The organism is Parafilimonas terrae (assembly GCF_900115755.1).
GTDB lineage: Bacteria > Bacteroidota > Bacteroidia > Chitinophagales > Chitinophagaceae > Parafilimonas > Parafilimonas terrae.
The window spans coordinates 1-115,343 of record NZ_FOXQ01000002.1; the positions used below are offsets into that span (position 1 = coordinate 1).

Consider the following 115,343-nt stretch of genomic DNA (forward strand, 5'->3'; position numbering starts at 1 on the left):
GATTTTAAAGATTATAATGTTCCTTTTCCAGATAGTTTAAACTGGGTATTGCAGTATATAAAGTAGTTTTAGTTTTAAAGGAAGCCGTTGAGCAACCAGCGGCTTTTTAAAGTATACTTATTTAAAGAAATCAACCAGTTCACCATTAAGTGCGGCAGCCAGTTTAACCATCGTAAAAAACTCTATGTTAAGCTTACCGTTTTCTATGCGGCTGATATCGCTGTGATTGATGCCGGTAGCCACTTCCAGGTCAAGCTGCGACATTTTATTTTTCTTGCGCAGGCTTTTACTTTTCCCTATCGGTTGTGTCTGCACCAAACGAAATAGCTCTCTTTTCTTGTGATGCTCTACATAAATATTCGCTTCTGTTTGTGTAAGCGCTCCACTGTTTATACCGGCATCGCCTTTCGTATATACCGCCATTGCATTACCCTGTGCATCCCGCACATACCAGGTGTAATGCTGCAACTGTCTTGCTTATCCTGTTGCCTGCGGCATCGTACGTGTAGGTTATGGTGCTGCCGCCCCTGGTAATGCTGTTGATCTTGCCATATACCGTCCAACTGATATTGGTAATGCCGGCCTGCACATCTTCTGTAAGATTACAACAATAGCATCATAATTATAATTACCGCTGCTTTGATTGTCTATATCCGTGCTGTAATTGGCTGCAGCCACAGCATCTGCAATATGGTCAAGTTGATTGGTATTTGCCGTATAGCTGTAGATAAGGTTATCCATTGCTGTGGTAGTGCCTTATTGCTAAAGAAAAGGGGTATGATAGAATCCATCAATGACGTTCTTAAAACAATTTATGACATTGAACATACCAGGCATCAAAGCCCCATCAATGCCTCGTTGAACGTATTTGCTGCTATTTGTGTTTATACTTTCTTGGAAAGATTTCCTAACATTTTTAACCGATGAACATCCAAAACTCACGTTAAATTACCATGTCAATGTAATATTGGAGAGATGTTCATTACTATTATAAATATCGACTTGCTTATGAGATGGATCAAAAAAGGATAATATATAATTTCTACTTTCTTTGTCTTCATTGAAAAAGTAAAAGTATAAATCATCATGTATTGAATAACCCTCACGATACTTTTTGAATATATTCCAAAGTTCTTTTGGCGTAACATTTATATTTCCATAAAAAGTAATGGTTTTAATTCTACTTATTTCACAGCCTAAAACTATAGTTGAAATGTTTTCGGACACTTTATTAAGTATTATGGTACTTTCATTCTCATTTATTTTTTGAGTAGTGACATTTTTATCTATTATCTCAATTAACCTGTTACAGCTATAATTATTTGATTCAATTAAAAAATATATCGTTTGAATATCTTCAATTTTGATTTGACTTATTTTCATTTTAGTCTTTACTTTTTTACTTCAACCTTTACATTTGTTTGAAAAAATTGAGTTTCCCCTCCTTTAAGAATCTCGCCTGGTTTATTCCAGTTTTCGATGTCAGAAGCAGTTGATTGAAGAAATTTTGTGTCTTCATTCAGTATAACCGTAGTTTTAACTCTGTTACCCAACATCGGATCGTTTAATGATATTCCTAATTTATTTGGGTTGGCACCCGGTAAAGTATAGTAATCTCCAAGTATTGGTTTGCCATTTTTATCAAGAAAAGTCCATTGTTCAAGTTCAGTTCCCTTCTTAAGTGTTGTTTCAAACACTTTGTTTGTCAAATCTACTCCCTTAGTATGAGACAAAGCTTTAATATCATTATATCCTGCTGATTCATAAAAATCTTTAGCAAAATTAAATCTACTTTTAGCTACTCCCTTCAAAGCAGACATACCAGTTTCAAAAGAAACTCCAAGGATTTTACCTGCACCCCAAGATATTAAAGCATCTGCTAAAGCACTCCTTGACCTCATGTCCTGAGCAATTCTTCCCTCTGGTGTTGTTGCTCTGTTGTGTTCAAATGCCCCTGCAATTTGAGAAGCAAATAAAGTCCTTGTAATCCACCCCTTCGTTACAAATACTTCCACTGGCAATAAAGCGGTACCGGTCATAATTGTACCGCCCTGTTTCAACTCTTGCTTTGTTAAATGCCCATCGTCATTTGCATCACCTGGTATATGCCATTTACCCGGGCTCGCCATATTACCTGCCATTCCTTCTAAACCATCAATATCTATATTCATTATGGGATTGCCAGAAGCAAACTGATATGGTGTTAGTTCCGGATAGCTGTTAGTTATAGGGTCAACGCTTAAAAATCTTTCCACCCTCGGGTCATAAATGCGATTCCCATAGTCTTGTTGATTCCCTTCTCCTTTAACCTCATTATCATTTTCCTTACCATTAAACCCATACCTGTAAAATAAAGAACTTGAGGCAGTGTACGTCCTCATTGGCATTTGCATACCGGCGGTATACAAATGCCAATGAGGGGTTATACGGCAAGTTCAACATCAAGCTATCGCTATGGATTTAACGGAAAAGAAGATGATACCGAAGCTGAACCGGGCTGGCAAGATTACGGCAGCAGAGAATATGACAAGCTTAGTGGTCGCTTCATAAGCGTGGACCCGTTAACCCAAAAATATCCGTGGTACTCACCATATCAATTTGCAGGCAACAAACCAATCTGGGCTACAGATTTGGATGGTATGGAAGAGTGGATGAAAACCCAACAAAATTTACTTCAACAAGGAGTTCAATTGCAACTTCAAATAGCTGAAAAGCAGAAGCAAATGGCAGCGCAAAAAGCTGCACAGGCGTTAGCAAATCAACCAATATTTAAACAGGCAGATAACAGTAAGTATGCTAAGCAGCGTTCTAATCAACTTGCAATACAAAATTTAAAGAATCAGATATATTCAAATGCGACAGCCTCTGATCCATTTGCCGCGGGAGTTGGATTTGGATTGGCAAATACTCCTGTACAAATGGCGAAAGCTCCTGTTGATCATTCTTTTGGGATTTACTATAATATTAAAGATGGCAATTATTGGGGGGCAGCAGGAAATGCGGCACTTCTTGCTTTAGATGTATCTCCATTCTTTTTGACAAAAGGAACTGGCAATAGCATAGATATAACATTGGGCATGATGAAAAATGGCGGTGCTACGGCGGCTACGGCGGCTAAAACAGGAGCACCATTTTATACTGAATGGGCAAATCTTGGAATATATAATCCATCTCATTTTGAAGGTTGCGGCGGTGCGTTTAAATTTGTTACCGATAAAGTAATTGCATCTAAAGGAACAGTTCATTTTGAATTAAGCGGGTTAAATATACAAGAGGCCCTTGCGGGAGATGCCAATATTTTTGTAGGTAGATATACTTCTTGGGAGTTACAGCAAGTAATAAGTGATGTTACTTTATTTAAGAATACAAGTTTTTATTTGAACGGTGTAAAACAAACAACTAAACAGCTAAGTGAATTAGGAATTAAAGCTCCAAAATAGATTATGGAAATGAAAATATCGTCTTTTAAAATGGCAGAACAAATAGAGAATTATGGATTTTATGGCGAAGTAGAAATTGAATTTAAGATAACAGAATATTATAGAGAATTACAAATGCAAGTAGATTGGCCATTTGAACGATGGCGAGCTGGTATTTTATTTGGTGCAACTTATTTTTTGGAACATAGTATGCAAAGAATTGGTTTGACTCTACGAGTGAAAAATATTGAGTATCATGAAGTAGATACTACAAACGTAATTATTGCTTATTTAATTTATAATGCATTATTAAAAGAATCAGACATAACTCAAAGGCAAACAATAAAATTTGATAAAGAATTAAAGTCTTTTGTTTTTCCTAAGTAATATTCAGATAATGTAGCTAATATATACAGCAGGGGATGCACCGGTAAACAGCGAGCATTTAACCTGGACAGAAGCATTATGAGCTTACGAACCATTTGGGTAATGTGCTGGCTGTTATAAGTGATAAGAAGATACAGGTGAGCTCGGATAATGTTACGGTAAGTTTTTGCAAGGCGTATATAGAATCGGCCAATGACTACTATCCCGCCGGGATAATAATCACTTCGCACCTAATTCAAAGAACTTCAAATGCTTCCCGTTATAAAAATAGGGCTTTAAATTGCAGTAATTAGCAAAAATGTGCAAGGTTTTAAGTGTTTTTTTCTGAACGTTTAAGCATGCTGTGAATCTTATCAATTTCATTATCCGCCACTTTTTGCGCTATCTCCACATACCTGTAAAAAGACTTGCTGTCAGTGGTATGCCCGCTTATTTTTTTAACGATATGCTCCGGCATGCCCGATATGAGCATATTGGTAATGCATGTACGCCGCATCGTGTGGCTGCTTACGAGGTCGCAGAACCTGTAAGGTTTGTTACCGGGTGGTTTAAGCTCTATTGTTTTACTGCCTTTTTTACGCTGTTTCGACACTGGCCATGTCCAGCCCGCCAGCGCACAGATTTCTTTAATGCGCAGGTTGAAGCGGCACAGGATAGGAACAGGCAATAATAGCTTTTGTTTGCATTTGTATTTTTCTAAAATAGCCGTTGCAAAACCAGGCAGCTTTATGAGACTTTCATATCCTGTTTTTTGGGAGGTGATATTCAGATATGTTGCTCCGTCACGTCTTATTATGTGATGCTGCCTGAGCCTTTTAATATCGCTTATGCGCAATGCTGTAACACAACCGATGATAAAAATATCCTTTGCTTTTTGCAAATGAGGGTTCAGTTGTTGATTAAATGCCTCATTAAAAATCAGGAAATTCAATTGATCAATTGATAAAGTAAGTATAGGAGGTTCTTCATGCAGGGCATAAAATTTCTTATGAAAAAAGCCGCTGTTTATACCTTTTTCATAAATACACCAGTTGTAAAAACTGCGTATAATTTTGATATTTTGGCCAACATAATTATTCAGGACTTTCAGGTCATCAAACAGATAATTGCAAAACTTAGTATAAAATAAATTGCTGTACCGTTTCGCCATATTAAAATCCCGCTTATTATTTCCCCTCAATTCATAAAGCGTAAGCGGAAATTTTTTCTTGAGCTCAAAAGCTTTCAGGAGCCTGAGGGTATTATAATAATTCCTAATGGTACTTTCATTAACCCTTTGGCCGTTTTGCTTTAATCTTTTCCCGGTGTGAGTGTCTTTTATGAACTTTTCAAAAAGATCATAAAAATCGTGTTTGATTATCATGTTTTTATATAAACATACTTATGGTGCCTCAACAAGTAAAGACTACAATTAATTCTGTTGAGTTTAGGTTTTGCCATGCAGGTACCATGTGTTGGTATGTTAATATCTTCTGATAACTGAGATATTATTTTTTATTGGCTTGGATTCACATTGAGAATCGGTTTATTATAATTGTAAGACTATGGAGCACGATGCCCTACAGCAGGAAATACGAAAATTACAGGGTTGCCTTTTTATAGAAATGGAAGCTTATCGAAGAGCTATAAATGAAAGCTTAGATGTCAACGCGGTCATGGTCTTATACCGAAAATTAAAAAGGACACTACAGGCATTTAGGTTACTTACCCTCGAATATGAACAACAAAATAACAAAGAAATAAAAGCGTACGATGGGTCATTCCTGTACTATCAATAAAATGAAACAGCATAATAATAATGCATTGCGTTATTGATAATAGAAGATCATAACGAATAACTACTTCTCTTCTCCGACAGTCTCCTTGCAAGGCGGTTGTGCGGAAGCCAAGGGGTTGTGCGGTGCTATGAGTAGAATCTAAATTATTTCTATCTTCATTACAATGCCTGTAAGAAAAACAATATCAGAAAAAGATGGTGGTTACTTTATTACATTTACCTGCACAAGGTGGTTGCTATTATTTGAAATTACGAATGGATATAATTTTGTTTATAAATGGTTTGATGTATTGAAAAAAGCTAATTATTATATTATTGGTTATACTATAATGCCAAGTCATACCCATACAATCATTGCATTTCATAACACAGGTAAATCCATAAACAGCATCGGCGTGGAAAAGGTGGAATTCACCGAGCCAGCATCGGAACCTGACCTTGAGATATCGTGAGAAAGATTTGTAAAACAGAAATGGTAAACAAAATAAAAATAACCACCTGAAAAATAGTGTCTGCTGCTTGGAGAACGGGTATTTTTCAGGTAGTTAGAAGAATCGCTTTTACTTGGTGCCAAGTGCCCTTAGCTTTTCACTTAGCTCTGTTAACCCTGCCTTGTCAAGGTAATCATCTGCGATGCCCTGCAATTCCTGCAAAGCTTCCTGTGGGATGCTGGCCAGCAATCCCTGCGCTGCATCATCGCCCTTAACAGACAAACCGCGCTTGATAACGCTGTGCAACAGCAACACATTCTTGCGCGAGATCTTCATGTCCATCTTCACAGTCTCATTCATGCCGGGGATACTCAATATCGTATCATACACCCGCGCCACATCATTCGTCGTCAACATAACTACTCGTTTTGATTTTTTAAAATTTTTATACGGCAAAACTAACCGATACCATTTTCACAATCCTCATCAAAATATGATGAGGATAGGTATTCCTGTATTACCTGTATAATTTTGTATCTGGAAACTGAATGGTGTGTTTGAAAATGTGAGTTTATGGAATTCAGGAGCAAACAGCTTTGCATCAGCGAAGCCAAAGAAATAGATATAGTTCATTACCTGTCAGAACTGGGTTATGAGCCTTTAAAAGTCCGTAATAACGACTACTGGTATCGCTCTCCGTTACGGGCTGAAAAAACAGCCTCTTTCAAAGTCAACCGCGGGCTAAACCGGTGGTACGATCATGGATTGGGCAAAGGTGGCAACCTGGTTGATTTCGCCATCCTGTATCATAACTGTACGGTTGGTGAATTACTTGAAAAACTAAGCACTTCTCTTTCTTTTCAAAAGCCGGGTTACGGACAAACTTTAATCACAACGACATCAGATAACAAGCTCAAAATAGTGAGGGATACAGCATTGTCTTCCTATGCCTTGCTACGTTATTTCGAAGAGCGCCATATACCTGTTCAGGTAGCAGACCGTTATTGCCGCGAAGTGGGTTATCAGTTGAACGAAAAAATGTACTATGGCATCGGTTTCAAAAACGACCTCGGCGGCTTCGAAATCCGTAATCCTTACTTCAAGGTAGGTAGTGCTCCAAAGGGTATTACCACCTTTGATAATGGCGCGGATGAGGTCATCGTTTTTGAAGGCTTCATGGACTTTCTTTCCTTCATGGTCGTCCATGAAAATGAACCTGAAGACCGCTTTGATTTTACAGTGCTGAACTCTCTTTCTTTTTTTGAAACTGCACGTCCTTTTATGGAAAAACATAAGGCCATAAGGCTCTATCTCGACAACGATACCGCCGGACAAAATTGCAGCCGTTATGCGCTTTCGTTAAGCAGTAAGTACAAGGATGAAAGCAGCCTCTATCAAAACCACAAGGACTTCAATGCCTGGGTAATGAATTTCGGGAAGCCATATAAATGATCAAAAGCAAAATATTATTATGAAATGATGCAGGAAAATATAAGGACCATTTTAATTTTTTTTAAATGCGCCGATTAATTAAAACGTCCGAAAAACTTGCAGGTAGCGGCAAGAAGTGCTTAAAGCTGGAAGATTGCAACTTTTCAGCAATCGGCCAGATGAACGGTTGTCGTACAACCGGATCTGGCCGCCCCACACTCGGAACTCGTGGGCGGTGTATTATCAATGAATTTTTGATTTTTAAACGTGAAAATGATAATGTGATGAAAGAGAAAAAAGCAAACAGGAGCAAAAGGATCATCTGCAGGTTAACACCGGAGGAGCTTGCAAAGCTGGAAAAGAAATGGAAGGCATCTGCCTGCCGGAAGTTAAGTGATTATATACGCCACAGCCTCTTTGATAAGCCCATTATTACGACTTATCGTAACAGCTCACAGGATGACCTAATGGCAGAACTTACCAGACTTCGCAACGAGTTAAATAACGTTGGGAATAATTTCAACCAGGTAGTAAAAAAGATGCATACACTGCATCATGTCCCGGAATTCAGAAGCTGGCTGATCGCTTATGAGATCGAAAAAAACATCCTTTCCAATAAGGTGGATGATATCAGGAACACCGTAAAAAAATTGCTCGGAATATGGTTGCAGTGATCAAACCCGGCCAATCCATGCACCGTATTTTCAACTATAACGAGAACAAGGTAAAGGAAGGCGTAGCGGAGTGTATAGGGGCGGAGAATTTCCCTTTGAATGCAGAAGATATGACCCTGAAAATTAAGTTGGGGTACCTGTTGCAAAGGTTAGCATTGCGCAGGGATGTTGCATATAAAACGGTGCACATTTCACTCAATTTCGATCCTTCAGAGATACGCCTGGGCAAAGAAAAGCTGGTAGAAATTGCCAACATTTATATGCAGAAATTAGGCTTTTGCGAACAGCCTTATCTGATCTATCAGCATCACGATGCAGGCCATCCGCATATTCATATTGTCAGCACTAATATCCAGTCCAACGGAGACCTCATTAACCTGCATCACCTGGGCATTCGTAAGTCAGAACCGGCACGCAAAGAGATCGAACAAATGTTTGGGTTGGTAGTAGCGGATGCCCATGCACGACGGGAAGTGTTCCGGTTAAAACCGGTTGATGCCAGTAAGGTACAGTACGGCCGTACAGAAACCAAAAGGGCCATCACCAATGTGCTGGATACAGTGTTGGATAAATATAAATATACCAGCCTGCCGGAGCTGAATGCGGTGCTAAAACAATATAATGTAATGGCTGATCGCGGCAGCGAACGCTCCAGGATATTCCAGGGCGGCGGATTGGTTTACCGCATACTGGATGAAGATGGAAAACCTGTTGGCGTACCGGTAAAAGCCAGTGATTTTTATAACAAGCCCACTTTGAAATTGCTCGAAACCAAATATGCTGTCAATAACACTAACCGACAACCTTTTAAGGCCCGTGTAAAAAATGAGATAGACAGGGCTTTGCTCAGCAAAAAGATTTCATTGGATGAACTGGTAAAGCAACTGGAAAGAAAAGGTATCCATGTAGCGTTTCGTCAAAATGATGCCGGCTTAATATATGGTGTCACCTATGTAGATCATCAGACCAAATGCATCTTTAACGGAAGTGACCTGGGCAAACAATACAGTGCGAAAGCCATGCAGGAACGATGCCTGCAGAAAGGTAGCACGGTGCAGGATCAGCTATCGCATCCAGCCCCTAAGCAGGATATTGGGTTACAGCCGCAAGCCGGTGCTGCGGCAGAAACCAAAGCTTATCCCGACGGCTTTCAGCCTGATGATACTTCCAGAGACACGGGCAATATAATAGACGCTTTGATGCATCCTGAACAGGTATTTGATTACATACCCGGACAGCTAAAACGAAAGAACAAAAAGAAGAAGAAAAGAAAGAATATTTCCGATAACAAATAAAACATATAATTATGGCTGCACAGACAGGAGAGAACGAACAGGCGTTAAGAAAGATACTGGATATGACCAGGCTGATCAGCATTGTTATTTTAGCGATACACTGTTATTATTATTGCTATGCCGCATTTCAGCATTGGGGTCTTGTGAGTCCTTTTAGCGACCGCATCTTAGGTAATATCTATCGTACAGGTTTGTTTAAAAATTTCGTCAAGGGCAAGCTGGTCGCCTTGCTCTTTTTGATCATTTCTTTACTAGGCGCCAAAGGCCGAAAGGACGAAAAACTAAGCTATAAAGCTGCTTTTGCTTATATCATTACGGGCTTGCTGTTATATTTTGCAAGCTATCTTTCCCTGCTGCTTTCCCTTGCACCGGAAACAAAGGCGATCATCTATATAAGTATCACCGGCACAGGTTTTATGCTGGTATTATCCGGCGGCACTTTGCTTTCCCGCATCATCAAAGACCGGTTCAACAACAAGGATATTTTCAACAAAGAAAATGAAACGTTTCCGCAGGAAGAACGATTCCTGGAAAATGAATATTCCATCAACCTGCCGGCACGTTATCGCTTAAAAAGCAAAACACGCAGCAGTTGGATCAATATCATCAACCCGTTCCGTGCAGTAATGGTATTAGGTACACCAGGTGCTGGTAAATCCTACTTTGTCATCCGTCATATTATCACCCAGCATATCAGCAAAGGATTTACCATTTTCGTATATGATTTTAAGTTCGATGACCTTTCTAAAATTGCTTATAATTCCTGGCTAAAGCATAAACACAAATATGCTAAAACACCTAAATTTTATGTGATCAATTTTGATGATTTAACACGCAGCCATCGCTGCAATCCTTTGGAGCCATCTGCCATGACGGACATCACGGATGCGGCAGAATCGGCACGTACTATCTTAATGGGACTGAACCGTGAGTGGATCAAGCGCCAGGGTGATTTTTTCGTAGAATCTCCCATCAACTTTTTATCCGCAGTGATATGGTATTTACGTAAGTATAAAGACGGAGAGTTCTGTACCCTGCCCCATGTGATCGAACTGATGCAGGTGGATTACGACAGCCTGTTTACCTTGCTGCGTACAGAAAAGGAAATTGAGGTATTGATCAATCCTTTTGTGAATGCTTATCTGAATGATGTCATGGAGCAACTGGAAGGGCAGATCGCTTCCGCTAAGGTAGCTATGGCAAGGCTTTCTTCCCCTCAATTATATTATGTGTTATCGGGTAATGATTTTAACCTGGACATCAATAACCCGGATGATCCGAAGATCGTTTGCATGGGCAATAACCCTCAGAAGATACAGATATACGGTGCAGTATTGTCGCTGTATGTAACGCGTCTTGTAAAACAGGTAAATAAAAAAGGGAAACTGAAAAGCAGCCTGGTGTTCGATGAATTTCCTACTATTTATTTAAATAATATGGATAGCCTGATCGCGACGGCCCGCAGTAATAAAGTATCCACTTGTTTGGGTATCCAGGATTTTAGCCAGCTGCGTAAGGATTACGGGCGGGAACAGGCGGATGTGATCATGAATATCACGGGAAATATTATAGCCGGACAGGTAACGGGCGATACGGCGAAGCAACTTTCCGAACGCTTTGGTAAGATCTTGCAGGACAGGGAAAGTTATTCTATTAACAGCGGCGATACTTCTATCAGCCGTTCCAAACAACTGGAGGCTGCTATACCTCCATCCAAAATTTCCGCTTTGAGTTCGGGCGAATTTGTAGGCATGGTAGCCGATGATCCGGGTAATAAAATTGAACTAAAGGCTTTTCATTGCGAGATCATTAATGATCACGAAGCGTTGAAAAAAGAAGAAGAAGGTTATAAGAATATCGAAGTCGTCCGCAAACTGGATAACAGCATGGTGCAGCGCAATTATTTTCAGGTAAAGCAGGATATACAAGATATTATTCAATCTGAAATGGAACGGCTGATGAATGACCCGGGGTTAAAACATTTGGTGGTTAAAAAAGGATAACAATGTAGTGCATAAAAACCGGAGCATACATAGCATTCCTGTTCTTAAACGGCCGGGAGTCGTACAGATACTATCCGGCGTATGCATGCTACCATACGATCTCTGGGAAGTCTGAAAATTCAAGGTCTGCTATGGCACAGTTTTGCTCTTTCGCTAATCGCTGAAAGGATGCCACCAGGTTCTTATGCTCCTGTCTCCATTCGGAAAAATGCGTATCGATCAATTCCGGTATTTTTCTGAACCTTGATTTACCGGCTTTTTCGGTCACATATTTAATATGCAATGCCTGGTAAATATTAAAAGCATACTGGCTGCTGACATTTATTCCCCGGGCTATCAGATCTTTTATATCATTTGCCCCGACCGGATCATATTCAAACAGCGCTAGTTCTGTGATATATTCAAGCTGGTATAGTATGGCCTGCTGCAATTTATCTGTTGAGGTATAACCTGCATTATGCCTTAATGCGCTGATGAGGATCAAAATATCGGTCCACACAAGCTGAAAACCATATAATGTATGCTGTACATCATCCCCGTCAAAAGTAAATTGCTCTTTGAGCCGTTGCCCTGAAGTAGCTTTTCTGACTTCGTAGGCAAAATTCATCAGCAGTTGAAACTGCGCTTCCTGCGAACCTTCCTTTTGGTCGAGGCTATTAGCGATGTGATGAATAATATCATAAAGCAAATTAAGTTCACCATAATTACCGAATATAGATATGCCGGTACCATTCTTCGTGTGATATGCCTGTAACATGAAATACTAAATCAAAACTAAATACAAAGTATGAGAATAATATAGCCTGGAAAGATATGATGATAAAACCTGATGGTCATGGTGCGTACTGTTCGACCCTGTTACCGGTCATGCAGCTTGTCAAGAATGGTAACGATTGCCTGTATTAAAGCCGGATCGATACCTTTTTCTTTAACACCTTCCGACAATACCCGGTATTGCTGTTCGTCATCCTTCTCAAAAACAAGTTCCTGCCCATCTACTATAATATAGAATTTATACACATATCCAAATGTTGCCAGCCTTCCTTTAAAGTACTTCTCTTCTCCATTTATAGTGACGGGCAACTCAAAATAATGTTCCATTCAGTTATTTTTCTGCGCCGCGAATTTAATAGTTCTCTTAAAACAATAATTCAACAAAAGCGTTCCCCCGTATCTCTTCGGAAGACCACACTGCGATTAAGTTCTTAAACCCTTAAGTAAATTTATTTTCCCCTGTACAAATTGGCGTATCAAACTAACAAATCCGGCAAAGCAATATTTTTTACTTTATCTCTTATTGCAATCAAATATTTCTTTGATATCTTTTTATCTAAAGGTTTGTTTTTGTTTGAATAAAGGTCACCGGTACCTAAATGTAATTTATATCCTGTTGCCTTGTTATGTGCATGAGGATCCGACGGAAATGGGTCTTTATCGTTTTTATGAATTACCCAGATCTCGCCTTTATTCTTTATCTCTTCTTCGTCAAGTCTTTGGGGTACACTTTTAGGAAGAATTGAATGTTCAAACGTTACACTTGCAATCTCTTCAGGAAAATTAAATTCATAATTACCAAGTTTTTCAAGCATTTGTTCTGCTGTAAATTCATGTTCTAAAACGCTTGTGCTGTCATGATCATCATAACCAAGAACAGAGCCTAGTGCTATTTGAAAGTCAAGACTTGAAATTGTGATGCCTAACCTTTCTGATAAAATTTGTCTGGCTTTATCAGATTCCTTGATATACTTTGATAACTTTATTTCAATGCTCATGTTACATCAATTTTCTGGATTCTGTTTATGCTTCACTGTGAAACAGAACTATTTGAACGCATATTACATTATTGAAAGGAAACATCTAAATATTCAAACGTCTGACATTGTTAGGCTACGCCGCCGAAAATGTTACGATGTATGTATCTGCCGACTTTTTCATTAGTATCTTTAATATAGTTATCTCCGTCTGGCAAATATTCTCTTAACATACTCGTTGAAAGATATAAATGAAGTACAATTAATTCTATTGCTTTCCATAAGGTCGTAAATTGATCTTGTCCCGGCCTTCGCATCAGGCTGTATGACATGATACTAAAATGCTCATATTTCGAATAAAAGGCGTAGGTTTCATAGTTTCTCGAAAGTTCTTTCAACTCATTATTTGCAGCAAGGGCACTAAAAAGGCCTCCGTTGCTATCAGGTGGTGCATATTTCGTTTTAGGAACGTCGGTTCCGGTACGTTCAAGAAAAGCCGGATATTGTGCAGTTAATTGCGCATATGCCTTTTCTAGCTGTTCATCATTATAAAGATCCTCCTTCCTAAACGATTTAAAATGATTAATTGTCCATCTAAGCCCATCAGCGAAGATCCTGTTGCAAAATTCTACTAGTTCTAACTCTATTTCATCATGAGATTTTCCAGCTTGTTTTGCTGCGTTGTGCTTTGCGTATCCGTTAAGTCCCATAAAAAAATCAAGAATCAGTGTGCGTACAACCAATCCGGCTGAAAATTCCGATTCAGGTGTTTCATTCAGAGATTGAATTAACACACTTAAGCCAATAGATGAAGCTTTAATACGTTCTAATAGGCCTAAATAAAAATAAGGCACCCTTTTCAGATCTGCTTTATCGTAATGTTTTACCGTAGCATCAGTTGCATCAATAATATAACTAAGATGTTCTAATGTTTTCTGCATATTCATGAATAATGAGTTACCCAAATTTAAATCTTCTTTCTTTTAGGGTTGCACACAGTGCTTCATATTAGCGGCTGCCGGTTATTCTTTTTTTTCTTCCGCCCACTTTTTCAAAAAATAACTTGCCATTTCACCACTTTTATTTTCACCTGCATAAACTTTTCCATCGGGACAGAATACGGTATGAAGTTCATCTACTAACAAACCGGCCTTCCCTTCGTCAACATAGATCAGCTTCGTTTCTAGCAAACTCTTAATGAACTGGTCGGCATCCAAAGAATTGACTTCAATAAATTTCTTGAACTGCTTATCCGCTACAATGTCTATCGTTCCTTGTCTGCTTAAAACATGAAGAAAGGTATATTGATTTTTATCTACTTCAATCGGTGCCCAGGGTTTCGCAACCAGTGGAACTGAAAGCTGCTTTCTTGTGAGGGGATGATATATAAACTCCCATCCCCAATTGTCTTCATTGATCTTTTTTTCCTTACAGGATATAAATGGATGGGCAGCTTCAATATCATGATCGTTACCAAAAATATTTGAACTGATGCCAAACTTATAAGATAACCTTGTCCATATCAGTTCAAGCAGATGATACATTGGTTTTCCTGAAGATGAAGTCAAAACAGGAAAATAAAATTCATCGTCAGTGAACGGAATACCCATTGGCATTCCATTATTCTTGATAATGGTACTATTGCCACAGATGTACAGACTTGGAAAACTTCCGGGGCTATAACCTCTGACCGGCCCCTCTTTGACAACTTCTTCAAGTTTTTTGATGAAGCCTTCCCGTAATCCATATTCGGTTGTGTAGCCGTAATAACCAAGGACTATTCGCAACGGGTGAAAGGCTTCCATCATTAAATAATGATAAATAATATTTTCTCTGTCAGTAAAACGTTCCCGCCTCTCCCTGGTTGGAAGCTCTTTAGAAGTAAGTAGCCTGTATGCGTCGCGTAAAAGCCTGCCTACAAATGGTTCAGCATCTCTTGGCTCAGATACATCAAATATTGAACGTAGATTATGATGCGAACTATCAATATCGTTAGCATAAAGATTTTTCTTCACCTGGATAACCGCAATCACATCGTTAATGTGGTATTTATATCTATTTGCAAAAGACATCTTTTGCCCATTGCCAACGACTAATAAGCAATCAAGTTCGTCGCTTATCACGCCACTATCATTGTAGATAAAGCTTCTTTCAACCATTCTTAGGTTGAGGTCTTTGAAGATAGCTTTGCCAAGCAGTTCTGCTGTCAATCCTTCAAAATTATCTCCGATTGCTACCGTATGCTTGATATCCTTGTCTTCCTCTTCGATTTTGCTAAGGGCAAATTGTTTGAATTGTTCTAAAAATTCAGCGACCGTATTGATCATTACTCGATTAGTGTGGTTATTGTAAAGCTGCAGTCAACAATCAAATTTATGACATTACTTACTTTTTCTTCCGGCGGAAAATCAAAAGCTGTAATTCAGTCATTTGGTGTACGTATGATTTATGTTATTGTTCGGGCATGTCCCTGCGGGCCGGGTGATTTCAGGGTACGCTTCGCTTCCGTCCCTCTTGCATCGTGACCGGCTCGTTCCTTCGCCGCCTTACATCCCCCTCATGCTTTATTACTTCAGCCTTCTTCAGGATTGATTTCATCGGACGATGATAACCAGGCATGCTTTGCATTTTCCAACGAACGGGCAAAAGGCAGCTAAAATAGTTCCGCCTTCGTCGCTGCGAGCGCATAATGCTGCGCTATCGCTTGCACCCTGCGGGACTTATAGCTCTCCGCGTCTTCGTCTCCACTACTGCGCTGCTTTCTTTTTCCCTTTTCTTTTGGAAAAATGCTCTTTGGGGCAGTCGGGTAAAAAGAGAAGCAAACAAAATGGTTTAACAGTTAAAATTTAAACGTCATGAACATCATCGGCAGATTAACGGGGGATGCAAAAATCAACACGACCCCCAACGACAAACAGGTAGTGAACTTTTCGGTAGCCGTCAACGACAGCTATAAGAACAAACAGGGCGAACGAGTGGAACGCACCGAGTATTTCGATTGCGCTTACTGGCTATCCGCGAATGTGGCTAAGGTACTCACCAAAGGTACACTGGTAGAACTGACGGGCAGGGTAAGTGCAAGGGCGTGGATAGGCATGGATGGCAATGCTCGTGCTGCACTCAATTTTCATACTTCACAAATTAAGTTGTATGGAGGCGGCAGGAAAACGGGAGCAGTAACAGATGGCAGTGCAGGTAGTTCCGCAGCACCTGCAATCAATAGCGAAAACAACGGGGCTGTAAAAGACGACCTGCCATTCTAACCAACCCATCATTCAATTTTTATCTAACTATTAAAAAACATAATCATGGCTCATAATCTTAATTATAACGAAACCACAGGCAGGTATAGCTTTTTCAGCGTACAGCAGAAAGCATGGCATAATCTCGGTCAAATAGTGGAACAATACCCGACCAGTGCAGAGGCGATTAAATATGCAGGGCTGGACTTTGAAGTAATCAAAGCGCCACTCTATACGAGAGGTACAGGTATCAGCATTGGCGATGATGGCGAGATAAACGAAGGTGGTAGCATCATAGTTCCTGACCAGTATGCTACCCTGCGCACAGATACTAATGCGGTATTTGGCGTAGTGGGCAAGGATTACCAAATCGTACAGAACGCAGATGCCTTTGCATTCTTTGATGCTATCGTAGGTGGCGGGGATGGTATCCTCTACGAAACGGCAGGCGCATTAGGTAAGGGGGAACGTATATTCATTACCGCCAAATTGCCCGGTTATATACGTGTAGGCAATGGGGATGATGTAACAGAGAAATACATCTTCCTGACTACTTCGCACGATGGTACAGGCAGCATTACCGCAGCCTTTACGCCCATCAGGATAGTATGCCAGAATACCCTCAATGCCGCATTACATAAAATGTCTAACGTAATACGCATACGCCACACTTCGGGTGCAAAACAGCGGTTGGAGGAAGCGCAAAGGGTCATGGGGCTGGCAAACACTTTAAGTGCACAACTGGAAAACATATTCAACCAGTGGACAAAGGTGCGCATCACTGACAGGGAAGTAAAGAAACTCATTCAACTGGCGCTCTGCCCTAACAGGGAAACATTGGATGTACTTAAAAAAGGTGCAGAAGATGAACTTTCTACTGTATTCAAAAACACGGTGGAGGATGCTTTTGGTTATGCGATGATTGCAGAAACTCAACAGATGGAAACCACTAAGGGTACGCTGTTCGGTGCATATAACGCGGTAACGGGCTATTATCAGAATGTACGCAGCTACAAGGATGATGAAACCAAACTGCTATCCATCGTAATGGGCGGCACGGCACAGAACAAAGCGCAGAAAGCCTTTGAACTATGCAGTGCATTTGCGCAGGATGGTAACGAAATATTCCTCTTTAATTAACGAATCAATGGCAGCCGTCTGCGGAAGGTTGCTATTTAAAAACTCAGGTTATGATGATTTGCTATAAATGGGACTTTACCGTTTCCATCATCCGTAAAAGCGGGAAGGTGCATAACAAGCACAGCATGGTCGTTTTGGGTTGTACCTATTCGCTGGCGCATTTTGACATGGTGCAGACATTGAAGAAACGTAATGCCACATTAATATCCGTAGTGAAAGTACGGGTAATGGGTGTAGCCTTTGCACTGGATGATAACATGCAGTTTATCAAACGCACACTCGCAGACGGGATGCCCTACATACCCGAAGACCTCAATCTTAATTATTAAAACAACAGCAATGAAACCTTTAGAGCAATTAATAAACGTAGAGAAAGCAAGGTTGCTGCATGAACTGTTTCCGCAGGAGATACCTGCATTACTGGAATACACAGCCAATATATGCATGACGATACAAGAAGAAGAACAGCTATTGCGCAACAGGTGGGATAACGGCCTTTTCACCTTTGATGTATGGTTATCCTTTGTTCGGGAAGTAAGCAATAAGATAGGCAGATACGGTAAACGGCTGCATAAGCAAAGCGGCCTGTTTGCTGACCAGTTGTTTGATGGTTATCTCTCCCTGTACATGGTGCATTGCCTGAACTTATATACGGGTGTGCGCAAACACGGCAACAGAAAATTTGTACAGGCTGTTGAGCTATTGTTTAACGCTTAAAAATGCAAGGTCATGGAAACGATCATCAGTTTTTTACATCATGCTTCCTACTCCACATTATTCTTTATCGGCTTAGCTATCAGGCTATTTATCGGTATGCGCCAGTTCAACCGCAGGGGCGTAGGCGGCTTGCAGCATTTTAATAACTATTTCGTGGGGCTGATAACCCTGTTCATGGAATGGATATTGAAATGGGCTGCTACCATTATGATGTTATGGGGTTTGGTGGGATGGCTTCTGAAATAAATTGGTACAACTACCAAACAATACAGGATTATAAAAAATCACTTAGCTAAAAATCAAACGATCATGAGCAATCTCGCAGACAAAACGGAATACAGGGCGTTGAGCATAATAGCTCAAATGGTAAGGCAATTTGAACGGTTACATTATTTGGATATGACAAAGACCGATGATTGGGATGCCTGCAATGCGCGAAACCTCTTAGAAGGCATTATCCAATCTAACGGCTACCGAATCAATGACGATAAAAACATTCACAAACCACTTTTAAAAATATAAAACGATGAACGCAAATTTTTTCAGGCAAATGACCGACCTCAACATTACAGGCAATTTGCAGCTTACTATCTCAAAGGGAACAGAAAACAACTTTGTTGTTTCTGTCATGCTGCAAAACGAACAATGCGGGGATGAGGCACGCAAACTCATACCGCCGTTCAATTTACGCGGCACAGCAGAAGAACTGGACAACGGCTTTTTTGAACAGGTAACCACACCGATACAAACAGCTTCGGGTTTAATGGTAAACATGGAAACCTTTATGAAACAACTGGAAGAAGCCAAAAAACAATCGGCGATGGAGAAAGAGAAAGCTGATAAAGAGAAGAAAGAAAAAGAAGCTAAGGAGAAGAAGTACAGTGAAGCAATGCAGAAGGTGGATGAACTGGAAAAGGATTGCAAGTACAGGGACGCATGGATGAAAGTACCTGAACCATCCGAATACCCTGAACAGGCGGAAGCCCTGCGTAAACGCAAATCGTCCTTGGCGGCTAAGTTTGCCCCCGACCTGTTCGGCGCAGACGCCACGCCTGCAGCAACGCAGGTGCAACAAGAAGAATTGCAGGAAGGTTTTGAAGATGAAGAAAACAAAACAGACAACTAAACATTCACTCATAAAAGAATAGCCATGTTATTAGCAACACAATTGGAAAGAGTATTCCTGTTTCAGGACAAGGGACAGGAAATCAGGTTAACAGACCCTGAACCCAAATGGAGTGTGCAGGCAGTATTGAATTTTTATTCCAATACCTACCCCATACTGGCCACTGCAAAGGTATCCGCCCCTGTTATCAGGGAAGATACGGTGCAATACCGTTTTGAAAGTGTGATGGGAACAAAAGGTTAATCTAAAACAGTAAAACAATGACCAATGCAGGAACATATCATATCGGGTATCATACACATGCCCTCAAAGCCGAAGCAGAGGCAGTTGCAGCGACAGCTAAGCGGGTTTATCAACTGGATGCAGCGGACAAAGGACGCAGCAGAAGTGCAAAAAGACAAACGGCAGTCTGTGCCGATAGCGATGCTGCCAATGGTTTTCTGAAAACTACTTTTCTGCCTAAACTGGAAGAAACAAAAACGGTACAAACTGGCAGGGCATCCGCAAGAATGGAGCGGGATTTTTACCAGTCCCTTTCTCAACTCGCGGGACATTACCATATCCAACCGATGCAGACGCAATCCTATGGTTATCCCTACAATATTGCACTGGCTTTATGGGATATGGAAAAATTGCTGAAGGAGAATGTTAGAGACTGGCAGGAAAGCAAACTCTTAGAAGGTGGCAGGAAAATCTTTCTCACCAGCGAAGAAAGATATAGTACAGGCTCCATGCTGTATTACATCCCCGTTGTGTCATTATACCGAATGCTTAAAAATCCAAAGCGGAAACATGCCGCGCAGCTATTGTTATCGGTTTGTTCTTACCTGTATTTTATAGCAGGTGTTCCTTACTACAGGCGGGAGGATAGTTTTCTATATGGGGAATACGAGATGCTTAAAGAATGGGTACTAACGGATGATGATACAGATGAAACAGGCACGTACCTGGGTGAAATAGAACAGGCGGAATGGATAGGCGACCGCATGGAACAAAAGATATGCAACCGTGCGAATTTAACCGTATTCAAAAAGCGGTTAATGCAGTTTGAAAGCAGGAATACTTTAGACCATGATTGCTGGCAACTGGCTTGTGAAGCTTTTGACCTTTACGAGCAATATCCTAATGATAACATATTCCGAAATGCCCATGTAGATGCGATGACAGGTGGAGATGAGGAGGATTGTGATGAAGACGAAATGGAAAATGTGATAACGATGGACAGGTATATTTCCTTTTGTGCAGATGGCAGGGGATGGTTACATGAAAACCTTGTGCAATGCGTGAATACCGAATGGCAGGAATACGGGCAGGCACAGGAACCTGTTATCATCAAACGCTTTGACGGAAATGATATTACGGGTGGTAACCTTGATTTTGAGAACCGCCTGTTTGCACTCATGGATGAACTGGTCTATACACTGAACCATCTTTAAAATCAAGGAACGATGAACGATATAATAGGGAATTTCGGGCGGTTGTATCATCCGCAGGCAGCACTGGTATTCTATCAGACCGAAGGGCAACGCACAGATACCTATGTCGAATATTTTGACATGGATGAAAGCGGCAAACCGATCAATGCCCATCCCTTGACCATAAAGGAAGCGAACGCATTGGCAAAGGCACTGAAAACGGCAAAGCAGGATAAGGAACCTTGCTTACAATCAGGTGGCATCATTGGCAGCCATATTTTAAGCATAGAAACCGACAAGGGCAAGGTAGTATGGTTTACCAAAGCCATGCAAAGGGATTTATACTTTACCGAAGACCTTGGCATCCCGAATGGCAAAGCACATGTACCACCGATGTTATGGATGGCGGACAGGGACAACCTGTATGTATTTGCTTTGCGCACCAATGGCAGGCCAACACCACGAACCAAACTATACAATGCGCCTTTCTTCAATGTATATGCAAATGGTAATGTATGTATGGGAACGGTGGACATACACATAAAAAGAACCACATCACTGGAAGCATTTACTGCTGCATGGGAAAACTATTTCTTCAACAGCTATTTCAGCCACCTGATGCGTGATTTTAATCCCATCAAAGGCAATTGCGTCTGTCTTTGGGAAAGACTTATTACTACAGGGGAAGCATTTCCTAAAGAAATATTGGAAAAAAGCAGGATCACCTTAAAAGATGTATTGAATTATGAATACGGAAAAGATTAAAGTCCATTTTACTGACAAGGAATTATTAAACGCCACCAACCCTGTAACTGTAAACCTTATTGGTGCAGGCGGCACAGGCTCAAAAGTATTGACCGCCTTACTGGAAATGAACCATAGCCTGGTTGCATTGGGACATGCAGGATTGCAGGTGCGTTTATGGGATGATGATACAGTGACAGAAGCCAATTTGGGCAGGCAGCGTTTTGCTGATTGTGAAACAGGCTTGTATAAGTCTGTTGTCTTGATTAACAGGGCAAACCGCTGGTCAGGCACGAACTGGAAAGCGGAAACACAAAAGTTTGAAAGGGACAGCTTTGGTAGGTTACCTGAACAGGCAAGGGCAAGCATATTTATTAGCAGCGTGGACAGCGTAAAGGCAAGGTTTGAAATTGCTGCCATATTGAAAACATTGGATAACAGCCATCATTATGGGAACTGCCCGCGTTACTGGCTGGACTTTGGGAACAGTCAATGTACAGGACAGGTGGTATTATCTACCATCGGTACTATACGGCAGCCCCGTTCCGAAAAATACGAACCTGTTGCTCACCTGCCGTTCATTACGGAAGAGTTTGGCGAACTTCTGAAACAATCGGAAGACGCAGATGATACGCCAAGCTGTTCATTGGCGGAGGCTTTGGAAAAACAGGATTTATATATCAATGCTTCCTTAGCTCAAATGGGCTGTTCCCTGTTATGGAGTTTATTCCGTAATGGCTTAATTGAAAACAAGGGTTTTTTCCTCAACCTTGCCAGTTTTGTCAGCCAGCCATTAAAAGTAGCTTAAAGCTGCCCTGCCGGGCGGCGCATCGGCGATCCTTTCCCCGTAGGCGGAACACGCTGCGCAGGGAAGCGGTGCAGCCACTTGCACCGAACCTCAACTACGTCCCTCAATTTTCCTTCGTTTCGTTTTCGGCACAACAGGCTGCGGCATATTTGATTTTTATAGCCGTAGCTTGCTGATATTTTTCGAGGTGCTTCCACCTTCCATTAATTAAAATTAAAAACGTTTAATTATTTAATAATCAATAATTTATATTAATTATGAACGTCGTGTTGATAATAAATTAAATTTTTGTCAAGTTTTTGTCAATAAATTTGACATATTATGCAAGAGAAAGGATTACTTGACAAAAGAAATTTACCGGATAGGGAGTTTACCGAGCTTTGGGAACGGATAGTTTTACCGAAAGCAATAAAAGAGAAATTACGTAACCAGGTACTGCTTGAACTTACCTTAAGGTCCAAAATCCCGTCGAAAGCCGCTATTCCTTTGCATGGTATTATACTACTTGTCGGCCCTCCAGGAACAGGCAAAACTTCCATCGCCAAAGGCGTAGCCTCTGCGGCAGCAAGCGCTATTCAAGGTGCCAAAATAACCTTCATTGAGGTGGAACCACATGCACTTACCAGTTCAGCACTGGGCAAAACGCAAAGAGAAGTCCGTAAGTTTCTGGAAGAAGTTGTCACAGAACATGCAGCCCAGGGACCGCTGATTGTTTTGCTGGATGAAGTAGAAACATTAGTGGCTGATAGAACCAAGCTCAGTCTGGAAGCCAATCCGATTGATGTACATAGATCCACCGATGCAATGCTGGCTGGCCTGGATAATCTGGCGGCCCGTTTTCCTGAACTACTATTTATTGCAACAAGCAACTTCGAGGGTGCGCTGGACCCCGCTTTCGTTTCACGGGCAGACCTTGTTTTACAAATCGATAAGCCAACGGCAGAAGCTTGTGAAGCTATTCTCACCGATACGTTGAATGCGTTAGCAGAACAATGGCCGGCATTGAAAAAAATCACAAAACAGCCAAACTATCAGAAACTATCACATGAGCTTTTGGGTCTCGATGGCAGGCAGATCCGCAAAGCAGTAATCAGCGCATGTACATCTGATATCAAGGTTGTACTTAATCCGGGATTGCTGACTATGGAACATATTAACGAAGCGGTTTCATTAGCAAAAAGAAAATAAATGAGCATTGTTACAAGAAAATTTTCCGCAGCTCCCGTAAGAACGGCAGCGGCAACGTGGATGGCAATAGTGGATATCCTATCTGAGCAGGATGCTACAATACACAATGAGTTGATGAAGATTGCCGGTATCGTTGCTTCGCTCATATCAGAAGGAACACCCGAAAAAAATGCAATTACTATTATCGGGACTGGGCCCAGACTAAGGATTTATTGCCTGTATGAAGAAGACGGTTCTACAGAAGATGCCAACGAATCTACGCTTAACTGGAACCCATTTGAAAATGATTGGGAAATCTATCTTCCTGTAGAACAACCCGACATGGACTGGATAAAAAAATCGTTAAATACAAAAGGCAACAGGTTTAAGGTTTATCAGGCAGGCACCAAATTAGTCGCCGAGGAAGAAATTGACAACAACAGCCAAAGTTCCGGCGGCCTTACCATTAACATATCAAAACTGTAAAAAATGAGCACTTTAGTTTCAGTTAATACATATACACATTCAGTAACTTATGTAACAGACCAAATGCTACGGTCATTAAAATACATTATTGTTAATACCGGCTTGAATCCTGAAAATTTTGTTGGTGAATGGAGCAGCTATGAACTGGCTGTCAAAACCTGGTTACAGTCACGCCATTTAAAAAAAGTGGTATTAGAAGTCGTAAGCCCGGCAGGCAATCTTGTAACACGAACAGATTTTGATATCGATTATAGTTACGGCGATGGAGAAGGCTCTATGTGGGTAGATACAGATGCTCTAAAATTTGCCATTGCCAAGTTTGGCATTTATCCCTCATCCTGCACATATAATATAAAACTTCTCAATTCACCGGGCAGACCGGATGTTGAAGGCTGGGGGGCTTGTACATTCTTATCAACAGAAGGTTACATCAAACAGAGTTTAGGTACCACCATCGGCACAAACTCAATTGGCGCCAGTGCCTCTTACTGGAGAAAAAATTAATACCCATGATCAATACAATAGAAGCTTTTAAGAAATTTAAGTCTCGCCTGGAACTACGAGCTGGAGAACAAAAAAAAGCAAGTGAATTACAACAGGAAGTGCGGGCTTTAATAGGAGAACACTTCTCAATTGAGAAAGACTTCCTGACAGGTTCTTATAAACGTCACACCAAAACCAGACCCCTAAAGGACGTTGATATTTTTTTCGTTTTTGATAAAGAGAAAGAGAAAAAGTATTTAAATAAGCCATTAGAATTATTAGAAGACATCCGAAAAGTTTTAGCACCAAAATACCGTGAGACTAAAGTAAAGATTGGCCGCAGATCCGTTGGCGTTGACCTACCCTACGACCCTAACGACGAGGATAAAATATTGAGCATTGACGTTGTACCGGCTTTTGATGCGGGGAAACATTATCAGATACCTGATAACGTATTAAAGACATGGATAAACACTGATCCGGAAATACATGCTGAAGAAGCTACTGCAGCCAACAAAGCTTTTGATGGCGAATGGAAACCAATGGTAAAAATGATTAAGAAGTGGAATGAAACACAAGGTAAGCCCATTAAGCCTTCTTTTTTGATTGAAGTAATGGCTATGCAGATTTTATATCCTCCTTTTTCCGGCGGTTATGTATATGAACTAAAAAGCTTTTTCGCAACTGCAGCCGACCGCATTGCTGAAACGTGGAATGATCCTGCCGGATTAGGTGCTCCGGTATCTGACCAGATGGATGCAAACCGTATAACGCTTGCACGGCAAAAACTGGCAGAGGCGGGTAAATATGTTGATCAAGCTATTCAATTGGAGAAAAAAGGTAACCAGGGCGGCGCTTTGCGTATTTGGCGTGATAATATTTTCGGGGATATGTTCCCTTTGTCGTAAACTATTCAAGATGGAAAAGGAAAACAAAAATGGTAATGACAAGCCATTCTCCCTGCTACATTCAGTGGCAATGGGTGGAATTATAGGTAGCAATGGATATACCTTTCAGGACAGATATATTGTCTGCCATATACCAAAATGGCTTAGCGATCCACAATTCCTACACTTAATGAATGAAGGGACAGGTGATGTAGATATAGTTTACACAGACGGTACACAATACTATTATGATCATATCCAGATAAAAGATCATAAGGTAACTCCAGGCGAATTTGCGGAAGTAATTAAAGGATTCACCAAAATTGATCTGGATACCGGAAAGAGTTACCGTAGTTTTGTTCTTGCCTCACCTGCGCTCAGTCAACAGATTAATTCTCTGGCAGACGCTTTGGATAGGTATAGAAATGCTGAAAAACTTTATGCACCCGAGGATAAGGAAACTATTCTAAAAACCACTTTTGAAGCGTTAAATAAAAAAATTGAAGACGCGGGTCTTATTGACCATGCCAACTTTATTATTAACAAACTTGGTTTCGATACAGGCAGGTTTGATTTTAGCAATAATGATACTTGTAAACAAATGTTTACAGCTTCGCTGGTAGACCATCCTGAGTATAGTAAGTATTTCAGTAATGTCGTAAAACCAGTTTATTCAAAGCTTATAGAGGAAGTAATTGCAAGCAAAGGAAAGGTCCTCGCCAACCAACAAATCCATGAGCTGATTAAAGGTGTTCTTTCCACAGCTAAAATATCATCTGAGGGCACCGTGCTCCATATTCACAACTGGACACAAGAAATGTTCGATCCTGCACCTGCTATTGAACTGGATTGGTCATCCTATTTTGACCGAAGTACACGTAGTGTTCCTGAAGCAGATATTTGGAACGACAAACTTATTCCTCAGTTGTATAAGACAAGGCAGGAAATTGCGAAAACAACCATTAACAGGCATATTATTTTTAGAGGCAAATGTACCCTGTCAACCGGTCTTGCGCTTGGAATGTCGTTCCCAGAGATAGGGAACTGGTCTTTTGAACTGCTGCAGTATCCGCAGACATGGCGTTCAGATGCACAAAAAATCGCGGGTTATGTTATAAATTACGAAGAGGTTGATCCCATACTGCATGAGCTCAATACAGATAGTAAAGAGATAGCTGTTATCTTCAACATCACGGGGCAAGCATTGGAAGAAGTAGTTTCATATTTTAAAAACAATAACATACCAATTAGCAAGTTAATTCTTATCCAACCTTCCCTTACACCAGGTGTTTTATCAATACCAAATGATAGGGAAGCTGTATCTTTAGCCAGCGCGTCTAAAGATATTATCAAGGCAATGACGACAAAATACAATGCTCATAAAACGCATCTATTTTATTTTGGCCCTTTAGGATTATCTATCTTTTTGGGACAAAGACTGACATCTGTAGGATATATACAACTGTATGAATTTCAGGATCCGGGATACAAACCTTCTTGCCTGATTAAAACATAAAAATATATGCATCCAATACAGCAAAAATTATTAAAGCTGGCAGACACTTATAATTTAGGGACACTGCCACTGCGCGATATAGCTAAAATAATCAATGAACAACATCCACAAACGATAAAACATCACCTTGAAGCGCTTGAAAGAAAAGGTCTTATTGAATGGGATAAAGAAAATAAGACAATAAAAAAATGCTCAGTCGGAGCGACTATTAATGCTGATTTTGCAGTAATACCCGTATTAGGCGCTGCTAATTGTGGCCCGGCAACAATATATGCTGATGAAAATATAATAGATCACATTAAGGTATCCTTCAGCCTGCTTAGAAATCGCAGAAATGTATTTGCTGTAAAGGCCGTAGGTTTTTCCATGGACCGTGCAAATATTAATGGTAAGTCGATTGAAGAAGGCGATTTAGTTATTATCGATCCATCAGACAATAATATTAGTTCCAATGACTATGTGCTCTCTGTTATTGATGAGGTTGCGAATATCAAAAAGATTATCATTGATTATGCTCATGAACAGATAAAACTTGTTTCCGAATCAACACATCACTACCCACCAATTTACTTGAGTGCTGATGATATAAATAGATTTATAGTTAATGGCAAAGTAATTCAAGTAATCAAGTCGTAATTCGATATATACTTATATCCATATCACTTCATATATCATTTGTCTTTGCAACAATCAAAAAATCTTTGTAGTTGTATAAATGGCTGCTTAAAAAAGCAGTAGTTATTTGAGCAGACAGCAGGAGTTGCTGTATAGCTTTAAAGAAAAATTATGGTAGATTTCGATTTAATCAAAGGCAGAATTCAAAAGCACAGACTATCATCTATTATTCATAATACTTTAGAATTATTAAATGCCGTACAACGGCATGATAACAAAAGTTATCCCGTTTGGAATTTGCTTACACTCATAAAGTGGGCATATATTCATACAACTGATAGCATATTGAGAACGCCTATAAAGGAGCACGAATATCAACAGTTACTTGAATTAATTAGGACGTTTGAAGGTAAATATGCTGGCATAAGCTTTGAGTCCAAAAGCAAAGTCAGACAATCATTTAAAATTATTGCCAACCAACAGTTTCCTCTTCAAGACAAGTTTCACAATTCAATTCTTTCTCGGCAGATTGTTTTATATATGCAATTACAATCAAGTACTACCTTTAATTTAAATGATGAGTTTAAGCGACTTGCCGGAATCAATCTTAAATCATTTCTTGAGTACAGTTATTTTACTTTTTTCTTTTTCAATTTTGAAAACGTAAGACCCGACATGCGATATGAAGGAGATTTGTTTGAGAGCTATTTTACTTTGTTCAGATCGAAATGGGAAGATGAAGAATTGCATAAGTACCTGGATTTACTCACACTTAAGGAAAGAGATGATTTTAAGAATTTGCAGAAGCTAAATAACGAGGTATTACAATTATATGAAACGAATTTCTTCACACTCAAACCATTTATCCTTTTTCGTAATCAATATAGGATACCACACAAGAGAATATTTATTCAAACGATAAAGCATTTTATTTATAATTACCTGAAGGAAAATTCAACATTCTTTCCTGAAGAATTTGGCAAACGATTAGAAAAATACGTAGAGCTGGGTCTTGTTGAAAACAAGATCCCTTTTCAAAATGAAACCATCTTAAAAACCAAATACCAATTAAGAAAGGTATCTGACTTTTTGGTTGAACCAGATGTACTAATAGAAGTAAAGGCAATAGAACTACATCCTCGTTCCGGCGTATTGCGTACTAAAGATATCCTTGTTAATGATCTGGGTAATACAATTATCAAAGCATATACACAGCTGTTGGAAACGGCGTGCAAGATTAATCCTAATAATGAATTTTATGGCATCATTATAACTTATAAAGAAATGTACCTGGGATTTGGTGCAGATGCCTGGAATGAATTTCTAAAAGAACCTATTGAAGCATTTTGTCTGCTAAACTCAATTGATTTATCGATTTTGCCACCCCGAAATTTATTCTTTATCAACATTGAAGACTGGGACTATATGATGCAGTCTATAAAAGATGGGAATGCTACACTAAAGAGCATACTTATGAAGGCACAAGAGCTTAATGCCTTGGATAACCCTGTTGAAAATGTGATGCTCATGGAACAAGTCATTACTAAACATTTTCTTCCCTCTCAAATAACATTAGCATACTTAAAGGATAAACATTTACAACTTAATGTATTGACCTGATAAAAACCGTGTATAAAATATGGTGGCTAGTTGGCATGGGTGGTCCACCTTTCCTCTAAGTTACTGCCAGCAAACTGATCGTTCTTTTTAGTTCCAGGGGTATGAATGTGTAAGTCCCATCTTCTCCAACGAGAACCTTTTTTATACGGATTGGCATGCATAATATTAGTTTGGCGTAACGTAAACAATCTAAATTTTTTCAATGAAACATTAAACAGAAACACGTTATCAGACGCTTAATGAATAAGCATCAAGTAATGGAATAAATGAATATCCTATCCTAAGTTCAATGTAGCTTTCATCAAATACAATGATTTTGGGTAATTCGTCTTCTAACTTCCTTCCCAACTTTCATATTTATGAAATTGCCTTTTGTGCAGGATTAAGTGTCACTGCCCCATTTACATTTCTATTCAGAACATTGATCAATCCACATTAACATTGGTATATGTTGTCTATATGCGTTTTACAGTTTCTGTTTACCGGGCAGCCTCCTCATATAGATTAGATATATATAATAAAAAGGTTACAAAAATCTTTCAGGAAAAAGTTTTGTAACCTTTTTCTGGATAACCACTCTAATGAATACATTAAAACCTATTCAGATACTGATAAATTAATCATTACCTGTCATCAATTTTAAAACTAACGTTTAGATTTAAAAGCAATAGAAAAGATGCATTATTCCATAGAAGATAACTTGGTAAAAGAAGAAAAAATATCCTTGACAGCGAGTGAACAGATTAGCATCATCGAGCATCACTTTCGTGAAATTATGTTGGCATTAGGATTGGATATGCGAGACGACAGTCTAAAAGATACACCGCTCAGGGTAGCTAAAATGTACGTTAATGAGGCCTTTATGGGGCTAAATCCATTAAACGAGCCATCCGTGACGTTGTTTGAAAATAAGTTTAAATATAACGAGATCATATTGGAAAAGGATATTCCTTTATATTCCTATTGCGAACATCACTTTGTGCCAATAATTGGCAAGGTACATATAGCCTACATATCAAAAGGAGAGGTGATCGGTCTTTCCAAGCTAAACCGGATTACACATTATTTTTCCAAACGACCACAGGTGCAGGAACGCCTTACTATCCAGATCGCGGAACATTTAAAATCGGTAATGAACATTGAGGATGTAGCCGTGATCATACGTGCAGAACATCTGTGTGTTGCTTCAAGAGGTATTAACGATAAAGGATGCGCTACCATTACTCATAGCTTCCATGGACAATTTCTGCAGGATAGCCGGAGCAATCAATTATATGCAATGTTAACAGTATAAAAATATCATATGGAATATACACTTAAAATATTATCAATTTTCTCGGTGACACATGATGTTCGATGCATCAGGTTAGAAAAACCTTTAGGTTACTCATTCGCTCCTGGCCAGGCCACAGAGATAGTAATTAATAAGGAAGGATGGGCATTAGAAAAGCGACCTTTTACATTTACTTGCCTTAACGATGACCCTTATCTCGAATTTACCATTAAATGTTACAGTGATCATGATGGTGTTACCAACCAGATCAGTAAATTAAAAGCAGGTGATGAGCTTATTATCGGCGAGCCCTGGGGTGCTATTAGTTATAAAGGGCCAGGATACTTTATTGCCGGTGGCGCAGGCATTACACCTTTTATTGCCATATTGCGACAGCTTCACAAAGAAGGAATGGCTAATGGCAACAAACTCTTCTTTTCAAACAAAACATCACTAGATATTATTTACGAACAAGAGTTAAAACAAATATTGGGAAAAGATGCGTTATTTATTGTCACAGAAAGGAACGATGGCATTTATCTGCACGACCTTATCGATGAGACTTTCCTGAATATTCATGTTGACAGTTTTGAAAAACAGTTTTATATCTGCGGACCGGATGCGATGACCAATAGCATTTCGAATATCCTTCTCCGCAAAGGCGCAGATCCCAGCGCGGTAATTTTCGAAAAATAACCTATCATATAAGCTCCTTGAGATAGGTCAGGAATAGAACTGACCTGTCTCTTTTTAACGATGAAAGAACGCCAGCACTTGCCAAAAGGAAGAAACTTGTAGAGGGTTTCATTACATAGAGGAAAATAGGGAGGCTTTTTGCCGTTATAACTATCTTGCTCTGGATTATTATCGTTTTCTATTGCTTTCGCTTTTTACCGAAGTTATTTCTTCCTATAAACGATCTAATTAGTAATTTTCTATTGGAACAGTTTAAAAAGAGCCATAAAGGAGAAACAGGATTTTGAAGTAGATGACTCGAATAAGGATTTTAAAAGAGATTTATGAAAAAAATAGGTTTTTTATCATTTGGACATTGGGCTAACCATCCGGCTTATAAAACGCGTACCGCTAGTGATACATTGCTCCAGTCTATTGATTTGGCTGTTGCTGCCGAAGAAATTGGGTTGGATGGTGTTTATTTTCGGGTACATCATTTTGCAGCACAGTTGGGATCACCATTCCCTCTGCTTTCAGCTATCGCTGCCAAAACAACTAGGATAGAAATTGGTACCGGTGTAATTGATATGCGTTATGAAAATCCCCTGTACATGGTAGAAAGTGCTGGTGCTGCCGATTTAATTTCGAAAGGACGGCTGCAGTTGGGAATTAGCAGAGGTTCACCAGAACAGGTGATCGACGGATGGCGCTATTTTGGATATGAACCCGCTGAAGGAGAAGATGATGCAGATATGGGACGCCGTAAAGGGTTGGAATTTTTGGATAAGCTAAAAGGTGTCGGTTTTGCCCAGCCTAATCCTAACCCAATGTTTCCCAATCCACCAGGCTTGTTGCGTTTGGAACCATACTCGGAAGGATTACAGCAACGCATCTGGTGGGGAGCTGCTTCTAATGCTACCGCTGTTTGGGCGGCAGAAAACGGAATGAACCTTCAGAGCTCTACGCTGAAATATGATGAGGGCGGTAAACCTTTTCATGTGCAGCAAGCAGAGCAGATAAGGTTGTATAAGGAAGCATGGAAAAAAGCAGGGTACCAACGTGAACCGCGGGTGTCTGTAAGCCGATCTATTTTCGCATTGGTAAATGACCAGGACCGTTATTTCTTTGGACAGGAAACTAACCGGAAAGATTCAATTGGAATGATTGAACAGGATAAACGAGCTATTTTCGGAAGGAGCTATGCGGCAGAACCAGATCAACTCATAAAGGAATTATCAGAGGATGAAGCTATCCGGGAAGCAGATACGCTTCTTTTGACGATACCTAATACATTAGGAGTTGATTATAATATACATTTACTGTCTTCCATTTTGGAGCATGTTGCACCTGCATTAGATTGGCGATAGATTTTAATAAATTAATTATTAAGTGTCAATCTAATGAAAATAAAAGGGTTTATACATGCCCCCCACATTATTAAAAAAACTTTTTCTCTTCAATTTTAATTGTTCAGATCATTTTTTAGAATAGTAGCCCAAAATCTAGATGCTTATGCTTGTAGATTATCTGCTGTTTAATATATAAGCCCCTATTGATGGATGAAAAAGATACCCTTCTCTGCGTAGGTGTGAGGAAATTTTATTTCTATGCTTATGCTTATCACCTTCCACTTCAATAAAATCAAATGATGCCTTTATCTGAATATAGTTTGTTTTTGGAATAGGGTAGAGATTGCCAATTTCAAATTGTTCGTTTAAAAATTGAGACTTGAAACTTACTGTATTATTTTCTTCAAGGCTGGCAAATACATCACTAAACTGATTATATAACTGAGGAACTTCCCAATACTCAGGTATTGACATGACATGGAAGTCTATAAAGTTTTTTAATGAAGGGTGTTGTTCATAATTTGCTATTGCAAAAAGCGCATTGTAAATAGCTTCTCTTATTAAGGGATTTAATTCTTTCATCTGCCTGTCAGACAAATGGGCCACATGAAAATCTTCAATATTATTTCTTACCTCGTGAGCAATGATCATCGCAATACTTTTAAGAACATCCTGATTGTTACTCAATAAAGCCTGGAGAAGTTTTTCTTTCATAGTTCTGAAATTATAAAATTAGGATGTATTGATTAATACCCCATCGCATGAATATTGCTAACTTTACAACAGTAAATAATCAAAGGATTATAGGTTCTTTAAAAAGTCAGTGAGCTTCTCGCAGGAGCTCTTTAAGATATGGAGTTGATAGGAATAAACCTCGGAGTTTTGTGGCAGTTTTGTGGCAAATGTTTGATTATAAACTCAAACATAGCTGAAAATCAAGCGAAATCTTCATAAGGTTCGAATCCCTCTCCCTCCGCTTGAGGAAATAGTCATTTTTGATTGTTTCCTTTTTTTATGTATAAAGCATATTGATTTTATTTTGATGGCCTATATGCTGAAAATAGCCCATTGTTTTCTTAGGCGCCATTACAAACAAAGGCAAAGAATAAATTTTAAGGATGTGCGAAACACCTCTGTGGCTATCTCATTTGAAAAATTATTATACAGATCACGTTTTATTTTATCAACAGCGGTCTTAAGCGAATTACGCGATAGCCGCTTTGGAATTCATTTTTGGCTCAAACGGTGGAATAACTGAAATGCAGGGCTGGCATTTAACTGCGGTTAACAGCGGTAATGTCGCTTTGTATTTTTCAGCAAGCATAACAGGTGTTTTAAATGGTAAGAAAATGCAATGCGAAAAACTAATTACGCTGCCTGAATACAATGAGCGGTATCACTTAATGAATTGATAATAGTCATTCAAAAACAGGCATAGAATTGCTTGTTTTGATAAACAAAACATTGAATAATGAATGGCATTATTATTTATACAAGTAAATATGGGGCAACTAAACAGTATGCGGAATGGCTGGGCGAAATGTTGAACCTGCCGGCTATATCTTCAAACAGGATAATGAAGAATAAATTAAAAAAATACAACTACATTTTATTAGGTACTCCTGTTTATTTTGGAAGATTTAAGTTAAACGCCTGGCTCCGGCATAACATAAAAACGCTTATAGATAAGAAACTGCTTCTCTTTATTGTAAGTGCTGCAACTTCAGAATAAACAGAAAAGAGGAATAAGTTTATAGAAGATAATATGCCGCAGGAGCTGAGGCCACAGTGCAAATTCTTTTTTGTGCCGGGACGGGTTATTCACAAAAAGCTTACATTAAGAGACAAGCTTGTTTTAAGGCTTGCGGCGCTTTTTGAAAAAGACCCGGTAAGGGAAAAGGTGCTGAATGAAGATCGGGATGGCGTGAGAAAAGAAGAACTTTTACCACTAATAAATGAAGCGCAGTTTTCCTGCATAGATAAGGTTACACATGAGCATAGGAGCATGGGTTTCAGGTAAATATTTTAATCGGGTAAATCCATTTTATGATTGTAATTATTGCCGGGCTGCCCGGCTCAGGTAAAAGTTATTTCGCCGGCCGTATAGCACAAATGTTAAGTGTGGCTTATATAAACAACGATAAAATAATTCATTAATGACTATTTATTGTGTGCGATAAATAAAGGAAGGTTTGTGTTTTTCATGAGCACATCAGCCATACTCTGCCTGAACCATCTTGAAATGCGGCCCCTGCGATAAGCACCTAAAACAACCAAAGCCTCGGTAGTTTGCTGTTGCAAATAAGCGAGGATAGTGTTTTCCGGTTCACCTTTCAAAATAACATATTCTGCTTCGGGCAAATGACGTTTCATAAATTCTTTCATCAAATTATTATCAGGCAAAAGCGATGATTGTTCAACCGGTTTTACCGATAAAACTTTTGCTGGTAAATGGTGTAATACCGCAAGATTGTAACAGAACATTTTTATGGCATAAACAGATGAAGGATCACCGTCGTACAAAAAAATAAGGGATTGAAACGGTTGATGTTTTTCAGGTACAACTATTACAGGGCATTGTACATCTGCAAGCACATCGCTTAAAAAATCGGAAGGAAATTCGACATGATAAGTTGTAAAATTTTCCTTTTTTCCCACTACCAGCATATCTGCATAAATGCTTTCATGCAGCAAATCTTTTACTGCTACATTTTTTTTATGATGAATAGAAAACTCTATTCCTGCTTCTTCGCATGCTGATTTAAAAAGAAGAATAGATTGTTTACGAGCAGTTTTATCTTTTTCGTTTAACTCGTTCAATTTTTTTTCCGATACTTTATTATCTACAATCAAATCAGCAAAACGATAGCTGTGATAAATCATATCATCCAAAAAAATCCCTACAAGATGTGTATGACTTTGCTTTGCAAGCTGAATAGCATATTCCGCAGTGGCTTTCTGGTATTTCAAGCCATCGAAAGCGGCAATTATTTTTTTCATACCATAATTTGAGTAAACAATAATAAAGAGACAACGCTCCATAAATACTGACGACAAAAAGAAGTATCCATGATTTTTATCAGCTATAAAGCCAGTTTAAGATTTTTGAGCAGTTGAATAATGAAAGACGAAACCAGGCTGGTAATTGAAATGACTAGTAAATTTAGTACTTCCTTTTTTGCCTTGTCAAAAAGGCTGGTTTCTATTAATGCATTTGCCTGCTGCCGCCAACAGTTTTTTCTTTATCTAAAATGTCTGTGTATTCATGCGGTTTATCAGCGTTGTATTTTGTAATGTATTTAAAACAGCAAGTGCTTTGCAACTGAATATTGCGTATGATGCCAATGTATCCATAAAATGTTTTAAGCTGCCCCGGAACGACCGGTTTCTCATCCTTGTCATCCATGTAGGCCATTCATAAAAAAGTGCGCAGCTTTTTTACTTCCTCATGAATATCGCCTGCATTAAATTTTTTAGAGATCTTAAGTAACGCGAGTTCGGGATAAGAAGTTTGATTTATTTTGAATATAAAGTTGTTCAATTTTTATTACTATTCGGGAGATTTCTCCTATCGTCGAAATGACGTGTACCTCGTTCCTTATCCCGAACTAACGTTAAGTGATAATTTATTGAATGTTTTAAATATGCCCTCAACTATCTCAGCTATTTCTTTTTGTTTCATACAAAACTCTAAGCTGGCAAACGCAATAATTTTTCGGCCTTGTTAATGTTTTCAATTCCTTTAAGCAAGGCATCTGCATTGAAAGAAATGCTATTGATACCCTCTTCAACAAGAAACTGTGCAAACTCCGGAAAATCACTCGGCGCCTGGCCGCACAAGCCTATATGTGTGCCACATGCATTTGCTTTCTTTATTACCGTGTTTATCATTTTCCTTGCCGCTTCATTTTGCTCACTGAAAATGCCTGACACTAAAGTTGAATCTCTGTCAACACCCAGGGTAAGCTGCGTTAAATCATTTGAACCAATGGAAAATCCATCAAATAATTCAGCAAACTGTTCGGCCAGTAAAACGTTGGAAGGTATTTCTGCCATCACATAAATTTCAAGTGATTCATCTTCGTTTTTATTTAAGCCAAACTCTGTCATAACCTCTATTACTTTTTTTCCCTCTTCAATAGTTCTGCAAAACGGGATCATTATTTTTACATTGTTCAGCCCCATTTCTCCCCGCACTTTTTTTATAGCGGCGCATTCAAGCTTAAAGCCATCTTTATATAAATCGCTATAATATCTTGAAGCGCCCCTGAAACCCAACATTGGATTTTCTTCTTCAGGCTCAAATTGTTTACCGCCTATGAGATTGGCATATTCATTTGTTTTAAAATCGCTCATGCGCACAATTACATCCTTGGGATAGAATGCAGCCGCGATGGTAGCGATGCCCTGAGAAAGCCTGTCAACAAAAAATTCTTTTTTATCACTATAACCTTGCGTAAGCTTTTTTATTTTTTGTTTAGCTGATCTGTCTTTCACTAAATCAAAATTCACCAGGGCCATCGGGTGTGCTTGTATAAAATGGGTGATAATAAATTCAAGCCGTAATAAGCCAACGCCATCATTTGGATAAAAGGATAATTGAAACGCTTTATCCGGGTCTGCCAATATCAGCATTACTTCTGTGGAGTCAGGCTTCTTTAGTTTGCTGACATCAATTTCCTTTTTTTCAAAATTCAACTTGTCTTCATAAACATAACCCGTGCTTCCTTCGCAGCAACTTACTGTAACAGTTTGCCCGTCTTTAATTGCAGCAGTGGCATTGGTACAACCAACAACTGCCGGCACACCCTGTTCGCGGGCCACAATAGAAGCATGACTTGTTCTGCCACCTTTGTTGGTAATAATAGCAGATACCTTTTTTAATATAGGGTCCCAGTCGGGGCTTGTAATATCTGTAACTATTATTTCACCCTGTTTCAGTTTTGATGCATCATTCGGCGATAAAAGAATGCGTGCAATGCCTGCAGCAACTTTTTCTCCTATCGCATTGCCTGATGTTAATACGGTGCCTTTCTCTTTTAGTTTGTATTCTTCAATAAACGTTGTATTTTTTTGTGAATGCACAGTTTCCGGTCTTGCCTGTATAATAAATAATTCATTCGTCAGGCCGTCTTTTGCCCATTCAATATCCATCTGTTTTTGATAATGATCTTCGATGAGTAAAGCCCAGTTGGCAAGCTGTATTATTTCATCATTATTTAAAACATACTGAGTACGTTTTTTTAAAGGCGTGCTTATATTGATAGTGGATGCATTTGATTTTTTACGTGCATACACCATTGTCTGCAATTTTGAGCCGGTCTTTTTTTGAATGATGGCATTTTTTCCCTGGCGCAGCGTTGGCTTGAAAATATAAAATTCATCGGGTGTTACGGCGCCTTGTACAATGTTTTCACCCAGCCCCCAAACACCTGCAAGATGAATTACATCTCTAAACCCCGATTCAGGCTCAAGGGTGAAGCCTACGCCGGAACAGGCCTTGTCTGAACGGACCATTTTTTGCACACCGGCTGATAGTAAAACTTTGTCATGCTCAAAGCCATTGTCTTCACGGTACTTGATTGCGCGTGCAGTATACAGAGAAGTGAAACATTTATGCACGGCTTCAACAACTGCGTTGTCGCCTTTGATGTTTAAATAAGATTCATGCTGGCCGGCAAAACTTGCATGGGGCAGGTCTTCTGCGGTTGCACTGCTTCGAACGGCAACTTCGACTGGCTTGTTTTTGCATAGCTCATGATAATGCTGAATAATTTCAGTTGCAATTTCATCGGGCATTTTTGCATTTGCCATTAATGCCCTTGCCTTAGCGCTTATTTCATCAAGATTAGAATAATTTTTCTTATCAAGCGATGATAAAACCTGCTGAAGTGCACCCGTTATTCCATTCGCCTCTAAAAACTTTTTGAATGCATAAGATGTGGTTGCAAAGCCATCAGGAACACGAATGCCTTTTGATGAAAGCTTATTATACATTTCGCCCAGCGATGCATTTTTACCACCGACAGATGCAACATCGTCAATGCCTGTTTCGTTGAATTTTTTTATATATGGTTCCATAGTTAATTGTTGAACAACAAATATGCCCGAAAGGGTATTTATGACCGTGACTGCCATTAGTAGCGCTAATGACCATTGTCAATAATGCCATTAGCCTTCGTATGTTTTTGTTACCTGTATATTCTGCCGGAAAATGACTGCTGGCAACAGCAGATAGTAACGTGTGTAACGTTTCACATTAAAATTTATGCTGGATGAAATATTCATAAAATTTCAATAAAACATATTCAACAAATTCTCTAAGGTATTTATAACCAAATACCATTATCATCAGCACTATCAGCCAGGCCATCATTTCATGAGTGCCGGCCGGAATGTTTTTAAGATTGATTTCTTTCATAACAATCTTTTATAGTATCAAACCTATTAAGCTTAAAGTAGCTTTTACATGACGTGTATCAGTTGGGGAAATGATTAAGGGATTACATATTTATAAGCACAATTAGTGGGTGGAATGACCTATGTCATTTAACAAGATCAATAAGTTGCTGTATTTGCAAGATGATAAATTATTCTGTGTATGACAGAGAAAGATAAGTTTTATGATTTGCTGCAAAGTGAAAACCTGCAGCATGAGAAATTACATGATATTGTTATAAAAGCAATCGAAGAAGAAAAGCTTATTACCAACAAGCTGATGGAGTTTGAAGAAAGAGAAACCTCTTTTAGTGAACGTGTGGCTGATCGGGTGGCGGCATTTGGTGGAAGCTGGCAATTTATCATCGTTTTTGTTTTCTTTTTAATTGCCTGGATGACTATAAATATCTTATTGCTGAAAAAAGCGTTTGATCCATACCCCTTTATCTTACTGAATCTTTTCTTATCGGCGCTTGCTGCGGTGCAGGCGCCGGTTATTATGATGAGCCAAAACCGTAAGGAAGAAAAAGACAGGCGCAGGGCTATAAACGACTATCTTATTAACCTGAAAGCTGAGATCGAAATACGCAATATGCATCAGAAACTTGACCTGCTTATTGCTGAGCAAATGAAAACGCTTTTTGATATTCAAAAAGTGCAGGTAGAATTAATGGAAGACATAAAAACGGTGATTAATAAACCAGCGGTTTAATTGGACTCATTAACACATATAGTCATTGGCGCCTGTATTGGCGAGGCTTTTGCCGGTAAAAAACTAGGCAAAAAAGCAATGTTGTGGGGAGCCTTGGTTCAAAGCTTTCCGGATATAGATTTTATTGCAGGCGCATGGTTAAACCCGGCTGAAAATTTGCTGGCACATCGTGGATTTACACACTCTTTGCTGTTTGCAGGCATTGCGGTTACACTGCTGGCGTTGCTTGCAGAAAGGCTGCACAGGCCGCATAATATTTCTTTAAAAACGTGGATACTGTTTTTTATCGTTGAAATGTTGGTTCATATTTTTATTGATGGTTTTAATGCCTATGGTATTGGATGGCTGGAACCTTTCTCACACCATCGCTTTTCATTCAATGCCATTTTTGTTATTGATCCTTTCTTTTCTATTTGGGCCGGTATTGCATTTTTGCTGCTGCTGATTATAAAAGTACACCGCCGAAAAAGAAAATTCTGGTGGAAGTTTGGCGTTATGCTTCCGGCTCTTTATTTATGTTATTGCTGCATCAATAAAATAAAAATTGATTCAGCAATAAAGAAAACTTTCTCGGCTGAACATATCTCTTATACAAATTATTTTTCAACGACAACACCTTTTAATAATTTATTGTGGTATACAGTTGCTGAAACAGACAGCGGTTTTTATGTTGGTTACCGCTCCTTATTTGATGAGCAGCTTAGGATGCAACTGCATTTTTTTCCGCGCAATGAATATCTTTTAAAAAATGTATCAGACCAGGCAGCATTGCAAAATTTAAAACGTTTTTCGAAAGGTTTTTATACCGCTTCATTGCAAAATGATACGCTCGTATTTAACGATTTACGCTTTGGCCAGATTGCAGGCTGGCAAAATGCTGATGCACCATTTGCTTTTCATTATTTTTTACAATATAGCGACAATGCGCTTGTTGTGCAACGCGGTCGCTTTGCCGGCTGGAGCAAGGGAAGTATTGCAGCCTTACTGGAGAGAATTAGCGGAGATCAGCCGTGGCGTCTCTTAAAATAAAAAGTAAAAAGGTAAAGTATTATACGATAAGTATCGAAACAAATTCGCTGCCATGCACGCATAAAAAAGGTTACTTTTCCATCGTATTCGGCTTCTGTAATTTGTATGCAGTCTTCACGGATTATTTTCTGCAAAATCGTTTCTGTTTTTTTTGCGAAAGGTGCATCCAGCACATCAAGATTTAATTCAATGCTCGCATAAGCGCTTATGTTATTAAGGTTATATGAACCAGCCGTAACGAATTTTTTATCAGCCGTGCTGAGCTTGCCGTGTAAAACCGTTTTTTTGTATTCATATATTTCAATATTGTTTTTAAACAACCACCTATATATGTAACGTTCAGCCTGCTTTGCCAGCTGTACATCCGATATTCCCGCAGCAATGACCTTTATTTTTACGCCACGCCTGGCAGCAGCGCTTAAATGCTTTTTTATAAGAGCGCCCGGCAAAAAATAGCTTGACATAATTGTTACGGAATACTGAGCCTGTTTCAGCATATCGGTATAGGTTTTTGAAACCTGTTTTTTACCACGCACCCAATCATTCACACGGGCACGGATCATGCAGGTTTCATTTGGTATGAAGAACTTTTCAGGTAGTATAAACCTGGTCCTGAATCGTCTGCCCCACATAGATTTATCCCATATATCAGCGCAAATTTTATTTAAATTAAAGGAAGCCTCGCCTTGTACATGCAATGCCCAGTCGAGCCACGCAGGTTCATCCAGATCGTTATAGCGATTGGTAATATTTACGCCGCCAACCAAACCGGTAAATGCATCAGCTACTACAACTTTATGGTGCAGCCTTCTTCCAAAATAGAAATAACGGCTTTTGAATATCGGATTAAACCAGCGAAAATGAATGCCGGCTGATTTAAGGCTGTCTATGCATGCCTTTGAGATATTTCTTGATGCATAGCCATCTAGTACAATAAAAACCTGAACGCCTTTCCCGGCCGCTTTCAATAATGCGTTTATAAAACGGTTACCTGTTTCATCTTCATTAAAAATATACATCTGGAGATGAATGATGGTATGCGCCCGGTTAATGATGTGTTCCAGCAAATCAAAATATTGCTTTCCTCCACGCACCAGCGTTACTTTATTGTGCATTGTGTAATTGAATACAGAATTATGTTTACTGAATGAAGACATTATGTTTCGAAATTCCTCCAATGCCTTGAACTTGGATCTTGTTTTTTTATATAAGATTTAGAAGAAGCAATAAAAACAATAATAAATTATCTTTTTGGTTTAATCATTTGTGTGCAATAAATACAGGCATCTTATAATCCTAAAGAATTTCTTCAACGAAGCCCTTTTTAATAGTTCAGAGCGCTGAGCCGGCTCCCTTTTTTAAAACATACTGTATAAAAGATTTTTCTAAATGTCAAATTTTAAGAAAAAGCAAAGCATGAGCAACATCACAATAATGTTTAATGGCAGTTATTGTTATCATTTTTTATCTATGCTTATTTCGTAAATCATCATTGATAACCATGCATCAAACAATATCTGGTAATTTAAACAGCCAAAGTCAACGGCATCTATCTTTATATTATTGACATTTTGTTGCCAGCAAAATCTTTTGCATAAAAACTCCTTTTTGCAGGCTTATGATTTGGGCACCAGGTCGTTTTCATGTATAGCCATCAAGGGCACATCAGTATAGAAAATAAAATCTTTTGATTGCGATTTATGAAAAGGACCGTGTTTTTTTGGAATAATAATCAACAGGTCTATATTATATTCCTTTGCAAGATCTGTTATGCCCCTCATTATATCTTTATTTTTCACAACATGGAATCTTGGGCTTAAAGTAAGCAGGCGATGATCAAGCAACAAATTGTCAACGCTATTGCGGTTAATAACATTCTCATTTTTTGCCGCATGAAAAACTTCAAGCTCCGCATTGAATAATCTTACAATGGATTCTATTTCTTCGGCAGGTACATCATAAACACCTTTTAAGTCTGTAGCCAAAGCAATCTTTTTAATAGTTTGATATTTTGCATTGTGCGGTACAACAATTACCGGATACCTTAAATGCTTTGCGCTGTAAACAGTAGTACTGCCCAGGAAGAAACGATCAAGCACGCTGCTGCTATGCGTTGCTATAACCACCGCAAAAGGCCTTTCTGTTTTGCATAACTCTTTTATCTGGTGCCCGGTGGAGCCTAAAATATTTTTTGTCCTTATACTAATTTTATTATTAACTGCAGCAAGAAGTTTAGTTTTCAGGGTTTCTAATTCTTTCTCTATTCCGGCTTCATCAAACACACTCTCTGTAACGGGATATTCAGCAACCGCGAGAGGCAACTCCATTATATGCAGCAATACCAGGTCGGCTTTAATATTTACCGCCAGTTGTGCAGCATATAAGGAGGCATTTTCTGATACCGTAGAAAAATCTACGGGGGCAATTATCGTTCTCATATTAATTGTTTTATGGTATGAAATTATGCAGGCTGTAAAGCAATTTGGCTGATGCTAATCAGAGAATGTGATGACTTTAATTATATAACTGAATTTCAAAGCCGGCATCAGTTTTCTTCTCCGGGCCAAGTTTATATAATTACCCATTTCCTGATTGATTTTTCATCTCTATTATCATAGACGTTCAAATTCTAATAGTTGCCCTGTCCTTTGTACATTCCCGATATGAAATGCTGTGTTGCTTATTTCCGTATGCCGTATGCGGCCTCCCAGATAGCCCGTCCATGAAGTCATCCCAAAGCAGATAAGCGACAGGATGAGGACTATGACCGAGATTGCTTTAGTAAACTTCGACTTTTGCCAGGTTAGATAGATTCCGGCAAGGGCTCCAACCCCTAATGCGATGGCAGAGGCCAGGGTGATTTTGGCAAATTCTTCGTGTTCTTCAATTGTGCTTTTTGTGATCCCCTGGATATTTTCAACAGTTTCTTCAGCAGCTTCACCAGTTGAAAATGCTATAATACATCCTATTGCAGCCACCAATAATAAAGCATAGGCAGCCATCTTTGTATGATAGCTTCCTGTATACCTGCCGTATAGAAGTATTATTAAACCAATGACAGTACCAAAGATGGGCAAATGTGTCACCATTAAGTGTAAATGCGTAAGGTTCATGTCTTTTTTTGCATGAAGCTCCAGTTAATAATTTTGTAGAAAAATGATTTTCATTGCTTGCTATAGTGATTTAACTCATATTAATTTAAAAATATCATTGTTTACTTTTGCAGGGATTGAAAAAAATAATTTCTATATTATTCTTATTAACCTACCTGTTCACAACAACAGAGTTTTATCAATTTGTAAAACTGCCGTTGTTATTTGAACACTTACAGGCGCATGAGGCAGGTAACAAAAACGAAACTTTATGGAGTTTTTTAAATGAACATTATCTAAAGCAGGTTGATAAAAACCCTGATGCTGCAGCAGATATGCAACTGCCTTTTAAGGAACAAAACCCTTCAGTTGCCTACAATATTTCAACTACAGTCCTCATTCAGCCACAATCTTTTTTTGTGATGAAACCGGTTGAACAAACTGCCACAGACTTTCCTCAATACGCACAATCTTTTTCTCCTTATACATTTGGATCCAATATCTGGCAACCTCCCAAAAACTGTTAGTTCGTTTTTTTTATTTGAAAGAATTATATGCATGCATGTGTATGTGTTTAATCATTAATCAAACTATGAATTAACAGAATAGATTATGCTGAATAAGATAATAGAGTTTTCCGTAAGGAATAAACTTATTATCGGGCTTCTTGTTGCGGCGTTGGTTATCTATGGAATTTTCCAGGTAAAGCAACTGCCCATTGACGCGGTGCCCGATATAACGAATAACCAGGTACAGGTTATAACTAGAGCGCCTGCCTTTGGCGCAACCGACATTGAAAACCTCGTTACATTTCCCATTGAACTGGCTAACAGTAATATTAGCGGGCTGCAACAAATAAGAAGTTTTTCACGCGCCGGCTTATCCATCGTTACTATCATTTTTAATGATGATGTGGATGTGTATTGGGCCAGGCAACAGGTTGCTGAGCGTTTGCAGCAGGTGCAAACGCAAATACCGCCGGGCATTGGCACACCGGCATTGGGGCCGATTACAACAGGCCTTGGCGAGATATATCAATATGTAGTTCGCCCTAAAAAGGGATATGAGAACAAGTATGATAAAACGCAGTTAAGAACAATACAGGATTGGATTGTCCGCCGACAGTTATTAGGTATAAAAGGTGTTGCTGAAGTAAGCAGTTTTGGAGGTAATCTTAAACAATATGAAGTAGCTGTTGACCCGAACAAATTAAAATCTTACAACATCAATATCACCGATGTTTTTAATGCTTTGCAGAACAACAATCAAAACACGGGCGGCGCTTACATTGAAAAAGGCCCGGCTGTTTTATTTATCAGGAGTGAAGGCATGGTGAGTTCGGTTGATGATATCATGAGCATCACTATTAAAACCGGCAACAACGCAACGCCATTATTTATACGTGATGTGGCGAATGTGCAGCCTGGTTATGCTACGCGGTACGGTGCAATGTGTTATAATGATAAAGGCGAAGTGGCCGGCGCTGTTGTAATGATGCTTAAAGGTGCAAACAGCAATGAAGTTATCAGGAATGTAAAAGAAAAAGTTGCAGGCATACAAAAAACTTTGCCCGAAGGTGTGGTGATAGAACCTTTTCTCGACAGGACGAAGATGGTGAACAATGCCATTCATACAGTTGAAAAAAATTTGATTGAAGGCGCCATTATTGTTGTGTTTATCCTCGTTCTTTTTCTGGGAAACATCCGTGCCGGTTTGCTCGTTGCCTCAGTTATTCCATTATCCATGTTGTTTGCAATTATACTTATGAATGTATTTGGTGTTAGCGGTAACCTGATGAGTTTAGGCGCTTTGGATTTTGGATTGATAGTAGATGGCGCTGTGATTATTGTTGAAGCCGTAATGCATCACATAGCGCACAGCCACAAACTTGCCACGTCAACCAAAATAACACAGTATGAAATGAATGGCATTGTAAATGATGCGGCCGGCAAAATGATGAACAGCGCTGTATTTGGTCAAATCATCATCCTGATTGTTTACGTTCCCATCTTCACCTTACAAGGAATTGAAGGCAAGATGTTCAGGCCAATGGCTCAAACTGTTGCCTTTGCCCTGCTTGGCGCATTTATTCTTTCGCTCACTTACATTCCCATGATGAGCTCATTAATGCTGAGCAAAAGAGTAAAAACACGGCAAAATATTTCGGATAAAATAATGCTCCGCCTCGAAAATGTTTATCAGCATACATTAAAGAAAGTACTGCATTATCCTAAAACTGTTGTTGGCATTGCTGTGGCAATGTTTGTTCTTGCCATTATCATTTTTAGCCGCCTTGGCGGTGAGTTTATCCCGCAAATTGAAGAAGGCGATTTCGCTGTTGATACAAGAGTGCTTACGGGCAGTAATCTTAATACCACCATTAACAGCACACAACAGGCAGCGCATATTTTAATGCAGTTTCCGGAAGTGGAAAAAGTGGTTACAAAGATTGGCAGCGGCGAAGTGCCGACAGACCCGATGCCTATGGATGCAACGGATATGATGGTGATATTGAAAGATAAAAAAGAATGGACTACCGCAAATTCATTTGATGGCCTTGCCGGTACGATGACTAAAGCATTGGACGCAGTGCCCGGTATTACCACCAGTTTTCAATATCCTGTTCAAATGCGTTTTAACGAGTTAATGACAGGTGCAAGACAAGACGTTGTTTGTAAAATTTTTGGTGAAGACCTGAATGTGCTGGCAGATAATGCGCAGAAGCTTGCGAAGATTGTAAGCAGTGTAAACGGCAGCAGCGATTTGTATATTGAGCCGGTTACAGGCATGCCGCAGATCATTGTAAAATATAATCGCAATGCGATTGCCCAATATAATTTAAACATCAGTGATGTGAACAATGTATTGAATGCTGCATTTGCCGGAAAGAGCGCCGGGCTTGTGTTTGAAGGCGAGAAACGCTTTGACCTGGTAGTAAAACTGGAACCAAACGAAAGGCGAAACCTGGGGAATGTTCAGAATCTTTTAATACCGGCCCCCAATGGCACACAGGTGCCTTTATACCAGTTAGCTGATGTGCGGATTATAAATGGGCCTAATCAAATACAAAGGGAAGACAGTCACAGGAGAATTGTTGTGGGTTTTAATGTAAAAGGCCGCGATGTACAAAGCATCGTAAATGAACTACAGCAAAAAGTAAATGCACAGTTAAAGCTACCGCCAGGCTATTATGTTACATACGGCGGCGAATTTGAAAACTTAATTGCTGCTAAAAAGCGCTTAAGTGTTGCAGTGCCCGCATCATTAATAATGATATTTCTCTTATTGTTTTTTGCATTGAAATCAGTTAAGCAAGGCTTACTAATTTATACAGCTATTCCCTTATCTGCCATTGGCGGTGTGTATTTTTTAGCTTTACGCGGATTGCCTTTCAGCATAAGTGCAGGTGTGGGGTTTATTGCATTATTTGGTGTGGCCGTGTTGAATGGAATTGTATTGATAGCCGAATTTAATCGTCAAAAACAATATGGTTATACTAATATTTATCATATTGTAATGAATGGAACAAGACTGCGTTTGCGGCCTGTATTGATGACGGCCTCTGTTGCATCGCTGGGTTTTCTTCCGATGGCATTAAGCACGGGTGCCGGTGCTGAAGTTCAAAGACCGCTGGCAACCGTTGTTATTGGCGGATTACTTACAGCAACTTTTCTCACCTTATTTGTCCTGCCGGTATTGTTTGTGGCATTTAAAGGAAAGAAACAGAAAACAAAAGCCTCTTCTATGAAAGTCTTGATTTTATTAATAATTGCAATGTGTGCAACAGGATTGCATGCTGAAGCTCAAACAAAAATATCATTGCAGGATGCCATTGATACAGCGTTGAAAAATAATCTTTCTGTTAAAAATGAAACGCTTAAGGCAAAGTATCAGCAGGCCCTGATTAAATCATCGGCGATGATACCGCAAACGAACGTGGCAGCAGAGTTCGGGCAGGTAAACAGCGCTTATTTTGATAATCGCTTCAGCATTAGCCAGTCTATAAATTTTCCAACCGTTTATTCCAATCAAAGGAAAGTGTATGAAGAAGAACTTCAAAATGCTTTATTAAATAAGACATTGCAGCAGCAGGAAATAAAAAAGGCCGTTACACAGGTTTTTTTTCAGTTTGCCATACAAAAGGAAAAAGAAAAATTATTGTTGAGGGCTGACAGTAATTATGCAATATTTCTAAACAAGGCAGTTTTACGTTTAAAAGCCGGCGAAAGCAATATCCTGGAGAAAACAACAGCAGAAACGCAACGCGGAAATATTCAATTACAACTGCATTTGTTGCAACAACAAATGGTGGTAACAAAAGTGCAGTTTCAGTATTTGTTAAATACAAATAATGATGTTGAACCGGCCGCAGATACAATCGCAGCAACTATTCCAGCAATTCTATACAGTTCAGCGCTGGAGCAGCACCCGTTATTACAGGTTTACCAGCAACAGGAAAAAATTGCCGCAGCAACAACAAGGCTGGAACGTTCAAAATTATTGCCTGATTTAAGTGTTGGTTATTTCAGCCAAACATTCCGCGGTATTGGCCCGGATGAGAAGGCTTATTCGTCATCAGACAGGTTTAATGCATTCCAGGTTAGCGTTGGCGTACCAATATTTTCCGGAGCGCAAAAAGCAAAAGCCAATGCAGCAAAAGTGAATGAAGAGATTGCCGCAAATAATTTCAGCCTGCAACTGCAAAACCTGCAAGCACAATACCGTAGTGTGTTAATGCAGTATAACAACAATTTGCGTGCAGTAGATTATTACCGGCAAACAGCTTTGCCTAATGCCGACACCATTATGCAAACGGCCAACCTCCAGTTTATTGATGGCGATATTAATTACCTCGATTGGGTTGTATTAACTAATGAAGCCATCAGTATTCAAAACAATTATCTGGAAGCCGTGCAGGCTTTGAATGAAAGCGTTATTTATATCAACTATTATGTTTCAAACCAAAAGAAATGAAAGCAGCAGTAATTATCATATTAATATCAATATTCTTTATTGCCTGCAATAGCAGCGCAAAACAGCAAAGTCAAACAGAAGCAGTTTTGCCTGATTCAACGGGCAATACGGTGGTGTTAACCGATGCCCAGATGCAGGCCGCACAGTTGCAGGCCGATACATTGCAACAGCAGCAATTATCATTCATTATAAAAGTAAATGGCAGCATTGATGTGCCGCCACAAAACATAGTTTCGGTAAGCGTGCCTTTGGGAGGCTATTTAAAATCAACCCGGTTACTGCCGGGTATGCATGTAAGTAAAGGAGAAGCCATTGCTGTAATGGAAGATTTGCAGTATATACAGATGCAGCAGGAATATCTCAACACAAAATCCCAGCTCGTATTTGATGAAGCGGATTACAACAGGCAAAAAGAGCTTAATAAAAGCAAAGCAGCCAGTGATAAAAGTTTTCAGCAGGCGCAATTAAAATATAATAGCAGCAAGACTTCGTTGAATGCTTTGGCACAAAAGCTAAAACTTATTAATATTCATCCTGAACAATTGAATGCTGATAATATTTCAAAAACCATCAATGTGTATTCGCCTATCAATGGTTTTGTATCAAAGGTTGATGTAAACATTGGGAAGTATGTAAATCCGCCTGATGTTTTATTTGAATTGGTAAACCCTGATGATATTCACCTTAACTTAAAAGTTTTTGAGAAGGATGTTAACAAGCTGAAAATAGGCCAGCACTTAACGGCATATACTAATAATGATACAGGCAGGCGTTATGATTGTGAGATCATTCTCATCAGCAAAGACATATCTTCCGATAGGACTGTTGAGGTGCATTGTCATTTTAAAAATTTCGATAAAAATTTGTTGCCCGGCATGTACATGAATGCAGATATTGAAGAGAATAATGTAAAGGTTTATGCAGTGCCTGAAGAGGCAGTTGTAAATTTTGAAGCGAAAGATTATTTGTTTGTAGAAACCGGCAAAAATAAGTTTGAGATGGCGCCTGCAATAATAGGCATTAGCGAAAAAGGTTTTGTTGAAGTAAAAAATGCAGGCGTTTTTAAAGGCAAACAAATTGTAACAAAAGGAGCTTACACTTTATTGATGAAGCTGAAGAATACCGGTGATGATTGAGGCCAGGTTAAACTTCAATAAGGATTACGCATTATTCTTACTGATGTCCTGGCAAGTGCAAGATTAGTAGTAGTATGAATTAATCTTTGGGCAAAGCATCAGGTATGCTATTTAAAAGAATAAGTTTATCTTTTTACAGAAACAGCCAGTTTTCTCAGCTTCGTATTTGCTGAATAAAATGATTCATCCGGGAGCAATACAGGTTGCCTGCCGGGAAAAATAGTATATGATAGCAAAAGACATTTCAAATATAAAAGGACTGACAAAAGATGAAGTAGTGCAATCGAGGCAACAATATGGGACTAATATTGTTGAAGCAAAGAAAGACAATAAACTGCTGCATACGCTTAAAGGCCTGGCTAAAGAACCTATGGTGATATTACTGCTGGCAGCTTCTTCCATTTATTTTTTAAGCGGCAATACCGGTGATGCGGTTTTTCTTGCCATCTCCATTTTGCTCGTAACTGCTATTTCCATTTACCAGGAAAACAGGAGCAGGGCGGCACTCAGCAAACTCCAATCTTATACGCAACCGCATTGTAAAGTAATACGCGATGATACAGTACAGCAAATTCAAACGAAAGACCTGGTTATAGGCGATTATCTTATTGTTGAAGAAGGCTCTGCAGTGCCGGCTGATGGGCGCGTGGTACATTCCAACGACCTTTCGGTAAACGAATCTGTTTTAACCGGCGAATCGTTACCAGTATATAAAAATGCAGCAGAAGAAGCAACGGTTTACCAGGGTACTATCGTAGTTAGCGGAATGTGTGTTGTAGTGGTAAGCGCCATAGGAAACCGAACCAGGCTGGCACAAATTGGTAAAACGGTTGATGACATTAAAACAGAAAAAACGCCACTTGAAAAACAGGTAAGCAATTTCGTTAAGAAGATGGTGATTACAGGCCTGGTTGTGTTTATAATTGTATGGATTTTAAACTTCCTTAATTCCCGCAATATTATTGACAGCCTGCTAAAAGCTTTAACCCTGGCTATGAGTATTCTACCGGAAGAAATTCCTGTGGCATTTACCACGTTTATGGCGCTTGGCGCCTTTCGCCTGATGAAGATGGGGATAATAGTAAAAGGAATGAAGACTGTGGAAACATTAGGGAGCGCTACGGTGATTTGCACAGACAAAACAGGCACTATAACCGAAAACAGGATGACACTTGCGGGCGTATACGCATTAATTAATAATAAAAGCTTCGCAATAAACGCTTTGGATGAAGCCGCTAAACAGGTAGTTAGAAATGCTATGTGGGCAAGCGAACCGGCCCCTTTCGACCCTATGGAAAAAGCGCTGCATGAAGTATATGCATCCAGTTTTTACACGGATGAACGGCCTTTTTTCAAAATGGTTCATGAGTACCCGCTTGGCGGGCAGCCACCCATGATGACACATATTTTTGAAGATGAAAACGGGAACAGGATTATTGCCGTAAAAGGTGCGCCTGAGGCTATTATAAACCATGCATCGCTTTCAGATGAAGAAGCAACAAAAATACACATTGCTTTAGCTGATTTTGCTTCAAAAGGATACCGGGTGCTTGGCGTGGGCACTTCAGCTTTTAATGGAAATAATTTTCCGGCAGAACAGGAGGCTTTTCCTCTCAAATTTTCCGGCCTGGTTGCCTTTTACGACCCGCCTAAAAAAAATATGCGTGCTGTTTTTGATGCCTTTTACAAAGCTGGTATAAAGGTGAAAATAATTACGGGCGATAATACCGCCACCACTGCTGCAATAGCAAAGGAAACCGGCTTTAGCGGCTATGATAAAACCATTACAGGCAACGAGCTAACAACCATGAATGAGATGGATTTGGATAATAGGATAGAAGGCATCAACATCTTTGCAAGAATGTACCCGGAGGCTAAGCTGAAAGTGATTAATGCCCTCAAGGCAAACCAGGAAATTGTGGCTATGACAGGAGACGGCGTGAATGATGGCCCTGCACTTAAGGCAGCACATATTGGCATTGCCATGGGCAGCAGGGGAACGGAAATTGCAAAGCAGGCTGCTTCTCTTATTCTGGCCGATGATGATTTGTCTAAAATGGTAGATGCCATTGCTATGGGAAGAAAAATATATGCTAACCTTAAAAAGGCCATTCAATATATCATATCCATTCATATCCCGATTATATTAACAGTGTTTATTCCGCTGGCGCTTGGATGGGTGTATCCTAATATTTTTTCGCCTGTGCATATCATTTTTCTTGAGCTCATAATGGGCCCCACCTGCTCCATTATTTATGAAAATGAACCGGCAGAAAAAAATACCATGTTGCAAAAGCCCCGTTCGTTTACCACCACTTTTTTTAACTGGAATGAATTAGTGACGAGTATTATCCAGGGCTTAATGATTACGGCAGGCGTATTACTTGTTTATCAATATGCCGTTAACAGCGGCCTGGATGAAAACAGCACCCGCACCATGGTGTTTGTTGCTTTAATAAGCGCCAATATTTTTCAGACCTTCGTAAACAGGTCATTCTTTTATTCTGTATGGTTTACTTTACGCTACAAAAATGCACTGATCCCATTAATTACAGGTGCCACAATCGTATTAACCGCATGCATGATTTATATTACACCTGTAGCCGGTCTTTTTAAATTCAGCAGGCTTGAAGCAGCTAATCTCACAATAAGCATATTGGGCGCATTTATATTTGTAATGTGGTATGAAATTGTGAAATGGGTTAAACGGAGAAAGCTAATAAAGAATTAGTTACTGGCACGATTAGCACAACTGCTATTATTATTAAAGCTTTTTAAATAGATCAAACTTCAACGGACTAAAGTCATAACACACAGGCTGCGGGTTATCGTCCTCAAAACCAGTATGAAATTTAGCTTGATGATGGAAATAAGAACAGGAACAGGTTACATCTTTTCAATAAAAAATAATGAATGAAAAGAAAATAATAATAGCAATAATTTTTATAAGATTGATGCGATGCCAATCCGAAATATTTTTTCCTATTATCTCTGAAATCTTCTATTCGATATTTACTCCGTTCTCCATCTATTTCCCAAATAGTTGCTCCTGCAACTGCGCAGAACCTTTTAACTGAAAATCAACTGCAGATTTACCCAATTCGATTTGATAAGTTCCTTTTTTGATTTCCCATTGTTGTTTTCCCAATTAAAATCTGCCAATAATCTTGGCTCAGCGGTAATGGTAACGGTTTTGCTTTCACCGGGAGCGAGTTCAATTCTTTCAAATCCCAATAATCGGGTTTTGGTTTTGCCATCAACATTGGTCAAATAAATTTGAGGAACATCGGCTCCGGTAATTTTTCCGGTATTGGTAACCTTGAAGCTGGCAGTTATGGTTTTACCTCCTTTTATTTCAAAATTCTCATAGGAAAATTCGGTATAACTTAATCCATAGCCAAAAGCAAACATGGGCTGTAATCCTTTATTTGCATACCATCTGTAACCTACTTCTGAGCCTTCGTTATAGACAATTGTGGTTGGCGTTCCCCATGGCGTTCCTTGTTGGTTGATTTCCAATCTTGGTGTTTGTTCCAGATTTAAAGGGAAGGTAATCGGCAATCTTCCCGAAGGATTGGTTTTCCCGGTGAGAATTTCTGCAATGGCAGTTCCTCCTGCTTGTCCCGGAAACCATGCTTGAAGAATGGCTTTGACTTTATTGCGCCAGGGCATTGACGAGGCAGTTCCGGTTTCCAATACAACAATCGTATTAGGGTTGGTTTCGGCAATTCCATCAATCAATTGATCTTGTCCCCAGGGCAATGAAAGATCGGCAAGGTCAAAACCTTCGCCTTCCACTCTGATTCCAAATACAATCACAATGTCAGAACGTTTTGCCAATAATTTCGCTTCGGCAACGGTGTAGCCCGGATCAAATTCAATAATTGCATTGGGTAATAATTTTTTTAATTCTTCTAATGGAGAAGAAGGCAACAAATAGAGGTTTCTTGCATTCCCCATAATCCCTGTTCCGCCGATGCTGATGGTACCTGCAAATCCACCAACCGGAAGTACCGCACCGGAGCCGGTTCCGCAGGCAACACCTTTGTGTGCAAATCCGCCAATCACAGCGATTTTAAATGGTTCCGTTGTAGAAAGTGGTAAAATATTTTCATTTTTAAGTAAAACCATTCCCTGGCGGGCGGTTTCCAATGCTATTTCATTATGTTTTTGCATATCGATGCTCGGCGTTTCTTTCCATTGATCAACACCTACGGCATACATTGAACGAAGTATTCGCGTGACCATATCCGACAAACGCTTTTTGGGAAATTGATTTTGCTGATAGGCATTTCGCAAAGAATCTGTAAATGCTTCCGCGCCCCATTGTTGCACATCTAACTGAATACCCGATTCCTGATCGAGACCTTTTAAAGCATATCTCCAATCGGGAACCGCACCCCAATCGGACATTACCCAACCTTTATAATTCCAGGTTTTCTTTAATAAATCATTTAGCAAATAATCGTTTCCGCTCGCATATTCACCATTGATTTTATTGTAACCGCTCATGATAGAACCGGGTTGCGATTTCTCAATAGCAATTTCAAAAGCCAATAAATCCGATTCACGATGCGCAGCAGGATCAACGATGGCGTTGAGCCAATGACGGTTGGTTTCATTGTTGTTTAATGAATAATGTTTTAAAGTAGAAATCACCTGTTGGCTTTGAATTCCGTTAACTGCCGAAGCGCCTAATTCAGCCGTAAGCCAAGGATCTTCAGAATAATATTCATAATTTCTACCATTGCGCACATCACGGGCGAGGTTAATTCCACCCGCCAACATTACATTAAATCCTCTTGCTCTGGCTTCTTGTCCGATGAGTACTCCACCTTCATAAATCAACTGCGGATTGAAACTCGCTCCTGCCAAAATGGAAGAAGGCAAAGCCGTAGCACCTTTGTCATCAGGTCGGTAACCCGGATTGGTAATTCCCATGCTCGCATCACTGCTTTTGAATTGCCGGAATGCCGAGTCTTGGAATGCCGGGCGTGTATCCGGCACTCATCGAAACACCTTCAGGAATTCGGGGATCGCGGGGCATACCGATGCTGGGAACGCTGCCGATAACGCTGTAAACCATTTGGAATCGTTCATCGTCGGTCAGTTTTTTTTCGGTTTCGGCTGCGCGTAAATCAGGGCTTTCTTTCTGAGCATTTGCAGTAATAGCAAAAATTAAGCAGAACAAACACAAAATACTTCTGTGTTTGCCGGTATTGTGATTGAAGAACTGGAACATAGTGGTTTAATTTAGCATGAACATTAAAGAATAACCCTGATTTAGTTCTGTTGCCCGCTTCTTCGCATATAAGTTTAAAACATTTATGCAGTCAGCAGCCGGTGTTCTTTTTTAAATTCAAACGGTGTTTTATTTACTATCTTTTTAAAATACCTGTTGAAATTGGAAAGATTGTTAAACCCGCTTTCATAACATACTTCGTATATAGGCATATCTCTTTCCAGTATCATATTGCATGCGTGTGCTATTCTTACTTCCAGCAGGAAATCGTAATACGTTTTTCTTGTTTTTGATTTAAAATACCTGCAGAACGATTTTGTGCTGAGGTTAGCTACAGATGCAATTTCTGAAAGCGTTATTTTCTTTTGAAAATTATTGGAAGTGTATTGAAATATCTTGTTTAAACGGTCTGCTTCTGACTGATCTATTTTTAGCTGGTTGTTCAGAGGGTTAATAATATCTTTTTCTTTTGAAGCTGCAATCTTATCTAATATCGCCAGCAGCGTTACCACCCGTTCAAGGCCTTTGGCGCCGGCTAACCTGGTAATAAGTTCACGCACCTGGTTTCTTGTTTCGCCACTAATTTTTATGCCCTGCTTTGCTTTTTCAAGCAGTGATTCAATACTTTTTAATTCGGGAACATTAAAAAACTTGTCGCCTAAAAAATCGTGATGAAAATAAACAACCGTTACTTCGGCTTTTAGTTTAGAACCTGTTTCAAAGTATTCCGGGTCGCAACGCCACATGTGTGCAAGGTTTGATCCAAACAAAAAAAGTTCGCCCGGTTCAAAGCGGTGAACATTTGTTCCTATCAACCGGGTGCCTCTTCCTTTATGAATATAAATCAGTTCAATCTCGGGGTGAAAATGCCATTGATTATAGAAATCACCACCTCTTCTTTTATAAAAATTAAATGATGATTCAGGCTTGAGCGAAACTTTTAATAAATGTGGCTTCATCTGTTTATTTTTTTATTAAGATCATATAAAACGCCGGCAGGCATTCATGTATGCGTCAAAAACTTAAACAGGCCTTTTATACAGCAATATGTATCAAATACGCAGCTATTAACCTGTTTCTTTTTATAAATATGTAAATATAGTATTAGTTGTTGCGAATTAATTGGAAATTATTCTGAAACCAAAAATAGAATTTTGAAAAACGATTTGCAATTCCTTATTCTTTTTTTGAATTCTAAAATTTTATTTTTTATGCTGTATGAATTTCAGAACCAGGGACTGCGGCACACATTTATACCTTCAGTTAAACAAGGTAATGCTGTTTATAAAGAAGAAGAATTACCGGATAAAATTTTATGGAATTTCTTTAAGAAAGGTGATGAAAATGCGTTTGCTTTTATCTATAAACATTATTCCACGCTGCTTTTTTCTTATGGATGCAAATGCGCTTCAGATAAGGAAATGGTAAGGGATTGTTTACACGATTTTTTTCTTTACCTCAGGAATAACAGGCTTGGTTTTGGCGAAACCACTTCAATTAAATTATACCTGTTAAAAGCGTTCAGAAGAAGGATTGTTGATTATCTTAAAAAAACGAATAATGAACATAAGCTTAGAAAAACTTCTTTATACACGCCTTATGGTGAGGAGTCATCAGCAGAGTCAGCCTATATTAATAAACAAATAAATGCTGAACAACAGGAAAAACTGCAACGTGCTTTGGATATGCTGAATGCGAAAGAAAGAAAAGTGATTTACTATTTTTATTTTGAAGGATTGAGTTATGAACAGATAGCCAGCATACTGCATTTTGGCCACGTGTCTTCGGTTAGAAGGGTTATGTACAGAAGCCTTCGCCATCTCAGGCATTATTATTCCAGGGCATAGTCATTATTTTTTTTAAACCGGTATCATTTTAATCATTTTGGCCTTATAGTATTTAAAACGCCAATCCACTAACGAAAAGCTTTTCAAAATTTATGGCGGTTTAAAATGTTTGCAACAGAAAAAATCCGGGCATCAGTTTATCAACTAAAATTAAAATCATGAAAATTTCACTTAGTGCTTTAATGTTACTGATAGGGTTTGTATTAACCCTTCACCTGGCCATGAATGCACAGGTAGGCGCTATTGTAAAAAATCCCCGCATGGGCAATGCGCTTTTCTGGATCATAGGTGCAATTACTGCTACAGTTATTGGCTTTAGCGGATGGGATGCCGGTTTTTTTTCCAGGCTTAAAGAAGTGCCGGCGTGGTTATTTACCGCAGGCATTATGGGCGGTGCGCTTGTTTTTGGTATTGCCTGGGCAATGCCTAAATTGGGTGCAGGAACAGCATTTGTGCTGATGATTGCAGGCCAGGTAATTTCGGGAATGATTTTCTCACATTTTGGTTTATTTGGTTCGCCTGTTGAACCTGTTTCATTCATAAAAATTGTGGGCGTTTTATTGTTGATCGCCGGCGCTGCTATTGTAACGCTTGCCAAATGAAACAGCGTAATGGGGCGCCATGTGAAATGTTTCACTCATAAGGAATGTATATTGAAAACATTCTGTGAAACTATTGAAAGAACAAACTTGTACGAATGAAAAATGTAAATGCTTATAACCGCAGGGATTTTGTAAAGATGGCCGGCATGGCTGGTGCAGCGGCGCTTATCGCTCCAAACTTTGCTTTTGAAGCTGCAAGAAAAAGAAGGTTTCAGATTGGGGCTACATTCATCTTGTGGGGATACGGGCCCGATAATCTTGAACCGGCACTAAAAGATATATCTTCTTTAGGTTACCATGCTTTTGAAACCTTCGGCCATGTAATTGAAGATTGGGAAGATAAGCGCGGTGGTATAGCCCCGCTGATTGAAAAGTATAAAGTGCCCATGGTATCGGCTTTTTGCCAAACTGATGTACTCGATCCTTCAAAATTAAAATCTGAAACAGAAAAACTTGTTCGCTGGACGAAGTTGCTAAAGGCTAACGGCGGAAAAGTAATAGAGTATTGCGCCGGTGGCAAACGCACAAGCGGTTTTAATTATAAAGACCATGCTAAGTATATGGTTGAATCGATGAATGTGTTTGCCAAAGCTGTAACAGATGAAGGGTTGGTTTGCGCTTTGCATCCTCACACCGGTACGCCGATAGAAACGGAAGAGGAAATTTATTATATAATGAACAATCTCGATACAAGGTATATGAAATTCGGCCCTGATGTTGGCCAGATACAAAAAGGCGGCGGTGACCCGGTAAAAATTTGTAAAGATTTTGTATCGCTCATCGAGCATGTTCACTTAAAAGATTATGCAGGCGGTGATAATGGTTATCTTGGTTATTCACCATTGGGAGAGGGTAAAGTAAAACTTAAGGAAATATTAGACCTGCTGGAAAAAAGGAGAAAACACATGGCAGGCATGATTATGTTTGAACTTGATTACGATGCTAAAATAAAGCCTGCCTATACCCCGCACCGGGCCGCTGAAATTTCAAGGGATTACCTGGCAAAATTAAACTACAGGTTCAGCGAAAAGCAGGCATAAAAAACAATAATTACATCATTAAAATAAAACACATAAAAGTGTGAGGGTAATGTTATGCCCTGCATTAAATGACTTAAAGAAAATAAAAATGGAAGTTTTAAATAATTACATAAACAGTAATTGGGTAAAGAGCCGGGAAGAAAATACAACAGATGTTATTAACCCTGCCACACAGGAAGTGCTTGCAAAAGTTCCGAGAGGAAAAGGCACGGCCGCAGATGTGGATCAGGCGGTAGCCGCTGCCGCTGAAGCCTTCAAATCATGGGCGCATGTACCAGTTATGAAGCGGGTGCAGCCTTTGTATAAACTGAAGCAATTGCTTGAAGATAACGCAGAAGATATTGCAAGAACTATAACAGAGGAATGCGGCAAAACGCTTGGCGAATCAAGAGGGGAATTGCAAAGGGCCATCGAAAATATAGAAGTAGCCTGCGGAACGCCCATGCTTATTCAAAGCGAGTTTTCAGAAAACATCTCCAGTGGTATTGATGAATTTATGATTCGCCAGCCATTGGGTGTTTGCGGCTGTGTATCACCGTTTAATTTTCCCGGCATGATACCGTTCTGGTTCCTGCCTTATGCTATTGCCTGCGGCAATACTTTTATTCTGAAGCCTTCAGAAAAAGTACCGCTAACAATGATGAAGGTATTCCGGTTGCTGGAACAGGTTGATCTGCCTGCCGGCGTTGTAAACCTTGTGCACGGTGGTAAAGAAACTGTTGACGCCTTATTAGACCATCCTCAAATAAAGGCCATCAGTTTTGTTGGGTCTTCTAACATTGCCCGTTATGTATATTCCCGTGGCGCAGCCAGCGGTAAGCGTGTGCAGGCGCAGGGCGGCGCTAAAAACCCACTGGTTATTTTGCCGGATGCTGATATAGAAATGTCGGTAAAAATTATAGCTGACAGCGCTTATGGCTGTGCAGGCCAGCGCTGCCTCGCCGCATCAAACATTATTACCGTGGCAGATGATGGCAATATTAAAGATGCCTTATATGAATCGGCCAAAAAAAGAACAACCGGTTTTGGCCTGGATGAAAGTATAGAAATGGGCCCGGTTATTACAAAGGAAAGCCGTGAGCGGGTTGAAGACCTTATAAATAAAGGCGTAAGCGAAGGCGCAAAAGTTTTGCTTGATGGAAGAAAACCGGCCATCAGCGGTTTTGAAAAGGGAAACTTCATCAGGCCAACGATTCTCGAAGGATTGCCGCTTGATGGCGAACTGGTGCGCACAGAAATATTCGGCCCGGTGATGAGCCTTATTCAATTAAAAACAGTGGACGAAGCCCTGGAATTTATCAATAGCGGAAAATATGGAAACATGGCCTGCCTGTTTACAAGCAGCGGTGCCAACGCCAGAAAATTCCGCAACCTGGCCAATGCGGGTAACATCGGGATCAATATCGGCGTAGCGGCGCCTATGGCACAGTTTCCGTTCAGTGGCTGGAAAGAAAGTTTTTTTGGCGACCTGCACGGGCAAAGCCGGCATGCCATTGAATTTTTTACCCAAACCAAAGTAGTGATAGAACGTTGGCCAAAAGAATGGTCAAGGAAATTTTAGCATAGAAATAACCGAAGCAGCGGACTGCATTTGTAATTAACGCAAATGCGTTTAGAATAATCTTAAATCACAATTGAAATTTAATGTTGACATTTAAAAAAGCATACTGTCCACCTTTTCAACTACAGACGAAACTTAATTTTTTAGGGGTTAATTGCATTGTTACCGACCTCAGTCATACCATTACCACCGAAGATCCAACATTTATAGGCCATCAGCGCACTTTAATATGGAACCATCTTACACATGAGGAAACGCAGAAAATAGGTTTAACCAAACCTCCCTATTCTTACAAAGTGATAGGCTTTACATTGTGCGATCATTCCAATACGCATGTTGACGCTATTAATCACGTAGTAAATGAGCCCGATGCCAGGGCCGTTAATGAGTTGCCAATGGAATGGTTTATGACGCCCGGCGTTTGGTTTGATTTTTCTCACAAAGAACCCGGTAGCTATATCAATAAAACCGATATTGAAGAAGCTATAGCTAAAACCGGCGTAACCATTCAGCCACAATCGGTGGTATTTTATTACACCGGGTGGTATAAAAAATGGAATAAGCCGTTTGAATATATTCGTGACTATCCCGGCGTTGATAGAAGTGCCATTGAATATCTTAATGACCTGGGTGCTATTTGTGTGGGTGCCGATGCACCAAGTATTGACAGCTACAACGAAGTGGCCGTGGTGAGGGAACAGCCTGCACATATTGTGTGCAGGGAAAGAGAAATTCTGAATATTGAAAACCTGGCGCAGGTAGATATGATACCCGCCCACGAATTTTGGTTTGTAGGCCTGCCGCTGAAAATAAAAGGCGGTTCCGGCTCGCCCTTCAGGGGAGTAGCCATTGTGCCTGAAAAGAATATCAAATAATAATTTTAAAATAACGATATATGAACCTGCCTGAAGAAATGGATGCACTGGTTTTAAAAGGTGTTCGTGATTTTGTAATTGAAACAGTACCGGTTCCTCATCCCGATGCAGATGAAGTGATCTGTAAAGTAGATACAACTTTTATTTGTGGTACAGACCCGCATATAATTAACGGCGATTTTCCCGGTTTCTGGCCGCAGGGATTTCCTTTTATACCAGGCCATGAATGGTCGGGAACGGTTGTGGAAACGGGTGAAAAAGCCGACCGGCTTGGCTGGAAAGAAGGCGACCGTGTTTGTGGTATTTCACACTGCGGCTGCGGTTATTGTTCCATGTGTTTGAAAGGCCGCTATAATGAATGTTTGAATTATGGATTTGAAGATCGCGGGCACCGGCAATACGGGCATTATACGCCGGGCGCTTATGCACAATATATGCGCACATCGGTAAAAAGCATTTATAAAATTCCCGATTCAATGTCGCTGGAATATGCAGCTTGTATAGATCCCTTGAGTATTGCATTATATACGGTTAAGCGTTCAAGGCTTCAGCCGGGTGATGATATACTTATTCTCGGCACAGGCCCGCAGGGCTTAATGGCTGTCCTCATTGCAAAGGCATTGGGCGCCGGCCGCATTATAGCTGTGGGCAGCGGTGAAAGATTGAAGAAAGCAGAACAACTCGGCGCTGTTCCCATCAGTTATAAAGATGGCGATGTGGTGCAGCAGGTGAAAGACCTTACCAATGGCCTGGGTGCACCGGCAGTACTGGAATGTGCAGGCACAGCAGATTCCATACAGCAGGCTTGTCTTGCAGCAGCAAAAGGCGGCGTTGTTTCTGTTATTGGTATTCCGCATACAGATGTTCCGTTGCCCATGAAAAGAATTGTGTTGGATGAAATAGAAATTGTAGGCAACAGGGCTAATCCAAATACGGCGGAGGAAGCCATTAACCTGCTCGTGAATAACCGCGTTGATATAACTTCTTTAATGACGCACCGCTTTCCTTTAAAAGAGTTTGCAACAGCGCTGGATATTTTCGAGAAAAGAAAAGACGGGGCTATTAAAGTAGCTACCAAGCCTAATGGAATGAGTATAAACTAAAATTGTATCAACTGTAAAATATCATTAACCAATATGAGTAACAAAGTATTAATAGTTAGTGGCGGCGCTTCAGGTTTAGGATTGGCAGCCGCCGAAAAATTTGCTAAAAACGGTTATAGTGCTGTTTTAATTGATATTGATGAAGTGAAGGGAAAGAAGGCCGAAGAAAAGATCAGGAGCATGGGCGTAGATGCCATTTTCTGTAAATGCGATATTTCAAATAAAGAAGAAGTGCAGCAGGCAGCGCAGCAGGCTAAAGAACGTTTTGGCCGGGTGGATGTTTTAATAAATAATGCAGGGCTTGAAGTACGCGGCAGCATTCTTCAATGCACCGAAGAAGACTGGGTGCGGTTATACAATATTAATCTTAAAGGCATTTACTATATGTCTAATGCTTTTGTGCCTTCAATGGTGGAACAAAAAAAAGGAGCCATCGTAAATACCGGTTCAATATTAGGCTACCGCACGGTACCTGAACGTGCAGCTTATTCATCTTCAAAAGGCGCTATTGATACGCTCACACGTTCTATGGCATTTGATCTTGCCCAGCATAATATCCGCGTTAATTGCGTGGTGCCAGGCGCTATTGATACACCTTTAATAAGAGGCTCAATTAACGATTCGCCTGATCCGGCGGAAACAGAAAAAACACTGGGTTCAAAAAGTGTATTTGGCCGCATGGGCAAGCCTGAAGAAGTAGCCAATGTTATGTATTTCCTGGCTTCCGATGAAGCTTCATTTGTTACGGGCGCCGCTTATTTTGTTGATGGCGGCTGGTCTATTATGTAAGATCATTTCAAAATCTTTAAACTAATTGTTTTGTTATACCTGGAAGATAAAAGATCGCTGTTAAATAAAGGTATTGTTCATTTATTACAGGTGAAAGATTCAGATATAAGGCTAATGAATCTTTACCAGTGCCGCCATGCCATAGATAATTCCATACATATCGGCGGCGCTTCATCTGCCACCATTCCTATGGTAAGCCTTTTTTATGGCGGCATCATCAATGTTAATGTGGAGGAACCGGCAGCGCCCGGCCAGGATATGTTTGTGTTGAGCAAAGGCCATGCCGTTGCTACCCTTGCATCCATTTATGCTGATCTTGGGTATTTTGATCGTTCTGTATTAAAAAATTCCCGCTCTGTCTCCAGCATATTAAATGGCCATCCCGGCCCGTTATTGCCAGGCGTGCATGTGGCCACAGGCCCGATGGGACAGGGCGTTGGTGTTGCGCAGGGTTTTGCCATAGCAGGTCAGCGTGCACCACAGTTCGATGTATATGCGGTTGCCGGCGATGGTGAATTGCAGGAAGGCCCTGTTTGGGAAAGCATCATGTTTGCAGGCTATAAACGCCTCGAAAACTTATGTGTGCTGGTTGACAACAATGGCGGCCAGCTTGATATTGTAACCACGCTGCATTTTCCATACAATAGTTTATCCGGCAGCTTCAGCAGTTTTGGATGGAACGTGATAGAAGTGGATGCCACAAAATACCATACTGTTCATAATGCTTTGCTTGAATTTAAATACGGCCAGCGCGATGGAAGGCCAACAGTTATAATATGCAAGACAACGAAAGGGCATGGCGGGCTTTCCGATTATATGAACACACACAAGGCCACCATCTCCAATGCTATTTTAGACCAGGAAGATGCACTGCAACTTCAGCAGCGTGGTGCAAGGGAAAAAGATTTCTTTACATTCTTCAACCAGCTTGAGGGTAAAGAATATGCTGACGTGAAAAATGCTATTTTAAAACATGCTGAAATAATGGGTTTCAAAATTGATGGCGAAACTATTCAGCAAATAAAAACTGCCGTTAAAACAAAGAAAGCTCCTGTACGAAATAAAAAGATCAATTATTCAGAACCGGCATTACCCAAACTTGAAGTTGGCAAACCTTACAGCGCGCATAAAATAATTGAATCGTGCATGAAAGTTTTCGCCCGGGATGAGCGTGTTTATTCTGTTGACTCAGACCTTGCTTCCACAAGCGGATTGCAGGCGGGGGTGGGCTTTGCAGATAAATACCGCGCCTTAAATGCCGGTGTTGCAGAAGCTAATATGATGCTGATGGGAGAAGCGTTTGCCATACTTGGAAACAATACATGGGTAAGCACATTTTGTCCTTTTTTCGATTGGAAAGTGATGAGAAGAATTGCCGTTGGCCACCAGGAACGACTGGAAATAATTGCAGAAAAAAACGGATGGCTATCCGAAGGTCATGGACTGGATTTAACCATGGTGGCCACTGCGGCAGACCTTGAAACGCAATCCAATGGCGCTACGCATATGGGCAATGATGATGTGATGCTGTTTAATGAAGTGGCGCAGTTGAAGATCATTAATGTGTCCTGCCCCCGGCAATTGCTTGGCGTTTTAAAATGGATAATGGAAGGCAACAAAGGCCTGGTTTATATGCGTGTATTAAGAGCGCCTGTCAATGCTGTTTATGCTGCTGATTTCAGTTTTGAATTTGGTAAAGCATACAAGGTGAATTATTCAGAAGATGCTGATGCAAGCATTGTTACTTCCGGCCGTGGTGTATATGAAGCTTTGGGCGCAGCAAAAAAACTGGAAGAAGAAGGCGTGCAGGTAAATATAATTGATATGCCTTCTATTGATGCATCAGCAATTGTTCAGCTATACCAAAGCGGGAAGCCTGTTTTTATTGCAGAGCAAAACAATGGTTATATATGGTCGCACTTCAGAAAAATTTTGTTTGAAAAAGAAACTAATATTAACACGAAAAAACTCTTTGCGGTTAATACCGAAAATAAAAACGGGCTACATTATATACACTCCGGCACTTATGCGGAATTGGCTGCTCACTATGGTTTGGATGCTGCTCATTTAAGTGAAACTATTTTAAAAGTATTGAAAACAAAAAAAGCTCAGGTTATATGACGATTATCCACGAAACTGATATTACTGAAGTGCAACATCCCGGAAGGTTTATGCGCTGGCTTGCAGATGAAGATTCTCTCCGGGCAAATAATCTTTCTGCCTGTGTTATCCGCGTTTTGCCAGGCGAAACAGTGAGGCCGGCACACTCGCATCCCGGGGGTGAAGAATTGATCTATATAATAACAGGAACAGGTAAAGTGATGATTGAAAATGAAGTTGGAAATGTTAGGGCTGGTTCAGCTATTTTATTTGAACAGGGCAAAGTGCACATGTTGCGCAACACCGGCAATGAGGAAATGAAAGTCATCTGTTTTTTTGCGCCTGCAACAGGCATTGATAATTATAAAACATTTGATGACATCTCTTTCCCGGAATGAAATCAGAAATGTTTTAAAAAAACATCATAAAAAAATAATCTTATATCAAAAAAATGGTATCAAATTTCAAAGTCTCCCCTTATTAAGATAGAAGCCTTGTAATAGCGAAAATTAACTGGATAGCCGGTTGCTTAATTACAATTAAAACATGCCATATACTTTACTGTAAATACCTGGCTGAAAAGCCGGGGTGGCAGTGTTTTTTCTTTTGAATTTAAAACAAAATTTATTAATCCAAAACTATAATCAAGTATTATGATTGCCGCCAAGTACCTACAAACAAAATCGGTATTATTGTTCCTGATGCTTTTCGCCTGCACTTTAGTTCAGGCCCAGCAAAGAGTAACGGGAAAAATTCTGCAGGCTGATAACCAACCGGCAAACGGCGCTACCGTTACGGCCACCGGTACTGCACAAGCCACCTCCACAGATTCAAGTGGTGCTTTTTCTATTAATGTTCCGGGTAATGTTACCAAATTAACTATCAGCTTTGTTGGTTTTGAAACCCAAACAGTTGATATTGCCGGGAAGACAACCGTGAATGTAATTCTAAACCCCAGCGAAAATTCGTTGCAGAACGTTATTGTAGTTGGGTACGGAACGCAGAAAAGAAGCGATATTACAGGCGCCATTGGTACCGTATCGGCCAAGCAAATTGAAGATGAGCCTGCTATACAGGTAGGCCAGGCTTTACAGGGCAAAGTGCCAGGTTTGCAGGTGTCTCAAAACTCTGGTGCGCCCGGTTCAGGTTTGCTGGTACGCGTACGCGGCACAGGTACGGTTAATAATTCAGAACCATTATATGTGGTTGATGGCAATCCCAATGTTAACCCGCTGGATTTAAGCCCTGATCAGATCGAAAGCATCCAGGTATTAAAAAGTGCGAGTGCTGCTGCTATTTATGGTGCGCAGGGCGCCAACGGCGTAGTGCTGATAACTACCAAACAGGGCAGGGCAGGCAAGGCGCAACTGGATATTAATTTTTCACAGGGCTTGCAGCAAATTCAAAAATATTTTCCTGTAACCAATGCCACGCAATATGCTACTTTATATAATGAAGGGCTGGAAAATGCAGGCCAGGCTCCTTTATATCCCGATCCGGCTGCTTTAGGAAAAGGCACCGACTGGCAAAAGGAAATTTTTCGCACTGCGCCAATGACGGATGTAAACATAGGTGCAAGCGGCGGCAATGAAACAAGCAAATTTTTCTTCTCTGCAGGCTATACAAACCAGGAAGGTATTATTAAGAGAACTTCTTTCGACAGGATGAGCATTCGTGTAAACTCATCACATACTATCAATAAGTTTATTAAACTTGGCCAGAACCTTTCTGCCAGTTTAGCCAGGTATAGCAATATTTCAGAATTTGGTTACGGCATATTAAATGGTACGCTAACCGCTAACCCTGAAATACCTGTAAAAAACCCTGATGGCACATGGGGTTTTTCTCCAACATCATTAAACTCAAGCAACCCGGCGGCCTCATTGTCTTATACAAACAATGATACAAAACGGCCTGTTGTAAACGGAAACGCTTATATTGACATTACGCCTTTTACAGGACTGGTTTTCAGGTCTCAGTTCAACTTTAACCTTGGCAGGTCTGAACAAAAAGTTTTTACGCCTGTTTACAGGGTTTCCGCTTCTCAGTTTAACGATGTGGCAACGCTTACAGAAAATGAAACCCGCTTTAATGATTATAGCTGGGCCAATACATTAACCTATCAAAAAACATTTGGCAACCACAGCATTGAAGCATTGGCTGGTATAACCGACCAGAATTCTTATACGCAAAACATTACGGCAGAAGGCAGGGGTTTGCCGCCGGCTGCAACAGATAATGAAAGCCTGCGTTATCTTAATCTGTCTATTTCCAACTTCAGGGTTGCAGGCGGGGCAGGCGAGTGGGGCATTTTGTCTTACCTGGGCCGTATTAACTACAACTATGCAGGTAAATATTTTACTACGGTTAATTTCCGTGCAGATGGTTCTTCAAGGTTTGGTGAGAACAATAAATTTGGCTATTTCCCATCTTTTTCTTTGGGATGGAAAATTTCAGAAGAAAACTTCCTGAAAGATGTAGAGTGGATTGATAACCTTATGTTGAGAGGTGGCTGGGGCTCCCTGGGCAACCAGACTTCGTTGCCTAACTATGCTTTTGCAAACCTGGTTACACCTAATATTAATTATGCTTTTGGCGCACCAGGTTCTGTAGTCAGAGGTCAGGCTCCTACCACATTAGGCAATCCTGATCTGAAATGGGAGTCAACCCGCGAAACAGACCTCGGTTTCGATTTCAGGGGCTTTGGCGGAAGGGTTACCGCTTCATTTGACTGGTACACCAAAAAAACCACCGATATGTTGCTGCAGGTACCGCTCTTAGGTTATACCGGTATTACCACTGCGCCTTATGTTAACGGCGGCGATGTGGTTAACAAAGGTATTGAAGCAATGATTGGTTATACCAAGTCTACAAACAGGGGCGTTGATTTCGACATCTCAGTTAATGCTGCCTTCAATAAAAACAAAGTACTTAAACTAAGCAATTCAGGCACGTCAATTCAGCAGTTTTTAAGCTTTGTAGGTTTGATGAACTCTACACAGATCGGCGCCCCTATCGCAGCTTTTTATGGATGGCAGGTAGATGGTGTTTTCCAGTCTGATGAAGAAGTTGCCAAGCACGCTTACCAAAGCAATGGCACTGCACCCGGCGACTTTATATTCCGCGACGTTGATGGCAACGACACCATTAATGCAAAAGACCAAACCATTATTGGTAACCCATGGCCGAAAATGACTTATGGATTGAACGCCAGTGTTTCTTACAAGGGCATCGATTTAAGGGTACAGATACAGGGAACTTATGGCAATGATATTTTCCAGGCATTTAAATTCAGAACAGAAGGCGCCAACTTCTTTAACTATACTATGAATGTATGGAACAACCGCTGGACAGGCCCGGGCACAAGCAATACAATGCCGCGGCTTACCACCAGCGATCCCAATAATAATATGCGTTCCTCAACTTATTATGTGGAAGACGGCTCTTATTTAAGGGTAAGGAATATACAGTTGGGTTACCGAATACCGCAAAGCGTATCTCATTTACGCAATGCAAGAATTTATATATCTGTGCAAAATGCATTTACCATTACCAAATACTCAGGCTTCGATCCTGAAATTGGAACCAACAGTGCCAATAACCCGCTTTATATAGGTATTGATGAAACCAATTATCCTTTGCCACGCATTTATACCGTAGGGTTTAATGTAGGATTATAAATTATTGGTATTGAAAAAGACAAACTCAAATTATTAAAATATACTAAATAGTAATAGCGTATGAAACGTTTAATATATGGTTTAACAGCAGTCATTTTAGTCTTCGGATACATTGCATGTAAAAAAACTTTGTATAAAGACCCATTGGCGCAGTTAAGCACCGACGTAAACTATGTAACCGCCGACGATGCCAGGAAAGCAGTAACGGCAGCTTATGCACCCGCAGCCGGCAATAACTGGTGCTGTACTTATATACAACCCGGTTACATGCATTGGGTATTGGGAAATGTGGCTTCAGACGATACAGAAAAAGGCGGCGAATCAGGCTCTGACCAGCTATATGCACAACAGGTTCAGTTGTTTAATATTCCTGCGGATAATGATGCAACCCGTTTCGCTTATCAGATATCGTATGTGGGCGTACTTCGTACAAACCAGGTGCTGGAAAACGTTCCAAATATTACTATGGATGAAACGTTAAAAACACGCTATGTGGCTGAAGCTAAATTTTTAAGGGCATGGTATTATTTCAACCTGGTTAAGGCTTTTGGCGATGTGCCATTGGTGCTTTCTTCAAAATTTGAATCTTACGACCTTACCCGTTCTCCCAAACAGCAGGTATGGGACCAGATAATAAAAGACCTTACAGAAGCAGAAGCTGTTTTACCAAAGGCAAGCGAATATCCTGCTGCTGACCAGGGCCGTGCCACACAGGGCGCCGCCCAGGCTTACCTTGGCAAGGCTTACCTGTATATGGGTAATTTTGCCAAAGCTGAAGAATGGTTTGGTAAAGTAATAGCTTCTAATGAGTACGAATTAAGCGCCGATTATTTTGCCATGTTTTTGAGGGATGGCGAAACCAGCAAGGAACACATCTTCCAGGTAAAATTCTTAAATGACCAGGGTGCACAACCGGCAAATAACAATAACATCGGCACCACCTTTGGCAGCCGGGCGAGAAGTGGCTGGGGCTTTAATTTGCCTACCCAGGATTTTGTTGATGCGTTTGAGCCCGGCGATCCGCGCCTCTGGCAAACCGTTTATAAAAACGGCGATGTAATGCCCGATGGCCTTATAGCCAATGTAGGAAACAGCACTACCGGTTATCTCACTAAAAAATATTATGTTCCGGAATTCGAGCGTGTGCAGGGTTCTTTGCAGGCTGGCAGGGACGATATTTATATGCGTTTGGGCAAAGTGTACCTGTGGTATGCTGAAGCTGCCAATGAAATTGGCAAAACATCAGATGCTTTGCTTTACCTGAATAAAGTGCGCCAGCGCGCCAGGCAGGGCAACAACGCTGTATTACCCGATGTTACCACTACCAATAAAGACGATTTAAGGCAAGCTATCTGGAAAGAACAAAGGGTGGAATTTGGACAGGAATATGAGCGGTTTTTTGAACTGGTTCGCCAGGGCCGCGCAGGCAAAGTATTAAGGGCTTATGCAGTTAAATATAATACAGCCAAAGGCGAAGGCTTTAGAGATGGTGTAAACGAAGTATTCCCGATTCCTCAAACAGAAATTAATTTGAGCAACGGTAAAATTGTGCAAAACCCGGGCTATTAAGGTAGCAGGTTTAGAATGTAAAAGACAATATTGCAATATTGTCTTTTACGTTTTAAAAAATAATATAAATGAAGATCATTTTCAGAAGCCTTTAAAGCGTATTTGATCGTTGCTAAGCCGCCTGGAAACACCGCTTTTTTTAAAAACGTTTTTAAGCCATGTTGAAAAAGAAACCTGTTTTTTACACAAAACTATCTGGTGCAGTTATTTTACTGTTGCTATTGATATATGGATGCGGTGATTCATCCCAATCAAACCAGCACACTTCATGGAGGGATTATGGAGGAGGCCCCGATCAGTCAAAATATGTAATTGAAGACGACATTACAAAGGATAATGTTAACCAGCTTGAAGTTGCCTGGACCTATCCTATGGGTGATAGCCGCGTTTACCAGTGGAACCCCATCATTATTGATACCGTAATGTATGTGCTGGCAAAAAATAGTTCGCTGGTAGCATTGAACACAAAAACGGGCAAAGAAATATGGATACATGCCAATCTTCGCGGCATTGCATCAAGAGGCATAAATTACTGGGAGAGTAAAGACAAAAAAGACCGGCGGTTATTATTTCAAATGAATAATTACCTGCAGGCAATAGATGCTGCCACAGGAAAGTCAATACTTACATTCGGTAAAAACGGGCTGGTTGATTTGAAGGAAGGCTTAGGTTACGATCCTGAAACAGTATCACGCGCCCAGTCAAATACACCCGGGAAAGTGTTTGAAAATTTATTATTGCTCGGTGGTGCGCCCGGTGAAAATTATGTTTCCACGGCCGGCCATTTAAGAGCTTATGATGTTGTAACAGGTAAATTAGCCTGGACGTTTCATACCGTTCCCCAGCCGGGCGAATTTGGGTATGACACCTGGCCAAAAGATGCTTATAAATATATTGGCGGCGTAAACACCTGGGGCGAAATAACTGTGGATGAAAAAAGGGGAATAGCTTATTACCCGCTCGGTTCTCCCACTTATGATTATTATGGGGGAGACAGGATTGGCAGCAACCTGTTTGGCAACTGTATATTAGCACTGGATGCCCGTACCGGCAAACGCCTTTGGCATTTTCAAACGGTGCACCACGACCTGTGGGATTACGACCTGGCCGCAGCGCCGCAATTAATAACCGTAGATCACGATGGTAAAAAAGTGGATGCTGTTGCCGTTGCCAGCAAAACAGGTTTTCTCTTCGTACTTAACCGCGAAACAGGAGAGCCGCTCTGGCCTATTGAAGAAAAGCCTGTGATGCAAAGCGATATTCCGGGCGAACAATCCTGGCCTACTCAGCCTTTTCCAACAGTGGTGCCGCCATTTAACCGTCAAAAAATTACTTCCGCAGATGTAAATCCTTATTTCCTTTCAGATTCAGAAAGAAAGGAATGGAAAACCAGGCTCGATACGGTACCAACAGGATTATTTGTTCCTGTTTCCATGAAGCGGGAAACCTTTTCCATTCCAGGCGCCGTAGGTGGCGCCAGTTGGGGCAGCACTGCCGCTATTCCCGATAAAGGGATTGTATTTGTGCGCAGTGTAGATTACCCTTCTGTGTATGGAAAAGTAGTTAAAATTTCTCCTCCCTCCGCTGAAGAAAAAGCGGCAAAAGAAAGAGTATCCGGCGGGCGGTCCATTTATACAACTACCTGCCAGGTTTGCCACGGAGCGGATAAAAAAGGCGGCGTTGGCCCCGAGTTGCTGACATTGAAGAGCAAATTGAATGTAAAAGAATTTCAGTTTTTGGTTAATAACGGCAAGGGCGAAATGCCGGCTTTTGCAACACTTAAGGAAGATGACATAAAAAACCTGTATGATTATATCACATCTAATACCCCCTATAATTACAGGTTGTTTGGTGCGCCGGGCAATATGAAGGTTACCGGTCCTGTGGTAGATTCAGGCGGGGCCCCGGGAGGGCTAAACCAGCGCGTGGTTAAAGGGCCGGCAGCTTCATTTAGCTTTGGGCTTGAATATGGCATTCCGTATCCTGACGGTATTGACGCTCCTTCAGACCGGTATTTTATTCCGCCGGGCTGGGGTTTGGCGTTCCCGTATATTGTAAGCCCGCCCTGGTCAACTATCACTGCATACGACCTGAATACGGGTACTGTTAAGTGGCAAATACCAATTGGTACCGATAAAGAAGCTGCCAAGCTGGGCGGCAAAAACACGGGCATGCTCAGGGCCCAGCGACAAAGTATGATTGTTACCTCCACAGGCGTTTTATTCTGCACCGGCAAAGACGGGAAGATTTATGCTTTTGATGTTGATAACGGCAAGGAATTATGGTCTTACGAATTGCCAACAGGAACGGAAGGCATCCCTTCTATGTATGAAATTAATGGAAAACATTACATAGTGGTGTGCGCCTCGTCTCCGTTTAAGTTCGGAAGGGGAGATGAAAAAGCGGCGGCTGAAGCGCCTTCATCATCTTCAACGCCCGAAACCAGTAAAGGTTCTTATATAGTTTTTTCATTGCCTGATAAAAAATAGCAGGCATTCAATAAAGGAATTGTTATGATTGAATCATATTTAAAATCATTGCCAATGAAACCTGTCATCTGCTTAGCATTCTTTTTTATAGTTGCTTTTTCCTGCGCTGCCCAGCAGGCGCCAGATGCACCTTTGTCGGAGTTTGGGTTGAGCTTTTTGCCCGATCACACATTTAAAGGCTCGTCGCTTAATGGCTGGCATACCGTGGGTAACGCCAAATGGCAGGCCGGCAACGGAGAATTAATCGGCGAAGTAAAAGCCGGCGCCACCGGTGGATGGCTGGCTATGGACAGTGGTTACCAGGATATTGCTTTTCATGCTTTATTTAAAACAACCGGCAATAGCGAAGCAGGGTTATTGTTCCGCACAGAAAAAACCGGTAATGGCTACCGCGGCGTATTGCTTTCTTTAAGAAAAGACAGCATAGCTCCATACAGCATAATGCTGGATGCTAACGGCAAAGAAATCAGCCGTACAAAGCTGAGGTATGCAGGTGGTATCAATTACCGCATGGCGCCGCCGCCGGATACATCCCGCAGAAGGATGGCCAATTTTATGCCCCAGCGCCCTCCGGCGCCGGCAGATTTACCTGTAAGGCCGCCAAATACCAGTTTCCGGGAAAATGACTGGAATGAAATTGAAGTATTTCTTGAAACGAATGTTATCCGCAGTTTCTTAAACGATGGCAGGGAAGTTGGCGGTGCAGTAGATGGTGATTACGGCATTTCCGGTTTTGGCCCGATGGCTTTGTATATAAGCGGGCCGGGCGAGGTACGCTTTAAAGACGTAATGTATAAAGATCTTTCAATCCGGTACACACCTGCAGAAGAAACTTCTTCGCGGTTTAAAGTACAGTGCATCAGCGATTTTTATTATTCATGGGGCTCGGCTGCCGCCGACTTTAACCAGGATGGCAACATAGATATTATAGCAGGCCCTTATATTTATTTTGGCCCTGATTTTACCAAATCAAAAGAAATATACCCGGCTGTGGCAAAAGGCCCTTCGCAGGAATTTACGGCGGTTAACCATGAATTTACTTACGATGTAAACCAGGATGGCTGGCCGGATATTATAACCGGATGGGGCTCGCCTTCGGTATATATTAATCCTAAAACAGAATCAAGGCGCTGGGAAGTGTATTCACCTATACCCGGTACACAGAGCGAAACCACACTATTTACGGATATTGATAATGATGGAAAACCAGAATTGGTGTATGCATCGCAAACGCAGTTCCGTTATGCCAAGCCTGAAGCTGATTCTAAAACCTGGACGGAATATAATGTTTCTGAAAAGGGCTATGCCCTGGCACATGGCATTGGCACAGGCGATATAAACGGCGATGGCCGCACTGATATATTGGGCGCAACCGGCTGGTGGGAACAACCTGCAACTTTAAGTAAAGACAAAACGTGGAAATATCATCCGTTTGCCTTTGGCCGTTATAAAAACAGGGCAACCAATATAGGCGGGTCTGTTATGGCTGTTTATGACGCCAATGGCGATGGGTTGAACGATGTGGTTTCCAATTTAAATGTTCATGGTTTTGGCCTTGCATGGTTTGAGCAGAAAAAAGATGCTGCGGGCAATATTTCGTTTGAACGCCACATAATAAATGATGATTATTCTGTAAAAAGCGTGGGCGATGTTACCTTTTCCCAGGGCCACGCCGCCACGTTTGCCGATATTGATAATGATGGCGTAATGGATTATATAGTTGGCAAGCGCTTTTTCACGCATCTTGATAATATGTTTGATCCCGATGCCTACGGCCCGCCGGTATTGTATTGGTACCGTACCGTGCGCAATAAAAATGCACCGGGCGGCGCGGAGTTTGTGCCTGAATTAATACATAACCGTTCCGGCGTTGGCTCGCAGGTTACGGCAATCGATCTTAACAATGATGGCGCTGTAGATATTCTTACTTCCAATAACCGCGGAACATTTATATTCTGGAATGTGGGTACACAAAAACGTTGAATTAATCATAATTAAAAACAGGATTGAGTTTATAATATTTGAATGATCTCTTGGCACACGTTGGTTTTTTGTCTCTTTCCTGCTGCGAACACGGATAATTTTTATTATCTGTGTTTTCGCGGCAGAAGTTTATGCTGATACATAACCTCTCTGGTTGTATCAAAATTTATATGCCTGTTTTTATGTAGATGCCGGCTGTTTGTTTTTATCAAGCAAAATAACCAGCCCTATGCCTAATGTATAAGCTATTAAGTCTGTCCATTCAAATGATGTTCCAATCACGACTCTTGCAAGGTTTGTGTTTTGAAGCCCCAGCATTTTTACAATATTAAAATATTGAAGCACTTCTATAAGGTATGAAAACAGCAGCACGCCAATAGCCGTAATTACCAGGGGCGTATTGAAGAATGATTTAATAAAACAGTAGATTAAGATAACAACCAGGAAATCTCCAAAGAAGGGCCTTATAAAATTGTCATGAGCAAATAGTGCAATAACAACTTCAATTAAAAGCAGTATAACAAAGATGATAAAATACCTGCGTTGAAATCTTGGCATGCGTCATTACTTATGTATTGTTTCTGAATCGAAGCCGTAAAATAAACCTAAGATATCATTCATAACAATCCTCTTCAATTTCGAATTTCACAACTCTTCACAGTAAATTGTTTATTCATTTAGCTCCTTCACAAAAACTTTATATTAAATATTGGGACGGAATATAGATAATGTTTGCGAACCCATGCTTACAACCTGTGGCCAGGAATCGCGCCGGCTTACCTATCTTCACCAATGATATTATGGCAGCGTTGTGTTATAAAGAAGAATTGAATTTATCTATGAAGATGTTCGGCAGCGAATTTGTAAAAGAACACGGCGCCACGGTAAAAAAAACGTACCGGATTCCTATACCAGTTGATGAAATTAACAGGGCGCTTCAGTTAGAACAAAGTACCGGGTTTAATTTAATTTGTATTTAAAAAACGTTTCAGAAATTATATCATACATGAAATTCAAAAATTATCTCGCTGTTTTTTTATTTACCATAGTTAGCGCTATAAATGTATGGGCAAAAGATACATTGCAGGTTTGCTCGCCATCCGGTAAAATTTGTGTGAAGGTTTGGATGGATAAAAAACTTTCTTACAGCGTATGGGATAACAATCAGCTAATAGTTGCGCCTTCATTTATTGATATGATTTTGCAGGATGGAAAAACATTATCGCTGAACAATTCAATAAGATCATCATCAGTAAAAAAAATATCTGATACCATTACTTCGCCGGTGCCTGAAAAAAGAAAAATTATACCAGACGTTTATAATGAACTTTCAATAAAATTTAAACAACCATTTAAGCTGCAATTCCGGGCGTATGATGATGGTGTTGCTTACAGGATAATAACGGGTTTTAAAGATTCTATTATTATAAAAGATGAAGTGGCTGATTTTAATTTTCCCGGTGAATCTTCCGGTTACTTCCAGGAAATTCCTTTTAATGATAGCACCGATATGTTTCAGACTTCTTTTGAAAATGTATATACTTTCAAAAAACTGTCTGAATTTCCTATAAGTTCTATCGCGTATTCACCAATATTAATTGTGCCAAAATCTAATCCTAAAATTGCCATTACAGAATCTGACCTGGAAGATTATCCCGGCATGTTTGTTACCGGCGCCGGCACTGCTTCTTTAAAAGCTGTGTTTGCACATTATCCATTGCAAGAAAAAATAAACTGGGCTTTATATTCTCAAAGTTTGGTTGCCAAACGCGCAGATTATATAGCCAGGACAAAAGGCACAAGAACCTTTCCATGGCGTGTATTAATGATTGCTGAAGAAGATAAAGATTTGCCTTCGAATGATATGGTTTACAGGCTGGCATCACCCTCCCGTGTTGCCGATGTTTCCTGGATAAAGCCGGGCAATATTACAGATGAATGGATTATTGATCTCAACTTATATAACGTTCCCTTTAAAGCCGGTCGCAATACGGCTTCTTACAAATACTATATTGATTTTGCAAAGCGGTTTGGCTTTGACCGTATCATGATGGATGCAGGATGGAGCGATAATAATGATTTGCTGAAAGTAGTGCCTGAAATTGATATGGATACGCTTGTTGCCTATGCAAAAAAACAAGGTGTAAAAATCGCTGTGTGGACACAGGCGCTCACCTTAAACAGGCAGCTTGATAGTGCACTTGACCAGTTTAATAAATGGGGTATTGATTTTATCATGACTGATTTTATTGATCGTGACGACCAGGTAGCTGTTGATTTTCACCAGCGGGTTGCTGAAGCATGTGCAAAACATAAAATCATGATTATGTTTCATGGCACTTATCCGCCAAAAGGATTTAACCGCACTTATCCCAATGCCGTTACGCGGGAAGCGGTACTTGGTTCAGAATATAATATGTGGAGCGATAAGCCTTCGCCCGACCATGATTTGCTTTTGCCTTTTACGCGTATGTTAGCGGGGGCGATGGACTATGAACCGGGCATGCTGATCAACATGACCAAAGAAAATTTCAGGAACATAAATGGTTATGTAATGAGCCAGGGCACACGCTGTCATCAGCTTGCCATGTTAGCTGTGTACGATAACCCTATGCAGTTTTTTGCGGGCAATCCATCACAGGGGTTTACTGAACCCGCTTACATGGAACTATGGGGGAGCATTCCAACCACGTGGGACCAAACAATAATCCTCGATGCTAAAGTTGGAGAATACATTATTACTGCGCGGGAAAAAGATGGTAACTGGTACATTGGCGGTATGAGCAATTGGTCAGAAAGAGACCTTCCGGTAAACTTTGATTTTCTGGATGAAGGAAGTAAATATAAAGCAACGATTTGTAAAGATGGTATGAATGCAGAACGCTATGCATCAGATTATATAATTGATAGTTTAACCGTTACAAAAAAGGATAATATGCAAATGCATTTGGCGCCGGGTGGCGGCTTCCTTATAAAACTCGAAAAGTAACTGTGTTGAATAAATTGGTTGAGTAATGTTAGAAAGTAACCGTTAGTCTCCGTCAAACGAATTGCCTGACCCGGTCCGTTGCAAATTAATTATGATGATTATCACAGGGTGGCGCCCATTCCTTTTGTCAGAATTACAGGCCAATCCGAATATTGATCAAAACTCGGGGTATCAATAAACAGAATTATCCGTATTAATAGATAAACTCATTCATAAATGTCAGCCTTATGATGTTGACTACTGCAACCGCCTGGCAGCCATCGCTGCCGGGCTTTTTTATTATTTCTTTTCAGGAGGGAAAATGGTAACAGGTCAATTGTTTTCCTGCCGGGGCGCTGTTGCAGCGCCAGCCTGTTTTTTTGCGGGAAATATTCTGTAAAAAAGCACACCTATTGCATAAGAGATAATATAGATAATACCTGCGTCTTTAAAATGCGGCAGCATTGAACTGGCGGTCCATTCAAAAGAAAAAGGGCCGAGGTCAAAATAGAATACGCAAAAAACTATATAGCCAGCTATAAGGGTTATAATGTGGCTTTGTGTTCCGTAAAGCAAAAATAAAACAAGCACTACTACGCCAAAATATATAAGTAATGTATCAAATGTTGTCATTATGTTTGATTTGCAGGCATGCAAATTTAGAAGATATTTGACAACCTGTCATTTTTCTTTATCTGGTATTTTCTTTGTTTTGCAGGCTTGAATTTAAAACCGAAGCTGCGCATTGCTATGCTGTACAAGTGTTGCGACGCAACCGTGCTCAATAGCATTACTGCGGCTGATTACATAAAAAATATATTTCAATGCAAAAAGGACAAATAAGAGTTCATACAGAGAACATCTTCCCGATCATTAAAAAATTTCTCTACAGCGATCATGACATTTTTTTACGCGAACTGATAAGCAACGCCGTTGATGCTACGCAGAAAGTAAAAACACTTGCTTCTATTGGCGAATTTAAAGGCGAGCTTGGCGACCTGCGCATTGATATTGTGATTAACAAAGAAGATAAAACGTTAAGCATTATAGATCGTGGTGTTGGTATGACGGAAGCTGAAGTGGATAAATACATTAACCAGGTTGCCTTCAGCAGCGCTGAAGATTTTTTGCAGAAATATAAAGATGCGAATATCATCGGCCATTTTGGTTTGGGTTTTTACAGCGCTTTTATGGTGAGCGATAAAGTGGAGATATTCACCAAAAGTTTTAAAGATGAACCTGCTGTTTACTGGAGTTGCGATGGCAGCCCGGAATATGAATTATACCAGGTGGAAAAAGAGGAGAGGGGCACCCGCATTGTGCTGCATGTAAATGAAGAAAGCAAAGAATTTTTAGAAGCAGACCGCATTAAAGGTATTCTTGAAAAATTCTGCCGCTTTTTGCCGGTGCCTGTTTATTTTGAAGACAAGCAGATTAATAATACCAATCCTATATGGACAAAGAAACCATCTGAATTAACCACGCAGGATTACCAGAATTTTTATAAAGAATTATATCCTTTTGGTGAAACGCCTTTGTTCTGGATTCATTTGAATGTAGATTATCCGTTTAACCTTACCGGTGTTTTATATTTTCCAAAGATTAAGCAGAGCTACGAAATCCAAAAAGATAAGATACAATTATACAGCAACCAGGTTTTTGTAACTGATGAAGTAAAAGATATTGTACCTGAATTTTTAATGTTGCTGCATGGTGTGATTGACAGCCCTGATATTCCGCTGAATGTAAGCCGCAGTTATTTGCAGGGCGACCCGAATGTGAAGAAGATAAACACTTACATTACCAAGAAAGTTGCCGATAAACTTGAAGAGATTTTTAATAAAGAGCGCAGCGAGTTTGAAGAAAAATGGGAAAGCCTTGGTTTGTTTGTGAAGTATGGAATGATGACAGATGATAAATTTCTTGAAAAAGCAAACAAGTTCTTTATTATGGAAGATGCGTCTGTGAAAAAATTCTATACGCTTGATGAATACAGGACTGCAACAGAAGCATCGCAGAAAAATAAAGATGGCAAGCTGGTGCTTCTTTATACAACTGATCCTGTTCAGCAGGATAGCTATATAAAAGCTGCCGCCAATAAAGGTTATAAAGTGGTGAAGATGGAAACGCTGGTTGATGCGGCTTTCATCAACACGATGGAAATGAAATGGGAGAATGTGACTTTTAAGCGGGTTGATGCTGATATAGTTGATAATTTAATTGATGCACAGGAAACCAATGAAAGTGTTTTAAACAAAGATGAAGAAGCTAAGCTGAAAGAATGGTTTGGTTTGCAAATTGGCGAAACGCATATTACGGTTGATGTAAAAGGTTTAAGCGCCGATGCACCGCCGGTAGTCGCCACACGCCCTGAATTTATGCGCCGTATGAAAGATATGGCAGGCGTTGGCGGCGGCATGGCTTCTTTTTACGCTCAAATGCCTGATGAAGTAACATTAACGGTTAATGGTAATCATTCTATTTACCAGCAATTATTAAAAGAAGATAATTCAGATAAATTGAATAAGCAGGTGCGTAATCTTGCAGACTTAGCTTTGCTTTCTCAGGGTTTGTTGAAGGGTGAAGAACTCACCAGCTTTATTAACCGCAGTGTTGAACTGATGGAAGGCAAAACAAAAAGTAATATTATACTGGAAGCATAGAATTTAAACGTATTAAATGTCTTCATGAAAGCCCTGAAAGATTTACACTTTCGGGGCTTTTTATTTTGTAAATTTTCTGTATGATGGAACTAATTACGCATTAAAAAAGGCCTGCAGGTTTTTAAACCGCAAGCCTTTTTTTAATGCGTTAACGATGAATACCGGAAGGTATTTTTTTAAAACCTTCTCCTGTTAAAATCACCTCCGTCCCTGTCATTATCCCTGTCGCGGCTGCTCCTGTAATTGTCCCTGCCACCACTCCTGTAATTGTCACGGCTGCTGCTTCTGTAACTATCCCTGCCGCCACTGCCTTCACTTCTTTCTTCTGCTTTCTTTACAGAAAGCTTTTTGCCTTTAATGCCTGCGCCATCAAGTGCTTCAATAGTTTGCAATGCTTCAAGGCTGTCGGGCATTTCTACAAAGCCAAAGCTCTTTCGCCTGCCGGTGTTGCGGTCCATAACAAATCTTGCTGACGTTACAGTGCCGTATAGTTCAAACATTTCTTTTAAATCGGTATCATCAAAATCATTGGGGAATCCCGTAACGAAGAGCTTCATGTAAATTGTTGTTTCGGCAAATGTAATCTTTAGCTTTTCAAAACAGGCATTTATGCCATAATTTAATCGTTTAAATTACATGATAGGAGAAATTTAACAATAAACGTGTTTTTTAGCCTGTTATGGATTTAATTGCTTTTGCGGAAATTAATGGGTTCACTGTTCACAATTCGCAGGTTTATTACTGAGCTTCACATTTCAACTTATCAACTATTCAACCAAATCCACTTCTCTTTACCCTATCATATTTTCAACCGCATGTGTTTCTTTTCCAGCATAGCTGTTATAAAGATCACAATAAATGCAATGGCAAAAGAGCGCAGCAAACCACCAATGCCTTCGGCAAGAAATACAGGATATTTTATATGAAATAAAACCATGAAGGAGTATAAAAAATAGGGTATGAGATAACAGGTTAAAGTGCTGGTGCCCGCCGGTTTTATTATGTTAAACCAATCTGTCTTTCCTTTTATATCTATCAGGTAAATCAATAAACTGAAAATAAGAATGCTGATGCCCGTGCAAATGCCAACCCACGATGGTGTACCGTGTATTTTTGAAATTCCGCCAAACGGCCTCAACAAAAAACCGAGTGTTATCATACCAACACCTGCAATAAACATTATAGTAAAAAATTGTTGCCGGCTGGTGCTATTGCTTTGCCGGTAAATAACAGAAACAATAATGCCGCTCATTATAAATGATACTTCAGAGCCGCCGTTTAAAAACCAGCAATATTTCAGTATGCTTGAAACAGGTTTTAGCAGCTCTGTTTGATTAAGTGTTGTATAAATAAGAAAGAAAATAAATGCGGCAAGTAACAATTTTGGCCTGCCATTGCTGAAAAGATAAATTAATGCGCAGGTTAAATATGCCCATCCTATCAATCCTAAAATGCCCCACCAGTGCGGTTGCATCCATGTTATGCCATGCGGTGATTCGCCTTTATATAAAACCGCCATTGATATTAAAATTATAACACCGGTTGATCGTAAAATATGCTGTTTTATTTTGCTGATAGTTTTATAATCAAGCCAGATAAGAAAAAAGGCAAGCGTTATTAATATTTCCCAAACGGGCATTGGTAACAATGCAGCTTCCTCATTATAACTTTCAAGGTTTACATGAAAGAAACCCATAATAATGAGTGTAAGCGAACGCAAAATGATGTGCCACATAATGGATTGTTTGCTTTCGCCGGATTGCATTCTTTTATTTAATGCAAATGGAACGGAAAGCCCCACAATAAAAAGAAAAGAGGGGAAAATAGTGTCGGCAAAGCCCAAGCCGTCCGCGCTCTCGCTAACATGCTTTATCCATTCAGGAATATTGCTTACGCCATCCACATCGTTTACGAAGATCATGAGGAACATGGTGACGGCCCTGAATACATCTATTGATTGCAGGCGGCGTGGCAGTTGTTGCATGGCTAATAATATTTTGCATGATACAATAATTAATGCAGTGTCATCAATGTAGTTGATCTAAGAAAATACTCAATATTCCCCGCCTGACCGAATCAGTCGGGCAGGAACAAAACAATACGCAATGTTCAATTGTAAAACCTTTGCATATTGGGCATTGCTGCCTGACTGATCCTGCCAGGCGGAGGTATTATATAATTTTAAAAATTGAATCTTGGATAAACAACATTGAATGCAGTATAAAGATTATTTTTCAAAATATTGTTATATAGTTCAATATTGAACTTTTGCTTTAACTGTTGTAGTATCTGTAACTAATGTAGGCACAATGTAACCGCCGCTGTCAAGTTGTGTTTTGGGAAATGCCTGCTGTAAACCGGGCCAGTCCTGCTTTGCAATTAATGTTTTATAAAGATAGATTGATTGTAATTTAGGCAAGGCCTTTAATTCACTTATGCCCTGTGCCGAAACTTTTGTATTTACAAGATTTAAATAGCGGAGATTAGTGAGCGCTGTAAGATTTTTCAATCCTTTATCCGTAACAGGCGTTCCATCTAAAAATAACTTGATGAGGTTAGTGCATTGCGCAATTGTTTTTAAACCTTCATCATTAATATTTGTGCCACTTAGTTTTAAAGAAACCAGTTGCTTGCTGAAGTTTGTTATCTGTTGCAAATCATTATTGTCAACAGTTGTATCGTTAATAAAACTTACTGTAATGTAATTGCTGTTTAAAGCAACCGGCAATACCAGGATATTTTTTGCTTTCAATTGTGCAATAGCATTTGCATCAGCAGGCTCAACAGGTGAAGATGGAAGATCAGATGTTACTTTTATTTCAGGGCTTACATTTTGCAAAGCAATTAATACAGGCTTTATTTTATCATCCTGCGGAAGCTGGTTTACTTTTTTATCAAACGATGCGCCATTTGCAATCCACCAATGTATTAATGCAAATTGTTCTTTTGTGGGTTGCGGTTTTTCTTTAGGCGGCATGTGGTCATCATCGTAATCGGGCAGCAGCATTCTTTTAATGAGCTCACTTTCATCAGCATTACCCGGTTCAATCACAATACCATCCTTTCCGCCTTTTATTAATCGTAAGCTATCATCCATTCTTAGTTTGCCTTTTTGTTTGTTTGGGCCGTGACAGGAATAACATTTAGTTTGAAAGATGGGCTGTATAACATCCGCATATACCTGTGCCTCCTGCACATTGGCAATAGGCTTTATAATCATTGATTCAGCTGTATCATTAAAAATATTTGTAAAAGGCCTGGATAAATAATCAGAGCCATGCGTAAGCGATCCGCCCAAATGACCGGTTAATGCTATTAAAATTAAAAGGGCAACAGACAATACCGGTTTATTTACCTTGAACCGGTTATTTTTTTCCTTTGCATACAACACAAAAGCCGCAAGTGTTGTAGCAATACCCATCCACATGTGCCAACTTGCAATATTTTCATTATAATCATCGGTTATAGAAAGCAGGTAACCGGTAATGCAGGAAAACAAACCCATAATTGCGCCGGTTAATAATATTACGGGAACAGCCTGTTGAAGTACTTCATATTTCTTTATTCGGGAAAGCCATTGCAGCAATAAAGCAATTAATAAAATGCCAATGGGCAAATGAACAAGCAGTGGATGAAAGTGGCCAAGAAATTCGATCATAAAGAAAGCTATGAGCTGTTAGCTATGAGCTGCGAGCCTGATTATACGTAACATTCAGGAAATTAATTTATTTGAAAATGCTATGAGCATTTTTTGTTCTTCATCTATTTTGCTTAAAACAGAATTGAGAATATTTGTATTTCCAAAGTTTACTGCTTTTGCAATTAGCAATTGTGTTTCGAGCTCAAACGAAGAGCCTAATGAAATTTCTATAAATCTTTTATAGTCCTTTTCACTAAACCTACTGCTTCCTTCAGCTATGTTTGATGGAATTGAGACCGCTGATCTTGTTGCTTGTTGTGTAAGACTGAATTTTTCAGTTGCAGGAAACGTTTCAGTTAATTTGTACGTTTCAACTGCTATTTCAAATCCTTTTTGCCAAATTTTAAGTTCTTTAAAATTTCTCATTTTTTAAAAGTTTAAGCATTAATATATTTCATTTGAACTAACTGCTCGCAGCTCATAGCTAATAGCTCACAGCTATTTCTCATACCTCTCCCGCAGCGTCTTCATCATATAAACATTAATTGCCCACTGATCGGCTAAAGGCTGTTGTGTATAAGGAATAGTGGGCAAATAATTCGGCGGCCCAAATTCTGTAAGCACCGTAAGTGTATCGCCCTGTTGTTTTTTCATTTCAACAATTTTATCCCACCAGGCAAAATGCGCTTTAACTGCATCGTTCCATTCCGGTGCACGTGGATCGTTTACCTGCGGGCCTTCCTGGTGGCCAATGCGTGCATGCACATGATCTACACGCGGCAAAACAAGGTCAACTGTTTCCTGCTGGTCTTCCAGCAAAGTTTCATGCACGTTGCACCAGTGCGATATATCAAGCGTAAAACGTAAACCGGGAATATTTTCAAGATAATGCCTTGCCACCGGCGCTGAATACATAAGCCTTGAACGGTGCGTTTCATGGCAAATTTTTATACCGGTTGACTGATGCAAGGCGGTTGTGTGATCAATAAACGCTTTGCCCTGTTCAAACGAAAAATAATCCCTGCCCGAATGGCAATTTATGTATAAAGGTTTTTGAATGGTATTGCTTACAGCAGCGCCTATTATGTTGGTAAAACTTTCAAAATGTTGTTTAAAATCTTTCTCATGGCCTGCTGTTAAAAAACCAACTTCGAGGCTATATTTCTTCAATGCCGTAAATAATTCATCCTGGTCTTTTTTTTCTGTTGGCCACCATATTTCAATGCCATCATAACCTTCCTGTTTTACTTTGGCACAATACTCATCTATGGTTCCGTTAAAGCCCCAGTTGGTGGCTAAAATTTTTAATTGAAAATTTTTATTCATATTATTTTTTGAATATGGTGTTGCAAAAGTTTGCAACGATGAAAGCATTAAAGCTGTTGTTGCAGATGTGGTGGTTTGAATGAATTTGCGGCGCTTCATTTAAGTTATTTCGAATTCGTTTATAAGCCTTCAGATAGTTTTCTTAATTGATCCTTACAATTGAATATTGAGTATTGTATTGTTACGCATTGATTATTTTTCTTAAATCAATGCACATTGGTTTCTTTTATGCCAGAATCTCATTAATCACTTTTCCCTTTGTGTCCGTCAGCCGGAAGGGCCTTCCCTGGAAGTCGTATGTGAATTGCTCATGATCAAAACCAAGCTGGTTAAGAATGGTAGCCTGTATATCAAATGTATCTACCTTGCCGCTTATGGCACTATACCCAATCTCATCTGTTTCACCATAACTGCCACCTTTTTTTATACCGGCGCCTGCCATCCATATTGTAAATGCTTCGGTATGATGGTCTCTTCCCTTGAAAGGGTTTTGCTTGCCTTCGCGGTTTTCCATCATCGGCGTTCTGCCAAATTCACCGCCCCAAACCACTAATGTTTCTTCAAGCAAACCGCGTTGTTTTAAATCGAGTATCAATGCAGTTATACATTTATCCACCTGCCTGCATTTATTAATAAAACCAACATCTATAGCAAGGCTGGCATCGGTGCCGTGGCTGTCCCAGCCCCAATCGAATAACTGCACAAAACGAACACCTTTTTCAACCAGCTTTCTTGCCAGCAACACATTATTGGCAAAACAAGCGTGGCCGGGTTTTGTGCCATACATATCGTGAATATATTGCGGCTCATCATTTATATTCATTACTTCCGGCACTGATATCTGCATCTTATACGCCATCTCGTATTGCGAAATGCGGGAGAGGATTTCGGGGTCTTTATATGCTTTATATTCTTCAGCATTTACCTGGTTAATGGCGTCGATACTTGCCTTGCGCAAATCGCGGCTCATGCCATCAGGATCATTCAAAAACAAAACCGGTGCGCCTTCGCTGCGGCATTGCACGCCCTGGTAAACGCTTGGCAGAAAACCGCTGCCCCAAACACTTTTGCCTGCATCGGGGTTTCTGCCGCCGCTGGTTAATACAACAAATCCCGGCAGGTTTTCATTTTCGGTACCCAGCCCGTAAGTAACCCAACTGCCAATGCTCGGCCTGCCCAAACGCGGCGAACCGGTATGAACGAGCAATTGCGCAGGTGCATGGTTAAACTGATCTGTTGAAACTGCTTTTAAAAAGCTTACTTCATCCACAATAGATGCGAGGTGCGGCATGTTTTCGCTAACCCAGGCGCCGCTCTCACCGTGTTGTGCAAACTTTGCCTGCGGGCCTAACATTTTAGGAACACCACGTATGAATGCAAAACGCTTTCCTTCCAGTAAAGATTGCGGGCAAAGCTGGCCATCCATTTTCATTAGCTCGGGCTTATAATCAAACAGCTCAAGCTGTGATGGAGCACCCGCCATGTGCAGGTAAATTACGCTCTTTGCCTTGCCGGGAAATGGCGGCAGTTTTGGCGCCAGCGGATGTGCCGGATCAAATGCAATTTGTGATGATGCATTATTCTTCCCGCATCCAAACAATGCAGCCAATGCAAGGCCGCCCAAACCCATAGCGCTTTCTTTAATAAAATGCCGGCGCGTATGCATTTGCAATACCGATCTTTCTGCTTCCCGCAACAGGCGTTGGTTATGTAATTCTTTTTGAGTCATGTTTGTAAGCTTTTAGCTGCAGGCCACAAGCTGCAAGCTGTTAAATTCAACTATCACGCTTCGTCAGGTTTAAATCCAATCCTTATTCTCTTTTCTGCAGGAGGCGTTAATAATTGCTTTAACGCTTCGAAAATGTTTGCAATATCCTGTTTACTGGTTGTTACATCTTTTTCAAGTTTCTCTAACTTCAGTAAAATGTCTTTGTTTGTTAAGAGCATTTCCCGCATTTTAGTAAAGATGCGGATGATGCGAATATTTACCTGTATAGCAACTGCACTATTTAAAACACTTGAAAGCATGGCCACGCCTTGTTCGGTGAATGCAAAAGGCAACTTTCTGCTGCCACCCCAACTTGAAATCACAATTTGTGATTTCAAGTTTTCAGATTCTTTATTGTTTAACTGAAACATAAAATCTTTAGGAAAACGCTCCCTGTTTCTTTTAACTGCCTGGTTTAAAATTCTTGTTTCAACTCCATACATTTCTGCCAAATCCCGGTCGAGCATTACCTTCTGCCCACGTATTAAATATATTTTATTCATTACCACTTCATCCGTTAAAGCCGGTTGCGATTTCTTAGTTTCTTTAGCCATTTTTTATGAGTTTAGTTTGACCTCCTATTTTGTATTTCAAGTCCGTTTTATTTTGATGTTGCAAATTGCGACATCAAGTATTATTAATTGGAAATCACAATTTGTGGCCTCCAATTTTCAGAGCTTTGAGTTACATACTGCAAGCTCAATTGCCCTGAAAGTACAAGGGGGTGACGCAACAATCAATGCCATTAGTTACTGCTGCCGGCAACATAAAAATCATCAAAAGCCATTAATCATATAAATCCCGGTTCAGGCATTAATTCTTCGTAACCACTTCATCCAAATTCAGTATAGCATTTGCAACAACAATAAGCGCAGCGGTTGCTGCATTTGTATGTTCATTCATACCGCCCGTCATCTCACAAATTCCATTTTTATTATTGTTGAATTGATTAAGCGCTTTATTATACAGGTTTAATAATGCATTCAAACTTTTATCATTTATTTGCTGATAGGTTGCAAGCTGAAACCCTTTGCTGATCTGCGTTTTAACATCGCCACCATATTGCTGCATGCGGTATGCGAAATGACGTGCCGCATCAATGTATGCTGAATCATTCAATGTAGTGAGCGCCTGCAATGGTGTATTGGTGCGTATGCGGCGGGCAGAACAAAGCTCCCGCGATACGCCATCAAATGCCAGCATAGACGGGTAGGCTGAAGACCGTTTCCAGTAAGTATAAACGGCCCTCCGGTATTGATCTTCGCCCTCGCTTTGCACCCAGTCGGCGCCATTCCATGGAGATAACCATATACCTTTTGGCTGGTAAGGCATTACGCCGGGGCCGAACATTTTATCACTCATCAGGCCGCTGATACAAAGCGACTGGTCTCTTAACTGTTCTGCCGATAAACGAATGCGTGGTGCACGTGCATAAAATTTATTCTGCGGGTCTTTTTGTTCAAGTTCCGGTGTAAGCCTGGAATCTTGTTTATAAGTAGCACTTGTTACAATCTTTTTGATGAGCGTTTTTATGCTCCAATGATCGTCGTACATAAACTGGTAACTTAAATAATTCAGCAGCTCTGCATGCGTAGGCGGACTGCCCTGTGTGCCAAGGTCTTCCAACGTTTCAGCAAGGCCGGTTCCAAATAACTGTTCCCAGATGCGGTTAGCCATAGTGCGGGCAGTTAATGGATTTTGTTTTGATGTAATCCACAATGCAAGCCCCAGGCGGTTTTGCGGCGCATTCTTTGGAAAGCTGTTTAAAGAAGCCGGTACGCCGGGCGTTACTTTATCGCCTTTAGTTAACCAGTTGCCGCGTTCAAAAACATAGGTGGCACGGTGCATATCTTTCGGGTTATCCATCATAATGGGCGTGGTGGGAACATTTGCTTTCAACAGCTTCCAGTAATCATCTTTTATAGCGGCATAGCCCTGTTTATCTTTTCCCGGAAATTCCTGTGTAAAATATAGCCAGTCAAGCAGTGCGCCGGCATCAACTGCTTTTTTAAGATTATTGTTTGTGTATGTAAAAATAAGGTTGTGCACGCCGGTAGCAGGCTTAAGCGCAGTTTCTGTTATTTGCCAACCGTTTGTTTTGGCCAGCGGAATGGTTGCAATGGTTTCACCTTTTGCACTATCAAGATGTATTTGCCAAACGCCGCCTGCCATCCAACCCTGGTAGCGGAATATCAAGCGGTCTTTATTATCCAAATCAACATTCTTTAACCGGCACACTGCATGGTTCCGGAACGATGTCCATTTGGTATCATTCAACTCACTGTTGGTGAAGCTGTCACAGGTAAGTGAGTTATAAGCGGGCTGCCAGGTTTTTAAAAATGTATAAACTTCTTTTGATTTTTTTTCAGACACATTCTGTTTTATCCAGTTAACAACAGTTGAAAGTTCCTGCTGTAAAGTATCGTTATTATATGTGCGCAGCAAAGGGTAGTCGGCTTCTGTATCTTCATCGCGGGTATCGTTAAAGAAAGCCATGAACTTATAATAATCTTCATGTTTGAATGGGTCATAAGGATGGCTGTGGCACTGCACGCAGGAAAACGTTGTGCCCATTACCCCATACCAGGTTGTGTTTACACGGTCAAGCACAGCGGCCGTTCTGAATTCTTCATTATCGGTGCCGCCTTCATCATTCGTCATCGTATTGCGGTTAAATGCCGTTGCAATATAATCGGCATCTGTAGCGCCTTTTAAAAGATCGCCCGCAATTTGTTTTATGAGAAATGAATCATAAGGCATATCGTTATTATAGGCATTTATCAGCCAGTCGCGATATCGCCATATATTGCGGCCTGCATCACGTTCATAGCCTTTGGTATCAGCATACCTCGCCAGGTCAAGCCACATGCTGGCCCATTTTTCACCAAAATGTTTTGAAGCCAGTAATGAATCAACCAGTTCGTTATAGGCATTGTCATCATTGCTTTGTAAAAATTTATTGGCGATATTATCTGATGGCTGCATGCCAATAATATCAAGGCTTACGCGCCTTAATAAAGTTGCTTTATCTGCCTGCGGCGAAGGTTTAAGATTGGCTTCGCTGAATTTATCTTCAATAAAATTGTCAACTTCATTTTGTGCCCATGTGCTTTTTGATTTTAGCAAACCAAAAAACTTTTTTGGCTGCGGTACTTCAACCGGTTTTAAAGGAATATAAGCCCAGTGCTCGCCCCAGTTGGCGCCCTGGTCAATCCATTTGCGCAAAATTTCAATTTCTTCTTTGGGAAGCGGCGCATGCTGGTAAGGCATTCTTTCTTCAGGGTCTTTTAATGTAAGGCGGCGTATCATTTCGCTGCCATCTGCATCACCCGGGATAATGGCATATATACTGTCTTCCGTTTTTGCAAGCGCCTCATCGCGGAATAACAAACTAAAACCGCCTTTGGCTTTTACCCCGCCGTGACAGGTAATACAGCTTCTGTTGATGATAGGTTTTACCTGTGTGCTGAAATCAATTTTATTGGATGATTCATGAATTATCCAACCACCTGTTATAACCAGGATAGCTATAACGGCAACAGTAATGAGCAATCGTTTATTAAAAAGAGTATGCATGCAATTATCAGAGGCGTAAAGTTAAGGAAACACACAAAGGCTTGCTCAACTATCTTACTGTTTAATATAATGAGTTTCCGGCTGTGATAATACAGGTTAACTGTATTGAACTTTATGCTTATACTTTTAAAAAGATTTTCTTTTTATATAAGATCAACATCGGAACCATTAATATCAGCACAAAGGTTACAGCGCCGGCAAGCGAAGCATTAATGGGAGAGAAGTTGGGAACAAAAATAGTTTGATATAAATATGTCTGCAGGTTTACTGTTTTGCCATCCAGGTCAAGATGAATCCAGCTTAAAACCGCTAATACCACATCGGCTGCAACGTAAGCTGTGATTGCATTTGCACCATACGCCACAAATGGCGTGATATATTTTTTGCGGTGATGCACATCAATCAACCAGTAAGAAACGGCCAGGCCGGTTGTGGCTAAACCGCCGGTGTATAAAACAAACGAACTTGTCCATAAAGCTTTATTGATAGGAAACCAGTTATTCCATATTAATGCAAGCATTATAGAAAAAACGGCAATAGTTAAAAGCCATGCAACTTTTTCCGCTTCTGTTTTATCAGTGCGTTTTAATGTGGTGCCCACCATTATGCCATATAAACAAGTGCCGATAGAAGGTAAGGTACTTAATATACCTTCGGGGTCCCAGGTTTTGGTACCGCTCCACATGTGCTCAGGTGTAAGAATATTATAATCTATCCATGCTGCCAGGTTTTTACCAGGTTCAAGAATAGCGTAACCATAACCGGGCACGGGCACTACCGTCATTAAAAAACAATACACAATAAGTATAATAGCAAATAACCAAAGCCAGGTTTTAAAATTTGTTTTGAGATAAATAATAGTACAGATAAAAAACACAATAGCAATGCGCGGCAATACACCCAATATCCTGAAATGATGAAAATTGAATACGAACAAAAAATGTATGATTACATAGATGAGATAAATTTTTATTGACCGCCACAAAGCTTTTAAGATAGCCGCTTTGTGCAGGCTTTTGTCTGCCTTTTTAGAGCTCATGGCATATACAATGGAAATGCCCACCATGAATATGAAGAAAGGAAATATAAGGTCGGTGGGCGTGCAACCATTCCATGTTGAATGTTCCAGCGGTGCATATACATAGCTCCAGTCGCCGGGGTTGTTTACCAAAATCATTGCAGCAATGGTTAAGCCGCGAAAAAAATCAAGTGAAAGCAAACGTTTTTTTTGCTGTGTAACAGTTGTGGAGGCCATTAATAATTTATTGGGCTAATTAAACAATCGTGAATACGCAGCCAAGATATTTAAATAACTTAAAAATTGTGTTGAAATTATTCTGGTTCTGTGCAAAGTGATACCGGAGAATAAACCGACGTTAACTATTAGGTTTTTCCTGGCGGCTTTTGTTTTTTACCGTTATTTTTTTCGCCTATAATGTAGTTGAGTTAATCCTGTATCAAACGTTTTTGTATTCAAAAGTTCAAGTAGTTGTTCAGGCCTGTTATCTTTAAATAATCTTGTTCCGTTACCAACCAAAATTGGTATGATGGAAATTATAAACTCGTCTATCAAGTCGTGCCGTAAAAGCTCATTTACAATTTCTGCGCCGCCATCACAGTAAATGTCCTTACCATTTTCAGATTTTAGTTGTTTTACCAGCTTAGCCAACTCTCCTGTGTAAAAAATTGTTCTGCCTGTTTTCGGCTTTTCAGTTCTTGTAATTACAAATATGTCACGCTGGCCGTTGTCATAATATGAGGGACCTATTTTTTCAAGCACGTAATCATAAGTTTTTCTTCCAAGAATAATCGTGTCAATGTTTGCAATGAATGCCGAATAACCGTAGTCTTCTTTTTCTTTTTCAACTATTTTCAGAAAGCTGAGGTCATCATTTGGTTTTGCAATGTAGCCGTCTAAACTTGTAGCTATAAAGAGTGATAATTTTCGCATAGTTTTTTATTTTCTGTTTTATTTCGTTGAGCCGTCTTTTAGCCTTACCTAACGTTCAAACACAGAATCGTATTGATGTAAATCAAAGGTTACTGCAAAATAAGCTTTGTGCTTCGCAGGCTACAATGTTCTTTAGCTGAGCAAGGCAAGCTATATACGGAAACATTGAGAAGAAGAAAGCTGCTTTGCTTTTTGTTGTTATTTTTTTATTTCGTAGCATAGTTCTATCATTCCGTTTTTGTATGCTGCCGTGTCTTTAAGGTGCAGTATTTGCTCTTGTCCAATATTGTCAAAAAACAATAGCCCATCCCCTAAAACAATTGGCAAAATGCTTACCCTTATTTCGTGTGCTAATTTTTGCCGGATAAGTTCTTTCGTAAGTATTGCGCCGCCTGCTACCCACACATTTTTGTAATTCGGTTTCAGTCGTTCGTTTACAAGTTTGTTTAGGTTGCCCGAATAAAATTCAATGTTTGGTTTATCGGTTGTCAGGTTCCTGTTTGTCAATACGATTGTCGGCTTTTCGCCATAAGCCCAGCCGTAAGATTTTGAAAGTTCCAAAGCGTGTTCATAAGTATGTGAGCCCATTATATAGCAATCTATTGTTTTTAGAAACTCTTCCGGGTCTTGCCCGTCAACGCCTTTATCATAATTGTGCGATGTATCAAACCATGAAATGCTATTATCCTTTTTGGCAATAATTCCGTCGAGGCTTGAAACCATGTGAATTGTTATTTTAAATTCTCCTGTTGCCATTTTCGAGTTGCCGCTTTGGCATGTTCGCTTTCTCTCAAATATACACAACTTCCAAACGTTTAAAATATTTACAGTTACTCTTGCCCTAAGAGGATTTACCTAACTGCCAGCTATCTTTGCGCGGTTTTCAAATAACATATATGAAGGTATTTAAGTTTGGCGGCGCCAGTGTAAATTCTGTTGAGCGCATTCAGCATATAAAAGATATTCTGTTGGCTTATAAAAATGAAAAGCTTATTGTTATTATTTCTGCAATGGGCAAAACAACCAATGCTTTGGAAAAAGTTACAGAAGCTTTTTATAACGGTAAAAAAGAAGAAGCGCTGCAGTTGTTTAATGTTATCAAAAACAATCATCTTACCACCGCTAAATATTTACTGGTTACGCATTACAATGCCTGTTATGAACAACTGAATAATTTTTTTACCGAAGTTGAATGGCTGCTGCATGATAAGCCTGTGCAGGAATATGATTATTACTACGACCAGGTTGTTTGTTGCGGCGAACTGTTAAGCACCTGCATCATCAGTTATTATTTGAATGAAGCGGGCGTTGCCAATAAATGGGTTGACGTGCGGGATATTATCCGCACGGATGATAATTTCAGGGAAGCAAATATTGACTGGGATTACACCTCTAAAAAAACTATACAACTCGTACAGGAGAACGATAATAATATCATACTAACGCAGGGCTTCATTGGCAGCACCGATGAAAATGAAAGCACCACGCTTGGCCGTGAAGGCAGCGATTACACCGCCGCTGTGTTTGCCAATATATTGAATGCAGAAAGCCAGACAATATGGAAAGATGTGGAAGGTGTGATGAGCGCCGATCCCAAACAATTTCCCGATGCGCAGTTAATGCCTGAATTAAGTTTTGATGAAGTGATTGAAATGGCTTATTACGGTGCGCAGGTCATTCATCCCAAAACCATAAAACCTTTGCAGAACAAAGGCATACCGCTGCATGTGAAATGTTTTTTAGATGCCTCGTTGCCGGGTACCATCATTTATAAAAAACAGGTAAAAAACCTTCCGCCTGTTATCATCATAAAAGAGAAGCAGGTTTTAATGCATTTGCACAGCCAGGATTTTTCTTTTGTGGGGGAGAAGCCTATGAGTGAATTATATAAAATGCTTGGCGAATTAAACATTAAACCTAACCTTATTCAAACCGGGGCCATAAGCCTGCAGTTATGTTTGGACGACCGTGTTGAAAAAATTGAACAGCTTGCAGCATCGGCCAGTTTAATTTTTGATGTTCAGGTGGAAAAAGACCTTTCGCTGCTAACCATCAGGCATTATACTGATGATTTACTTTTTAAGATGACCAGTAACAAACAAATCATCTTAAAGCAGCAAACACCTCAAACGGTGCAGATATTATACAGGTAAAATGTGAGAGGCTGCTTTACTTCGTATCAAACCAAACCGGCGTTGTATCATCTGGCGTGGCATTATAATTTATATAAAGCTCTTCGCCTTCTTTAATGTCTTTTACAGCCCGCACAGTCATGCGTTTCTTTCCAAATTCCATTTCATATTCGCAATTGGCATCGTAGCTGTGATTGTACATGGAGACATAACCCAAAGCAACAGCGGCTTTCTTTTTATCATCGCCCCATTCAAAAATATAATGGAATAATAAAGTTTTTTCTATGGCTTTGCGTTCTTCAGGGGTTAGTACAATTACCGGGGATATTTCTATGACTGTGCCTTTTTTAATATTTTTCACTGCAAATACGCCCCTGCCGCGTTTTGGCGATTTGCCAATGGTTACTGCTGCTATCATGAAAAGTTTATGATTAGGCCACAATATAATATGCGGCTTTTAATTCAGCACATTTAATATTGTTTTTCTTTGCAGCTACTTTTGTTTACCTAATTTGCGCGCATGAGCTTTGAATTAGAACAGCCTTCACTTTCAGAACAGTTTGACCAACTGATGCAGGCCAACGATCTTCAGGCTATACGCAGGTTTCTCGACGACCAGAATATTAGCGACGTTGCAGATCTTATTTACGACAACCCCGATTATGAGGCGCAGATAATTGCCAATATGGCTATTAACCGCGCCGCCGCCGTATTTAAAATTCTTGACCTTGCCCGGCAAAAACAAATTGTGCAGGAACTGCCTTCGTTTAAAACAGCAGAATTATTAAACGAGCTTCCTGCCGATGACCGTACAGATTTCCTGGAAGAATTACCCAAAGAAGTTATACGCGATTTAATAAAATTGCTCAACCCCGAAGAAAGAAAAGTAACGCTTTCCATGCTCGGCTACCCGGAAGACAGCGTGGGCCGTTTAATGACGCCGGATTACATTTATGTATATCCTTTCAATACCATTGAACAGGTGTTAAACGTCATTCGAAAGGTGGGCAAAAACTCGGAAACTATTGATGTTATTTATGTAATTAACCGCAGGGGCGAACTGATTGATGACTTAAGGATACGCGATATAATTCTTTCTTCGCCCGATAAAAAAATTGAAGACCTGATGGATGAACGTGTAATTGCATTACACGTGAAAGATGACCAGGAACATGCTAACGAAGTATTTAAAATGAATAACCGCGTTGCCCTGCCGGTAACCGATGATAACAATATACTGCTTGGCATTGTAACCATTGATGATATGCTTTGGGTGGCCAACGAAGAGTTCAGCGAAGACATACAAAAGATTGGTGGTACCGAAGCATTGGATGAGCCCTATCTCGATACACCTTTATTCAAACTGGTGCGCAAACGCGCCGGCTGGCTTATTGTATTATTTCTTGGCGAATTATTAACGGCAACAGCCATGGCGCGTTATAACGATGAAATTGCCAAGGCCACCGTACTTGCAATGTTCATCCCACTTATTATGAGCAGCGGCGGCAACAGTGGTTCGCAGGCTTCAACGCTTATTATACAGGCAATGGCCGTGGGCGATATTTCACTAACCGATTGGTGGCGGGTAATGCGCCGCGAAATCTTAAGCGGCCTTTTACTTGGTGGTATTTTGGGTATTATTGGTTTTATACGGATTTTCTTATGGCACATGCTAATGGTAAATGGCGTTATTGAAAATTTATATGGCGAACACTGGTTATTAATTGCCATAAGCGTAGGCATATCTTTAATTGGGGTCGTCTTATGGGGCACATTAAGTGGTTCCATGCTGCCCATTGCTTTAAAGAAGTTTGGCGCCGACCCCGCTGTATCATCCGCGCCGTTTGTGGCAACGCTGGTTGATGTTACCGGCATCGTTATTTATTTTTCCATTGCTTATATGTTTCTGCAGGGAATATTACTGTAGAAGGGCATTTGTATGTTATCAGCGGTTAATGCTTCATGGCACTTCTGTTGTGCTATCTGTCCCGATTTTAATCGTTACCTCCTTTTCACTACATAATTTCATGGTAAGAATAAAGCTACCCGGCAGCTTTTTATTTTATGAACAGAGAATATCAATGCTTCATCGCGCAGGTTTGTATGTGGCAGGTTATTGCAACCCACCGGAAGGGAAAGCAGCAGTAAAACGCGGAAAATGATTGAAGAAAACGCGGAAAAGAAACGGCTTTACGCGGAAAAAAGGCAGTGTTTTGGGGAGTTTTTTAAAATTAATTCGCAGTTTTTTTCATGCATTCTGCCTTATTGCTTCAATTTCATCTGCTTCTTTTATAAGATGTTTTCCAAGTTTCTGAGAGCCCTCATCAGTAATGAGATAATTATCTTCTATACGAATGCCGGTAAAATTCCTGTATTGTTCAACCACATCATAATTTATAAAATCGTTCAGTTTATTTTCAGCCTTCCAGCGATCAATTAACTCCGGTATAAAATAGAGGCCTGGTTCCACAGTTAATACAAAACCGGGCTTTAATTGTTTTGCCAGCCGCAACGATTTCCAGCCAAACTCCCTGCTCTTTTTAAGCGCATCGGTATAACCAACATATTGTTCGCCCAGGTCTTCCATATCATGCACATCCAAACCCATTGCATGGCCAACGCCGCATTGAAAAAATAAAGTATGCACGCCTGCATGCACGGCTTCTTCCGCATTGCCTTTTACAAGGCCTAACTGTTTTAAACCTTCCAATAATTTAATACTTGCCTGCCTGTGAATTTCCCTGAACTCAATGCCCGGCTTTAATAATTGTGTTGCATGGTTCAGCGAAGCAAGCACCACATTATACATTTCTTTTTGCCGCGTTGAAAATGTTTTTCCTGCAGGGAAAGTGCGGGTAAGGTCGCCTGCATAATGCATTGCATTTTCAGCGCCGGCATCCATCAAAACCATATCACCTTCTTTCAATTTGTTGCCATGATAATGGTTGTGTAATGTTTGCCCGTTTACTGTAAGAATGATTGGATAAGATAAACGCCCGTTATTTGCTAAAGCTATTGCTTCCACTTTTGCCGCCACTTCATATTCCATCATGCCGGGCTTTGCCAGTTGCATGGCAGCAAGGTGCATATCCGCACTTATGGAAACTGCATTGTTTAATTGCTCCACTTCACAGGCTTCTTTGCATTCCCTTTGCGCAATAACAGCTTTAATTAATTTTAATGAAGCTGATTGTGATACATCATTTAAACTTATATCAAGCCATTGCGATAGTTTTATTTTATTTTCTGCGCGATAAGGCGGCAGTATATGCACAGGCTGCTGTTTTGATTTTGCCGTTTGAACAGCCGCTTCAATTTTATGGTATGGTTGTGTAGCGGTAACGCCAACATTGGCTGCAAGCGCTGCGATGGAAGGCAACGGGCCTGTCCAGATAATATCATCCATGCTTACATCGTTGCCAAAAATAATTTCGTTGCTGTTATCAACATCAATAATGGCGGCAAGCATGGGAACATCCAAACCAAAATAATAAAGAAATGTGCTGTTCTGCCTGAAGGGAAAGCAATTATCTGCATAATTCATCGGGCTGTCTTCATTGCCCAATAAAACTATAAGGCCGCCGCCCACATTTTCTGCAAGGCGTTTTCTCCTGCTGATATAAATCTCTTTGTCAAAAAGATGGTTGTTCATGCAGGCAAGTTACCATCATTTGCCAAAACTTATTCCACTATCCATTCATGCACACCGGCGGCATCGTTCTTTGGCAATTGAATAATCAGTCTTAATCCCGTAGTTGTTACAGGTTTAAATTCAACTGTGTTGTATTTGTCTTTTGCAATTTCGTAATCACTGGTGTTGTTCACCGGCAGCCATTCATTGCCCTGCTTGTATAATAGTTTCCATGATGCCGGCAAATCGCAGCCGCCCGAAGGTTTATCATCATACCAATACACTTTACTTTTTGAAATGGTATAAGCTGAATTGAAATCGTATTGTATCCATTTCGTTGTATCCTTTTCAGGCCAGAAATGCAAATAGCCCATGCTTTGGTCATGGCTGTCTGATGGTTCATACTGGTCGTGCACCGCTTTAAGCATAAGTACATTTTTTACAGATGATGTAACGGTTGCTTTTGAAGCAATGGTAGGCTCTGCTTTGGGCGTTGCAATACCGGCTTTATAAGGTATCCACACTTCCATTTCGCCGCTGCCGCGGTTGTTCCAGCTATAATAAGGAATAGCGGTTATGGTTTGTGCCGGTGAAGCGGGAGCATTATTTTTTGTGGCCTGGTAGCCTGTAAAATTAATCTCTGTAATGCCGTTTAAAACACCGGGTTTATATACGGCATTAAACACAGAACCCGTATCGGCAACAAGGCTCATTACTGAACTGTCTTTCTGGTCAACGCCTTCAACGCAATACACTACCGGGCCACGTTGTAAAGCAAAGCGGCCCACATCGGCTTTTACTTTTGCATTGGCAGTTACCTTCTGAATATCCATTGGAAAATCCACGGTTATTTTATCGCCTTTTTTCCAGGTGCGGTTAATAACAGCATAACCATTTTGCAGGGTGTAATTTATTTTTTCGCCGTTTATATACACAGGAATAACTGCAGCATCATTATCCAAAAAAGCATACAGGCTGCTGCCCGTTACCGGCTCATTTCTTGTCCATCCCGGAATGCGTATATGCATGGTAAAACTGCTTGTTTTAGCAGGCTCAACCGTTATATCCACTTTGCCTTTCCAGGGATATTCTGTTTGCTCCACCAGTTTTACATCAGTTGTTTTTAATTTAATGGTAGCATTGTTGCTCACGAATAAATTTACATAGAGGTCATCTGCATCCTGTGCATAAATATATCCCGGCATAGAAGGTAAAAACCGCGTCATATTAGAGATGCAGCAGGCGCAATCGAACCAGGCGCTGCGCTGGTGCTGGCCCACGGAAGCCAATGGGTTTGGATAAAAAAAACGGTTGCCGCTTAAAGATATGCCGCTGAGCAAACCATTGTACAGCGTGCGTTCCAGCACGTCCATATATTTAGAATCGCCGTGCAGTAAAAACATGCGCTGGTTCCAGTAAACATTGCCGATGGCGGCACAGGTTTCTGCATAAGCGCTCATGTTGGGCAAATCGTAAGCCTCGCCAAAAGCCTCGCCATTGTTGGTAGCGCCAATGCCGCCGGTGATGTACAGTTTACGCCATGTAACATCATCCCATATTGTATCAATGGCATCTAAGTAGCGCGTATCATTCGTTAAGGCTGCCACATCGGCCATGCCGGTGTACATGTAGGCGGCACGCACGGCGTGGCCTTCTGCTTCCGTTTGGTCAACCACCCTTTTATCGGCCTGGTTATAGGTTTCGCCATTAGGGCCGCGAACATCGAGAAAGAATTTAGCCAGCTTTAAATAATCTTCTTTGCCGGTGGCGCGGTACATTTTTACCAGGCCTAATTCTACTATCTGGTGGCCCGGATATTCATGAATACCATCAGGCCCAAAAGTTTTAACCAGCAGGTCGGCATTCTTTATAGCAATATTTAATAAAGATTTTTTACCGGTGGCTGCATAATGTGCTACGGCTGCTTCGTACAGGTGGCCGCTGTTGTATAATTCATGGCTTAAAACAGAATCTTTTTCCCAGCGTTTGCTGCCAATCCAGTCGTGAGGTGTATTGGTAGTTTGTTTAGCATCAATAACACCGGCTGTACGAAAAGTATATAAATAACCGTCCGGTTCCTGTGCCGCGCCAATGATGTTTATGAGCGTATCTAACTGCCTGTCCAGCCTGGCATCATATTTTTCCTGCAGGCTGTATGAGGCGCCTTCAATCAATTTATATAAGTCTGTATCATCAAAAGGATATACGGTGAGTTTGCCTTTTTTCTTATGTGCCGCTATTAAAAAATTATCAATTCTTCCATGCACGCGGCATTGATCTAAAATATACGGAATAGTAACGGTGGCATTTGTTTCCAAACGCGGTTTCCAGAAATCATCAGTTAAATGCACCTGTGTAAAAGCCACCGGCTGAATGGGGTAATCCGGTTTTTGAGCTATGGCTATATTTAAAAGAAGACATGCGGCGGCTACGCATTTAAAATTTTTTTTCATCAGGCTTGTTTTTAATACTTGTTTGAATGTTGGCAAATACAATATCGTTCTTACACAGTTAATATGGATATGTCTATTAAATGTCAATATTACAAATAATAAATGAAATGCCAACTTGTGTAAAATGCAACAAAGCCTTTGACTGGTATATACACTTTTTTGCCTGGGGAAAATTATTCTTTCATCAGTGCTTCATCATCTTCCGGCGCTTCCTCAATTACATGTTTGTGTTTCCACACAAAATAATAAATGGGAATGCCCAATAATACAATACCTAATCCGGGCCAGGTATAGTCAGGCCTGTATTTGAGTAAGGAGATGCAGATAATGCTTGCGGCAATTACATACAACATAGGTAATACAGGATAGCCGAAAGCTTTATAAGAGCGGGGGATATCCGGCCTTTTTTTGCGCAAAATAAATATGCCAATGATGGTAAGAATATAAAAGATCAGCACGGTAAAGATGATATAATTCAGCAGGTCGCCATAGCGGCCGCTTAAGCATAAAACGCTTGCCCACAGGCATTGAATCCATAAGCCGCGTGCAGGCACCGCATTCTTATTTAATTTTCCCACCTGCTTAAAAAACAACCCGTCTTTTGCCATAGTATAATACACCCTGGCGCCCGAAAGTATGAGGCCGTTATTGCACCCGAATGTTGACACCATCAGCATTACGGCAATAATAGCGGTGCCGCCGCTCCCGAAAATAAGTTTGGCAGCATCCACGCCCACGCGGTCGTTTTCTGCATTGGCAATGCCCTGTAAAGGCATTACTGCGAGGTACATTAAATTGGTGGCCGTATAAATTAATGTTACGATAAGCGTTCCGAGAAAAAGCGCCAGGCCGATATTGCGTTTCGGGTTTTTAATTTCATTGGCAATAAAGGTTACATTATTCCAGCTGTCGCTGCTGAACAAGCTGCCTACCATTGCACCTGATATAGCGCCAATGCCGGCAAAGCCTATGTATGGAACCAGCATATCGCCATCCATTTTTCCGAAAGAAAAACCCGTTGCCCAATTGGTATCCCATGTGGTTTTACTGGCGGCCATAAAACCAAATATTATCAACCCGAATAAAGCTGCCAGTTTTACAAGCGTAAAAAAAGTTTGAATAATCTTTCCTTCTTTTACACCCATTGTATTTATTGCTGTGAGAAAAATAATTAAGAGGATGGAGGTTATTTGCGCCGCCGATATTTTTACAAAGCCAATATCTGCCAGTATATTGGCTTCGCCCAATGAAGGAAAAATATAGGAAGCAAATTTGCTGAAGGCAACGCCCACAGCGGCGATAGTTCCCGTTTGGATAACAGCGAAAAAACTCCATCCATACAAAAAGCCGGTTAAAGGATTATATGCCTCTTTAAGATAAACATACTGCCCGCCTGCTTTTGGAAACATGGCGCTTAATTCCCCATAACTTAATGCGGCAATCAATGTGAGCACGCCGGTTAATATCCAAAGCAAAATAAGCCAGCCTGCAGAACCGACGGTGCGTGTCATATCGGCGCTTACAATAAAAATACCGGAGCCTATCATAGAGCCCGCCACAATCATGGTAGCATCGAGCAGGCTGAATGATTGTTTAAACTTTTTTGAAGTGGATTCCTGCATGGGAGAGTTTTGATTGCCAAGTGGTTTTACTATACGAACAGCAGTAATAAAAAGGTTTTTAAGCTAATTCCGTATTGATAGTTTTTATTGATTTCAGCGTTGTTTGTTTAATTATTGTTTCTTCTTCTATATCAAAATCATCCTGAAGGCCAAGCCAGAATTTTGCTGAATTGCCGAAATACTTACTTAACCTTAAAGCTGTGTCAGCAGTGATTCGTCTTCTTCCTTTAATAATTTCAGAGACTCTCGTTTGCGGAATTTCTATATCCTTTGCAAGTTTATATGCAGAAATATTAAGCGGTTGCAAAAACTCTTCTAAAAGAATTTCCCCCGGATGTATGTTTTTAAGTTTTGCCATTGAAAAAAATTTAATGATAATCAATTATTTCAACTTCAGAAGCATTGCCTGAACCCCATTTAAAAATTATTCTCCACTGGTCATTTATTCTTATGCTGTAAAACGCTTTCAGGTTTCCTGATAATTTTTCCAGCCTGTTTGAAGGCGGTATCCTTAAATCAGAAATGTCAACAGAGTTGTTCAGCATTCTTAATTTTCTTCTCCCTATATTTTGAATTTCATTAGGAACTTTTTTAACCCTGGTGCCATTCCATATTTTTTTTGTATCAGAATTACCGAATGAGACTATCATACTGCTGCCTGAAATTACTAACGCTAAAAGTAAGTATACGCGTGCAATTCATAAAATTTAGATATAATGCTCTTTCATTTCATTTTTATTTCCCCACAGCATCTCTTGTATAAACGTTATTCACCAGCCGCAGAATGCCCAGCGGGTTATCATTCTTTAGTGCATCCGGCAGCATGTTGTCATTAAAATTCTGTAAGCATATTGGCCGCACCCAGCGCTTAATGGCAGTTGTGCCAACCGATGTAAATCTTGCATCCGTTGTGGCAGGGTAGGGGCCGCCGTGCACCATACTGGCGCACACTTCAACGCCGGTTGGCGCATTGTTCAGCATTATCCTGCCTGCCAAAGTATGTTGCACTTCTATAACATCGGCATATTCTTCAATATCTTTTTCTGTTGCCATTATAGAAGATGTAAGCTGTCCCTTTAAACTTTGCAGGCATTGTATTAATTGCGCTTTATCATCGCAGATAACAGCGAGAGAATAGGGGCCGAATATTTCTTCTGTAAAATGTTTATTGGCCAGGAAATTATTGGCTGAAACGGTTGCTATCAATGAACCTGCTTCCATGTCATTAACTGCTGCAGATGACTGTGCAATAACCTGCAAGCCCTGCTGCGCCTGCATTTCAGCCAGCCCTTTTTTATACGATGAACAAATGCCGCTATGTAACATTTTTTGCGGCTGCACTTTAGTAATTTCTTCGCCGAGTGCCTGTAAGAAATTATCAAAGCCTTCGCTTTTTATACCTAACAATAAACCGGGATTGGTACAAAACTGGCCCACACCCAATGTAATGGATGCTGCATATTGCGCTGCCAATGCTTTTGCATTCTTATTTAAAGTATCAGGATAAAAAACAACAGGGTTAATGCTGCTCATTTCTGCAAAAACAGGAATGGGTATTTCACGCTGGCGGGTATATTCAACCAATGCTTTGCCACCTGCAAAAGAGCCGGTAAAGCCTACGCCGGTTGTGCGTGGATGTGTAACCAGCGCCTTGCCTGTTTCATTACTTGTATCCGTTACATGCTGCACGGTGTATTGCGGAACACCTGATTGTTTTATCGCTTTTTCTATGGCTGTAAAAACAAGCGCCGATGTTTTTGGATGCGCCGGGTGTGCTTTTATAACTACGCTTGATCCCGCAGCCAGCGCACTGGCTGTATCGCCGCCGGCTGTGGAAAATGCAAAAGGAAAATTACTGGCGCCAAAAACAATTACAGGGCCAACCGGTACGAGCATTTTACGAATGTCGGGCTTTGGCGGTGTGCGGCCTGCATCGGCTGTATCTATGCTTGCTTCCACCCAACTGCCTTCCGTAATTAGTGAGGCAAACATTTTAAGCTGGCCGGTAGTGCGTGATATTTCACCGTTTAATCTTGCCGCAGGTAAATTGGTTTCTTCATTGGCAACGGGTACCAGTTCGTTACGCAGCTTTTCAATTTCATCTGCTATGGTTTCTAAAAATGCAGCATGTTTCTGCGAAGGCAATTTCTTGTATTGATTGAACGCATCAAAAGCCTGCTGCATTATCACATCAATGTTTGTTGTTGTTTCAGTGTTTGGCATTTGCGGTATAATAATTTATTTTAAAAGATTTATTGCAGGTAAAACTAATAGCGTCTAAGATAAGGGTATAGTTTTTAATTGCAGAGCAAGAAAGATATATCGTTCATTTTATTTCCTTTTAAATAATAATGTAAGTATTCTTGGAACAGAAGTTTTATCATTATCATCAAAAAGCTCATCAATCAATATAACCTGAAATCCGTTTTTATCTGCGGCTTTTATAAAATCAGATAAATGGTGCATAAAGCAGGTTACCAGCTGCGTGCCTTTATCCGTTTCAAATTTTGCTTTCGAGCCTGTGTATTGTTTAAAAGGATGCAGTTCGCCAATATATAAATAACCGCCCGGTTTTATTTTTTCAGATACTTTATTAAAAACGCTGTCAATGTCTTTAATATGCTCAAGCACCAGGCTGAATACGCCTATGTCAAACTGCCTGTTTGTAAAATTCCATATTCCGTTAATATCAAACTGAAGAAAGCTAACCTTGCCTTTATATGTTTTATTCCTGGCTTTGTTCAGCATTTCTTCCGACAGGTCAATAGCCAAAATATCTTCTGCTTTTGCAGCCAGCCATTCCGTGTTTTTACCTGTTCCGCAACCAACCTCCAGGCAACTTGTAAAATCAATATTGCTTAATGTTTGCCTTAAAGAAACTGCTTCAAGGTCGCGGGTTTTATTCAGGCCAGTATCATATTGCGCCGCCCAATTATTATATGCTTCTCTTACATTCATTATAATAAAATGGTTTAAATAATTCGTATGTTCAAATGTATAAAATGCCAGCGCAATGCAGCATTTAAGACCGGTAACAACAGTTAATGAATAGCTTATTTAAGCTATTGCCCGCCCTTACACCCCAGTTTACATTTACAGGCTATACAAATAACTGCACCTGCTTCACCAGGCCTGAAAAAATGATGTTTATGAAAGATATCTACGCAACAAGCTTCTTACCACGCACCTGTTATTTTTTTAAATCATTACTGCTGGCCGCAGTGTTAGTAAGTTTAACTCCGAAACAGGCTGCTGCCGATATATGGCAAAACACCAATGATTTTTTTTATACAGCTTCGTTTGATGCTGCCAGGGGCTCATTTCATGTGTATGTGCGGTTTTACGATGCCAGCCCAATAGCTTACCTGCATAATATATACCTTGCCTATACAACAGATAATAATACCTATACCGATCTATATCGTTTCACTGATAATACGGTTGAAAAATTATCATCTCCAGTTTCCAATATCACCTCTTATGGGGAATACCTTAATGGACAAAACCGATGGGCCGATATTGAAATAGGGATTGACAATAACATAAAGGATATAAAAAATGTAAAACTTTATGGAAAAGAAGGAGATGCCAGCGGCTTTTGGTTTTATCGTTCAGCAAATGGCATCCCAGCCACAGCTCCGGTAAACGGCACAAGAACGGTTACCATACAGCAAATGAGCGCTTTTACGCTGGCGCCCGTAACGTTTATTACAACCGGCATTATAGCACCCCGCGCATTGGTTGGCTATAAAAAAACGCTGAACGATGTTGATAAAGTTAGCAGGATGCAATTGTTTTATGATAACGGAACGCCGGCATCAGGACTGTATAACAGCGTCGCTTCGGATTTTGTATATGATACCATATTTACATTTAATGGAGAACAAGGCTACTATTATAAACAACAGGCCTATTTTGATGATATTTCCGGCGCCTATCCTTATGGCAGGGTGAATATGAATTCCCCCGTTATACAGGTGCCCGCTTTCCCGCTGCCATATTCAATGCGCGGTTATTATGATACAAATAGCCATGCAATAAAACTGAGTTGGGATATGGATCCTGTTACAGCAGGTAATTACGTAACAAGTGATTTTAAACTGCAGGTAGATAGTGACCCTTCTTTTTCAAACCCAACGGAAAAAACAATTTCTTATAATTCCACAGGCAACACATTCAGTTATGATGTTGCCAGTAATTTAAGCCCGCACATGTATTTCCGCGTGTCGAGAGATTATAACAATACAAACTGGCACCTGTGGGATGTGGGAACAAGTTTTGATTTAAATGTGCCCTTTACCAAATTTGATACGTCGAAGATCAGCGTTAGCCTGTTGCCCGATAATACAGTAAAAATTATGTGGCCTGTAAATACAACTGCATGGCTGCCGGGCGCTTCTTTTATTATAACCAAACTCGATTATACCAATAACACGCAATCTGAAATTAAGTTAAGCGAAACCGATTTTATAAAAGGTTTTTATATTGATAAGCTGATTGCAACCTGTACTGAATATCATTATACGGTGCAGGTTGTTCCGCCTGCCAATTCAAACTTCACAGCCTGGGAAGCAGTGCCGTTAAAGGATAGTATTATCCGTTCAAATATCGGCGATCTTATAAGCATAAGTGCATCAAAAGGCTATTTCCCCAATCGTACAGAACTGAGCTGGAATTCCACAGGTTCATTCAGTAATTATATTGTGGAACGTGCAGAATATGGAATGAATAATTATGTGAAGATCGGTACCGTAAGCGCATCCGGAGATGGCAGTTACCAGCTGGATGATGAAAAAGGAATACCCGGCACGTATTATTCTTACAGGATCATTGGCATGATAAATTGCAATAACAAGCCGGTTTATGCAAAAGACACTTTATATGCTATTGGCTTCAGAAGCCCCACGGGTAATATATATGGCCGTGTGCGCTATGAAAACGGGCAGAGTGTAACAGGCGTTTCGGTAAGGCTGGAAAGCAAAGACGCTGTGCGCCAGGGAAAAAGTATTTACATGGATGGCACACCCAACAGTTATCTTTCTGTTGATTCACTCAAAACAAATTTGAATGATATAGCAACCATAGAAGCATGGATAAAACCTGATGATGCAAATCCTTCCAACCAAACTATCATCAGCCGCAAAGGCCAGTATGAATTAGGTTTTGATGGTGATGGAAAGATATATTTTAATGCAAACGGCGTTATTGCGAAAGGCGATTATAAGAATATAAACCAGTCGTTCATACACATTGCAGGCATACGCACACAGGATGCCGTAATGATAATGCTGAACGACAGCATTATAGCAAATGTTACTGCTGCTATTACGATAAGTGCTCCGTATAAAGGTTTGTTGATTGGTAAAAACGAAACCGGCAATTATTTTAAAGGGTTTATTGATGAGGTGCGTATATGGAATAAAGCAATTGCTGATTCCGTTATTGCACGCGATTACACCAGGCTTATAACAGGAAGTGAAGATGGCCTTATTGCTTACTGGCGCTTTGATGAATCTGTTACAAACCAGTTCTTCGACATATCATCCAATGGCTCGCATTATAATCAGAATGATGGTATTATTTACGGAGCAGCCATTCATACAGATGCCATTCCAACGCCGGAACAGCTTTCACTGAAAGCTTATACGGATACATCGGGCAACTATTTTATATCCGGCGTTCCTTATACCGGCAACGGCACCACTTATGCCATTGTTCCGCTGCTGGGCACGCACCAGTTCGATCCTGCTTCTGTAAACAGGCTTGTATCGCCGGGCGCTACCGAGTTCACGGTTGACTTCACTGATAAATCATCTTTTCCCGTAAGCGGTTATGTGTATTACAGAAATTCAACCGTGCCTGTAAGCGGTGCTCAGTTTAAGATTGATGGTGTGTTTGCACAGCAGGATAACGGAACCATTATTGAATCTGATGTAACAGGCGCTTTCACCATTAATGTACCGGTTGGCTATCACGAAGTAAAAGCCGTTAAAACCAATCATGTTTTTGTGAATGATGGAAAGATAACAGACCGTTATGGCAACAATATTAACTACCAGGATAACACACTAAACGCAGTAAAGCTGTATGACAGCACCACTATTCGTTTCGCAGGCCGTGTTGCAGGCGGCTCTTTGCAGGAAGCACTTCCTTTGGGGCATTCTTTATCAACAAATAATTTGGGTAAAGATTTATCTGTAACACTTGCTTTAACATCGGGTAATAAATATGATTTGAGAAATGGCAACGACAGCACTTTGCTTACGTATCATTTACTGCCCTCCAATGAAACGGATTCATCCAAAATTCATAAAACAAGGGTGCAGTATTTTCAGCACCAGATTGTTATTTATCCTGATTCTTTAACCGGTGAGTTTGTAGCCGATATTATACCCGAACAGTTTATAACATCCAATGTTTCTGCAACAGGATGGAATAATATCCTGGTTGATCCTGTAACATTAAAACCTTATACAGTAACGCTCGACCTTACCAATAAATTTTTTACAGATTCTTCTGTTCACAGCTATACAGACTCTGTATATAAGAATCCCCAAAAACCTGATAGCGGCTATAATTATACTAACTATAAAGATGTGTTTACTTACAACGCTTCTTATCAGTTTATTAAACGTGTTATTCCTGCAGTAAGCATAACACAGGTGGATTACAGCAATAATGAGCTTCCTTATTTTGGTGATTCAAGCTACCAGGCTGTATCGTTTCTTGGCGCTAAGGAAAGTATTTCAACTGTTGACCTTTCAAAAAACAATCAAAGCAAATATTTGCTTGGCAACCCCATCTTCACGCAAAATGCTGCTTATAATTTTAAGATAAGGGCATTTGAACAATATCCTTTCTATACATCTGCCACAACTGTGGCCGGAGTGGATAGTGTGCCCACCGGAGATGGCTTTGTAACCATTACAAATAATATAAAGAAAAATAGTTTGCCCGATACCATGAGCCTTAACAGCGATGGTATAGCATATTATAATTTTACAACAGGCGATCCTGCATCTGTGAATGAAGGCGGTGTAAAGAATTTTTCAGCTAATGTAAAATTCGGGCCTGCCACTTTTGTTGACTGGCTTTGGTATGGCAGCAAAACAATGAAGGGCTTTATTATGGGCGGCACCCAAACCGGAACAGACTTTGTTACGCAGGGCCCCGACAAAATATTGATGATATTACGTGATCCGCCAGGATCAAAAAGTTATTCTTTTGCAGAAAAAGGCTCTTCTATAAACGAGCTTTCAACTTATTCCGGTTCTTATGATAATGTGGGCAATGAAAGCCTTACCCAAAAGCTTGGCGCCAAACTCGTAACTTTTACAGGCGTTGGTGCAGGCACTATACAAAGCGCTGAAAGTTCAACTGGTGTTACTGTTGGCATTAACCATGAGGAACATTATTCCTATACCAATACAAAAAGCTCAACCACCACCTTAACCACAGATTTTAAAACAAGCGATGACCCGTTATTTGTAGGCACACCCGCAGATGTGTTTGTAGGCTACTCAACCAATATAACTTATGGCGCCAGTAACAACGTCACGCTTATTAATAAAAAAGATAAATATGCTGATGATATACCCATAACAGACAGTACAAAAGATTATATCGTTGTGCAGCGGTCAGGCATTAATCTCAGCGAACAATTCGGGACCTTGTTTGCTTATACGATTGATCATATTACAAGGAATGTTATACCCGGCTTAATTGCTTTACGCAATAACTTTCTGAATACGCCTTTAACCATAGCGGATTCATCTGCTGCACAGGCAAAAGCTAATGCCGACGGCAAACCGGTTTATATTTCAAAGCTTTCACCATCTGATCCCAATTACGGGAAGTCTAATAACGATACAAAAGCATTTCCGGCAAGTGCTATAACAGCAGGTTTTAACGGGCCGAGCTACCGCATTTTCTTTCCACAACAATCGGATTACCGTTCTGATACGATAATGACGTTAAATCAGTTTGCTGCAGGCTGGGAAGCAAGGCTTGCAGAAAATGAAAAAGCTAAATTAAACGCCACCCTGCTGCAGAACTATTCATTTACGGCAGGCAGCCCGGTAAGCTATTCAAAAACGGTAACACACGACACTACTGATACGCATTCATTCAGCATTGTTATCGGCGCTAATATCGGCGCCAGCACAGATGTTGATATTTTAGGTAATGGTTTTGAGTTAAGTATTGAAGAGACAAATTCCACCACACAGGGCGGCGCTTTTGAAACAACAACCGGCACCTCAAAAAACATTGGTTTTGAACTTTCTTCTTATGGCGTAAATGATTATTTAAGTGTGGATGTAAAATCAGATGGCGACAGCAGTTTTGTTTTCGCAACAAAAGGCGGCCAAACCTCCTGCCCGTATGAAGGTGAAGAAACAACCCAATATTACCAGCCCGGTACTATTTTAAACCAGCCTACAGTTGCCATAGAAGTGCCGGTATTATCCATTGACGAACCAGTGGCTTCCAACGTGCCTGAAACAAGGCCTGCAACTTACAACCTTGTGCTTAGCAATAATTCCACCGTAAAATCAGATGCTTACTTTACATTGCTTTACCAGGATGTTGACAGCATAAAAGGCGCAACCATTTCAATTGACGGAACACCCATTGGCGGTTCCGGCGGCAGCGGCCGTTTAATAACCATACCGCAAGGCGCTACTATTACAAAAGTGCTTACGCTCACCAAAGGCCCGGATGCGAATGATTATAATAATATACCCATCATATTAAAATCACAATGTGATTATACGGCAGCAGATACGCAGTACATATCAGCGCATTTTATTCCCGGCTGTTCAGATATAGCATTGGCTGCGCCGGATAATAACTGGATATTGAACACGGGATCGGATACAGATGCAACAGGCATAAGGTATATTCCTGTTACCATCAATAAGTTTGATGTAAACAATCAATATTTCAATCATGTTGAATTGCAGTATAAGCCATCATCTGCCAGCGCCTGGAGCACAGTGATGAATTTTTATCCTGACAGCAGCCGGTATGATGCAGCACAGGAACCGAAGCAAATTATTGAGAACGCTTCGGCCATAACTTATAATCTTAAAATGGATGATGGTTCGTTCAACGACCAGGCTTACGACATTCGTGCCGTAGCTGCCTGTGTGCTTGGGCCGGGCAACACTGTTGTAACGCCTTCTGATATTGCAAGTGGTATTAAAGACACTTACAACCCGCGTTTGTTTGGTAACCCGCAACCTGCAGATGGTATATTGGATTTGGGTGAAGATGTGCGCCTTAACTTTAATGAGCCCATTGAAGGCGGGCTGCTCACCAATTCAAAATTCCAGGTTACGGGCATACGCAACGGCGCAAAATCAGACAACTCTGTATCCGTTAAGCTCGATGGAGAAAACGATCATCTAAGCACGGAATTTTCAAAAAATTTTACCGGTAAAAACATTACTGTTGAAGCCTGGATATTGCCCACAGCAGCAGAAGATGGAACTGTATTCAGCCAGGGTGCAGCCAATAATTCGCTGGAGCTTGCAATAACGGCGGATAATCATATAGAGCTGATCGTTGGCGCTAAAAAAATAACCAGTGATGCAGCGGTGATAACGCCGGGTTTATGGTCGCATGTTGCATTGGTGTATAACGATTCAACTAAAAAAGTTTCAGCTTTTTACAATTTCGTACAGGTTATAAATGATGTTGCTGTCAGCGCTTACACAGGCACAGGCAATTTTGAGTTTGGCAAAAGCATAAGCAGGCAGGGCAATTATTTTAAAGGCAATATGCACGATGCAAGAATATGGACGAAAACACTTACTTCGGTTGAGCTGCAGTTGAACAGTCATACCATATTATCCGGCGCTGAAAACAGCCTGCTTGGTTATTACCCGATGGATGAGGGCAAAGGCACGATTGTTTATGATAAAGCGCGTGGCTCAAATGCTGTGCTTACGGGCAACTGGAATACACCGGCAGGCAAAGCAATAGCATTTGCAGGCAAGGGTTATTTAAAGATGAATACAGCGTACGCGCCCATTACTTCATCCATGGATTATACGATTGAATTGTGGTTTAAAGCTGCGCCGGGCCAGGCAAATGCAGCGCTTGCCGCCAGCGGAAAGGGCGATGGAACAGATGGAGGCGGTTCATTAAATACATTCTTCCTTGGCTTTGAAAACAGTAAACTTACTTTCAGGAATAACGGCTTTGAAGTGCATGCCGATAAAAATTATCTCGATAATAACTGGCATAGCGTTGCAGTTGCCGTAAACCATGTTTCAGGCACTGCGCAATTATATGTGGATGGCGAAATGCAAAAGTATTTTGATGCCAATGCGCTCGGCGGCCTGGCGGCGCCTTATACTTATCTTGGCGCAAGGCCTTTCCAGGATAAAGATTCTATAAACGTAACAACATTCGACCGTTATTTCAATGGCAATATTGACGAATTCAGGATATGGAATTCTTATCTCAGCCAGGCTATTATCAATAATAACAACAATACAAAACTGCAGGGTAATGAGTTGGGTTTGATGACGTATTATCCTTTCGAAAAATACTACACAAGTAATACGGGCATTATTGAAACGGATTCCACTTTATTTGACCAGTCAGCAAACACAGGCGTTATGGTTTATGGTGAAAGAAAAGAGAGTTTAATAAGCGATGATATGGCGCCTGTAAAAGACAGAGGCCCCGTAGCGGATCTTTCATTTGATTATGTTGTGAACAATGATGCGCTCATTATTAACCTCACAGAAACAAAACAGGCTATTGATAAAACGGTTGTAACATTTAAGGTGAAAGATGTGGCTGATAAAAATGGCAACTATCTGCTTTCGCCTGTAACATGGACGGCTTATATTGATCAAAACCCTTTAAAATGGAGTGATGATGAACTTAATCTTGCAAAAGATATAGATGCTTCATTACAATTTGAATCATACATAATAAACAAAAGCGGCATTGCACAAAACTTCACACTTGATAATCTTCCTAAATGGCTTACGGCAGATATTACATCAGGCGTAATTGAAGCGGCGGGAAAACAGAAAATAACTTTCACTGTAAATGAGCACACCAATATTGGTGCATATAATGAAGTTGTATATGCAAGAAATAATGATGGCCAGGCTAATGGCTTGTCTGTGAACCTTACTGTAAAAGGCAAACAACCGGATTGGTCTGTTGATCCCGGCGCTTACAAGTATAACATGGGAGTGTATGGAAAGATCCGAATTAATGATGCGTTTTCAATCAATACAAATGATCTGCTTGCAGCATTCATTAACGGTAAATGCGTGGGCGTTACCAATAACACTTATAATGCAACCAACGATCTCTGGTATGCTTTCTTAACAGTATATAGCAACGAGGTTACGGCAGATAATGTAGAGTTCAGGCTATGGGAAGCTGCAACGGGAAAAACCTACCAGGCCATACCATCGCAAACAATAGAATTTAAAAACGATGCTATAACAGGCAGTTCATCCGATCCCGTAATCTTTGATGGAAAAGAAATGATATTCCAGGATATTGAATTGAATAAAGGATGGAACTGGATATCTTATAATGTTGCCAATGCAAACTTTGCCGATGTGAATGCAACATTGCTGAACGGGCAGTGGTCATCCGGCGATATAATCAAGCATAATGATATAGGCTTTGATCAATATTCATCAACGCAAGGATGGATTGGAACGCTTCCATCATTCAACAATACTTCTATGTATATGCTTAGCACAGCTAATGCTCAAACGCTGAGCATCTCAGGCGCAGCTATAAGCGTTGATAGCACCTCCATACCATTAAAAGGAGAACGGTGGAGTTACATCAGTTACCTGCCTGGCATGACTTTGAGTGTAAAGCAGGCCCTGGCAGGTTATAATGCAACAGAAGGCGATATTATAAAATCACAAACCGGTTTCAGCATGTATGATGAACAGAACGGGTGGATTGGCAGTCTCGGTTATCTTGAACCGGGTAAAGGGTATATGTTCTACAGGAAAAATGCAATTGATACAAGCTTCTATTACCCGGCCAATGTTGACCCGCTCGATGGTTTAAGAACAGGAACTGTAAGCAATGGCAGCGTCAACACGCTGGAAATGCCGGTAAGAAGTAATAGCAGCTATGCCGGCAACATGACGGTGACAGCAGTGCTGAATGATGCTTATGAATTATTGCCCGGCGATATGGTTATTGCACATTCATTAAGCGGGGAAAGAGGGAAAGCAAAACCTGTTATTAACCCGGTAACAAACAGCCTTGCGCTCTTTTTCAATATAGCTGCTGAAACAGGCGAGGGGATTTATTTTACGCTTGAACGAAATAACAAAACAATAGCCGTTTCTAACATTCAGCTATCTTATAATACTGATGATCGCATAGGCAGTCTTGATAAGCCGTTTGTTATACAAATGAGGGCGAATAAAACTTTCATCAGCGCTTATCCAAATCCTTTTCATAGTAATATAAATATTTTAGTTGATGTTCCTGCATCAGAAGCCACATCATTGCACGAAGTGTATATTTCAATATATAGCCTGGCAGGCAAACTAATTATGAACACCGGCAGACAAACTATGTACAACGGACATTACCAGTTACAATGGGATGGCAGAGGTGCTAACGGTCATGATTGTGCGGCAGGTGTTTACCTGGTGAATGTTTGGGTAGATGGAAAACCATACGCTTACAAGGTTATTAAATATTAATTTATAAAAAATGCTCATAACAGGCTGTTCATGCAATAGCCTGTTATGTTTCAAAAAAATATTTTATGAGATACAATAAATTATTCCTGCTGATGGCAATTACCTTATATGGCATTCTAAGCAGTTGTTCTAAAAGTGGTGATAAGCCTGGTGAAAATAACGGTAATACACAAAAACAATATCCTGCGCCCAACTGGCAAACGAC

General features: G+C 40.3%; 99 protein-coding genes (1 of these 99 running past the window's edge). 55 read left to right on the top strand and 44 right to left on the bottom strand.

Going from position 1 to position 115,343, the window contains the following annotated elements; genetic code table 11:
• Positions 1-117: 117 nt before the first annotated feature.
• The 3 genes from BM015_RS04805 to BM015_RS21495 are packed head-to-tail and all read right to left on the bottom strand — an operon-like array spanning position 118 to position 741.
• Positions 118-468 carry a helix-turn-helix domain-containing protein gene (locus tag BM015_RS04805; RefSeq protein ID WP_245751235.1) on the bottom strand — a complete coding sequence of 117 codons (351 nt, stop codon included), beginning with the start codon at positions 466-468 and terminating at the stop codon, positions 118-120.
• Positions 428-589 (bottom strand): RHS repeat domain-containing protein, encoded by a 162-nt coding sequence (locus BM015_RS04810; protein WP_090655307.1) that lies wholly within the window; start codon positions 587-589, stop codon positions 428-430. Before BM015_RS04810 ends, BM015_RS04805 begins: the two co-directional genes overlap by 41 nt.
• A complete protein-coding gene (locus BM015_RS21495; protein WP_177191812.1) occupies positions 511-741 on the bottom strand; it encodes a hypothetical protein in 231 nt (76 codons plus the stop codon). Before BM015_RS21495 ends, BM015_RS04810 begins: the two co-directional genes overlap by 79 nt.
• On the opposite strand from BM015_RS21495, the gene BM015_RS22045 reads away from it, so the two are divergent.
• On the top strand, positions 691-927 hold the full coding sequence (locus BM015_RS22045; protein ID WP_090655309.1) for a transposase: 237 nt from the start codon (positions 691-693) through the stop codon (positions 925-927). The two genes, BM015_RS21495 and BM015_RS22045, sit on opposite strands and share 51 nt — an antisense overlap.
• Before the next feature lie 21 nt (positions 928-948).
• Here the strand turns inward: BM015_RS22045 and BM015_RS04820 are convergent, their stop codons facing one another.
• Entirely contained in the window at positions 949-1,383 is a 435-nt protein-coding gene (locus BM015_RS04820) for a hypothetical protein (RefSeq protein ID WP_090655312.1), read from the bottom strand.
• Positions 1,384-1,391: 8 nt separating this feature from the next.
• Entirely contained in the window at positions 1,392-2,381 is a 990-nt protein-coding gene (locus BM015_RS04825) for an RHS repeat domain-containing protein (protein ID WP_177191813.1), read from the bottom strand.
• A gap of 33 nt (positions 2,382-2,414) precedes the next feature.
• Between BM015_RS04825 and BM015_RS04830 the strand changes: the two genes are divergently transcribed.
• Positions 2,415-3,440, top strand: coding sequence for an RHS repeat domain-containing protein (locus BM015_RS04830; RefSeq protein ID WP_177191814.1), 1,026 nt, complete (start codon positions 2,415-2,417; stop codon positions 3,438-3,440).
• Positions 3,441-3,470: 30 nt separating this feature from the next.
• On the top strand, positions 3,471-3,806 hold the full coding sequence (locus BM015_RS04835; RefSeq protein WP_143075752.1) for a hypothetical protein: 336 nt from the start codon (positions 3,471-3,473) through the stop codon (positions 3,804-3,806).
• Positions 3,807-4,116: 310 nt separating this feature from the next.
• On the opposite strand, the gene BM015_RS04840 is transcribed toward BM015_RS04835, so the two are convergent.
• Positions 4,117-5,169, bottom strand: coding sequence for a tyrosine-type recombinase/integrase (locus BM015_RS04840; protein ID WP_090655325.1), 1,053 nt, complete (start codon positions 5,167-5,169; stop codon positions 4,117-4,119).
• Between the two features lie 578 nt (positions 5,170-5,747).
• On the opposite strand from BM015_RS04840, the gene BM015_RS04850 reads away from it, so the two are divergent.
• Positions 5,748-6,035: a hypothetical protein gene (locus BM015_RS04850; protein ID WP_090655331.1), complete on the top strand. Its 288-nt coding sequence runs from the start codon at positions 5,748-5,750 to the stop codon at positions 6,033-6,035.
• Between the two features lie 108 nt (positions 6,036-6,143).
• Here the strand turns inward: BM015_RS04850 and BM015_RS04855 are convergent, their stop codons facing one another.
• Positions 6,144-6,431: a hypothetical protein gene (locus BM015_RS04855; protein ID WP_090655333.1), complete on the bottom strand. Its 288-nt coding sequence runs from the start codon at positions 6,429-6,431 to the stop codon at positions 6,144-6,146.
• Between the two features lie 156 nt (positions 6,432-6,587).
• Between BM015_RS04855 and BM015_RS04860 the strand changes: the two genes are divergently transcribed.
• From BM015_RS04860 to mobC, 4 genes are all read left to right on the top strand, one after another.
• Positions 6,588-7,466 carry a toprim domain-containing protein gene (locus BM015_RS04860; protein WP_090655336.1) on the top strand — a complete coding sequence of 293 codons (879 nt, stop codon included), beginning with the start codon at positions 6,588-6,590 and terminating at the stop codon, positions 7,464-7,466.
• Between the two features lie 263 nt (positions 7,467-7,729).
• Positions 7,730-8,119: a plasmid mobilization protein gene (locus tag BM015_RS04865; RefSeq protein ID WP_090656134.1), complete on the top strand. Its 390-nt coding sequence runs from the start codon at positions 7,730-7,732 to the stop codon at positions 8,117-8,119.
• Positions 8,107-9,414 carry a relaxase/mobilization nuclease domain-containing protein gene (locus BM015_RS04870; protein WP_090655339.1) on the top strand — a complete coding sequence of 436 codons (1,308 nt, stop codon included), beginning with the start codon at positions 8,107-8,109 and terminating at the stop codon, positions 9,412-9,414. Before BM015_RS04865 ends, BM015_RS04870 begins: the two co-directional genes overlap by 13 nt.
• An 11-nt stretch (positions 9,415-9,425) precedes the next feature.
• Positions 9,426-11,417, top strand: coding sequence for a conjugal transfer protein MobC (mobC, locus tag BM015_RS04875; protein WP_090655345.1), 1,992 nt, complete (start codon positions 9,426-9,428; stop codon positions 11,415-11,417).
• A gap of 88 nt (positions 11,418-11,505) precedes the next feature.
• Here the strand turns inward: mobC and BM015_RS04880 are convergent, their stop codons facing one another.
• From BM015_RS04880 to BM015_RS04900, 5 genes are all read right to left on the bottom strand, one after another.
• Positions 11,506-12,174, bottom strand: coding sequence for a DUF6904 family protein (locus BM015_RS04880; protein WP_090655348.1), 669 nt, complete (start codon positions 12,172-12,174; stop codon positions 11,506-11,508).
• Between the two features lie 101 nt (positions 12,175-12,275).
• Complete coding sequence (locus tag BM015_RS04885) at positions 12,276-12,518, bottom strand: hypothetical protein (protein ID WP_090655351.1); 243 nt, start codon at positions 12,516-12,518, stop codon at positions 12,276-12,278.
• Between the two features lie 149 nt (positions 12,519-12,667).
• Positions 12,668-13,189 (bottom strand): hypothetical protein, encoded by a 522-nt coding sequence (locus BM015_RS04890; protein ID WP_090655354.1) that lies wholly within the window; start codon positions 13,187-13,189, stop codon positions 12,668-12,670.
• Positions 13,190-13,299: 110 nt separating this feature from the next.
• Positions 13,300-14,115: a hypothetical protein gene (locus tag BM015_RS04895; protein ID WP_177191815.1), complete on the bottom strand. Its 816-nt coding sequence runs from the start codon at positions 14,113-14,115 to the stop codon at positions 13,300-13,302.
• Between the two features lie 75 nt (positions 14,116-14,190).
• Positions 14,191-15,495, bottom strand: coding sequence for a DUF6602 domain-containing protein (locus BM015_RS04900; protein WP_090655360.1), 1,305 nt, complete (start codon positions 15,493-15,495; stop codon positions 14,191-14,193).
• Positions 15,496-16,023: 528 nt separating this feature from the next.
• Between BM015_RS04900 and BM015_RS04905 the strand changes: the two genes are divergently transcribed.
• The 20 genes from BM015_RS04905 (at position 16,024) to BM015_RS05005 (ending at position 32,449) form a co-directional block, all read left to right on the top strand.
• The gene (locus BM015_RS04905; RefSeq protein WP_090655363.1) at positions 16,024-16,431 is read left to right on the top strand and encodes a single-stranded DNA-binding protein; all 408 of its coding nucleotides are present in this window, start codon (positions 16,024-16,026) and stop codon (positions 16,429-16,431) included.
• A 45-nt stretch (positions 16,432-16,476) separates the two neighbouring features.
• The gene (locus BM015_RS04910; protein WP_090655365.1) at positions 16,477-17,550 is read left to right on the top strand and encodes a DUF932 domain-containing protein; all 1,074 of its coding nucleotides are present in this window, start codon (positions 16,477-16,479) and stop codon (positions 17,548-17,550) included.
• A 50-nt stretch (positions 17,551-17,600) separates the two neighbouring features.
• Positions 17,601-17,879 (top strand): hypothetical protein, encoded by a 279-nt coding sequence (locus BM015_RS04915; protein ID WP_090655368.1) that lies wholly within the window; start codon positions 17,601-17,603, stop codon positions 17,877-17,879.
• A 10-nt stretch (positions 17,880-17,889) separates the two neighbouring features.
• Entirely contained in the window at positions 17,890-18,267 is a 378-nt protein-coding gene (locus BM015_RS04920; protein ID WP_090655371.1) for a hypothetical protein, read from the top strand.
• 12 nt (positions 18,268-18,279) lie between these two features.
• Positions 18,280-18,513: a hypothetical protein gene (locus BM015_RS04925; protein WP_090655374.1), complete on the top strand. Its 234-nt coding sequence runs from the start codon at positions 18,280-18,282 to the stop codon at positions 18,511-18,513.
• A gap of 280 nt (positions 18,514-18,793) precedes the next feature.
• Positions 18,794-19,393, top strand: coding sequence for a PRTRC system protein E (locus BM015_RS04935; protein ID WP_090655380.1), 600 nt, complete (start codon positions 18,794-18,796; stop codon positions 19,391-19,393).
• A gap of 24 nt (positions 19,394-19,417) precedes the next feature.
• A complete protein-coding gene (locus BM015_RS04940; RefSeq protein WP_090655383.1) occupies positions 19,418-19,636 on the top strand; it encodes a PRTRC system protein C in 219 nt (72 codons plus the stop codon).
• Positions 19,637-19,653: 17 nt separating this feature from the next.
• Entirely contained in the window at positions 19,654-20,829 is a 1,176-nt protein-coding gene (locus BM015_RS04945) for a hypothetical protein (protein ID WP_090655386.1), read from the top strand.
• 12 nt (positions 20,830-20,841) lie between these two features.
• Positions 20,842-21,573, top strand: coding sequence for a PRTRC system protein B (locus BM015_RS04950; protein ID WP_090655393.1), 732 nt, complete (start codon positions 20,842-20,844; stop codon positions 21,571-21,573).
• The gene (locus BM015_RS04955; protein WP_090655395.1) at positions 21,554-22,360 is read left to right on the top strand and encodes a PRTRC system ThiF family protein; all 807 of its coding nucleotides are present in this window, start codon (positions 21,554-21,556) and stop codon (positions 22,358-22,360) included. The genes BM015_RS04950 and BM015_RS04955 overlap by 20 nt, the downstream gene beginning before the upstream one ends.
• Before the next feature lie 321 nt (positions 22,361-22,681).
• The gene (locus BM015_RS04960; protein WP_090655398.1) at positions 22,682-23,548 is read left to right on the top strand and encodes an AAA family ATPase; all 867 of its coding nucleotides are present in this window, start codon (positions 22,682-22,684) and stop codon (positions 23,546-23,548) included.
• Complete coding sequence (locus BM015_RS04965) at positions 23,549-24,013, top strand: hypothetical protein (RefSeq protein WP_090655401.1); 465 nt, start codon at positions 23,549-23,551, stop codon at positions 24,011-24,013.
• A gap of 3 nt (positions 24,014-24,016) precedes the next feature.
• Complete coding sequence (locus BM015_RS04970; RefSeq protein ID WP_090655403.1) at positions 24,017-24,517, top strand: HORMA domain containing protein; 501 nt, start codon at positions 24,017-24,019, stop codon at positions 24,515-24,517.
• A 5-nt stretch (positions 24,518-24,522) separates the two neighbouring features.
• Entirely contained in the window at positions 24,523-25,404 is an 882-nt protein-coding gene (locus tag BM015_RS04975) for a CBASS oligonucleotide cyclase (RefSeq protein WP_090655407.1), read from the top strand.
• A gap of 10 nt (positions 25,405-25,414) precedes the next feature.
• Positions 25,415-26,899, top strand: coding sequence for a dsDNA nuclease domain-containing protein (locus BM015_RS04980; protein WP_090655410.1), 1,485 nt, complete (start codon positions 25,415-25,417; stop codon positions 26,897-26,899).
• 6 nt (positions 26,900-26,905) lie between these two features.
• A complete protein-coding gene (locus BM015_RS04985) occupies positions 26,906-27,535 on the top strand; it encodes a LexA family protein (protein WP_090655413.1) in 630 nt (209 codons plus the stop codon).
• A gap of 150 nt (positions 27,536-27,685) precedes the next feature.
• The gene (locus BM015_RS04990; RefSeq protein ID WP_090655416.1) at positions 27,686-29,134 is read left to right on the top strand and encodes a hypothetical protein; all 1,449 of its coding nucleotides are present in this window, start codon (positions 27,686-27,688) and stop codon (positions 29,132-29,134) included.
• Between the two features lie 676 nt (positions 29,135-29,810).
• Positions 29,811-30,428, top strand: coding sequence for a GTP cyclohydrolase I FolE (folE, locus tag BM015_RS04995; protein ID WP_090655419.1), 618 nt, complete (start codon positions 29,811-29,813; stop codon positions 30,426-30,428).
• Positions 30,429-30,437: 9 nt separating this feature from the next.
• A complete protein-coding gene (locus tag BM015_RS05000) occupies positions 30,438-31,103 on the top strand; it encodes a ferredoxin reductase domain-containing protein (RefSeq protein WP_090655422.1) in 666 nt (221 codons plus the stop codon).
• Between the two features lie 323 nt (positions 31,104-31,426).
• The gene (locus BM015_RS05005; protein ID WP_090655426.1) at positions 31,427-32,449 is read left to right on the top strand and encodes an LLM class flavin-dependent oxidoreductase; all 1,023 of its coding nucleotides are present in this window, start codon (positions 31,427-31,429) and stop codon (positions 32,447-32,449) included.
• 156 nt (positions 32,450-32,605) lie between these two features.
• Here the strand turns inward: BM015_RS05005 and BM015_RS21500 are convergent, their stop codons facing one another.
• The gene (locus BM015_RS21500; RefSeq protein ID WP_177191816.1) at positions 32,606-33,145 is read right to left on the bottom strand and encodes a hypothetical protein; all 540 of its coding nucleotides are present in this window, start codon (positions 33,143-33,145) and stop codon (positions 32,606-32,608) included.
• Between the two features lie 757 nt (positions 33,146-33,902).
• On the opposite strand from BM015_RS21500, the gene BM015_RS05020 reads away from it, so the two are divergent.
• A complete protein-coding gene (locus BM015_RS05020; RefSeq protein WP_090655433.1) occupies positions 33,903-34,163 on the top strand; it encodes a flavodoxin domain-containing protein in 261 nt (86 codons plus the stop codon).
• A 33-nt stretch (positions 34,164-34,196) separates the two neighbouring features.
• Positions 34,197-34,451 carry a hypothetical protein gene (locus BM015_RS05025; protein WP_090655436.1) on the top strand — a complete coding sequence of 85 codons (255 nt, stop codon included), beginning with the start codon at positions 34,197-34,199 and terminating at the stop codon, positions 34,449-34,451.
• A 140-nt stretch (positions 34,452-34,591) separates the two neighbouring features.
• Here the strand turns inward: BM015_RS05025 and BM015_RS05030 are convergent, their stop codons facing one another.
• From BM015_RS05030 to BM015_RS21505, 4 genes are all read right to left on the bottom strand, one after another.
• Positions 34,592-35,431: a universal stress protein gene (locus tag BM015_RS05030; RefSeq protein WP_090655439.1), complete on the bottom strand. Its 840-nt coding sequence runs from the start codon at positions 35,429-35,431 to the stop codon at positions 34,592-34,594.
• 205 nt (positions 35,432-35,636) lie between these two features.
• The gene (locus BM015_RS05035) at positions 35,637-35,837 is read right to left on the bottom strand and encodes a hypothetical protein (RefSeq protein WP_143075756.1); all 201 of its coding nucleotides are present in this window, start codon (positions 35,835-35,837) and stop codon (positions 35,637-35,639) included.
• 284 nt (positions 35,838-36,121) lie between these two features.
• Positions 36,122-38,512, bottom strand: a complete 2,391-nt coding sequence (ppsA, locus tag BM015_RS05040; protein ID WP_090655445.1) for a phosphoenolpyruvate synthase — start codon at positions 38,510-38,512, stop codon at positions 36,122-36,124.
• A 178-nt stretch (positions 38,513-38,690) separates the two neighbouring features.
• Positions 38,691-38,852 (bottom strand): hypothetical protein, encoded by a 162-nt coding sequence (locus BM015_RS21505; RefSeq protein WP_177191817.1) that lies wholly within the window; start codon positions 38,850-38,852, stop codon positions 38,691-38,693.
• Between the two features lie 180 nt (positions 38,853-39,032).
• On the opposite strand from BM015_RS21505, the gene BM015_RS05045 reads away from it, so the two are divergent.
• Both BM015_RS05045 and BM015_RS05050 read left to right on the top strand, forming a co-directional pair.
• Positions 39,033-39,581, top strand: a complete 549-nt coding sequence (locus BM015_RS05045) for a DUF1003 domain-containing protein (protein ID WP_090655448.1) — start codon at positions 39,033-39,035, stop codon at positions 39,579-39,581.
• Positions 39,582-40,610 carry a metal-dependent hydrolase gene (locus tag BM015_RS05050; RefSeq protein ID WP_090655449.1) on the top strand — a complete coding sequence of 343 codons (1,029 nt, stop codon included), beginning with the start codon at positions 39,582-39,584 and terminating at the stop codon, positions 40,608-40,610.
• On the opposite strand, the gene BM015_RS05055 is transcribed toward BM015_RS05050, so the two are convergent.
• From BM015_RS05055 to BM015_RS05065, 3 genes are all read right to left on the bottom strand, one after another.
• The gene (locus BM015_RS05055) at positions 40,586-41,767 is read right to left on the bottom strand and encodes a phospholipase D-like domain-containing protein (RefSeq protein ID WP_090655453.1); all 1,182 of its coding nucleotides are present in this window, start codon (positions 41,765-41,767) and stop codon (positions 40,586-40,588) included. The two genes, BM015_RS05050 and BM015_RS05055, sit on opposite strands and share 25 nt — an antisense overlap.
• 459 nt (positions 41,768-42,226) lie before the next feature.
• The gene (locus BM015_RS05060; RefSeq protein ID WP_090655455.1) at positions 42,227-43,048 is read right to left on the bottom strand and encodes a universal stress protein; all 822 of its coding nucleotides are present in this window, start codon (positions 43,046-43,048) and stop codon (positions 42,227-42,229) included.
• 174 nt (positions 43,049-43,222) lie between these two features.
• The gene (locus BM015_RS05065; protein ID WP_394333757.1) at positions 43,223-43,723 is read right to left on the bottom strand and encodes a DUF2231 domain-containing protein; all 501 of its coding nucleotides are present in this window, start codon (positions 43,721-43,723) and stop codon (positions 43,223-43,225) included.
• Between the two features lie 116 nt (positions 43,724-43,839).
• On the opposite strand from BM015_RS05065, the gene BM015_RS05070 reads away from it, so the two are divergent.
• The 4 genes from BM015_RS05070 (at position 43,840) to BM015_RS05085 (ending at position 52,543) form a co-directional block, all read left to right on the top strand.
• A complete protein-coding gene (locus BM015_RS05070; protein WP_090655458.1) occupies positions 43,840-44,229 on the top strand; it encodes a hypothetical protein in 390 nt (129 codons plus the stop codon).
• An 85-nt stretch (positions 44,230-44,314) separates the two neighbouring features.
• Complete coding sequence (locus tag BM015_RS05075) at positions 44,315-48,676, top strand: CusA/CzcA family heavy metal efflux RND transporter (RefSeq protein ID WP_090655462.1); 4,362 nt, start codon at positions 44,315-44,317, stop codon at positions 48,674-48,676.
• Positions 48,673-49,812, top strand: a complete 1,140-nt coding sequence (locus BM015_RS05080) for an efflux RND transporter periplasmic adaptor subunit (RefSeq protein WP_090655465.1) — start codon at positions 48,673-48,675, stop codon at positions 49,810-49,812. The genes BM015_RS05075 and BM015_RS05080 overlap by 4 nt, the downstream gene beginning before the upstream one ends.
• Before the next feature lie 226 nt (positions 49,813-50,038).
• Complete coding sequence (locus BM015_RS05085) at positions 50,039-52,543, top strand: cation-translocating P-type ATPase (RefSeq protein WP_090655468.1); 2,505 nt, start codon at positions 50,039-50,041, stop codon at positions 52,541-52,543.
• A gap of 338 nt (positions 52,544-52,881) precedes the next feature.
• Here BM015_RS05085 and BM015_RS05090 read toward each other — a convergent pair whose 3' ends face one another.
• The 3 genes from BM015_RS05090 to BM015_RS05095 all read right to left on the bottom strand — a co-directional run bounded on the left by BM015_RS05090 (position 52,882) and on the right by BM015_RS05095 (position 56,013).
• The gene (locus BM015_RS05090) at positions 52,882-54,753 is read right to left on the bottom strand and encodes a beta-glucosidase (protein WP_218148434.1); all 1,872 of its coding nucleotides are present in this window, start codon (positions 54,751-54,753) and stop codon (positions 52,882-52,884) included.
• Positions 54,754-54,760: 7 nt separating this feature from the next.
• Positions 54,761-55,054: a hypothetical protein gene (locus tag BM015_RS21700; protein ID WP_218148435.1), complete on the bottom strand. Its 294-nt coding sequence runs from the start codon at positions 55,052-55,054 to the stop codon at positions 54,761-54,763.
• A gap of 83 nt (positions 55,055-55,137) precedes the next feature.
• Positions 55,138-56,013 (bottom strand): AraC family transcriptional regulator, encoded by an 876-nt coding sequence (locus BM015_RS05095; protein ID WP_090655470.1) that lies wholly within the window; start codon positions 56,011-56,013, stop codon positions 55,138-55,140.
• 252 nt (positions 56,014-56,265) lie between these two features.
• Here BM015_RS05095 and BM015_RS05100 point away from each other — a divergent pair, with 252 nt between their 5' ends.
• The 13 genes from BM015_RS05100 to BM015_RS05160 all read left to right on the top strand — a co-directional run bounded on the left by BM015_RS05100 (position 56,266) and on the right by BM015_RS05160 (position 74,692).
• Complete coding sequence (locus BM015_RS05100) at positions 56,266-56,901, top strand: RNA polymerase sigma factor (RefSeq protein ID WP_143075757.1); 636 nt, start codon at positions 56,266-56,268, stop codon at positions 56,899-56,901.
• Between the two features lie 158 nt (positions 56,902-57,059).
• Positions 57,060-57,503: a DMT family transporter gene (locus BM015_RS05105; RefSeq protein ID WP_090655477.1), complete on the top strand. Its 444-nt coding sequence runs from the start codon at positions 57,060-57,062 to the stop codon at positions 57,501-57,503.
• A 95-nt stretch (positions 57,504-57,598) separates the two neighbouring features.
• Positions 57,599-58,543, top strand: a complete 945-nt coding sequence (locus tag BM015_RS05110; RefSeq protein ID WP_090656137.1) for a sugar phosphate isomerase/epimerase family protein — start codon at positions 57,599-57,601, stop codon at positions 58,541-58,543.
• Between the two features lie 88 nt (positions 58,544-58,631).
• On the top strand, positions 58,632-60,104 hold the full coding sequence (locus BM015_RS05115; protein WP_090656140.1) for a CoA-acylating methylmalonate-semialdehyde dehydrogenase: 1,473 nt from the start codon (positions 58,632-58,634) through the stop codon (positions 60,102-60,104).
• An 83-nt stretch (positions 60,105-60,187) separates the two neighbouring features.
• Positions 60,188-60,979: a cyclase family protein gene (locus tag BM015_RS05120; protein ID WP_090655481.1), complete on the top strand. Its 792-nt coding sequence runs from the start codon at positions 60,188-60,190 to the stop codon at positions 60,977-60,979.
• Positions 60,980-60,999: 20 nt separating this feature from the next.
• Complete coding sequence (locus BM015_RS05125; RefSeq protein WP_090655484.1) at positions 61,000-62,082, top strand: zinc-dependent alcohol dehydrogenase; 1,083 nt, start codon at positions 61,000-61,002, stop codon at positions 62,080-62,082.
• Positions 62,083-62,115: 33 nt separating this feature from the next.
• Positions 62,116-62,871 carry an SDR family NAD(P)-dependent oxidoreductase gene (locus BM015_RS05130; protein WP_090655487.1) on the top strand — a complete coding sequence of 252 codons (756 nt, stop codon included), beginning with the start codon at positions 62,116-62,118 and terminating at the stop codon, positions 62,869-62,871.
• Between the two features lie 30 nt (positions 62,872-62,901).
• Entirely contained in the window at positions 62,902-64,992 is a 2,091-nt protein-coding gene (locus BM015_RS05135) for a transketolase C-terminal domain-containing protein (RefSeq protein WP_218148436.1), read from the top strand.
• Positions 64,989-65,369 carry a cupin domain-containing protein gene (locus BM015_RS05140; protein WP_090655490.1) on the top strand — a complete coding sequence of 127 codons (381 nt, stop codon included), beginning with the start codon at positions 64,989-64,991 and terminating at the stop codon, positions 65,367-65,369. Before BM015_RS05135 ends, BM015_RS05140 begins: the two co-directional genes overlap by 4 nt.
• Positions 65,370-65,624: 255 nt before the next feature.
• Positions 65,625-68,651, top strand: a complete 3,027-nt coding sequence (locus BM015_RS05145) for a SusC/RagA family TonB-linked outer membrane protein (protein ID WP_090655493.1) — start codon at positions 65,625-65,627, stop codon at positions 68,649-68,651.
• 60 nt (positions 68,652-68,711) lie between these two features.
• Entirely contained in the window at positions 68,712-70,220 is a 1,509-nt protein-coding gene (locus tag BM015_RS05150; protein WP_090655496.1) for a RagB/SusD family nutrient uptake outer membrane protein, read from the top strand.
• A gap of 158 nt (positions 70,221-70,378) precedes the next feature.
• A complete protein-coding gene (locus tag BM015_RS05155) occupies positions 70,379-72,709 on the top strand; it encodes an outer membrane protein assembly factor BamB family protein (RefSeq protein WP_090655500.1) in 2,331 nt (776 codons plus the stop codon).
• A 54-nt stretch (positions 72,710-72,763) separates the two neighbouring features.
• Positions 72,764-74,692, top strand: a complete 1,929-nt coding sequence (locus BM015_RS05160) for an FG-GAP-like repeat-containing protein (RefSeq protein ID WP_177191819.1) — start codon at positions 72,764-72,766, stop codon at positions 74,690-74,692.
• A gap of 180 nt (positions 74,693-74,872) precedes the next feature.
• On the opposite strand, the gene BM015_RS05165 is transcribed toward BM015_RS05160, so the two are convergent.
• Positions 74,873-75,250: a ribosomal maturation YjgA family protein gene (locus BM015_RS05165; RefSeq protein WP_090655506.1), complete on the bottom strand. Its 378-nt coding sequence runs from the start codon at positions 75,248-75,250 to the stop codon at positions 74,873-74,875.
• Positions 75,251-75,698: 448 nt separating this feature from the next.
• Here BM015_RS05165 and BM015_RS05175 point away from each other — a divergent pair, with 448 nt between their 5' ends.
• Positions 75,699-77,681, top strand: coding sequence for a glycoside hydrolase family 97 protein (locus BM015_RS05175; protein WP_090656147.1), 1,983 nt, complete (start codon positions 75,699-75,701; stop codon positions 77,679-77,681).
• 312 nt (positions 77,682-77,993) lie between these two features.
• On the opposite strand, the gene BM015_RS05180 is transcribed toward BM015_RS05175, so the two are convergent.
• Positions 77,994-78,293, bottom strand: coding sequence for a hypothetical protein (locus BM015_RS05180; protein WP_090655511.1), 300 nt, complete (start codon positions 78,291-78,293; stop codon positions 77,994-77,996).
• Between the two features lie 191 nt (positions 78,294-78,484).
• On the opposite strand from BM015_RS05180, the gene htpG reads away from it, so the two are divergent.
• Complete coding sequence (gene htpG, locus BM015_RS05185) at positions 78,485-80,323, top strand: molecular chaperone HtpG (RefSeq protein ID WP_090655513.1); 1,839 nt, start codon at positions 78,485-78,487, stop codon at positions 80,321-80,323.
• Positions 80,324-80,499: 176 nt separating this feature from the next.
• Here the strand turns inward: htpG and BM015_RS05190 are convergent, their stop codons facing one another.
• The 11 genes from BM015_RS05190 to BM015_RS05240 all read right to left on the bottom strand — a co-directional run bounded on the left by BM015_RS05190 (position 80,500) and on the right by BM015_RS05240 (position 93,340).
• Positions 80,500-80,880, bottom strand: a complete 381-nt coding sequence (locus BM015_RS05190) for an RNA recognition motif domain-containing protein (protein WP_090655516.1) — start codon at positions 80,878-80,880, stop codon at positions 80,500-80,502.
• A 242-nt stretch (positions 80,881-81,122) separates the two neighbouring features.
• Positions 81,123-82,307 (bottom strand): DUF5009 domain-containing protein, encoded by a 1,185-nt coding sequence (locus BM015_RS05195; protein ID WP_090655519.1) that lies wholly within the window; start codon positions 82,305-82,307, stop codon positions 81,123-81,125.
• A gap of 270 nt (positions 82,308-82,577) precedes the next feature.
• Positions 82,578-83,981, bottom strand: coding sequence for a c-type cytochrome domain-containing protein (locus tag BM015_RS05200; RefSeq protein WP_090655521.1), 1,404 nt, complete (start codon positions 83,979-83,981; stop codon positions 82,578-82,580).
• A 54-nt stretch (positions 83,982-84,035) separates the two neighbouring features.
• Positions 84,036-84,389, bottom strand: a complete 354-nt coding sequence (locus BM015_RS05205; RefSeq protein WP_090655524.1) for a four helix bundle protein — start codon at positions 84,387-84,389, stop codon at positions 84,036-84,038.
• 72 nt (positions 84,390-84,461) lie between these two features.
• A complete protein-coding gene (locus tag BM015_RS05210; protein ID WP_090655527.1) occupies positions 84,462-85,388 on the bottom strand; it encodes a sugar phosphate isomerase/epimerase family protein in 927 nt (308 codons plus the stop codon).
• 127 nt (positions 85,389-85,515) lie between these two features.
• Complete coding sequence (locus BM015_RS05215) at positions 85,516-87,018, bottom strand: DUF1501 domain-containing protein (protein ID WP_090655529.1); 1,503 nt, start codon at positions 87,016-87,018, stop codon at positions 85,516-85,518.
• 53 nt (positions 87,019-87,071) lie between these two features.
• The gene (locus tag BM015_RS05220; RefSeq protein WP_090655532.1) at positions 87,072-87,611 is read right to left on the bottom strand and encodes an ORF6N domain-containing protein; all 540 of its coding nucleotides are present in this window, start codon (positions 87,609-87,611) and stop codon (positions 87,072-87,074) included.
• Between the two features lie 259 nt (positions 87,612-87,870).
• On the bottom strand, positions 87,871-90,633 hold the full coding sequence (locus tag BM015_RS05225; RefSeq protein WP_090655534.1) for a DUF1553 domain-containing protein: 2,763 nt from the start codon (positions 90,631-90,633) through the stop codon (positions 87,871-87,873).
• Between the two features lie 118 nt (positions 90,634-90,751).
• Positions 90,752-91,888: an acyltransferase family protein gene (locus BM015_RS05230; RefSeq protein ID WP_090655537.1), complete on the bottom strand. Its 1,137-nt coding sequence runs from the start codon at positions 91,886-91,888 to the stop codon at positions 90,752-90,754.
• Positions 91,889-92,050: 162 nt separating this feature from the next.
• Positions 92,051-92,584 carry a dihydrofolate reductase family protein gene (locus BM015_RS05235; RefSeq protein WP_090655540.1) on the bottom strand — a complete coding sequence of 178 codons (534 nt, stop codon included), beginning with the start codon at positions 92,582-92,584 and terminating at the stop codon, positions 92,051-92,053.
• Positions 92,585-92,782: 198 nt separating this feature from the next.
• Positions 92,783-93,340 carry a dihydrofolate reductase family protein gene (locus tag BM015_RS05240; protein ID WP_090655542.1) on the bottom strand — a complete coding sequence of 186 codons (558 nt, stop codon included), beginning with the start codon at positions 93,338-93,340 and terminating at the stop codon, positions 92,783-92,785.
• A gap of 140 nt (positions 93,341-93,480) precedes the next feature.
• On the opposite strand from BM015_RS05240, the gene BM015_RS05245 reads away from it, so the two are divergent.
• A complete protein-coding gene (locus BM015_RS05245) occupies positions 93,481-94,737 on the top strand; it encodes an aspartate kinase (RefSeq protein WP_090655545.1) in 1,257 nt (418 codons plus the stop codon).
• Between the two features lie 16 nt (positions 94,738-94,753).
• Here the strand turns inward: BM015_RS05245 and BM015_RS05250 are convergent, their stop codons facing one another.
• Positions 94,754-95,134 (bottom strand): SET domain-containing protein, encoded by a 381-nt coding sequence (locus BM015_RS05250; protein WP_090655547.1) that lies wholly within the window; start codon positions 95,132-95,134, stop codon positions 94,754-94,756.
• A 102-nt stretch (positions 95,135-95,236) separates the two neighbouring features.
• On the opposite strand from BM015_RS05250, the gene mgtE reads away from it, so the two are divergent.
• Entirely contained in the window at positions 95,237-96,643 is a 1,407-nt protein-coding gene (gene mgtE / locus BM015_RS05255; protein ID WP_090655550.1) for a magnesium transporter, read from the top strand.
• A gap of 321 nt (positions 96,644-96,964) precedes the next feature.
• Here mgtE and BM015_RS05260 read toward each other — a convergent pair whose 3' ends face one another.
• The 7 genes from BM015_RS05260 to BM015_RS05290 form a co-directional block, all read right to left on the bottom strand.
• Positions 96,965-98,368: an aminopeptidase P family protein gene (locus tag BM015_RS05260; protein ID WP_090655553.1), complete on the bottom strand. Its 1,404-nt coding sequence runs from the start codon at positions 98,366-98,368 to the stop codon at positions 96,965-96,967.
• A 29-nt stretch (positions 98,369-98,397) separates the two neighbouring features.
• A complete protein-coding gene (locus BM015_RS05265) occupies positions 98,398-100,800 on the bottom strand; it encodes a glycoside hydrolase family 127 protein (protein WP_090655556.1) in 2,403 nt (800 codons plus the stop codon).
• 173 nt (positions 100,801-100,973) lie between these two features.
• Complete coding sequence (locus BM015_RS05270) at positions 100,974-102,422, bottom strand: APC family permease (RefSeq protein ID WP_090655559.1); 1,449 nt, start codon at positions 102,420-102,422, stop codon at positions 100,974-100,976.
• Between the two features lie 58 nt (positions 102,423-102,480).
• Entirely contained in the window at positions 102,481-102,780 is a 300-nt protein-coding gene (locus tag BM015_RS05275; RefSeq protein WP_090656150.1) for a HigA family addiction module antitoxin, read from the bottom strand.
• Between the two features lie 10 nt (positions 102,781-102,790).
• Positions 102,791-103,072, bottom strand: a complete 282-nt coding sequence (locus tag BM015_RS05280) for a type II toxin-antitoxin system RelE/ParE family toxin (protein ID WP_090655562.1) — start codon at positions 103,070-103,072, stop codon at positions 102,791-102,793.
• 85 nt (positions 103,073-103,157) lie between these two features.
• Positions 103,158-104,645 carry an aldehyde dehydrogenase (NADP(+)) gene (locus BM015_RS05285; RefSeq protein ID WP_090655564.1) on the bottom strand — a complete coding sequence of 496 codons (1,488 nt, stop codon included), beginning with the start codon at positions 104,643-104,645 and terminating at the stop codon, positions 103,158-103,160.
• Between the two features lie 108 nt (positions 104,646-104,753).
• On the bottom strand, positions 104,754-105,380 hold the full coding sequence (locus tag BM015_RS05290) for a class I SAM-dependent DNA methyltransferase (RefSeq protein ID WP_090655567.1): 627 nt from the start codon (positions 105,378-105,380) through the stop codon (positions 104,754-104,756).
• Positions 105,381-105,571: 191 nt separating this feature from the next.
• Between BM015_RS05290 and BM015_RS05295 the strand changes: the two genes are divergently transcribed.
• Positions 105,572-115,138 (top strand): LamG-like jellyroll fold domain-containing protein, encoded by a 9,567-nt coding sequence (locus BM015_RS05295; RefSeq protein ID WP_177191820.1) that lies wholly within the window; start codon positions 105,572-105,574, stop codon positions 115,136-115,138.
• Positions 115,139-115,203: 65 nt separating this feature from the next.
• A protein-coding gene (locus BM015_RS05300; protein ID WP_090655573.1) for a hypothetical protein crosses the window boundary here: on the top strand, positions 115,204-115,343 show its beginning. 328 nt of this gene lie beyond the right edge of the window; 140 of the gene's 468 nt are visible here — the first part of the coding sequence; the start codon lies at positions 115,204-115,206; its stop codon lies beyond the right edge, outside the window.

What these genes read in the sequence shown, in the direction of transcription:
- BM015_RS05030 (WP_090655439.1), bottom strand. Translation starts at nt 35,431, where the DNA reads ATGAAAAAAATAATTGCCGCTTTCGATGGCTTGAAATACCAGAAAGCC.
- BM015_RS05060 (WP_090655455.1), bottom strand. Translation starts at nt 43,048, where the DNA reads ATGAGAACGATAATTGCCCCCGTAGATTTTTCTACGGTATCAGAAAAT.
- BM015_RS05150 (WP_090655496.1), top strand. Translation starts at nt 68,712, where the DNA reads ATGAAACGTTTAATATATGGTTTAACAGCAGTCATTTTAGTCTTCGGA.
- BM015_RS05095 (WP_090655470.1), bottom strand. Translation starts at nt 56,013, where the DNA reads ATGAAGCCACATTTATTAAAAGTTTCGCTCAAGCCTGAATCATCATTT.
- BM015_RS05125 (WP_090655484.1), top strand. Translation starts at nt 61,000, where the DNA reads ATGAACCTGCCTGAAGAAATGGATGCACTGGTTTTAAAAGGTGTTCGT.
- BM015_RS04920 (WP_090655371.1), top strand. Translation starts at nt 17,890, where the DNA reads ATGAAACCTTTAGAGCAATTAATAAACGTAGAGAAAGCAAGGTTGCTG.
- BM015_RS05295 (WP_177191820.1), top strand. Translation starts at nt 105,572, where the DNA reads ATGAAAGATATCTACGCAACAAGCTTCTTACCACGCACCTGTTATTTT.
- BM015_RS05290 (WP_090655567.1), bottom strand. Translation starts at nt 105,380, where the DNA reads ATGAATGTAAGAGAAGCATATAATAATTGGGCGGCGCAATATGATACT.
- BM015_RS04925 (WP_090655374.1), top strand. Translation starts at nt 18,280, where the DNA reads ATGGAAACGATCATCAGTTTTTTACATCATGCTTCCTACTCCACATTA.
- BM015_RS05145 (WP_090655493.1), top strand. Translation starts at nt 65,625, where the DNA reads ATGATTGCCGCCAAGTACCTACAAACAAAATCGGTATTATTGTTCCTG.
- BM015_RS04940 (WP_090655383.1), top strand. Translation starts at nt 19,418, where the DNA reads ATGTTATTAGCAACACAATTGGAAAGAGTATTCCTGTTTCAGGACAAG.
- BM015_RS04910 (WP_090655365.1), top strand. Translation starts at nt 16,477, where the DNA reads ATGGCTCATAATCTTAATTATAACGAAACCACAGGCAGGTATAGCTTT.
- BM015_RS04885 (WP_090655351.1), bottom strand. Translation starts at nt 12,518, where the DNA reads ATGGAACATTATTTTGAGTTGCCCGTCACTATAAATGGAGAAGAGAAG.
- BM015_RS21700 (WP_218148435.1), bottom strand. Translation starts at nt 55,054, where the DNA reads ATGTTCCAGTTCTTCAATCACAATACCGGCAAACACAGAAGTATTTTG.
- BM015_RS05085 (WP_090655468.1), top strand. Translation starts at nt 50,039, where the DNA reads ATGATAGCAAAAGACATTTCAAATATAAAAGGACTGACAAAAGATGAA.
- BM015_RS04960 (WP_090655398.1), top strand. Translation starts at nt 22,682, where the DNA reads ATGCAAGAGAAAGGATTACTTGACAAAAGAAATTTACCGGATAGGGAG.
- BM015_RS05190 (WP_090655516.1), bottom strand. Translation starts at nt 80,880, where the DNA reads ATGAAGCTCTTCGTTACGGGATTCCCCAATGATTTTGATGATACCGAT.
- BM015_RS05140 (WP_090655490.1), top strand. Translation starts at nt 64,989, where the DNA reads ATGACGATTATCCACGAAACTGATATTACTGAAGTGCAACATCCCGGA.
- BM015_RS05055 (WP_090655453.1), bottom strand. Translation starts at nt 41,767, where the DNA reads ATGTCTTCATTCAGTAAACATAATTCTGTATTCAATTACACAATGCAC.
- BM015_RS05230 (WP_090655537.1), bottom strand. Translation starts at nt 91,888, where the DNA reads ATGGCCTCCACAACTGTTACACAGCAAAAAAAACGTTTGCTTTCACTT.
- BM015_RS04820 (WP_090655312.1), bottom strand. Translation starts at nt 1,383, where the DNA reads ATGAAAATAAGTCAAATCAAAATTGAAGATATTCAAACGATATATTTT.
- BM015_RS04840 (WP_090655325.1), bottom strand. Translation starts at nt 5,169, where the DNA reads ATGATAATCAAACACGATTTTTATGATCTTTTTGAAAAGTTCATAAAA.
- BM015_RS05280 (WP_090655562.1), bottom strand. Translation starts at nt 103,072, where the DNA reads ATGATAGTCTCATTCGGTAATTCTGATACAAAAAAAATATGGAATGGC.
- BM015_RS05275 (WP_090656150.1), bottom strand. Translation starts at nt 102,780, where the DNA reads ATGGCAAAACTTAAAAACATACATCCGGGGGAAATTCTTTTAGAAGAG.
- BM015_RS22045 (WP_090655309.1), top strand. Translation starts at nt 691, where the DNA reads ATGGTCAAGTTGATTGGTATTTGCCGTATAGCTGTAGATAAGGTTATC.
- htpG (WP_090655513.1), top strand. Translation starts at nt 78,485, where the DNA reads ATGCAAAAAGGACAAATAAGAGTTCATACAGAGAACATCTTCCCGATC.
- BM015_RS04865 (WP_090656134.1), top strand. Translation starts at nt 7,730, where the DNA reads ATGAAAGAGAAAAAAGCAAACAGGAGCAAAAGGATCATCTGCAGGTTA.
- BM015_RS05265 (WP_090655556.1), bottom strand. Translation starts at nt 100,800, where the DNA reads ATGAAAAAAAATTTTAAATGCGTAGCCGCCGCATGTCTTCTTTTAAAT.
- BM015_RS05035 (WP_143075756.1), bottom strand. Translation starts at nt 35,837, where the DNA reads ATGGATGACAAGGATGAGAAACCGGTCGTTCCGGGGCAGCTTAAAACA.
- BM015_RS05225 (WP_090655534.1), bottom strand. Translation starts at nt 90,633, where the DNA reads ATGCATACTCTTTTTAATAAACGATTGCTCATTACTGTTGCCGTTATA.
- BM015_RS05195 (WP_090655519.1), bottom strand. Translation starts at nt 82,307, where the DNA reads ATGCAACAACTGCCACGCCGCCTGCAATCAATAGATGTATTCAGGGCC.
- folE (WP_090655419.1), top strand. Translation starts at nt 29,811, where the DNA reads ATGCATTATTCCATAGAAGATAACTTGGTAAAAGAAGAAAAAATATCC.
- BM015_RS04970 (WP_090655403.1), top strand. Translation starts at nt 24,017, where the DNA reads ATGAGCACTTTAGTTTCAGTTAATACATATACACATTCAGTAACTTAT.
- BM015_RS04955 (WP_090655395.1), top strand. Translation starts at nt 21,554, where the DNA reads ATGAATACGGAAAAGATTAAAGTCCATTTTACTGACAAGGAATTATTA.
- BM015_RS04980 (WP_090655410.1), top strand. Translation starts at nt 25,415, where the DNA reads ATGGAAAAGGAAAACAAAAATGGTAATGACAAGCCATTCTCCCTGCTA.
- BM015_RS04825 (WP_177191813.1), bottom strand. Translation starts at nt 2,381, where the DNA reads ATGAGGACGTACACTGCCTCAAGTTCTTTATTTTACAGGTATGGGTTT.
- BM015_RS04860 (WP_090655336.1), top strand. Translation starts at nt 6,588, where the DNA reads ATGGAATTCAGGAGCAAACAGCTTTGCATCAGCGAAGCCAAAGAAATA.
- BM015_RS21505 (WP_177191817.1), bottom strand. Translation starts at nt 38,852, where the DNA reads ATGAAAGAAATCAATCTTAAAAACATTCCGGCCGGCACTCATGAAATG.
- BM015_RS05175 (WP_090656147.1), top strand. Translation starts at nt 75,699, where the DNA reads ATGAAATTCAAAAATTATCTCGCTGTTTTTTTATTTACCATAGTTAGC.
- BM015_RS21500 (WP_177191816.1), bottom strand. Translation starts at nt 33,145, where the DNA reads ATGAAAGAAAAACTTCTCCAGGCTTTATTGAGTAACAATCAGGATGTT.
- BM015_RS05165 (WP_090655506.1), bottom strand. Translation starts at nt 75,250, where the DNA reads ATGCCAAGATTTCAACGCAGGTATTTTATCATCTTTGTTATACTGCTT.
- BM015_RS04835 (WP_143075752.1), top strand. Translation starts at nt 3,471, where the DNA reads ATGGCAGAACAAATAGAGAATTATGGATTTTATGGCGAAGTAGAAATT.
- BM015_RS05210 (WP_090655527.1), bottom strand. Translation starts at nt 85,388, where the DNA reads ATGAAGCGCCGCAAATTCATTCAAACCACCACATCTGCAACAACAGCT.
- BM015_RS05075 (WP_090655462.1), top strand. Translation starts at nt 44,315, where the DNA reads ATGCTGAATAAGATAATAGAGTTTTCCGTAAGGAATAAACTTATTATC.
- BM015_RS04830 (WP_177191814.1), top strand. Translation starts at nt 2,415, where the DNA reads ATGAGGGGTTATACGGCAAGTTCAACATCAAGCTATCGCTATGGATTT.
- BM015_RS05115 (WP_090656140.1), top strand. Translation starts at nt 58,632, where the DNA reads ATGGAAGTTTTAAATAATTACATAAACAGTAATTGGGTAAAGAGCCGG.
- BM015_RS04985 (WP_090655413.1), top strand. Translation starts at nt 26,906, where the DNA reads ATGCATCCAATACAGCAAAAATTATTAAAGCTGGCAGACACTTATAAT.
- BM015_RS05270 (WP_090655559.1), bottom strand. Translation starts at nt 102,422, where the DNA reads ATGCAGGAATCCACTTCAAAAAAGTTTAAACAATCATTCAGCCTGCTC.
- BM015_RS05110 (WP_090656137.1), top strand. Translation starts at nt 57,599, where the DNA reads ATGAAAAATGTAAATGCTTATAACCGCAGGGATTTTGTAAAGATGGCC.
- BM015_RS04900 (WP_090655360.1), bottom strand. Translation starts at nt 15,495, where the DNA reads ATGATCAATACGGTCGCTGAATTTTTAGAACAATTCAAACAATTTGCC.
- BM015_RS05260 (WP_090655553.1), bottom strand. Translation starts at nt 98,368, where the DNA reads ATGAACAACCATCTTTTTGACAAAGAGATTTATATCAGCAGGAGAAAA.
- BM015_RS04950 (WP_090655393.1), top strand. Translation starts at nt 20,842, where the DNA reads ATGAACGATATAATAGGGAATTTCGGGCGGTTGTATCATCCGCAGGCA.
- BM015_RS05235 (WP_090655540.1), bottom strand. Translation starts at nt 92,584, where the DNA reads ATGCGAAAATTATCACTCTTTATAGCTACAAGTTTAGACGGCTACATT.
- BM015_RS05090 (WP_218148434.1), bottom strand. Translation starts at nt 54,753, where the DNA reads ATGGGAATTACCAATCCGGGTTACCGACCTGATGACAAAGGTGCTACG.
- BM015_RS04855 (WP_090655333.1), bottom strand. Translation starts at nt 6,431, where the DNA reads ATGTTGACGACGAATGATGTGGCGCGGGTGTATGATACGATATTGAGT.
- BM015_RS04990 (WP_090655416.1), top strand. Translation starts at nt 27,686, where the DNA reads ATGGTAGATTTCGATTTAATCAAAGGCAGAATTCAAAAGCACAGACTA.
- BM015_RS05220 (WP_090655532.1), bottom strand. Translation starts at nt 87,611, where the DNA reads ATGGCTAAAGAAACTAAGAAATCGCAACCGGCTTTAACGGATGAAGTG.
- mgtE (WP_090655550.1), top strand. Translation starts at nt 95,237, where the DNA reads ATGAGCTTTGAATTAGAACAGCCTTCACTTTCAGAACAGTTTGACCAA.
- ppsA (WP_090655445.1), bottom strand. Translation starts at nt 38,512, where the DNA reads ATGGAACCATATATAAAAAAATTCAACGAAACAGGCATTGACGATGTT.
- BM015_RS05155 (WP_090655500.1), top strand. Translation starts at nt 70,379, where the DNA reads ATGTTGAAAAAGAAACCTGTTTTTTACACAAAACTATCTGGTGCAGTT.
- BM015_RS05000 (WP_090655422.1), top strand. Translation starts at nt 30,438, where the DNA reads ATGGAATATACACTTAAAATATTATCAATTTTCTCGGTGACACATGAT.
- BM015_RS04895 (WP_177191815.1), bottom strand. Translation starts at nt 14,115, where the DNA reads ATGAATATGCAGAAAACATTAGAACATCTTAGTTATATTATTGATGCA.
- BM015_RS05215 (WP_090655529.1), bottom strand. Translation starts at nt 87,018, where the DNA reads ATGACTCAAAAAGAATTACATAACCAACGCCTGTTGCGGGAAGCAGAA.
- BM015_RS04905 (WP_090655363.1), top strand. Translation starts at nt 16,024, where the DNA reads ATGAACATCATCGGCAGATTAACGGGGGATGCAAAAATCAACACGACC.
- BM015_RS05200 (WP_090655521.1), bottom strand. Translation starts at nt 83,981, where the DNA reads ATGATCGAATTTCTTGGCCACTTTCATCCACTGCTTGTTCATTTGCCC.
- BM015_RS04880 (WP_090655348.1), bottom strand. Translation starts at nt 12,174, where the DNA reads ATGTTACAGGCATATCACACGAAGAATGGTACCGGCATATCTATATTC.
- BM015_RS05065 (WP_394333757.1), bottom strand. Translation starts at nt 43,723, where the DNA reads ATGAACCTTACGCATTTACACTTAATGGTGACACATTTGCCCATCTTT.
- BM015_RS05250 (WP_090655547.1), bottom strand. Translation starts at nt 95,134, where the DNA reads ATGATAGCAGCAGTAACCATTGGCAAATCGCCAAAACGCGGCAGGGGC.
- BM015_RS05120 (WP_090655481.1), top strand. Translation starts at nt 60,188, where the DNA reads ATGTTGACATTTAAAAAAGCATACTGTCCACCTTTTCAACTACAGACG.
- BM015_RS05005 (WP_090655426.1), top strand. Translation starts at nt 31,427, where the DNA reads ATGAAAAAAATAGGTTTTTTATCATTTGGACATTGGGCTAACCATCCG.
- BM015_RS04945 (WP_090655386.1), top strand. Translation starts at nt 19,654, where the DNA reads ATGACCAATGCAGGAACATATCATATCGGGTATCATACACATGCCCTC.
- BM015_RS05130 (WP_090655487.1), top strand. Translation starts at nt 62,116, where the DNA reads ATGAGTAACAAAGTATTAATAGTTAGTGGCGGCGCTTCAGGTTTAGGA.
- BM015_RS05020 (WP_090655433.1), top strand. Translation starts at nt 33,903, where the DNA reads ATGAATGGCATTATTATTTATACAAGTAAATATGGGGCAACTAAACAG.
- BM015_RS04975 (WP_090655407.1), top strand. Translation starts at nt 24,523, where the DNA reads ATGATCAATACAATAGAAGCTTTTAAGAAATTTAAGTCTCGCCTGGAA.
- BM015_RS05025 (WP_090655436.1), top strand. Translation starts at nt 34,197, where the DNA reads ATGCCGCAGGAGCTGAGGCCACAGTGCAAATTCTTTTTTGTGCCGGGA.
- mobC (WP_090655345.1), top strand. Translation starts at nt 9,426, where the DNA reads ATGGCTGCACAGACAGGAGAGAACGAACAGGCGTTAAGAAAGATACTG.
- BM015_RS04965 (WP_090655401.1), top strand. Translation starts at nt 23,549, where the DNA reads ATGAGCATTGTTACAAGAAAATTTTCCGCAGCTCCCGTAAGAACGGCA.
- BM015_RS21495 (WP_177191812.1), bottom strand. Translation starts at nt 741, where the DNA reads ATGGATAACCTTATCTACAGCTATACGGCAAATACCAATCAACTTGAC.
- BM015_RS05080 (WP_090655465.1), top strand. Translation starts at nt 48,673, where the DNA reads ATGAAAGCAGCAGTAATTATCATATTAATATCAATATTCTTTATTGCC.
- BM015_RS05105 (WP_090655477.1), top strand. Translation starts at nt 57,060, where the DNA reads ATGAAAATTTCACTTAGTGCTTTAATGTTACTGATAGGGTTTGTATTA.
- BM015_RS05205 (WP_090655524.1), bottom strand. Translation starts at nt 84,389, where the DNA reads ATGAGAAATTTTAAAGAACTTAAAATTTGGCAAAAAGGATTTGAAATA.
- BM015_RS05180 (WP_090655511.1), bottom strand. Translation starts at nt 78,293, where the DNA reads ATGACAACATTTGATACATTACTTATATATTTTGGCGTAGTAGTGCTT.
- BM015_RS05245 (WP_090655545.1), top strand. Translation starts at nt 93,481, where the DNA reads ATGAAGGTATTTAAGTTTGGCGGCGCCAGTGTAAATTCTGTTGAGCGC.
- BM015_RS04870 (WP_090655339.1), top strand. Translation starts at nt 8,107, where the DNA reads ATGGTTGCAGTGATCAAACCCGGCCAATCCATGCACCGTATTTTCAAC.
- BM015_RS04890 (WP_090655354.1), bottom strand. Translation starts at nt 13,189, where the DNA reads ATGAGCATTGAAATAAAGTTATCAAAGTATATCAAGGAATCTGATAAA.
- BM015_RS05240 (WP_090655542.1), bottom strand. Translation starts at nt 93,340, where the DNA reads ATGGCAACAGGAGAATTTAAAATAACAATTCACATGGTTTCAAGCCTC.
- BM015_RS05160 (WP_177191819.1), top strand. Translation starts at nt 72,764, where the DNA reads ATGAAACCTGTCATCTGCTTAGCATTCTTTTTTATAGTTGCTTTTTCC.
- BM015_RS05285 (WP_090655564.1), bottom strand. Translation starts at nt 104,645, where the DNA reads ATGCCAAACACTGAAACAACAACAAACATTGATGTGATAATGCAGCAG.
- BM015_RS05045 (WP_090655448.1), top strand. Translation starts at nt 39,033, where the DNA reads ATGACAGAGAAAGATAAGTTTTATGATTTGCTGCAAAGTGAAAACCTG.
- BM015_RS04850 (WP_090655331.1), top strand. Translation starts at nt 5,748, where the DNA reads ATGCCTGTAAGAAAAACAATATCAGAAAAAGATGGTGGTTACTTTATT.
- BM015_RS04915 (WP_090655368.1), top strand. Translation starts at nt 17,601, where the DNA reads ATGATGATTTGCTATAAATGGGACTTTACCGTTTCCATCATCCGTAAA.
- BM015_RS04935 (WP_090655380.1), top strand. Translation starts at nt 18,794, where the DNA reads ATGAACGCAAATTTTTTCAGGCAAATGACCGACCTCAACATTACAGGC.
- BM015_RS05100 (WP_143075757.1), top strand. Translation starts at nt 56,266, where the DNA reads ATGCTGTATGAATTTCAGAACCAGGGACTGCGGCACACATTTATACCT.